Below are 115,343 nucleotides of genomic sequence, written 5' to 3'. Positions count from 1 at the left end.
GGTACGCCTCGATCATGCGGACCGTGCCCGACTTGCTGCGCATCACGATCGACTGCGTCTCCGCGCCCCCGGCGGAGTAGCGGACGCCGCGGAGCAGCTCACCGTCGGTGACGCCGGTCGCGCAGAAGAAGATGTTCTCGCCGGTGACGAGATCGGTGGTGGTGAGGACACGGTCGAGATCGTGTCCGGCGTCGATCGCCTTCTGGCGCTCGGCGTCGTCCTTCGGTGCCAGGCGACCCTGCAGCGCACCACCCATGCAGCGCATCGCGGCCGCGGCGATGATGCCCTCGGGGGTACCGCCGATGCCGAGCAGCATGTCGACACCCGAACCCGGACGTGCAGCGGCAATCGCGCCGGCGACGTCGCCGTCGGAGATCAGACGGATGCGGGCACCCGCCTCGCGCACCTCCCTGATGATCTGCGCGTGGCGCGGACGGTCGAGGATCGTCACGGTCAGGTCGGCGTGCGCGATGTTCTTCGCCTTCGCGACACGGCGGATGTTCTCCGCGATCGGGGCGGTGATGTCGATGACGTCGGCGGCCTCGGGACCGACGGCGATCTTCTCCATGTAGAACACGGCGGACGGATCGAACATCGCGCCCCGCTCGGCCACGGCGAGCACCGCGATCGCGCCGGGAGCGCCCTTCGACATGAGGGTCGTGCCGTCGATGGGGTCGACCGCGACGTCGCACAGCGGACCGTCGCCGTTGCCGACCTCCTCACCGTTGTACAGCATGGGCGCTTCGTCCTTCTCGCCCTCACCGATCACGACGACACCCTGCATCGACACGGAGCTGACCATGTGCCGCATCGCGTCGACCGCGGCGCCGTCGCCACCTTCCTTGTCGCCGCGTCCGACCCACCGGCCGGCCGCCATCGCCGCGGCCTCGGTGACGCGGACCAGTTCGAGCGCGAGGTTGCGGTCCGGAGCTTCGCGGCGTGGGGTGCTGGCCGTCATGGGCTACTGCCTCCTGGAGACTTTTCGGTCGACGCGGGTTGCGCCGGCAGAGGGAGCGGGCGCCGAGGGCGCCCGCACGATCCGTGTGTGTCGCGTGGCTATTGTCTCATCACGGCCGATGGTGTGGGCTGTCGGACCCGCCCGGCCTGAGCCTGCCCGTTTCGTAGCTGTCAGACTGGACGGGTGGCATCCAAGAAACCTCGCATCCTGCAAGACGGTCGAGATATGGCGTGGTCGCTGATCCCGCTGCTCGTGCTGATCCTCTTCATCGCGGCGATCGCCAGCCAGTGCGAGTTCAAGCCCGGCGGACCCACGGCGGGTCCCGTGCCGAGCTTCGACATCGATGCCGGCCTGAAGTACGACGCGGCGGAACTCGGATTCCCGATCCGCCACCCCGAGGTGCCCGAGGACTGGCAGCCCAACTCCGGTAGCCGCAGCATCGTTTCCGGTAACCAGGGCGGCGATTCGAGCACCGTCGGTTTCATCACTCCTGCAGGTCGCTACGTGCGCTTCACCCAATCGGATGCCGGTGAGGACGAACTGGTGCGATTCGTCGCCGGAGGTGCCCGCACCGCCACCGACACCAGGTCCGTCGAGGGCCACGACTGGGTGGTCTACGGCGGCGAGGGCGTCGAAGCGCTCTGGGTGTCGGACTTCGGCGACGTGCGCATCCTGATCGGTGGCTCCGGCGACGAGGCCGAGTTCACGACCCTGGCCACCGCCGCGGGCAGGGCCGAGCCCCTCGAACCCTGATCCGGGTCGGAGCGACCGAGCCCTGATCGTGAGCTCGGTCGAGGTCAGTCCTCGTCCTCGTACTCCTCGTCCTCGTACTCGTCGTCTTCGTCCTCGTCGTCCGCGAGGGAGAGCGCCTGCTCGACACGTTCGCGGGCGCCGGCGAGATGTTCCTCGCAGCGCTGCGCGAGTGCCTCGCCGCGCTCCCACAGCTGCAACGAGTCGTCGAGGTCGAGTCCGCCCTGCTCGAGCATCTTCACGACGTTGACGAGTTCGTCCCGAGCTCGCTCGTAGCCGAACTCCCGCACATCGGCGTTGGCGTCGTCGGTTCCCGCGTTCGTCACTGTCCTGATCTTCCTTGTCGTTCGTGTCCCATGACGGCGGCGCGGGCCGCGCCGTCCGCCACGCGCACTCGCAGCTGGGTGCCGATGGGCATCTCGTCGAGTGTGCGTACCACTTCGGGGGCGCTGCCCGGCACGATCCGCTGGACCACGGCGTAGCCACGCGCCAGGGTCGCCGCGGGCCCGAGGGTCGCCAACCGTGCCCGCAGGTGTTCGAGCGTCGACGATTGCGACGAGATCAATCGCGTGACGTCGCGTCGTGCCGCGTGCTGCAACCGCTCGATCTCCTCGTTCCGCCGGTCGAGATCGCGGAATGGATCGGCCAGGACGGGACGGTCGCGCAACTGTGCGATCACGTGTTCCTCGCGCCGGACCCAGTTGCGCAGCGCCGCCGCCGACCGTGCTCTCAGTTCGTCGACGAGATCGAGTTCGGCAACCGCATCGGGTACGACGCGCTTCGCGGCGTCGGTCGGGGTCGCGGCCCGCAGGTCGGCGACGTGATCACAGAGCGGACTGTCGGGCTCGTGGCCGATCGCGCTGACCACGGGCGTCGTACACGCGGCGATCGCGCGGCACAGCGCCTCGTCGGAGAAGGGCAGCAGATCCTCGACGCTGCCGCCGCCGCGGGCGAGGACGATCACGTCGACGTCCGGGTCCTTGTCGAGTGCTTCGATGGCGTCGATGAGTTGCGTGACCGCGGTCGAGCCCTGCACCGTCGCGTGGCGGACGTCGAACTGCACGGCCGGCCAGCGACGCTGCGCGACCGACAGCACGTCGCGTTCGGCCGCGCTGCCGCGGCTGGTGACCAGACCGACGCGGCGCGGCAGGAAGGGGAGGGGGCGCTTCAACCGCGGGTCGAACAGTCCCTCGGCCGCGAGCAACGCACGCAGTCGTTCGAGCCGCGCGAGCAGTTCACCGATACCGACGGCCCGGATCTCCGTGACTCGCAGCGCCAGACTGCCGCGGCCGGGCCAGAAGGTCATCTTCCCGAACATGATCACGCGGCTGCCCTCGGTGAGCGGCACCCCCGATTGCTGCAACAACTGGGGTGAACAGGTCACCTGCAGGGACATGTCCACCGACGGGTCGCGCAGGGTCAAAAACGCCGTCCGCGTCCCGGGGCGGGCGTTGATCTGCGTGATCTGCCCTTCGACCCAGATGGTGCCGAGCTTGTCGATCCACCCGGCGACCTTCTGCGCCACGGTGCGGACGGGCCAGGGCTGCTCCGCGGAGTTCGGGCGTGCCGCGTTCTGTCCGGCCGTCACTTGTTACGCGCGCTCGTGATCCGGTTCGACAGCATCGTCACGAACGGAGTACGCGCGGCGTGAGCATTCTCGTATTCGAGCACCGCTGTGAGCTCGTCCACCGACAGTGCGCGCAGGCGGGCACGCAGTTGGGCGAGGGTCAGCGAGTCGTAGTCGAGGTATTCGACGATCTCGGAACGATCGTCGGAGGCGACCTTCGTGTCCGTGGTCTCGCCGATCTTCGTGACCTCGGCGTCTGCGGACTTCGCGGCGGCCTTCTTCGGAGCAGACTTCTCGGCTGCCGTCTTCTTCGCGGGCCCCTTCGTCGTCGCGGTGCCGGCCTTTACCGGTGCGGCCTGCTCGGCCACGGGTGCGTCGGCTTCGGTGGCTGGCGGGATCGAGTACAGGGCGAACCGGCCGGGAGCGCCGTTCGCGGCGCTGTTCGTCGAGGTCGCGGTCTCGTCCGAAGGGGTCGAGCCGTCGTCGTCGAAGGTCGCCCACTGTGCGGTCTCGGCGGGCTCCGCTCCGAAGATCTCGAAGAACTGGTCGCCCTTGATGGCGAACGAGGTCATGACCTGCTGCACTCGCATCGTCGTCTGCAGGATCTGGCTCACCGTCGTCATCGGCAACGAAACGGCTGTGCTCGGCAGCTTGAGGGTCTCTTCGTACGCGGTGACAGCAACGCCGGCAGCCACCCGTGCCAGGAACGGTGGACGGATCATGCCCCAAGACTGCCCGATGATCGGCGTGATTGGTAGCCGGGGAGCACGTCGGCTGCGAGCTGGAAAGCCACACTCCGACGCGCCCCGTACTCTGGAGGTATGTCTGCGCCTGTTCCTCTCGAAGTCGGGATCACACGGTCCGCCGGTCTCTCCACCTCCGGAAAGCGCGTCCTGCTCGCCGAGCCGCGCGGCTACTGCGCCGGCGTCGACCGCGCCGTCGAGACCGTCGAGAAGGCGCTCGACAAGTACGGTGCGCCGATCTACGTCCGCAAGGAGATCGTGCACAACCGCCACGTCGTCGACACGCTCGCCGACCGCGGCGTGGTGTTCGTCGACGAGACCGACGAGGTGCCCGAGGGTGCCGTGCTCGTGTTCTCGGCGCACGGTGTGTCGCCCGCGGTCCACGAATCGGCCGCTGCCCGGCAGCTGCGCACCATCGACGCGACCTGCCCGCTGGTGACGAAGGTCCACCAGGAGGCCAAGCGCTTCGCCCGCGACGACTTCGACATCCTGCTCATCGGTCACGAGGGCCACGAGGAGGTCGAGGGCACCGCAGGTGAGGCCCCCGACCATGTGCAGCTCGTCGACGGTCCCGACGCCGTCGATTCGGTGACCGTGCGCGATCCGTCGAAGGTCATCTGGCTGTCCCAGACCACCCTGAGCGTCGACGAGACGATGCAGACCGTGCAGCGTCTGCGCCAGAAGTTCCCGCAGCTCCAGGATCCGCCGAGCGACGACATCTGCTACGCCACGCAGAACCGCCAGGTCGCGGTGAAGGCGATGGCGCCCGAGTGCGATCTGGTGATCGTCGTGGGGTCGCGGAACTCGTCGAACTCCGTGCGGCTCGTCGAGGTCGCCCTCGGTGCGGGTGCCCGGGCAGCGCACCTGGTCGACTACGCCAAGGAGATCGATCCGGCCTGGCTCGAGGGTGTCGAGACCGTCGGCATCACCTCCGGCGCGTCGGTCCCCGAGATCCTCGTTCAGGGCGTCGTCCAGTTCCTCGACGAGCGCGGTTTCCACGACGTGCAGTCGGTGACGACCGCCAACGAGACCCTGGTGTTCGCTCTCCCGCGCGAACTGCGCGCGTCGCGTCGCTGAACCGGGTAGTTCCGTAGAGCGAAGACGACCGGTCACCGCCGTGAATCGGCACGTGACCGGTCGTCTTCGTCGTGTGGGTCAGTCCTCGTAGCGGTCGCGGTACCGCACGCGCGGCGGCTCGTAGCCCTGCGTGGGTGCGGGGGAGGGCGCCGGTCGACCGGTGTCCGGCTCGGGTGCGGGACGGCGCCGCGGCTCGCGGACCTCCGGCTGCACCGGGTCCGCAGGTCGGGGAGCGCGGGTACGCCGGGGAGCGGGCTGCTCGGCGGTCGGGGATTCGGGACGGACGCGGCGACGGGATCGGGTGTCGGCGACCTCCCGGACCGACGCCTTCGCGGCCGGCGTCCCGCGGCCCGAAGCGGTGCGACGTGCATCCGCAGGGGTGGCCGTCGCCGGTCGCCCCCGGCCCGCACGCCTGGTCGGCCGGTCGTTTGCAGCGCGTGTCGGCCGGTCGCCCGCGGCGCGAGCGGGGCGGTCCTTCGCGGTTCCGGTCTTCGCTGCCCGCGGCTTCGCCCGCTCTCGCGGCGCACGGGCACGTACTCCCGTGTTCTGTCGGGTCACGAAGATCCGGAAACCGCCGATGGCCAGTGCCAGGAGTGTCGCCACCAGCATCGCCGGGAAGCGGTTCACCAGCGGATAGGCGACGTTGAGCGCGAGATCCTTCAATCCGCCGGTGCTGGCGGAGGAGACGATCTCCTGACCGATCGGCACCGCGAGGAGCAGCAGCAGAGGCGGCTGGGCCATGGCCGTGAACAGTCCGCGATAGCGCACCGCCACCACGGCCGCGACGCAGCCGAGCACGTAGAAGACAGTGAACGCAGAGGTCAGCTCGTTCCCGCGTGCGCTGTCGAGCAGCACCCCGAGAAGCGTCGTTCCGGCTGCGATCGCCACGGCACCCCACCAGGGCACACCGGGCACCGTAGGCACCAACGACCGCATGTCGAGCGGCACCGCCGAACGTGCACGTTGGGTTGCAGACACAACGTAGACATTAGCGTGGCGATGTCAGCTCGCTTCGTCGACAGGACCGTCCGCCACTGCTCTTTCTGCCAGAGTGCTGCGTCGCGGCCAAGCGTCGACACGCTGCACCTCGGGCACCTCACCGTCGAATATTTCCAGGTCGTGGAGTTTGCGGGCCGTCACGCCCACCCGGGTGTCCATCGACGAGACCGTCATGTTGAACGAATCGACGGCCTTGCCGAGCTGGTTGCCGAGCCGATCGAGGTGGGAACCGACCACACCGAGCCGTTGGTACAGTTCACGGCCCAATCGGTGGATGGTCGCGGCGTCGCGGGAGAGCGCCTCCTGCCGCCAGGTGTGTGCGATCGTGCGCAGCAACGCGACGAGCGTGGTCGGTGTGGCGAGGATGACGTTCCGGGCGAAAGCGTGCTCGAGCAGATCGGGATCGGCGCCGAGCGCGGCATCGAGGAACGGATCGCCGGGGACGAACAACACGACGAACTCGGGCGTCGGGTCGAACGACTCCCAGTAGGCCTTCGCCGCCAGTTGGTCGATGTGGGTGCGCAGTTGGCGTGCGTGGCGCGTGAGGTGCCGGTCGCGCTCGTCGGGCTCCTCGGCCTCGGCGGCATCCAGATAGGCGGCGAAGGGCACCTTCGCGTCGACGACGATCTGTTTGCCACCGGCGAGGTAGACGAGCAGGTCGGGGCGCACCCCGTCCTTGCTCACCTGGGTGTCGAAGTCGCAGTGCCGGACCATCCCGGCGAGCTCGACGACGCGTTCGAGCTGGATCTCGCCCCATCGTCCGCGGATCTGCGGCGCGCGCAGCGCGGTGACCAGCTGCTGGGTCCGCGTGGACAGCAGCTGCGACGCGCGGTGCATGCCCTCGACCTGCTCGCTCAGCCCGGCGTAGGCGTGCACGCGGTTGCGTTCGACGTGTTCGACCTGCCGGGCCAGCGCTCCGACGGCCTCGTTCAACGGGCCGACGAGCCGCGAGACCTGGTCGCCGATGGCACCGGACTGCCGGCGCGCGGCATCCTCGCTCACCGCTGCCAGCGACTGACGCAGCTGCTCCTCGTTGTCCCGCAGGGCTGCCAGCTGCGCCTCGGCACGGGCTGCGCGTTCGCCGTCGCGGGTGGCCCGCAACAGCCAGCCGAGCACCACCCCGAGACCGAGCGCGACGAGCAGGCCGAGTGCCGTGAGTGCTGTCATGTGGCGGATGATGCCTCATCGATGCGACATCCACCCGACATCCGGGGATGTCGGTCCTCTCCTCTACCGTCTGTCCCATGCGGATCCTGCACACCTCCGACTGGCACATCGGCCGCACCTTCCACGGTGTCGACCTGCTCGCCGACCAGGCGCGTGCGCTGCGGGCCATCGCCGATCTGGTGGCCGAACGCCGGATCGACGTGGTGGTCGTGCCGGGCGACGTGTACGACCGGTCGATCCCGAGTTCCGACGCGGTCGCCGTGTGCAACGCCGGCCTCGAGGCCATCCGTGAGGCAGGGGCGATCATCGTCGCCACCTCCGGCAACCACGACTCGCCGGTCCGGCTCGGTGCCGGCGCTGCCTTCGCCGCGCACGGGGGTCTGCACCTGATCACCCGCGTATCTCAGATCGACAGCCCTGTCGTCCTGCACGACGAGCACGGCCCGGTCCGCTTCTACGGCATCCCGTATCTCGAACCCGAGATCACCCGCGCCGAGCTCGGCGTGCCCGAGGCCCGTTCGCACCAGCAGATCCTCGACGCGGCGATGGAACGCGTGCGCGCCGATGTCGCGGATCGGCACGGCCGCACGGTCGTCCTGGCGCACGCCTTCGTCGTCGGTGGCGAGCCCAGCGACTCCGAGCGGTCCATCTCCGTCGGCGGGGTCGAGACGGTCGCCGCGTCGTCGTTCGACGGTGTCGACTACGTCGCGCTCGGTCACCTGCATTCCCCGCAGACGGTGAGCGAGACGGTCCGGTACTCGGGATCGCCGTTGCCGTACTCCTTCGGCGAGCGCTCGCACCGCAAGGCGGTCTTCGTCGTCGACCTCGACGCCTCGGGTGCGGCGTCCGTCGAGCGGGTCGATCTCCCGGTGATCCGCGAATTGACTCGTCTCGAAGGCGAACTGGACGATCTGCTCGCCGATCCGGCGCATGCCGCCGTCGAGGAGCACTACGTCTCCGCGGTGCTGACCGACGCGATCCGCCCGCTCGACGCCATGCGTCGCCTGCAGGAGCGGTTCCCGTACGCCGTGCACGTCGAATGGCAGCGACCGGCCGGGTCCACGGAGGGCAGCTACCGCGACAAGGTGCGCGGGCGCAGTGATCGCGACATCGCCGCGTCGTTCCTCACCGATGTGCGTTCCGAGCCGTCCGAACGCGAGCGCGGCTGGATCGACGAAGCGTTGAGGGAGGTCGACCGTCGTCGTGGCATCGGCGACGAGACCGACACGCAGTGGCGGACGGACGTGCCGGCATGAGACTGCACCACCTCGAGATCACGGCCTTCGGTCCGTTCGCCGACACCGTCGAGATCGACTTCGACGAGCTCGGCGCCGATGGGTTGTTCCTACTGCACGGGCAGACAGGCGCGGGCAAGACGTCGATCCTCGACGCGGTCGCGTTCGCGCTCTACGGCACCGTCCCCGGTGCTCGCTCCGAGGGGCGCCGGTTGCTGTCCGACCACGCACGGGTGGGTGCTGTGCCGACGGTCCGGCTCGAGGCGACCATCGCGGGTCGCCGTCTGGCCATCGAACGCAGCCCCGAGTTCGAACGCCCGAAGAAGCGCGGCACCGGCACGATCAAGCAGCAGGCCAAGGCGAATCTCACCTGGCTCGACGGGTCGGGGGAGAACCTGTCCCGCGCCCAGGAGATCGGCGACGTCGTCAAGTCGTTGCTCGGGATGAGCGCCGAACAGTTCTTCCAGGTGGTGCTCCTTCCGCAGGGCGACTTCGCCCGGTTCCTGCGTGCGAACAGCGAGGAGCGCGGCAGGCTGCTCGAGCGTCTGTTCGACACCACCCGTTTCGGCGACGTCGAGCAGTGGTTCCGCGATCGGCGCGGTGCCGGAACGAAACTGCTTGCCGAGCAACAAAAGAAGGTCGAAGTGCTCGCGGCGAAGGTGGCCGCGTCGGCCGGGATCGAGGCGGGAGCCGACGCCGATCCGGTGGAATGGGCGGGCCGCCTGCTCGCCGAGGCCGCCGAGAGCCGCGACGACGCCGCCGCAGCGCTTGCACGAGTCCGCGCCGTCGACGAGGTCAACCGGCGCAGGCTCGACGAGACCGTCGCTCTCGCCGACCGACTCCGCCGCCGCCGCGACGCCCTGAACATCCTTGCCGAACTCGAGCAGACGCAGACGCAGCGCGTCGCCGTGACAGCCGAACGCGACGCCGCGCATCGCGCGGTGAGCGTCGCGGTCGTCGATCGGGAGGCCGACCGTCTTGCACGCGAGGCCGATGCCGCCGCAGCGCGCGCCGAGACGGCCGCCGCGCCGCTCCGCAACGACGACGAAGGACGCGATCTCCTCGACGCTGTCGGGCCGATGTCGTCCGCCGCCGACCGCGACATCATCCGACCTCGATGCGAGGAATGGTCCTCGGAGGCAGCGCGACTCGACGTCCTACTCGATCGCCGTCGTCGTCTCACCGAGCTCGAGAACGAACGCGAGAAGTTCGCCGGACGTCGCCGTGCCCTCACCGACGAGCGTCGGCAGGTGATCGACGAGCGCGCCGCGCTGCCCGAACGATCGACCGCCGCTGCTGATGCGGTCGCCGAGGCCGAACGCGCAGCCGCGATGCTCCTCGGCCTGTCCACCGCACGCGACCGTGCCGCCGACGCGCTCGACGCCGCCACCGAACTCGCTTCGCGCCGAAACGAACTCGAACGGCTCGAAGCCCGGGTACTGCAACTGCACTCCGAATACAACCACGCACGCGACGCGCACCTCGACGTCCGGCAGCGCCGGATCGACGGAATGGCAGCCGAACTCGCCGCGCGTCTCACCGACGGCGAACCGTGCATGGTCTGCGGTTCCACCGAACATCCCGAGCCCGCGCGCCCGGCTCCCGACACTGCGACGAAGGCAGACGAGGAACGCGCCCACGCCGCCGAGCAACGCGCCGCCACCGCGCTGAGCGAAGCACGTGAGGCCGTCACCGAACTCTCCGGGATCGTCGCCGTCCTCCGACAGCGTTGCGGCGACGCCGAACTCGCCGAACTCACCACCGCCCACGCCGAGGCGGTCCGCGCCCACAACGAGGCCGCCACCGTCGCCCGTCGGCTCGACCATCTGCTCGCGACGGTCGAGGACCTGCGCAAACTCGACACGGTGCTGGCCGAACAGGAGAAGCGGCTCGACGCCGAACTGTCCGAACTCGCCCGCGAGGACGCGGTCCGCGCGGCCGAGATCACGGAGATCCGCGAGCGCATCGTCGAGGCCGTCGGCGACCTCGACCTGCTCGCCCCGCGACGGAGGACGGTCGCGGCACTGTCCGCCGCCGCCACCGCGCTGCTCGACGCCCGCACCGGCGCCCTGCAGGCGCGCACGGCCGCCGACGAACGCGCCGCCGACGCCCGCACCGCAGCCGCGGAGGCGGGCTTCACCGACCTCGACAGCGCCCGCGCAGCTGTCCGGACACCCGAGCGGCTCGCCGAGATCGACCGCGTCCTGCGCGCCGCCGACGACGAACGCGCGGTGGCTACCTCCACGCTGAACGACCCGGCGATCGCGGCCCTCACCGGCGACGAGGTCGCTGACGTGACGGCCGCGCGCGCAGCGGTGGACGACGGTGCCGCGGCGGTCGAGGCCGCCCTGAGCGCGGCCACCGAGGCCGAGCGCCGGCACCTCGACATCGAGAACTACTCCCGGCGACTCGAGCGTGCCTGCGCCGAACTCGTCCCGCTGCTCGACGAACACGCCGAACTCTCCGCGCTCGCCGACGTCGTCGCCGGAATGGGGTCGAACGCCAAGAAGATGTCGTTGCGCTCGTACGTGCTCGCGGCGCGACTCGAGGAGGTCGCCGACGCCGCCTCCGAACGCCTGCGCAGGATGTCCGGCGGTCGCTACGAGTTCGTGCACTCCGACGCGGCCGAAAGCAGGGGGCGTCGCGGCGGTCTCGGTCTCGACATCCACGACGAGTACACCGGCGCCGTGCGATCGACGAAGACACTGTCGGGCGGCGAGTCCTTCCAGGCGTCCCTCGCCCTTGCCCTCGGCCTCGCCGACGTCGTCGCCGCCGAGGCCGGCGGGCTCGTGCTCGACACGATGTTCATCGACGAAGGGTTCGGTTCACTCGACGCCGACGCCCTCGAAGCGGTCATGGGGGTGCTCGACGAACTGCGCGCGGGAGGCCGCGTGGTGGGCGTGGTCAGTCACGTCGACGAGATGCGGCAGCGGATCCCGAGCAGGCTGCACGTCATCCGTGGCCGCTCGGGATCCACCGTCCGCGTCGCGAGCTGACCGCCCCTCAGTCCTCGGAGGCGGCCGGTGCCGGAGAGGCCGGCTTCGGATCGGGCACCGAGGTGTCGCCCGGAGCCGGGAGTGCCTTCGTCTCGTCGTCCTCGCCTTCACTGGCGCGCTCGTCGATCTGTTCGCCGATGTAGCGGATGACCACCGCGGCCACCGCCGCGACCGGCACCGCCAGGAACGCACCGATGATCCCGAACAGCGACGATCCGGCCGTCACCGCGAGCAGCACCACGGCTGCGTGCAGGTTCATCGACCGCGACTGCAGCACCGGCTGCAGCACGTTCCCCTCGATCTGCTGCACGGCGATGATGAGGACCAGCACGATGATCGCGGTTGTGAAACCGTTGGCGACGAGTGCGACCAGCACTGCCAGCGCACCGGCGACGAACGCACCGACGATGGGAATGAATCCGCCGATGAAGGTCAGGATCGCCAGGACGGGTGCGAGCGGGACTCCGAGGATCAGCAGGCCGATACCGATGAAGAGGGCGTCGATGAAGCTCACCAGGGCCTGCGTGCGGATGAACCCGCCCAGCGTGTCCCACATGCGGCCGAGTACCGCTTCGAGGTGACGTCCGGCGCGGCCGCCGCTCACACGGTGCAGCCACGGCACGAAGCGCGGGCCGTCCTTGATGAAGAAGAAGGTCAGCACGAGGACGAGAGCGAGTGTGACGAGCAGCGAGCCCGCCGTGCTCACACCGGAGAAGACACCGCCCGCGATGGTGGCAGCACTGCCCTGCACTCGTTCGACCACCGCGTGGACGGCGTTGTCGAGTTGTTCGTCGCGCAGGTTGATCGGGGGTCCCTTCACCCATTCCTGCACGGTGTTGATGCCTTCGGTGGCCTTGTTGGCCAGGTCGGGCATCTGGGAGACCACCGACGGGACGATGCCGGCGATGATGCCGCCGACGATCGCGAAGAACATCACGAGGGTCAGGCCGGCCGCAGCAGCCGGAGGAACGCCGCGTTTGGTCATGAAGCGGGTGGGCGGCCACAGGATCGTGGAGACGACGATCGCGAGGGCGACCGGCAGCACGATCACCCACATCTTCTCGATGATCCAGCCGATCACCACCGCACCGGCGGCGATGACGACCAGGCAGGCCGACCACTTGGCGAGCCAGATTCCGCCCGTGCCCAGCAGGCTTCCGCGGTCGGGTTCAGCCGACGGCTTCCCACTGCTGTTTCCGCTGGGCGCGGTCTTCGATTCGGTCAACGACGGTCCTTCCGACATGTATCGAGCTCGATACCGATCGACAGTCGCCAATCTACGGTCACCGAGCGCCGCGCGTGGTCCGGACGACACGCCGGAAACGGCGCTGAAGGGTCCCCTGCCGTGGCATTCTCGAAACGTGACGAACCGAACGAGCACGACCCGACTCCTGCGTGTGTCCGCTGCGACTGTGGCGATCGCCGCCGCCTTCGCGCTCACCGCGTGCAGCTCCGACGACACTCCCAGCGACGAGGACGTGCGCTCCTCGGCGGATGTCGCGGTCACGAGCGTTCAGGAGCAGGCAGAGGGCGCCATCTCGTCGGTGCAGAGCGTCGCGTCCAGCGCGGCCGAGCGGGCCGGCGACATCTTCGACAAGGCGAAGCTCGATGTCTTCGTCGCGGCCTTCCGCACCGGTTACCCGCAGCTGTCGGCCGACCGGGAGACGCAGGACATCGAGTCCATCGTCACCGAGACCTGCCCTCTCATCGACGATGGTGCATCCGACCAGGAAGTGAACGCGAAGGTTCAGGAAGTCGCGGCCAACGGATCGACCGTGCCCGACGGGGACCAGGCAGCGCGCATCGCACAACTGGTGCGGGTGGCGTGCGGGTGAAATGAGCGGCGGACGGCCGCGTAGAATACCGATTCCGTGAGCCTTACCCTCGGAATCGTCGGTCTTCCCAACGTCGGCAAGTCGACGCTGTTCAATGCGCTGACCAAGAACGATGTGCTGGCAGCGAACTATCCGTTCGCCACCATCGAGCCCAATGTCGGCGTCGTCGAACTGCCCGATCCGCGACTGAACCGGCTCGCCGAGATCTTCGGTTCCGAGCGCATCCTCCCGGCCACGGTGTCGTTCGTCGACATCGCCGGCATCGTCAAGGGGGCCTCCGCCGGTGAGGGCATGGGCAACAAGTTCCTCGCCAACATCCGTGAGGCGGACGCCATCTGTCAGGTCGTGCGCGTGTTCGACGATCCCGACGTGGTCCACGTCGAGGGCAAGGTCGACCCGATGGCCGACATCGAGGTCATCGCGACCGAGCTGATCCTCGCCGACCTGGAGACGATCGAGCGAGCGCTGCCGCGGCTCGAGAAGGAGTCCCGGAAGAACAAGGAACTCGTCGCTCAGCTGGAGGAGACGAAGAAGGCTCAGGCGATCCTCGAGGACGGTCGCACCATCTTCTCCGCCCAGGCGGAGGTGAAGGGCGAGCTGCTGCGCGACCTGCACCTGCTCACCGCCAAGCCGTTCCTGTACGTCTTCAACGCCGACGAGGCCGTCCTCACCAACGAGGAGCGCAAGGAGGAGCTGCGCAAGGCCGTCGCACCGGCCGACGCCGTCTTCCTCGATGCCAAGGTCGAGTCCGAGCTCCTCGAGCTCGACGAGGACGAGGCGATGGAGCTGCTCGAATCCATCGGCCAGACCGAGGCCGGTCTGAAGCAGCTCGCGCGCGCCGGTTTCCACACGCTCGGCCTGCAGACCTACCTGACGGCGGGTCCGAAGGAATCGCGTGCCTGGACCATCCGCAAGGGTGACACCGCCCCCAAGGCGGCCGGCGTGATCCACACCGACTTCGAGCGCGGCTTCATCAAGGCCGAGATCGTCTCGTTCGCCGACCTCGACGAGGCCGGCTCGATGGCCGAGGCGAAGGCTCGCGGCAAGGTCCGCATGGAGGGCAAGGACTACGTCATGGCCGACGGCGACGTGGTGGAGTTCCGCTTCAACGTCTGACGAACGCCATCGGGGCGTTCCTCCGTAGTCATCCGCATTTCGGTGTTCTCGACCCCGTATATCGAGGTCGGGAACACCGAAATCGTTATGCCGACGGAATCAACCGTGCCGGGCGACGTCCTCGCAGAGGATGCTCGGCCACTGCGCGAGATCGGCCGGGGTGTGCGCGATCTCCAGCTTCGCGTGAGGGAGCAGACCCACCAGCGACTCCGCCGTGGACACCGGATGGGCGGGGTCGTCGATCCACGCCAGCACCGTCACCGGAATGTCGATGTCGGACACGGCCTCCGGATCGGGCAGGTCGCTCAGCGCGGCGCCCCGGAACAGCGAGGGCAGCAGTTCCTCGGTGACGTCGGGGACGGTCTCCGGCGCGTCGACGGTGGCCGGCGGTCGTGGCGCGGTCAGATCGCGCGTGAGGAACGCCGCGAGTCCCTGCTGCTCGATGAGATCGGCGGCGGCCCGGTACTCGGCGGCCTTCGCGACGCGGGTGGCCCAGGCGGTCGCCGGCACCAGCAGGGTGAGGCTGCTGAAGCGCTCCGGATCCTTCACCGCCGCGTGCAGCAGGGTTCCGGTGCCCATCGACGGCCCCACCCCGTGTACCCGCTCGCCGGGGAAGTAGTGGTCGAGCAGCCGCAGCAGGTCGTCGGCGAGCACCGGCCAGCGGTAGTCCTCCCGCACCGCACGACCGGTCGAGCGGCCGTGCCCCCGCGCGTCGTAGCGCAGCAGTCGGGTGCCGCTGAGCCCGCGGCCCAGGTCGAGGTCCATGAGGCGGTCGCGGTGGCGGCTCGAGGTCAGGCCGTGGAGCTGGACGACCGGGTGGCCACCCTCGTCGCTCAGCTCCACGTCGAGTTCGGCCCCCGGCACACTGAAGGTCGGCACATCGTCTCCCGACGTCGGAAAGCGGTTGCTGGGGAAGGCGCCTAGGATACCCGGCATGCGGCTGACAAATGTGGCGCACCTGCGCCTGCCGTTCGGCCGACTGCTCGGTTACGACGTGACCGTCGCGGGGCTCGGCCGGGCGCTTCCCGTGTCGTTCGACCAGCGGCGGCATGTCGGCGCGGGCGAACGTCCCGGCTCCTGGATGGCTCTGTCCTTCCGCCTGTTCGAGCCGGTTTCGCCCGACGACCTCGCGACCGCCTGGCTGGCGGTGATCGCGCGGCACGGCACCCTGCGCTCGGTGTTCACGCACGGCGACGACGGTGAGCCGCTTCTGCGCGAGGCCGAGATCCGCCCGGGCGGGTGGGTCGAGCATCCGATCGGCCCCGGTCAGGCCGTCAACGACGCCCTCCGGGACGTCCTCGACGGCGCGTGTTCGCCCTACAACCGGCCGTCGCACCGGCTGTGCGTGCTCGAGACCGCTACGGAACCGACCGTCGTGGTGGCCGCCGATCACTCGCACGTCGACATGTGGTCGATGTTGGTGATGGCTCGCGACCTGCTCGCCGCCCTCGCCGCCGTACGCGCGGGACGGGAACCGTCCCTGTCGCCGACACCGGCCTTCGCGGAACACACCCGGGCACTGCAGGACCGTCCGGCCGCACCCGCCGAGGTCCACGAGCGCTGGGCCGAGGTGCTCGCCGCCAGCGGTGACGTGATGCCGCGCTTCCCGCTCTCCCTCGGAGTGGCGAGTCTCCAACGCGAACGAGTGGAGGTGCGCGACGTGCTCGACGTCGACGACAGCGCCGCCTTCTCCTCCCAGGCCAAGGACGACGGGGTGTCCACCCTCGCGCTGGTGGTCGCGGCCATGACCGAGGTGACCCTCGAACTGGCCGGAGTCCCGTTGCGGGCGGTGTTCCCGGTGCACAGCCGGTACGACGCCACCTGGCACGACTCCGTCGGCTGGTTCATCACCAATTCGGTGCTCGAATCGGCCGTCCCCGAACCTCGCGCGGCCGCGGACGCGGTCAAGGAGGCGGTCAGGCTCGGATCCTGGCCCCTCGAGGACATCCTGCGCCCGTGGGAGGGCATGCCGGAGGCGCCGGGCATGTTCGCGATCTCCTGGTTGGACCTGCGCCGGCTTCCCGTCCGGGTCGACGCTACCGGCCTCGAGGCGCAGTACGTCGGCGCGACCATCCGCACCGACGGGGTGATGTTGTGGTTCATCCTCGACGACTCGGGACTGCACCTGCGGTGCCGCTATCCCGACACCACCGAGGCCCGGCGGCACGTCGGTGGCTGGCTGGACCTGCTCGTCGCCCGGCTACAGGCACGCGCCCGTGAATCGGTCGGTGGTCTGATCCGATTGGGCGACAGGACTTATCGGGTGCAACGTGCCGGCCGACCCGACGTACCGGCGATCGTCGGGTTGCTCTCCGGCGACGAGCAGAGCGCCTGCGACGGTGTGGAACTCGCCCGTTACGAAGAGGCCTACGACGCTGTCGCCCGCGACCCTTCGCACTATCTTGCGGTGGTACGCGACGAGGTGGGCCGGATCGTCGGCACGATGCAGTTGACGATCGTGCCGGGTCTGTTCCGTGGCGGTGCCACCCGCCTGCTCGTCGAAGGAATCCGGGTCGCCCCGTCCGAACGTTCCCGCGGCATCGGTACGGCCATGCTCGAGTGGGCCCACGATCACGGCCGGAACCGGGGTGCCACGCTCGCGCAGATCGCCGTCGACCCGGACGACGAGCGGGTTCGGACGTTCGGGGCGCGGCTCGGCTACGACTGCACCCACGCCGGATTCGAGCGGGCGCTCTGACGTCGGCCGACTCGACGGCCGAGGGCTACGTCGTGGCCGACTGCGACGTGGTGGAGTTCCGCTTCACCGGGTAGTGCGGCGTGTGCCGACCCGGATCCGTTCCGGCGGACGCGGGGGCGCCGTGCGCGACGAGGTGACGGACGACGTACTCCGCGTCCGCACCGGCCCCGCCGACGAGCATCGACCGGAACGACGACTGGAAGCACAGACCGGTGAAGTACAGACCGGGCACCGAGGGGACCACGCCGCGTTCCTCGCGCGGCCAGCCGTCCGTATCGAACACCGGTAGGTCGATCCAGTCGTACTTCTGGCGGAAACCGGTGCACCACACCACATTCGTCACGTCGAGAATCCGGCCGTCGGACAACACGGGGCGGAGTTCGGCCACGCCGGTCACGCGCTCGGTGACCCGGGTGACGCCGCGTGCGGCCAGCTCCCGCCGACGGATCCGCAGCAGGGGCGCCCCGTGGCGCCGTTCGTCCTCGCGAGCATGTCGTCCCATCGGGGTGCGCACGGACAGCACATGTCCCCACACGAACCACAGGATCGGGAACAGCACGCGCATGGCGGGACTGTCGACGCGCACCGGCAGCTGCCCGGTGTCGCGGCCGCACAGAGTCGTCGGATGGGACGCCGCCAGCTCGTAGGCGATCTCGCTGCCGGAATGGGAAGCCCCCACTACGAGTACCGGACCGTCGCGCAACTGCGACGGATCGTGATACTCGCTCGAATGCAGCTGCACGATGCCGGGATCCAGCTCGGAGGCGAAGTCGGGGACGCGTGGGGTTCGACCGAACGTGCCCGTGGCCACGACGACGTTGTTCGCCTCGATCCGCGTGTCGCCGCAGTCGAGGACGAACCGGCCGCCGTCGCGGGAGAGCCGGCGGACCTGGGTGTTGCCGAGCACGGGCAGGTCGAAGCGGGAGGCATAGGACTCGAGGTAGTCGGCGACCTCGTCCTTGGTGGGGGAGCGGTGCGGGTCGCCCGGGAACGCCATGCCGGGCAGTCCGTCGTACCCGGCGGGGCTGTACAGGCGCAGCGAGTCCCAATGGCAGCGCCAGTTGTCGCCGATGCGTCGGTTCGTGTCGACGACGAGGAACGGGCGGCCGCGACGAGCGAGATGGTAACCGGCGGACAGGCCTGCCTGACCTGCGCCGATGACGGCGGTGTCGATCTGCTGGGGTGCGCTGTGGACGGTCATGACGACTCCCCGGGGTGAGGGAACTACACCGACGACGTTAGCTACTGCTGTCCGTCGGCCGCGTCGGAAGGAATTCGCAATCGAAGGTGGCGGCGTATGGGCAGTTCTACCCAGTCAGAGCAGACGATGCTCGTACGCGTAGGCCGTCGCCGCCGCTCGTGAGGACACCTCGAGCTTGGTGAATATGTTGCTCAGGTGCCGGGCCACCGTCTTCTCGCTGATGACGAACTCGTGGGCGATGGCTCGATTCGTCCTGCCCGTGGCAACGGCGCGCAGCACCTGGACCTCCCGGGGCGTCAGCCCGTTCGGTGCGTCGGCGAGTTCGGGACCGCGGAGCTCACGCAGATCCGGCAACGCGTGCAGGCCGTGGAAAATCGATGCTGCCGAGTCGAATTCGAGCCGGGCGTCATCGTCGTCGCCGAGTGCGGCGCAGCATCGACCCTGCAGCACTCGTACCCGGGCACGTTCGTAGGGTGCACCGAGGTCACGCCAGCGCCTGCCGGATCGCCGCAGCCGTTCGAGGGCGCCGCAGGGGTCACCTTCGGCGAGCAGGACCGAGCCCTGCGCGTGGTCGGCCATCGCTGCCAGTGCAGGGGCGTCCTGCGTCCGGGTCAGCGCCTCGAGTTCGTCGGTGCTGCGCCGGGCTGCGGCGACATCTCCGGTGGCGAGCGCGATCTCCGTGTGGGCGGCGAGCATCCGCGGCCGGTCGAGATTCGAGGCTTCGCCGAGACCCCGGAGGATTCCGGCGACCGCTGCGGTGGTGTCGCCCTGTCTCAGACGCAGCAGAGCAAGACCCGGCTGTACCTCCTGCCCGTACATGCCCGCTGACCTGTAGGCGGCTTCCGCCTCGGCGAACTCACGGCGTAGACGATGCAGTTCGCCCTGCTCGTACAGGGCCATTCCCATCGCGGGTTGACCGGGCGGATCCGACAGCCGCTGCAGTGCGAGGCGGGCGAGGTCCATCGCCTGCGACCAGTCGCCCTCGAGTTGCAGCATCTGGGCGCGATGGACCAGGCACTGTCCCCGGAAGGGCGCGAGTCCGGACTGATCGTCGCACCAGCGGCCGAGGGCCCGAGGCCACTCTTTCGCCCGTTGCAGATGATATGTGCCGTAGCAGGTCTCGATGACCGCGCAGTACACCAGGCCGGAGACGACGGGCGAGACCTCGCCCAATCCGACGGCGACGAGCACCTCGTCGAGTGTCCGCAGCCCGCCGTCGACGTCGCCGAGCAGGACTCGGCACTGTCCGATGCCCAGTGAGCCGAGAGCGAGAAGGTCGGCGTCGTGGCAGGCCCGTCCGATGCGCTGAGCTGCGGTGAAGATCGGCAGTGCCTCGGTCGGCCGGTTCGCGTACATCTGCTGTACTGCTCCGGGGATCATCAGAAAGCCGCTGGTCGCGCAGTCCGGTCGCTCGGCGACACCCGACTGTCGTGCTCGTTCCAGCCAACCTCCGGCCCGTGCCACCTCACCGCGGCCCATCAGAAGGAAGCACAGCCAGAAGGCACTGCGGCCCGCGCTCTCGGATTCTCCGGCTTCGAGATGTGCGGCGAAGGCGCGCTCGTACAGCGCGACGCTGTCGTCGTCGTGTCCCGTGAGGTATGCGGCTCGCGCGAACAGATCGAGGTCGTCCGCGGCCAGGGCGGCGAGTGTGTCGGCCCTGCGGAATCCGTCCAGGGCACGTGGCCACTCGCGCGCGCGGAACGCTGCCCGCGCGTGGTCCAGGACCGTCGACCTGCCCATGTCCGCTCCCGCGATCGAGCGCCGCCGACACCGGCTGATTGTGATCCTACGCCCGCGGATACGAAGGGACGCCGGTGTGCGCGCGCTCACGACGGTCGCATGCCCGCCAGGACGATCGACACCAATCGCGGAACGAGATCCGGGGTCGCCGCGCGGATCGCCTCGGGTAGGGGGCGGGTGATCAGTCCGATGGCCAGGACCAGTTCCAGTGCGTGGAGGTCGGTACGCACGATGCCGGCGGCCCGCACCGCGTCGAGCAGCTCCTCGACCCCGGTGAGCGTCTGCGCCTGGGCGTCGCGCACCGATCCGGAGATCTCGTCCGTCACGAACTCGGCGAGGGTCGCGGAGAGGGCGCCCAGGTCGAGTTCGACCAGCCGCTGTACGTAGCCCACCCAGGCGTCCTCGGGGGATGAGCCGACCCGCTCCAGGGCTTCGGTGCCCGCTGCACGCATGTCGCCGAGGATCGCGAGCGCGACCTCGTCGGCCAGCGCGGCCCGGGACTCGAAGTTCCGGTAGAGGGTGGCGATGCCGACTCCGGCGGCCTCCGCGACCGCTTCGAGTGCGACGTCGCTGCCGTGGGCTGCGAACAGTCGACGCGCCTCCTGGACGATCAGCTGACGACGCTTCGCGGCATCGGCGCGCATCGGTTCCCTTCCTTCCGGACCGGGCTGTGAGGAGCTTCGCTTGACATGTCCATCCTAACCGGAGGAATACTCTCCGATAGAAGTGGAGGAAAATCATCCACTTAACGATGGTCGGACAAGGAAGACGCGATGGCAGACGCCGCTACGACGACAGTTCCCGACGCGGGTGACTCCACCGCGCGCAAGCCTCACCCCGCGCTGGCGCTACTGGGGATGACATGCGGGCTCGGGGTGATCCTGGTACTCATGCTGCTGGTCTTCATCATGCCGTCGCTGAAGAGCGGACCACACGACCTGCAGGTCGGCATCGTCGGAACCTCCGCGGCAGCAGATCGATTCGAGACGTCGCTCGCGACGGCCGCCCCCGACGCCTACACCTCGCAGCGGTTCGCCTCCGAACAGGAACTGCGCGACGCCATCCACGACCGCGACGTCATCGGAGGGTTCGTCGTCGCCGAGTCGGGCGTCCGCACGCTGGTCGCCGGCGCGGGCTCGACCGCCATCTCCGGTTCGCTCGCCGGCACCGCGCAGGCGGTCGGCGGAGCGATCGGGACCGACGTGACCGTCGAGGACGTCGTCCCGCTGCCGGAATCCGACCCCACCGGTGTCGGTATCGGTGGCCTCGCCTTCCCGCTCGTCTTCGGTGGCATCGTCCCGGTCGTCGCATTCCGGAAGATCCTGCCGCGCAGCGACGGCTGGTACCTGACCGGCCTGCTCGTCTTCGCCGCAGTCGGTGGCATCGTCGTCGCGTCCATCCTCACCTTCGCCTTCGGAAGCATCGAATCGACCTTCGGGCCGGTCGCGGGATCCATGGCCCTCGGTATCGCCGCCCTTGCACTTCCGCTGGCCGGACTCCAGAAGGCCTTCGGTGCCAAGGGGTTCACCATCGGTGCGATGGCCATGATGTTCCTCGGCCATCCGCTGGCCGGTATCGCGACGACGTCGGCATGGTTGCCGTCCGGACTCGGCACCTTCGGTCAGATCCTTCCCCCGGGTGCTGCCGGAACCCTCGTGCGCTCGGCCGCATACTTCGACGGCGCAGGCGGACTCGCGGCACTCCTGACCCTCGTCACGTGGATCGTCGTGGGAGTGCTGCTCTACGTGGTCGGTATGCGACGTGCGGTGGGTGAGGAACCGGCAGAGCGTCCTTCCGCGCAGCTCGCGGCCTAGCGGACCACGTCGAGCGGTCCCTCCTCGGGCGTCGGCGGCTCGAACCGCTCGAAGTACTCCGTCGCCGTCTGCTCGGTCAGCGGCCAGTCGTCCGCCCACCTCCCGTGCCGGTTGCCGACCCGGCTCAGGATGGTCTCGAGATCCGTTGCGATGTACACGGTCTCCGGCACGATGCCCTGCGGCGCGAGAAGTGCGCGGAACTCGTCACGTTGTCGCCGGAACCAGAATCCGAAGTCGAGCACGACATCGTTCCCCGCCGTGACATAGCGAAGCAAGCGCGCTTTCAGGTCTGCCGATACTTCGGCAACCACCTCGGCGGAGGGCATGGTCGTGATCCCGCGATCCCAGAACTCCACCTCGTACGACAGACGCGTCCAGCCCGCGCGCTCCAGGCGCTTGGCGTAGGTGGTCTTGCCTGCACCGGCCGGACCGCACATCATCACGACGCGAGGCACTCGGGTCCTGTTCACTGCCACCGGCCCGACGGTACACACCGCCACCGGCATCGAGACCGGTGATGCGTATCGCCGATCCGGATCGGATCGGACTCGATCCACACGCTCCTGGGCGTCAGGGCACGGTGAAGGTAGCGAAGCCCGGCGTCATCGGCGGACCGGGAAGGGGATGGAGTACGAGCGCGACCTGTCCGCTCCCCGTCGCCAGGGTGGCTTCCGGTGGGAAACCGTTCAATCCGTCCGACATCCGCGCAGTACCGGATGCGCCGGTCGTCAGGTTCAGCCAGTCGACCTGGGCGTAGATCAGGCATCCCCAACCTTCCGGCTTGCTGCCCGTGACGGTCACGCTCCCTTCGGTCTCGCCGATCCGGACGGCGCACCGGCTGGGCGGCACATCGAAGCTTCCACTGGGATTGCCGTAGGAAGCCGGGTTGATCTGGAACGGGACGGTCACCTCCGCGGCCGCAACCCCGGGCGTTGCAAGGGCAGAGGTCGCAACAGCGAATGCGCAAGCTCCGATGACGCGGGCGAGACGGGCCACAGGGTCTCCTTCGGGTGCCGGTCGGGTTCGCCCCATTCTCATCGGCTCGAACGGCCCCGTCCGCCGATCGGCCGAATTGCTGTTCCCGAGTCCGCTATGTCTTCGAGGCCTTCTCGGTCTTCGACGAGAGTCTGCCGATCACGGCGCTTCCGATGATGCCGACGACGATCATGCCGATCCCGACCGCGTCCGGTATCGAGTCGGTGACCCACCCGAAGATGCCCGCGACCAGCACGAAGGTCGGCAACCAGTCGATCAGCTTCAGGAGCGACGGGGCGGCTTCGGTCTCGCCCTGCGACGCCGCGAACTTCGCTCCGGCGTAGTCCGGGTAGAACTCGGTGAAGGAGACCGCGAAGAAGATCGCCGCGAGTTGGAGCACCCAGCCGGTCCAGAAGTTGCCAGGGTCGCGCATAACGGCGTCGCCGATGAATCCGACGATGGCGGAGAAGGTGAACGCACCGGCCCAGACCGCGGAGATCACGTAGTTGATCTTCATGAACAGGGGAGACGTCCAGTATTCCTGGGGCGTGTCCTCTTTCGCGTAGGGGAGTGTGAACGGCCTGCGTGCGATCAGGGTGGCGAAGACGAACACCGCGAGCGCGATGTTGGTGAGTTCACCGGCCCAGATCTCCATCCAGTCGATGACACCGTCCGAGGCGATGAGGCCCACCGCGGCCAGCACGGCGAAGAACGCCGCGCCGAACGTGTCGAGGGCGTGTATCTTGATGCCGCGTCGCGCACCCACCCACATCGTCAGCAGGACGAGGCCGAGAGCGAAACACACTGCTTCCTCGAACCGTCCCGGGGCCGACAGGACGGACATGAGGATCCACGGTGCGATTCCCGACAGTGGCGACCGGAGGTAACCGTCGACGACCTTGGTCATGCCTACCAGGGTATTTCGTGAAGCCGCAGGCGTCGGAGTTTTCGAAGGATCGACCAGGATCCGCTCGGAGGCACTCAGTCCTGCGTGGTCGGTGCCTCGGCCAGGGTGCGCCGGGTGGCGAAGCGGCGCTCGGCGCCCGATAAGGGGTCGACGAATTCGAGTTCCCGCGCGAGCAATTGGAGGGGGAGCGAATGGTCGTCCGGTGTCTCGGGCAGCAGGACGGGATACCAATGGTCGCCGAGGATCCCGATACCGAGCGCCGCCAGGTGCACTCGCAGCTGATGCATCCGACCTGTGTGCGGGCGCAGCAGGGTGTGCAGGACGGCCCGCCCCGACCTGCTCACCCCGGATCCGAGCACCTCGATCAGCGTCTCCGAGTTGGGTTCGCGGGTGTCGTCGACGACGACGCGCAACTCACCGCGCCGCGCCTCGATGTGATTGCGGTACAGCACGGGGAGCGGGCGTCCCGCGATCTCCGGCGTTGCCGGATCCCACTCCGCCGGCAGTGCAGACACCGCCTCGTACACCTTGGTGACCCGGCGCTTCTCGAACAGCGACTGGTAGGCGCCACGGGTCTCGGGCCGGGCCGAGAACATCACCAGCCCGGCGGTCGCCCGGTCGAGCCGGTGGATCGGTGTCAGATCCGGGTTGTCGAGGCGGGTCCGCAACCGGACCAGCGCCGACTCGCGCAGGTAGCGCCCGCCCGGAGTGGTGGGCAGGAAGTGCGGTTTGTCGACCACGACGAGGTCGTCGTCGATATGCAGGATCTCCTCGTGGAACGGCACCGGTTCCTCGACGGGCAGATCGCGGTAGTACCAGACGAACCGGTGCGCTCCGAGTTCGGTGCCGCGACCGATGGGTTCTCCGTCGATCCCCACGATCTCGCCGGCGTCGAAGCGGCGGTAGAGATCGTCGGCGTCGAGATGGTCGAAGCGTGCGACGACGTACTCGGCGACCGTCGACCACGGACCGGAGGTCGGAACACGCAGTCGCGTGGGCCCGACCCCGTTCCTGACGGGCAAGGGTGAGGGCATCGGCACGGGCACCATCCTCCCATCGGCTGCAACGTGGGCTGCGCCTCGGGTGATCGGCGGTGGCGCGATCGGAGAGCGAGGCGCGGTTCACAGATGCTCGTCGGGGACGGGCGACACCGTTCTGCCACCATGTCCGCATGACTGCACCGGCCCGGCTCGGCATCCCGACCGGCACGCTCGCGCTGCTGGCCGCCCTGTACTTCGCGCAGGGTCTGCCGTACGGGTTCTTCACGCAGGCGCTTCCGGTGGTGCTCCGCGAGTCCGGCTTCTCGTTGATCGCGATCAGCGCGACGGGTGTGCTCTTCGCGCCGTGGGCGCTGAAGTTCCTGTGGGCGCCGTACGTCGACCACTACGGGACGAGGCGGCAGTGGTTGCTCTCGCTTCAGCTCGCGGCGTCGGCGGTGTCGTTGATCCTGGCGTGCCTCGACCTGTCGTCGACGCTGCGGTGGCTGCTCGTCGGCATCGCGGTGGTCAACGCCCTCTCGGCAACGCAGGACGTCGCGACCGACGGTCTGGCCGTGCAACTGCTCGGACCGAAACAACGCGGGCTGGGGAACGGCATCCAGGTCGGTGCGTACCGCATCGGGATGATCGTCGGTGGGGGAGCGCTGCTGTGGGTGTTCTCCCTCGCGGGTTGGCGCAGCCTGTTCCTCGCGATGGCGTTCCTGCTGGTGCTGACGACCATCCCGGTGTGGCGACTGCCGCGCACGGAGCGACGAGCCACGACGGATCGGGAACCGCGAAGCGCGACCCGCATGACGGTCGCGTGGTGGACGCGTCTGCGCCGCCCCGGGATGCTCGCGTTCATCCTGCTCATCGGCGGCTTCAAGTTCGGTGACTCGATGGGCTCGGCGATGGTCGGTCCGTTCATGTCCGACTCGGGACTCACCCTCGGGCAGATCGCGCTGGTCAAGGGTGTGCTGTCCTCGGCAGGCGCTCTCGGCGGTGCCGCCCTCGGTGGGTGGCTGTGCTTCCGTCGCGGTCGTCGGCAAGCCCTGCTGATCGGTGGCGTGACCCAGACGGCGAGCCTCGCGCTGTACGTCGTCGCGTCGCTCGGCTACGGCGGGTTCGGGCTCATCGTCTCCGCGAGCCTGGCCGAACACGTCCTCGGCGGCGCCGCGACGGTCGCGGTGTTCACGCTCATGATGGACGCCGCGGACAGGGACCACGCCGGCAGCGACTACACCCTGCTCGCGTGCGCGATCGTCGTCGTGCAGGGCATCGCGGGCTTCACCGCCGGTGTGGTCGGAGACGTGTTCGGTTATCCCGCGCTGTTCGGCACGAGCCTGGTGCTGTCGGGAATCGGATGTGCCGTCCTGCTGCTCGCTCTTGATCGAGGCATCGGGCCGAGCGGGGTGCACGGTGTGTGGCAGAGCGGCGCGGGGCGGGCGGCCTCGCGGTACCGGTGATCACCGGTACCGCCGATCACTGCGACCAGTACTGCAGCATCGGCTCCTCGGCGAGCACCGTCGACCCCTCGGAGATGACGAGAGCACGCGACGAGATGCTGTACTGCACACCGGCGTTCGTGGCGGTGAAACCGTCGCCCGAGGGCACGGGGTCGTCGATCTCGATCGCCGCACCGTCGTTCGTACGAACGCCCTTGTAGTAGTACCGGCCGGCCCCGGTCTCGCACACCACGACGAGCGAGTCGGCCGTCTGGCCGATGGCGACGGCGGGATTCGTGTGGTTGCACCGTGCCTCGGGGATGCCGACGAAGCCCTGTGCGTCGGTGTCCTCGGAGGCCGACACGGGCGGTAGTGGCCGAGCGGGCCCGGCTGCGGGCGCGGGATTGCCGGTGGCCGTGAGTTCGAGATCCTCGATCCGCAGGGCCACGTCGCCCGGAAGCACGGTGACGTAGCTGTTGCCCTGCACGATGCTGTTGGCCGTGATGCACTCGAAGTCTCCGGTCAGGCACGACAACCGCTCCCAGTAACCGCCGAGCGAACCCGTCGGGCGTAGCGCGTATTCGCCGGGGGCGATGTCCACCCCGACCTTCAGAGTGCCGTTGGTCGGGAAGCCGCTCGGGGTGAGGGACCGACTCGCCTGTGCTCGTGGGGCGGGCGGATCCGTTTCCGCACGCGGAACTGCGGACGGCGAGACGGTGACCGTCACGGTCGACGGGGGCGGGCTCGCGGCGACAGTGCTCTCCGGGTCCGTATCGGACGAGCGGGTCAGGACGACGACCAGCGCGGCAACTGCGGCGATGACGGCGACCAGCAGGGCACCGCCCACGAGCCACGGCCACTTCGGTCGTCGCGGCGGGGTCGGGGTGGGCCAGGGCGGCGGGGGAGCGCCGTAGCCGTAGCCGTACCCGTCCTGCGGAGGCTGCATCGACATCCGGATCCCTTCGCTGTCGCGGTGGTGTGCCTCCGGATATCGCTGCCGATGTCTCCTGCTGTTACGTCCGGTGGGGAGGCGCTATCCGGTGCGTTGCAGGTCGGTGCAGGGAAGGGCCAGTTCGGCGAGATCGTCGAGAGAGACGGGTAGCACCCGTGCGAGAGCGGCGATCGTCGCGAAGGCCGGCGTCGCCAGTCGTCCGGTCTCGATCTTCCGAAGGGTCTCCGGCGAGATGTCGGCGGCCCGGGCCACCTCGGTGAGCGTCCTGCTGCCTCGGGCTTCGCGCAGCCGACCACCCAGGCGTTTGCCGGCGGCCAGCTGTTCCGGGGTCAGGGGGAGTCGCACCATGACCCGCAGTCTAGCCGCGTCGGTATGAAAATACCGATCGTCGCGTTAGGGTGGTATTTAAATACCGTTCTGTGATCCTGAGGAGTGCCCCGTGTTGGAACTGAAAACCCCCGGTGAGATCGCGGCAATGGACGTGACCGGCACGTTCATCGCCGAGCTGCTCGACGATCTGACGGGCCGCGCCCGACCCGGCGTGAACCTGCTCGATCTCGAACAGCGCGCGCGGGACATGATCGAGGAACGCGGCGCGGTCTCGTGCTACTGGGACTACGCGCCCTCGTTCGGGCGCGGACCGTTCCGCAACGTCATCTGTCTGTCCGTCAACGACGCAGTGCTGCACGGGCTCCCGCACGACTACGTACTCCGGGACGGCGACCTGCTCAGCATGGACATCGCCGTCTCGATCGACGGCTGGGTCGCCGATTCGGCACGCAGCATCATCGTCGGCGCGGAACGTCCCGAGGACCGGCACCTCGTCGAGGCGACCGAGGTGGCGCTGGACGCGGCCATCGCCGCCGCGCTCCCCGGTAACCGCCTCGGAGACATCTCCGCAGCGATCGGCGCTGTCGCCGCCGAGTACGGCTATCCCGTCAACACCGAGTTCGGTGGTCACGGACTCGGCCGCACCATGCACGAGGATCCGCACGTGGCGAACACCGGACGTGCGGGTCGCGGGCTCGTGCTGCGTCCCGGCCTGACGCTCGCCCTCGAGCCGTGGTTCGCGGCGGGGACGGACAAGATCGTCTACGACCCCGACGGCTGGACCATCCGTTCCGCCGACGGCTCGCGCACGGCGCACAGCGAGCACACGATCGCGATCACCGAGGGTGGACCGCTGGTGCTGACGAAGCGAGAGCGTGTCACCGAATAGAGATGGCACCGAACAGCTCCGGACAGCAGGAACATTCGGAGTAGGGGAGCGGGCTTGCGTGCGGTCCGTTATGGTCGGTGCACCGACGGGCGAAAGGCGATGCCGATGCCGCTGTACGAGTTCCGATGTGCCGACTGCGGGCCGTTCGACGTCTCCCTCCCGATGAGCGAGGTCTCCGCGTCGACCCCGTGCCCCCAGTGTGCTCGGCAGGCTCGTCGTTCGCTCACTGCGCCCCGTCTCGGCCGCGGCGGTTCGGCAGCGATGCGCCTGCACGACGCCACGGCACGGACCGCATCCGAACCCGACGTCGTCTCGGGCGCCCTGCCGGGTGTGCCGAGGCGTCCGTCACGGCCGGTCACCACCGACCCCCGACACCGATCCTTACCACGTCCCTGATCGTCACAGCCCCTGATCCGTCACCGCTGCAGGAGGTCCCGTGCCCGACGTCGTGTTCCCCCTCGATTCGACCCGCCGGTTCACCGATCAGGAGAAGATCGGCCACAACCGCTGGCACCCGGATATCCCGCCCGTCGCGACGCTGAAACCGGGGGATTCCTTCCGCGTGCACTGCCGCGAATGGTTCGACGGCGAGATCCACAACGACGACTCCGCCGACGACATCCGCAATGCCCCGCTGCACATCGTGCACGCGTTGTCGGGACCGTTCGCAGTGGAGGGTGCCAAGCCCGGCGACCTGCTGATCGTCGACATCCTCGACCTCGGCCCGATTCCGCAGGAGGACTCGGGTCCGCTCGCCGGGCAGGGCTGGGGCTACACGGGCATCTTCGCGAAGACGAACGGCGGGGGATTCCTCACCGACCAGTTCCCCGACGCCTACAAGGCGATCTGGGACTTCTCCGGGCAGAAGGCGACGAGCCGCCACGTGCCCCACGTGTCGTTCACCGGCATCGTGCATCCCGGCCTGATGGGGACGGCGCCGTCGCACGAACTGCTGTCGACGTGGAACACTCGGGAAGCTGCTTTGATCGCGACGGATCCCGACCGCGAGCCGGCGCTGGCGCTGCCGCCCGAGCCGAACGGCGCGATTCTCGGCAGCCTGTCGGGCGCCGATTTCGACCGGGTCGCGGCCGAAGCGGCGCGCACCGCTCCACCGCGGGAGAACGGCGGCAACCAGGACATCAAGAACCTCACGAAGGGAAGCCGGATCTTCTATCCGGTCTTCGTCGACGGCGCGAATCTGTCGGTCGGCGACCTGCACTTCTCGCAGGGTGACGGCGAGATCACCTTCTGCGGTGCCATCGAGATGGGCGGGTTCATCGACCTGCGCGTCGATCTGATCCCCGGCGGTATGGAGACCTATGGGGTGAGCGAGAACGCCATCTTCATGCCGGGCAACACCGACCCGCAGTATTCCGAGTGGCTCGCGTTCTCCGGCACGTCCGTGACGCTCGACGGCGAACAGCGGTATCTGGATTCGCAATTGGCGTACCAGCGGGCGTGTCTGCACGCCATCGACTATCTGACGAAATTCGGCTACAGCCCCGAGCAGGCGTATCTCCTGCTCGGGGCTGCACCCATCGAGGGACGTTTGTCGGGTGTCGTGGACATCCCGAATTCGTGTGCCACGGTGTATCTTCCGACGGCGATCTTCGACTTCCCGGTCGCGCCCACCGCATCCGGTCCGGTGACGATCGATCCGGGTATCGGAGCACCGCGTTCGTCGGCGTGAGGGCCGCGAAAATCGTTTGCCCGGTGTGAGCGGTGCGCGTACCGTCCTCGGGTCGGTACATACGCGAACGAAAGGTGGTCCCCGCCATGGACCCGCTCACCGAACGGGACATTCGAACATCCTTCGTCAACTGCTCCAAGGGTGATGCGAAGCGGCTTCCGGTGCCGCGCGATCTCGACGACCGGCCGTGGGACGAACTCGACTTCCTCGGCTGGACCGACCCGTCGTTCCCCGGCCGCGGCTACATCGTGGTCCCCCGCGACGGCGAACTCGTGGGTGTCGCCATGCGGTTCGAACAGCAGGGCTCGGGCAAGACGCAGATGTGCACGATCTGCCTCACCACCCACACCCGGGGTGGCATCGCTTTGATGACGGCGAACAAGGTCGGCGATGCGGGTCGAGCGGGCAACGCGGTCGGAACCTACATGTGCATCGACCTGCAGTGCTCGCTGTACGCGCGCGGCAAGAAGAAGCCCGCACTGGGCAGCCGGTACCGCGAGGATCTCGAGCCGGAGGAGAAGGCCGAGCGCGTCCGCGAGAATCTCGGCGCGTTCGTCGATCGCCTGTATGCCTGACGGGCGAACCCGGCCCTTTCAGTGCGATGCGGGGTTGCGCAGGTGCGCACGCTCCCCGTTCTGATCGAGGATCGTGAGGATCTCCACCGGTCCGTCGTGCGCGCTGATGGCGTGCGGTGTCATCGTCGAGAACTCGGCTGCGTTGCCCTCCTGGATGAGGATCGTCCGTTCGCCGAGTTGGAGCCGGGCGGTGCCGGTCAGGACGGTGAACCATTCGTGCCCCGGGTGCACGGGGAGCGTGTCGGCCGGCACCGGCTCCTGCTTCGTGATCCGCATCTTGGCGATGGTGACGCCGCCCAGTGATCGTTCCCGCGACAATAGCCAGGTCGTGTACCCCGGGGTGTCGCACGCCTGGGGCCTGATCACCACGTCCTGGTCCTCGCCGGATTCGACGAGCTGGTCGATCGTGGTGTCGAGTGCCCGCGCGATGGGAACGAGCTGGTCGAGTGCGATCCTGCGACGGCCCGTCTCGATGCGGCTCAGGTTGGACGGGCTGATGTGGCACCGGCCTGCGAGAGTGTCGAGGGTCCACCCCCGCGCGAGCCGCAGGCTGCGGATGCGCTGACGGATGAGTTGGTCCAGATCGGACGATTCTTGCTCCATAGGCAAGAGTATATGCCGAAACTGGATGACGCGTCCTAACGTGGAGTCATGCACCACCACGCCCACCACGCACCGCACGACCACGCGCACGACGAGTCGATGGCCGAGGTGCTCGACCTCGACGCCGCGATGAACCGGCCCTACTTCGAGTCGTTGCTCGACCGGGTCGCCGGACAGCTCGAGCGCGAACCGCACACCGTCGTCGACATCGGCGCCGGCACAGGAACAGGCACACTCGCCCTGGCGCGCCGGTTCCCTCACGCGCAGCTCGTCGCTCTCGACCGGTCCGCCGGGATGCTCGAACGACTCCGCAAGACCGCCGCGTACAACGGGTTCGGTGATCGGATCCGGACCGTCGAGGCCGACCTCGATGCAGGACTTCCGGCCGTCGGTGCGATCGACCTCGCCTGGGCGGCGCTGTCCCTGCACCACGTCGAGGATCCGGATGCAACGCTCCGGCAACTCGCCGAGGCGATGGCACCCGGGGGGACGGTGGTCGTCACCGAGATGGAGTCGCAACCACGATTCCTGCCCGACGACATCGGTATCGGTACACCGGGACTCGAAGCGAGATGTCACGAGGCCGCGGCGTCCCGAGGGTGGAACAGGTGGCCCGACTGGAGCGACAACCTGCGTCGCGCCGGGTTCGGGATGGTCGAGATGCGCCGCGACGAACTCGGTGCCGACGTCGACGACACCGCACGCCGATACGCCCACGCGGTGCTGAGCCGGATGCGGACCGGCCTCGACAACGCCGTGTCCGACGAGGATCTCGACACGCTCGATCGACTCGTCGGCGACGGTCCCGACTCGGTGCTGCACCGGGCAGATCTGGTGGTGCGTGGATCCCGAACCGTGTGGATCGCACAGGAATCAAGGAGGAGAACCGATGAACACCCAGGAGAACCCCACACAGGACGGTTACGACGTCGTCGTGATCGGCGGCGGCTCCGCCGGACTGAGTGCCGCCACAGCGTTGGCACGCTCACGCCGCTCGGTGCTTGTCGTCGATGCCGGAGAACCGCGCAACGCCCCTGCCGCGGCCGCGCACAACGTGATCGGACACGAAGGCATCGCGCCGACCGAACTGCTGGCTCTCGGACGGAAGGAGGCCGCCGGATACGGCGCCGAAATCCTGTCCGCACGAGCAGAATCCGCTCGTCGCAGCGACACGGGATTCGAGATCGGTCTCTCCGGCGGCACCACCGTGCAGGCACGTCGACTGATCCTCGCGACGGGACTGGTCGACGAGCTGCCCGACCTGCCCGGAGTCCGCGAACTGTGGGGGAAGAGTGTCCTGCACTGCCCGTACTGCCACGGCTGGGAGGTTCGGGACCGGCGCGTCGGCGTGATCTCGTCGGGGCCGATGAGCGTGCACCAGACCCTGTTGTTCCGTCAGCTCAGCGACGACGTCGCCTTCTTCACCCACTCGGCGCCCGCCCTGGAGAGCGAGGCCCGCGACCAGCTCGAGGCGCGCGACGTGCGGATCGTCGACGGCACCGTCGCGGAACTGCGAGCGGACGGCGAGGAGGTCCGTGCCGTGGTGCTCGAGGACGGCACCGAGGTCGAGGTCGACGCCGTGGTGGTCGCACCGCGTTTCGTCGCCCGCGCCGACCTGTACGAGCAGCTCGGCGGAACGGTCACCGACCATCCCGTGGGGACCCTCATCGAGACCGATCCGACGGGGAAGACCGCTCTGCCCGGCGTATGGGCGGCGGGCAACTCCGCCGACCTCTCCGCGGTGGTCGTGGTCGCTGCAGGCGCCGGCGTGATGACAGGGGCGGCCGTGAACGCCGACCTGATCGCGGAGGAGACGGCCGCGGCGGTGGAGGAACGAGCCGCCCGCGGACTCACCTTCGCCGAATAGTCCTGTCGGGCATACGAGAACGGCCGGGCGAGCACACGCTCGCCCGGCCGATTCGCGATCTGCGTCAGAACGGGTAGGGCGCGATGTCGGGACGCACCGTGACCCACTGGGTCTCGGTGAACGCCTCGATGTTCGCGGCTGGACCGCCGAAACGGGAACCGGTACCGGATGCCCCGACCCCGCCGAAGGGAGCGTTGGCCTCGTCGGCGACGGTCATCTCGTTGATGTGGATCTTGCCCGAGTGGATCCGGTCGGCGATCTTCATCGCTTGTCCCACGTCGCCGACGATGCTCACCGACAGGCCGTACTCGGACGCATTGGCCAGTTCGACGGCCTCGTCCGGGTCGGAGAACTTCAGCACCGGCGCGACGGGACCGAAGATCTCCTGGCCCCAGGCGGGCATCTCGGTGGTCAGATCGGTCAGGACGGTGGGCCGGTAGAACAACCCCTCGTGCGTGCCTCCGGCAGCGAGAGTGCCGCCCGCGGCGACGGTGTCCTGCACGATCGTGTCGATGTTCGCCAGCTGACGCTCGTCGATGATCGGGCCCAGGTGAACCGGGCCGCCTGCGGGATCGCCGACGACGAGTGCATCCGCCTTCGCGGCGAGGGCGCGCACGTAGTCGTCGTAGACGGACTCGTGCACCAGGTGCCGGCCGGTGGTCATGCAGATCTGGCCCTGGTGGAAGAACGATCCCATCGCTCCGACACCGGCAGCGAGATCGACGTCGGCGCCGGGGAGCACGATCATCGCGTTGTTGCCGCCGAGTTCGAGGTGGGTGCGCTTGAGATGTTCCGCGCCGGCCTTGCCGACGTGGCGTCCGGCGGCGGTGGATCCGGTGAACGAGACCACCCGCACCTCGGGAGCATCGACGGTTGCGGCGCCGACGTCACCACCACCGGGCAGCACCTGCAGCACACCGGCGGGTAGTCCGGCCTCCTCGAAGATCCGGGCCACGGCGACACCACCGATGACGGTGGTCCGCGGATCCGGCTTGAGCAGCACCGCATTGCCGAGGGCGAGAGCCGGGGCAACCGAGCGCATCGCGAGCAGCAACGGGAAGTTGAACGGTGCGATCACCGAGACGACGCCGGCGGGCAGGCGGCGCGCGATGGACCAGTGACCGTTGTCCGACGGCAGGTACTCACCGTGCGGATGGGTGGGCAGCGCCGACGCCTCGAAGCACTCGGTGGCGGAACCGAACACCTCCATGGCGGCCTTGTCCGGAATGGACCCGGCCTCGCGGAGTCCCCAGCCGATGAGTTCGTCGGCGTGCTCACGGAACTTCTCGCCGGCGCGACGGAGGATCTCCGCACGCTCGGACGGCGCCGTGGCGGCCCAGGACTTCTGTGCGGCGGCGGCAGCGCGGGCGGCGGCGTAGACGTCATCGGGGTCGGCCAGGCCGATCTCGGCGATTTGTTCCCCGGTCGCGGGGTTGGTGACCTTCGTGGTGCCGCCGTTGCCGGGGCGCCAGCCGTCGAGATGGATCTTTCCCGCCCACAGGGCTTCGTCGAGCAAGGCCATAGAGTTCTCCTCAGCGTGGTCGTCGCCGTCCCGCGCGCGTGGGACACCGATGTGTTCCACGAGTGTGGGAGCGATGACGGCTCGTAGGATCGATTCTTCTCATTCAACGAGAAAGCCCGCGATATCCGTCTACGCACGACGAACACCACGTGCACCGCTCCGCGGCCGAAGGGTCATGAGCGAGCACGATGATCCGAATGGATCTGGCTCTCATGGCAGTGGTCGGCATCGCCGGCACCGTGAGCATCGCGGCTGTACTCGGCCGCGCTGAGCATGCCGGCCCAGGACTTCCGCCGGAACTTCAAGGCCATCAGCGGACTCGGGGTCCTTCTCGTCGTCGTGACCACTGCGGCTGCTCACCATCGCGGCCGAACGCGGGGCCCTGCTCGAGGGCCGGGCGCGCGGTACCTACAGTTCGCAGACGCTCGGTGCGGCCCAGCGCCGCCTCGACCTCGAGGAGACCCGATTGCAGGCGCTGAGCGAACAACCCTGACGGTCGTCTCGCGGCGCGGACGCCCCGCCCGAGAACCCGCATCCCGCCGCACTGTTTGACATGATCGTTCGGTCCGGATCCGCCCGGGCGCGTCGTGACCCGGGTAGGAGTGACAGGTGTCGGAGGGCAGTACGGACAGAGCGCCGCGTCGGCGCGTCGGTCGATGGATCCTGATCGTCTTCGTCGTGGTGCTCGTCGGCGTGGCGGCGGCGTTCGTCCTCACCCCTGTGCCGGGATCACTGGTGGTGCGGAAGGTGTTCGAACGCGACGCGCGGGAGCAGACCGCGAAGCTCGCGGTGGACGCTCCGGAGACGGACTTCGTCGCCGACCTCCACTATCGGGAGGACGACCCGGACGCCTATCTCGACGTGTACACACCGCCGGGGACCACCGAGGCGCTGCCGACGATCGTGTGGACGCACGGTGGCGCGTGGTTGTCGGGTAACCGCACCAACTACGCGGGCTACTACAGGCGTCTCGCGGCCGCCGGATTCACCGTGGTGTCGGTCGGCTACTCGCTCGCACCGGGCCACCGCTATCCGACCCCGGTGCGGCAACTCGTCGATGCGCAGCGCTACTTGCTCGAGCACGCCGACGAACTGCACATCGACACCGAGCGGATCGTGCTCGCCGGTGATTCGGCCGGGGCGCAACTGTCCGCGCAGATCGCCGCCGCGATCACCGATCCCGACTACGCCGCGACCCTCGGTGTCGACCCGGCGTTCACTCGGGAGAACGTTCGCGGTGTCGTGCTCAACTGCGGCATCTACGACGTGTCCGCGATCGGTGGGAGCGGCGGGCTGATCGGATGGGGCGTGGAGCAGGCGATGTGGGCCTACACCGGCGCCCGGGAGTTCGCCACTTCGGATGCGGCGGGCCAGATGTCGGTGTTGAACTCGGTCACCGAGAACTTCCCGGCCACCTACATCTCCGGTGGCAACGCCGATCCGCTCACCGCCACCCAGTCCGAGAGGCTCGCGCAGCGGCTCACCGGACTGGGTGTGCAGGTGGATGCGTTGTTCTATCCGGACGATCACACACCGGAACTGGCACACGAGTACCAGTTCGATCTGTCGACACCGGATGCGCGTGCCGCGCTCGAGCGGACGATCGATTTCGTCCGCAAGGTCACGACGTAGCGCGCGCGGGGATCTCGGCGACGATGCGTTCGGCGAGCGGCCGCGAGGAGGCCGGGTTCTGGCCCGTGTACAGGACGCGGTCGACCACCACGTGCGGCTGCCAGGCGTCCGTGGACGAGAAGACCGCGCCCGCCTCCTGGAGTCGGTCCTGCAGCAGCCAGGGTGCCTTGTCGGCCAGTCCTGCCTGGACCTCCTCGATGTTCGTGAACGCCGTCAGGCTGTAACCCTCGAACAGCCAACGGCCGCCGGACTCGTGGGCGGTGAGCAGGGCCGCCGGGGCGTGGCACACCATCGCGACGACCTTGTCGGCCTCGACGAAGTGCCGCACGAGTTCACCGAACCGCTCGTCGACGGCCAGATCCTCCATCGGGCCGTGGCCACCGGGCACGAACAGCAGGTCGAAGTCCTCGGCTCGCTGGTCCTCGAGCACCGCCGCACCGGTGAGCACCGGCTGCAGCTTCTCGAGCGACGACTTCAACTCGGCCACGCGGTCCTCGCCGCCTGCGGCGTCGGGTTCGAGGCTGGCCTGGTCCACGACGGGCGTGCGGCCGCCCGGAGTGGCAACGGTGATGTCGTAGCCGGCTTCGTCGAAGACGGTGTACGGCTCGACGAGTTCCTCCGCCCAGAAGCCCGTGGGATGGCGGGTGCCGTCCTGCAATGTCCAATGATCGGCGGAGCTGACGACGAACAGGATGCGGGTCATGGCGTGTCCTTTCGAATGAACGTAGAGGTCGCGTACCCGCTGTGAACGGGACCGACACAGGGGGTGACGACGATCGCCGGGCCCACGAGGAACCCGGCGATCGTGTGACGTGACTGGGGGTGCGGCGGATCAGACGCCGACCACCTCCTGCGCGATGGCGGCCAGACGGGTCTGGGCCGCGGAGATCACGCCGTGTCGTGCCTTGTGCGCTTCCTCGTAGGCGACGATCGCCCGGATGTCCGCCGGCTCGGTCAGTTCCTTGACCGCCGCCACGGCCTTCGGGACGGTGAGATCGTCGTAGTTCCGGATCGGCAGCTCCTCGTCGGTGAGGACACCCGAGGCGCTGCGTGCCTTGTGCAGAGCGTCGGCGGTGCCGTCGGCGCCTTCACGACGGCTCACGCGCTCGGCCGTCTCGAGAGCCGCATCGCGCGAGGCACCGATGGTCTTGGCTGCGACGTCACCGGCGTGTGCGCCGCGCGAGAGCAGCGACTCGATGCGGGGACGCGTCGAGCGGGCGACGTCGATCGCTCGATCGATGCTGCGCGCCGACCAGGTGACCGGCGTGTTGACCAGGCGCACCGCTGCGCCGGCCGCGGCCTGCAGGGGAGTACGACGCAGAGCGGCAGGACCGCCGAGCGCCTCCTCTGCGATGACGGTGGTGAGCCACTCGACCGTCGCCGTGTGAGCCGTGATCAGACGGTCCGCCAGCGACACGATCGACTTGTGTCCGCCCGCGGTGGCCAGTGCCTTCACGTAGCGGGCACGGTCGAGGAGCTGATGTTCGAGGGCGAGGTCGGACAGCAGTGCTTCGTCGAACGGCTGCGCCTGTTCGGTGAGGGTCTTCACCATGATGGCGGCGCGGCCGATGAACGGCCCGACCACATCGGGAAGTCCGCCCAGATCGCGGATCGCCTCTTCGATCGCCACCGCACGGATGCGGCAGTTCTCGGCGTTCTCGGTCAGCTCCTTGCGTACCGCTTCGGTGCGGGCCTGCGCGACACGCGTTTCGGCGACCTGGGTCTCTGCATGGGTCAGTTCGTGGAGAGTGCGCAACTGGGTGAGCAACGCGGGAGTTCGGTTCTCGGTCATCGTGCGTTCGCCTCCTTCGCACTGGAAGAGTCGGTGATCTACCGACGAATTCACATCCATCGAGAAAATGACGTGACAACTGTCGGCTACCCGACCCCCGGAACTGCTAACGTCTATGTGATCCATAACACACCCTCTGGTCGGGTTCGTTGCTGCAGTGACCACTCGGCGCACGCGAGTCGCACGGGTCTCGGTTTGAGCCGGTTGCTCGCGGGGAAACTTCGGAGCACACCTTGACGTGAGAGATCGAGGCCGGGACGAGACGCGGTCCGCCTGACTCCTCAGGTGATCGGCGACCGTGAGACGGCCGCAAGCAGCACAAAGGAAAGCGGGGACGACACGATGACCACGGCAGCACCCGTCATGCCCACGGACGTGATCACCGCTCCGGCGACGGTTGCTCCGTCGCAGTCGGCCGACATTCCGGCGCAGACGATCGACGCGCGGTCCGTCGAGGCCCCGCCGTCGGCCGCCGTGGCGTCGAGGGAGGTGGAACCTCCGGTGACGGAGGAGATGCCGGCCCTGCTCGAGCACCCGATCGCGGGCATGCTGATGTTCGTCGTCCTCGCCGTCTGCGGATTCGCAGCCGCCGCGGTGGTCGCAGGATCCCTGGCGGCCGGGCTCGCTCTGGTGGGTGTCGTCGGAGGAGCGGCGGCGACCCTCGTCGCTGTTCTCTGACGTGGCAGAACGACACCGGTAGGCCCGTTTCGTCCAGATCCGAGCGGGAGGATATCGTCTCCGGTCATGTCCAAGGAATTCGTTTTCACGTCCACGCTCGACCACAGCGTCGAACGCGTCCACGGCGCTTTGACCAGCGAGGACTTCTGGAACAGCCGACTGGCTGCGAGCCAGACCGGCGTGGCGCAGCTCGAGGTCGGCTCCGGTCCCGGGACCTTCCGCGCGAAGGTCTCCGACCAGATCGACACCTCTGCTCTGCCCGCGGTCGTCCGGGGCGTGGTGCGAGGACCTCTGATCATCGAGCGCACCGACGAGTGGGGCGGACTCGGGGACGGTACGGCGCAGGGAACCCTCGCCGGCAGCACGTCGGGGCTGCCGATCACGATCGCGGCCCGTTCGGAGCTTCGTGGCAACGCGGACGGCGGTACCGAGATCGAGGTGCGTGGCGAGGCCACCGTCAAGGTTCCCGTCGTCGGTGGGCAGATCGAGGGCCTGATCGTCCAGCTCGTCGAGAACATCGTCCAGAACGATCGGACCGACCTCGACAAGTGGCTCACGGAGAACTGATTCGCAGGGGCGCCCGATCGATCGGCTTCCGATCGACGGATCATCTGGTCCGATGCCGTCGTTCCTTTTCCGAGGTACGGCGGCATCGTCGTTCCCGCCGGATTCGTCGGCGACACACCGGGTCAGGTCGTTGAAGAGGGGTGTGACCCAGGCCACCATCGGATCATGTCGATGCCGTGGGACGAGGACGGCGGCTACGCGTGGGAACGCCGCGAGGCCGGATACACCTGGGAGCAGATCGGCAGCGAACTCGGTTGCCCTGCCCATGTCGCACAGAATCTGGGGGAGCGCTACCGCGCGGATATCACTGCCGAGATGACGAGGAACCAGTTGTCGTTGTTCGACATCTCGACCGAGACCTGAATCCCGGCCCGCCGGTGTTCGCCGTGTGTTCATCGGATGTGCACCCGCACGGACCCCGTGTGAGGAGGCATCGTCTCCTCCGGAGGGGACCGTAGGTGTCATGGAGGCACTCGTGCGCGACTCCCTGTTCGGTTTCCTCCAGGAGAGCGGACTGGCCGGCTCGGGCGGTGAAGCGGCGGCGCTGCTCATGGAAGGTCTCGTCCGCGTCAATCATCGCCAGGTCCGCAGTCCCCGTACTCCACTTCGTGCCGGGGACGTCGTCTCGATCGTGGGTACGCGATCGATGGCGGTCTTCGGCGTCTCTCCCGGCGGGGTTCGTCCCGTCCTGTAGCTCGTCCGTCGCACGGAGCGCCCGCAACCTCCGGCACGGAGCACTCGCGACCTGCGACGCAGTCGCCTGTCCGGGCGGTGTGATAAGCCGTACCGGACGGGAACGAGCGACGACGAGGGGGAGCGACGCGTGCTGATACTGCACCGTGCCGAGCGCACCGGCATCCTGGCGGATGCGCTGGCCGAGGTGCTCGCCGAGCCCCTCGACGATCCGTTCGCGCGGGAGGTCGTCGCGGTGCCCGCGCGCGGTGTCGAAAGATGGCTCACCCAGCGGTTGTCGGGAATGCTCGGTTCCTCCGCCGGCGACGGGGTGGCCGCCAACATCGACTTCCCGTCCCCGTCCCGCCTCGTCGACGAAGCGCTCGCCGCGGCCTCCGGCATCACCGCCGACGACGATCCGTGGCATCCCTCCCGCATGTTGTGGTCGCTGCTCGGGGTGATCGACGAGTGCGTCGGCGAACCGTGGTGCGCCACCCTCGCGCGGCATCTCGGTCACGGCGCCGGCGACCACCGGGCCGGACGCCGGTACGCCACCGCAGCGCATCTCACCGGCCTTCTCCGCAGTTACGGACTCCAGCGCCCCGGGATGATCTCCCAGTGGGCGGCGGGGAACGACACCGACGGCACGGGTGCGCCTCTCGACGACCATCTGCGTTGGCAAGCCGAGCTGTGGCGACGGCTGCGCGCCCGCATCGGCGTCGACAGCCCGTCGCAGCGACTCGACGAACTGTGCGGCCGGCTGCGAGACGACCCCGACGTCGTCGACCTGCCCGAACGACTCTCGATGTTCGGTCCCACCCGCCTCGACACCGTCCTCGTCGAGGTGCTGACCGCGCTCGGGCACCACCGCGACGTGCACATCTGGCTTCCGCATCCGAGCCCGGTGATGTGGGACGGACTGACCCGGCGTCCGGAGTCGATGCGTCGCGCCGACGACCACAGCGCTCTCGGGGTGCAGCACCCGCTGCTGGCCGCGCTCGGCCGCGACGTGCGCGAACTTCAGAGCCGGCTCTCCGGCCTCGAGTGCACCGACCTTCCGCATCCCTCACCCCGGCCGCCGGCGACGCTCCTCGGCCGGTTGCAGGCCGATCTCCGCGACGACCGCGCCCCCGCACACGGATCGGCCGCGCCCGACGGGACCGTGATGATCCATGCCTGCCACGGCCCCACCCGGCAGGTCGAGGTGCTCCGCGAGTGCCTGCTGCACCTGTTCCGCGACGACCCCACGCTCGAACCGCGCGACGTCGTCGTCATGTGCCCCGACGTCGAGACGTACGCGCCGCTCGTCCACGCCGCCTTCGGTGCCGGGGTCGGTGAGCATCCCGGCCACACGCTGCGGGTCCGTCTCGCCGATCGTGGCCTGCGCCGCACCGATCCGGTGCTTGCGGTGGTGTCCGAACTGCTCGCGCTCGCCGACGGCCGGGTCACCGCCAGCGAGGTCCTCGATCTCGCCGCCTCCGCCCCGGTGCGCCGCAAGTTCGGATTCGACGACGACGAACTCGAACGCCTGCAGGAGTGGACCACCGAGACCGGTGCCCGTTGGGGTCTCGGCCCGTGGCAGCGCAAGAGCTTCGGTCTCGGCGACTTCATGCAGAACACCTTCGGGGCGGCACTCGACCGCATCCTTCTCGGTGTCGCCGCCGACGGAGCGGACGGGGAGTGGCTGTCGCTGTCACTGCCCCTCGACGACGTCGACAGCAACGACATCGACCTCGCCGGTCGGTTCGCCGAGTTCATCGACCGGCTGACGGTGGTGCTGCTCCGGCTGCGCGGCCCGCACCCGGCGGGGCGGTGGTCGGACGAACTCGGTTACGGCATCGACCTGCTCGCCGACGTTCCCGCCGCCGACGCATGGCAGCTCACCCGCGCGCGTCGCGAGATCGGCGAGGCCGTCGAGCATGCCGGCGACACGCAGTTGTCCCTGAGCGACGTCCGGTCCATGCTCTCCTCCCGGCTCGCCGGGCGTCCGTCGCGCTCGAACTTTCGTACCGGCGAACTGACCGTGTGCACGATGGTGCCGATGCGCTCGGTGCCCCATCGCGTGGTGGTTCTCCTCGGTCTCGACGACGACGTCTTCCCTCGCACGGCCCACATCGACGGCGACGATGTCCTGACCCAGAATCCCTGTGTGGGAGAGCGTGATCCGCGCAGCGAGGACCGGCAGCTGCTGCTCGACGCGCTGATGGCCGCGGAGGAGCGTGTGCTGTTGTTCCACACCGGCGCCGACGCCGTCACCGGAGCACTGCGCCCACCGGCGATTCCGCTCACCGAGGTGCGCGACGTGGTGTCGACGATGACGGGAGTCGACGTCGACGACGAGCGCATCGTGCGGCGACATCCCCTGCAGCCCTTCGATCCGCGCAATTTCCGGGCCGACGACCCGTTCGGGTTCGGTGTCACCGCACTCGCGGGAGCCCGTGCCGGACAAGGAGTTTCGGTGGAGCGCGACCGGTCGGGTGCGCTCCTCGTCGACGACCTTCCGGCCCCGGCACGCACCGATGTCGATCTCGACGAACTCGTTTCCTTCCTGACACATCCGACGCAGGGATTCCTCCGGCAGCGACTCGGTCTGCGGATCCCCGACACCGACGAGGGCATCGCCGACGCACTCGACGTCGAACTCGACGGTCTCGCTCAGTGGCAACTGGGCGACCGCATGCTCGAAGCGCGATTGGCGGGCATGTCCGCGGGTGCCTTCCAGGACGCGGAATGGCGTCGCGGCACGCTCCCGCCGTTCGCGCTCGGCCGCAGGACCCTCGACGCGGTGAGCGACAACGTCGACCGCCTCGTGCACGCCTGCGCCGGTGTGCACACCGGGCAGGCCCGCACCGTCGACATCCGCGTCGATCTCGGCGACGGTCGTCGGCTCACCGGCACCGTCGGAGGTGTACACGGCGAGGTACTGGCCCGCAGCACCTATTCCAAGCTGTCCCCGAAACACCGGCTGGAAGCATGGATCCGGTTGCTCGCCGTCGTCGCCTCGGGTCATCCCGGACAGTGGCGTGCGGTGACCACCGGGCGCAGCCGTTCGCGCTCGTATCCGGCCTGGCGCTCGACCCTTCTGGCTCCCGCCGATCCCGTCGCGCTGCTCGCCGCACTCGTCGATCTGCGCGATCGTGGACTGTGCCGGCCGCTGCCGCTCGTGACGGGCGCGTCGGCCGAGTACGCCGATCGCCGCCACCGCGGTGATTCCGTGGAGATGGCACTGTCGGCCGCCGGGAAGGCGTTCGGTGGCGCGTTCGGCGACGGCAAGGACCGTCACGTGCAGTATCTGTACGGGCCCGACGTCACGTTCGGGCAGCTCACCGCCGACGCACCGGAGGGTGTCGAGGCCGGCTGGTTCGACGACCCCACCCGTTTCGGTGTGCTCGCCCGACGGTTGTGGGAACCCCTGCTCGCCTCCGAGAACCAGGGACGCCCGTGAGAGAAGGACGCAGCGTGCCCGATACCGCCATCACCGATCCGCGCGCCGCGGGCGGTCCGCCGCCGGCAGGCTTCGATCTGCTCGGCCGGCTCCCGAGCGGCACCACCGTTCTCGAGGCCAGCGCGGGAACGGGGAAGACGTACGCGATCGTCGGGCTCGCCACCCGGTTCGTCGCCGAAGGGCGCGCCCACCTGTCGGATCTGCTGCTCGTCACCTTCAGCCGGGCTGCGACGCAGGAACTGCGCGAACGTACCCGGAACCGGTTCGCGCAGGTCGCCACCGCCCTCGCCGATCCCGAGAGTGCGCGGGCGAGCACCGACATGCTCGTCCGTCATCTCGCGAGCGAGGACGTCGACGCGCGGCGGGCCCGCCTACGACAGGCGTTGTCCGACTTCGACTCCGGCACCATTTCCACCACGCACGGCTTCTGCCGCCGCATGCTCGACGAACTCGGGATCGCCGGTGAACGCGAACCCGACGTCACGGTCGTCGAGGACGTCGACGACCTGCGGGTGGAGGTCGTCGACGATCTCTACCTGCGGCGCTACGGCAGGGGACAGGCCCCCATCACCTACGCCGAGGCGGCCGTCGCCGCGAAGGAGGCGATCTTCGACCCGCAGGCCGAACTCGCACCGAACGACGCCGACGGCACCGCGGCAGGCGAGCGTGTGGAATTCGCGCGTGCGGTCCGCGAGGAGGTCGAACGGCGCAAGCGCCGGCTCGGACTGCGCGACTTCGACGACCAGTTGTCCCTACTGCACGCGGTGCTCGGCGATCCGGAGCACGGCGACGCCGCCTGCCGGCGGATGCGTGCGCGCTTCTCCGTCGTCCTCGTCGACGAGTTCCAGGACACCGACCCCAAGCAGTGGGAGATCCTGCGCCGGGCGTTCCACGGGCACAGCACGCTCGTGCTCGTCGGCGACCCGAAACAGGCGATCTACGCCTTCCGCGGCGCGGAGGTGCTCAGCTATCTCGACGCCGTCTCCGAATCCGACACCTACTGCGAGCTGACCACCAATTGGCGCAGCGACGGCGATCTCGTCCGGGCGCTCGAACACGTCCATCTCGGTGCGGCTCTCGGTGATCCCCGCATCGTGGTGAACCCGGTGAAGGCGGCAGCCGCCGATTCCCGGCTCTCGGGTATCGCGCCCCTGCGGGTGCGTCACCTGCCCCGCGCCGGTGCCGGTCCGCTCAACGACTGGGGTTTCCCGCAGAACCTCGACGGCTTACGTGGGCGGGTCGCTCGCGACGTGGCGGCCGACATCGTGCGCCTGCTCGACGACGAGAACGTCACCGTCGACCTCGGTTCCGGGCCCGAGCGTGTGCAACCCGGGCACATCGCGGTCCTCGTGCGCAAACACAAACAGGTGACGCTCGTCCACGACGCGCTGACGAAGGCGAACGTGCCGTGCGTGGTCGCCGGGGGCACGAGTGTGTTCGCCACACCGTCCGCACAGCACTGGCTGTGGGTTCTCTATGCGCTCGAGCAGCCCCATCGCGCCGATCGCGTCCGGCTCGCCGCGCTCACCCCGTTGCTCGGCCGCACGATGACCGACATCGATTCGGAGGGCGAAGCGCTGGTCGTGGAGGTCGGCGGACTGCTCCGCGAACTGAACGACGTCTACGCCCGCACCGGCTTCGCCGCCGTCTTCGAACGCCTCGCGTCCTTCGGTTCGGTCGAGGCCCGCCTCCTCGATCAGCCGTCCGGGGAACGCACCCTCACAGACATCCGGCACGTCGCACAGTTGCTCGAGGACGTCGCCTCGGCACAGTCGCTGGGGCTGGCGGCACTCACCCGCTGGCTCGAGGATCGCATCAACGACCCCGACCGAGGTGGAGCCGACCGGATCCGGCGCCTCGACAGCGACGCCGCGGCGGTCCAGATCCTCACCGTGCACGGCAGCAAGGGACTCGAATTCCCCGTCGTCCACGTCCCGTACGGGTGGGATGCCGCGAAGAACCCCGAGCCCGACAAGCTGCTGCTGCACGAGTACGGCCGACGCATCCTCGATGTGGGCGGCAAGAGCGGTCCCGGTTATGTCGCGCGGCGGCGTCAGCACGAACTCGAGGAGGCGGGAGAGGAACTGCGCCTGCTGTACGTGGCGGTGACGCGCGCGCAGTGTGCGCTCACTCTCTGGTGGGCGCCGTCCACCCCCACCTCGCGGTCTCCGCTGCACCGGTTGCTGTTCGCCCGCGATCCCGGTTCGGCAGAGGTCTCCGCGGAAGGCCGGATCGGCCACGACGAGGCCATGGCCGAGGAATTCGACCGGTGGGCCGCGCGCGCCGACGGGGTCATCGCCGCCGAAGCGGTCGGGCCGCACCCGATTCCGGTGTTGCGCTGGACCCGCCCCCGCGTGGAGACCGGCCCACTCGCCGCCGCGCGCTTCGATCGGGTCGTCGACGAGAACTGGCGCAGGACCTCCTATTCGGCGCTCACCGCCTCGGTGCACGATGCGCCCGTGGTGAGCGGTGAGGTGGAGGAACCGGTGACGACCGACGAGCCTGCCGAGCCTCCGCTGAGCGCACCGGAAGCGGCGCGCGAAGGCATTCCGTCACCGATGAACGGACTGCCCGGCGGCACGATCTTCGGCACGCTGGTGCACGCCGTCCTCGAGGTCGTCGACACCTCCGCCGCCGACCTCGAGGCCGAACTGCTCGACTGCTGCCACGAGACGGTGCGACGCCAGATGTCGCCGATAGACCCCGTCCAGCTCGCGGCGGCGTTGCTCCCGGTGATGCGCACCCCGCTCGGGCCACTCGGCCGGACCCTCGCCGACTTCACGCCGTCCGACCGGCTCTCCGAACTCGACTTCGAGTTGCCGCTCACTGGAGGCGACAGCCCGGTGCCCGTCACCGTCACCCTCGACGCGGTCGGTGGGTTGCTGCGCCGGCACCTGCCCGCCGACGATCCGATGGCGACCTACGCCGATCTGGTGCGCACCCTCGAGTCCGTGCCGCTGCGGGGTTACCTCAACGGCAGTATCGACGCCGTGCTGCGCACCGACGGTCCGCGATTCGTCGTCGTCGACTACAAGACCAACCGGCTCGCGCCCGTCGACGAACTGACCACCGCCCACTACACCCGCGAGTCGATGGCGGCGGAGATGCTCCGCGCGCACTATCCGATGCAGGCTCTGCTCTATTCCGTTGCCCTGCACCGTTATCTGCGGTGGCGGATGCGCGACTACGACCCGCACGTCCACCTCGGTGGTGTGCAGTACCTGTTCGTCCGCGGCATGGCCGGACCGGACAGTCCACCCGGCAGTGGCGTGTTCGACTGGCATCCGCCGGCCGATCTCGTCACCGACCTGTCCGACCTCCTCGCCGGAAAGGCCATGATTTCGTGATCGAGTCCATGACCGACGTTCGGATCGCCCAGCGCGGCAAGGGCGCTCTGCGGCAGTTCAACGAGGTGGGCGCACTCTCCGCCGCCGACGTGCACGTCGCCCTGCGACTCGCGGCGCTCGGCGGCGAGGACGACCCGCACGTGCATCTCGCCACCGCGCTGGCGGTGCGTGCCGTGCGATCCGGGTCGGTGTGCCTCGACCTCACCCGTTTCCGCGAGGTCACGGTCGACGAGGACGCGGACGGCCATCCCGTCGTCGACCCCGCGAGCCTGCCGTGGCCTCGCGACGAGGACGTGCTCGCGGCGCTGCGTCGCAGCCCCCTCGTGGTCGGTGGCGACCGCGGACCTCTGCGTCCGCTGCGTCTCGTCGATACCGCGGAAGGTCCGCTGCTGTATCTCGACCGGTACTTCCGGCAGGAGCAGACGATCCGCCGGGTGCTCGCCGAGCGCACGGCGACGTTCCCCGACCTCGACGAGGAGCGCATCGCGGCGACACTCGACGAGCTGTTCCACCATCCCGAGGATCCCTCCCGGCCCGCGCCGGCACCCGATCGTCAGCGCGTCGCGGCGGCACTCGCCGCCACCCGACCGACCACGGTGATCGCGGGCGGGCCGGGCACCGGCAAGACCCACACCGTGGCGCGGATCCTCGCGCTGCTCACCCGCCTGTACGGACACGAACTGCGCATCGGCCTGGCCGCTCCCACCGGCAAGGCCGCTGCGCGCCTCCAGGAATCGGTGCGCGAGCAGGAGACCGAGCTGGGTCTGCCGCCGAATCTCACCGCCATGACCGTGCACCGGATGCTCGGCTGGCAGCGCGGCCGCACCCGCTTCCGCTACCACGCGGGCAACCACCTGCCGTACGACGTGATCGTCGTCGACGAGACGTCGATGGTGTCGCTGACGATGATGTGCCGCCTGCTCGAGGCGGTGCGGCCCGACACCCGGCTCGTCCTCGTGGGCGACCCCGACCAGCTCGCCTCGGTCGACGCCGGTGCGGTGCTTGCCGACCTCGTGGGGCGCCCGGTCAGCGGCACCCTCGATCCGGTCTTCGAGCGGGTCNGGCGGCCGCCGACGACCCCGCCGAGGCGGCCTTCACTCCGGCCCAACGCGCCCGGCTCGGTGGCGGTGTCGTGCGGCTGAGCCGCGGCCGCCGCTTCGGTGGTGCGATCGCCGAGCTGGCGGTGGCCGTCCGTAAGGGCGCCGGCGACGAGGTGCTCGACATCCTGCGCAGGGGCGACCCGGAGGTCTCGTTCGTGGCCCCCTCCGACCTCGACGCCCTGCGCGACGACATCGTCCGCTCCGCCGCCGAGGTCACCAAGTCCGCCGAGACGGGGGACGTCGAGACGGCGCTGAAGCGGTTCGAGGAACATCGGTTGCTGTGCGCGCACCGCGACGGCCCGGCCGGCGTNGGGCGCGGCAGGCCGCCGAGTGGATCGGGGAGGCCGCGGGGCAGCGACTCGATCCCGAGAGCTGGTATCCGGGCCGGCCGTTGCTCGTCACCGCGAACGACCATGACATGCAGATCTACAACGGCGACACCGGCGTGGTCGTGCGGCGCGGCGACGAACTCGTCGCGGCGTTCGCACGCGGCGAGACGCCGTTCGAACTGCGCCCGAGTCAGCTCCCGGCGGTGAGCACCGTCTACGCGATGACGATCCACCGCAGCCAGGGCAGTCAGTACGGCACCGTCTCGGTGGTGCTGCCCGATTCGGGATCGGCGCTGCTCACCCGCGAACTGCTGTACACCGCGATCACGCGTGCGCGGTCGCACGTGCGGATCATCGGGACCGAGGATGCGGTACGCGCGGGCGTGGCACGGCAGGTGCTCCGAGCGAGTGGGCTGCGGCGGGAGATCCGCGTGTAGCCGGTCGGTCTCCGCACCCGTATCGAGTGAGGACGAGGCCCGATCCCGTCGACCCATCGTCGCAACACTGTCTCCGTCGGCGAACCGGACGTGGCATGCTCGAGATGGCGCGCACGACAGACGACGAACGAGCCGAGCGATGGACTGGTTGGACGCGGACGGGTACACGATCGGGCGGCTGCTGGTCACCCGTGGACTCGCGGTGCTGTACGCCGTGGCTTTCCTCGCGGCCCTGCTGCAGTTCCGGGCGCTGATCGGCGAACGCGGCATCCTTCCCGCCCCGCGCTTCCTGGCGCTCACATCGTTCCGGCAGTCGCCGAGCCTGTTCCACTGGAGATACTCCGACGCTCTGTTCACCGCGGTTGCCGCGGTGGGTCTCGTGTTGTCGGTGGTGACGGTGCTCGGTGTCACCGAGCAGTTGCCGCTCGTGGTCTGCATGCTCGTGTGGTTCGTGATGTGGCTGCTGTACCTGTCGATCGTCAACGTCGGCCAGGTCTGGTACTCGTTCGGCTGGGAGTCGCTGCTGCTCGAGGGCGGTGTGCTCGCGATCTTCCTGGGCAACGCCGATACCGCGCCCCCGCTGCTCGTGCTGATCCTGCTGCGCTGGTTGCTGTTTCGCCTGGAGTTCGGTGCCGGACTGATCAAGATGCGTGGCGACCGGTGCTGGCGCGATCTGACGTGCCTGTACTACCACCACGAAACCCAGCCGATGCCCGGCCCGCTCAGCCGCTACTTCCACCTGATCCCGCGGCCGCTGCACAAGGTGGAGGTGGCGGGTAACCACTTCACCCAGCTCGTCGTGCCGTTCGGATTGTTCCTGCCGCAACCGGTCGCCGGGATCGCCGCACTGATCATGATCGTCACGCAGTTGTGGCTGGTGACGAGCGGCAATTTCGCGTGGCTCAACTGGATCACCATCGTCATCGCGCTGTCGGTGGTGCCCGACAGCTTCTACGGGTTGCTGATCGACTCCACCACGACCTACGGTCCGACACCGATCGCGTTCACCGTCGCCGTGGTGGCGCTGACCGTGCTGGTCGCGGTGCTCAGCTACTGGCCGGTGTCGAATCTGATGTCGCATCGGCAGGCGATGAACGCCTCGTTCAACAAGTGGCACTTCGTGAACACCTACGGCGCGTTCGGCACCGTCACACGCACCCGGCGGGAAGTGATCGTCGAAGGCACCACCGATGCGGTGGTGACACCGGCGACGGAGTGGCGCGAGTACGAGTTCAAGGGCAAACCGGGCGACGTGTATCGCAGGCCTCGTCAGTACGCGCCGTACCACCTGCGTCTGGACTGGTTGATGTGGTTCGCGGGGATCTCGCGCGACTACGCCGCGGGGTGGTTCCCGCGGTTCGCGGGAAAACTGCTGGAGAACGATCCGGCCACCGTGAAGTTGCTCCGGCACAACCCGTTCCCGGACGAACCGCCCCGTCTGGTGCGGGCCCGCCTGTTCCGCTACCGCTTCGCCACGCGCGCCGAACGACGCGCGACGCGCCAGTGGTGGATGCGGGACGAGATCGGCGATTTCATGATGCCGATGGCGCGGGACGACCTGCCCTGACCGCGCTCCTTGATCGCCGATGCGGTCACCACACCTCGCCACCGGTCTCCGACACGGTGAAGCCATGGGTGTCCGTCTCGCACGTGACAGCGGTCTTCTCGTCGACGGTGCACGTGAACGGATCAACGGTGAGAGTGCTGCCGTGGGGCAGCGTATTCGGGGCACCTCCGAGATCCGTGAACGCGATGTCGCCGATGCTGACCCACTCTCCGGGGCCGTCCCCTTCGAGCATCAGGGCGTTCGCGGGCACCAGCACGTCGGGCGCGCCGCTGCCGGGGACCCGGGGTGCACTCGCCGGCATCGTGCCCTGGCAGCCCGTCAGGGGGGCGGTGTGGACGAGGATGGCGCATCCGAACTGCCCGCCCGGCGAGGCGAAGTAGTACACGCCCTCGCTGGTCGCCGCGTAGTCGTCGGGGTCGACCGGCTTCGGTGCGGCCGTGGTGGTCGCGGTCGTGGTCGGCGCCGACGAGGTCGCCGTGGTGCTCGACGGCTCGGGGGGTGCTTCGGATGCGGTGGCCTCACCCTCCACGCTGCGCGAACACCCTGCCGCGACGAGTGCCGCACCCGCGACGACGACGAAGCTGACGAGGCGTGCGCGGCGACTGATCATGCGGGGCAGCATAGCGAGCGTCGGGATCGACGCAAGTTCCGCTCCGATCGACTCGGAGGCGGTGGCTTCGATCGGCTCAGAGCCGGCGCGTCACCCGAGCAGGTACGCCCGTCGCCACGACGTTCGGCGGCAGGTCGCGGGTGACCACCGCGCCGGCTCCCACGACCGTGTTCTCGCCGATCGTGACGCCCGGTCCGACGATTGCGCCACCGCCGAGCCACACGTTGTCGCCGATCGTGATGGGTTGCGCCGATTCCCACTTCGCGCGGCGGAGATCGGGATCGAGGGGATGAGTGGGGGTGAGGAGTTGCACGTTCGGGCCGATCTGCACGTCCGAGCCGATCGTGATCGGCGCGACGTCGAGCATGATCGCGCCGAAGTTGACGAATGTCCCGTCCCCCACGGTGATCCGATACCCGTAGTCCACCTGCAGTGGCGGCCGGATCTCCACGTCGTCACCGATCGAGTCGAACAACTCCTCGAGGAGTGCGCGACGCGCATCCGTATCCGCTGCACTCGACGCGTTGTACTTCTCGGTCAGCAGCGCTGCCCGCAGCGCGTCGGCGGCGAGTTCGGGGTCGTCGGCGATGTAGAGTTCGCCGGCCAGCATCCGTTCCTTCTGCTCGCCCACTGAGGATCCTTCCGTCGCCGGGTCAGTCGCCCACTCGCTCTCCGGTGTCGACGTGGAACAGGTGCACCGTACCTTCGCGCTTGCGCAGGTGCACGGTGTCGGCGAGGCGTGCGGGGGTGCGGACGAGGGCCCGCGCGACCACCTGATTGCCGGTGCCGGGCACCCGCGTGTACAGGTACGACTCGCTGCCGAGTTCCTCGACGAGTTCGACGACGGCTTCGACGCCCTCGTCGGCGATCTCGAAGTCCTCCGGCCGGATCCCGGCGGTGACCTCCTCGATGCCTGCAGAGTGCAGTCGCGCGATGCGGTCGCGTTCGACGGGGATGACGGTGCTGCCCACGACGACTCCGTCGTCGACGACCTTCGCGCGGAGCAGGTTCATCGACGGTGAGCCGATGAAACCGGCGACGAACGCGTTGGCGGGACGGTCGTAGAGTTCGGTGGGGCTGGAGAACTGCTGCAGCACTCCGTTCTTCAGGACGGCGACGCGATCGCCCATCGTCATCGCCTCGACCTGGTCGTGGGTGACGTAGACGGTGGTGGTGCCGAGACGGCGTTGCAGCGCCGCGATCTCGGTGCGAGTCTGCACGCGCAGCTTCGCATCGAGGTTCGACAACGGCTCGTCCATGCAGAACACCTGTGGCTCGCGCACGATCGCGCGTCCCATCGCGACGCGCTGGCGCTGACCACCGGACAGCTTGGCGGGCTTGCGGTCGAGGAACTGGGTCAGGTCCAGGATCTTCGCCGCTTCCTCGACCTTGCGGCGCCGCTCGTCCGCGCTCACACCGCGCATCTTCAGAGCGAAGCCCATGTTCTCGGCGACCGTCTTGTTCGGGTACAGCGCGTAGTTCTGGAAGACCATCGCGATGTCGCGGTCCTTCGACGGCACACCGGTCATGTCCTTGCCGCCGATGGAGATCGACCCCTCGTCGATGTCCTCGAGCCCGGCGAGCATGCGCAGCGCGGTGCTCTTGCCGGATCCGGACGGTCCGACGAGGACCACGAACTCACCGTCCTCGATGTCGAGGTTCAGCGAATCGACCGCAAAGGTGTCGGAGTTCTCGTAGATGCACGAGGCGTTGCGGTAGGTGATGTCGGCCATGATGGAAGTCCTTGCTGGTAAAAGGAATCGGGTCTACTTGATGGCGCCGAACGACAGGCCGCGCACGAGCTTGTTCTGGGCGAGCCAGCCCGCGAGCACGACGGGCAGCGCCGCCATCGTCGCGGCGGCGGACAGCCGGGCCCAGTACAGGCCCTCACCGGTGATGAAGCCGACGAGGAAGACGGGAATTGTCTGCGCCTGAACAGCGGTCAGGTTGACGGCGAAGAAGAACTCGTTCCACGAGAAGATCACGCAGATCAGGGCGGTCGCAGCGATGCCGGGGGAGACGAGCGGCAGGATCAGCTCGCGCACCGCCGTCCACAGGCTCGCGCCGTCCATGCTCGCCGCCTCGAGCAGCTCGCCCGGGACCTCGAGGAAGAACGACCGCATCATCCACACCGCGATGGGCAGGTTCATCGCCGTGTACAGGATGATCAGGGCCCAGATGTTGTCGAGCAGGCCGACGTTCGCGACGATCACGTACAGCGGGATGATCGCCGCGACGATGGGCAGCATCTTCGTGCTGATGAAGAAGAACAGCACGTCCTTGGTCTTCTTCACCGGCCGCAGCGACAGCGCGAAGGCCGCCGGCACGCCGAGCAGCAGGACCAGCACCGTCGAGACGATCGTGGCGAAGGCCGAGTTGAGCAGGGCCGTGCCCACTCCGGTCTCGAACACCGCCCGGAACTGGTCGAGGGTGGGGGTGAAGAAGAACTTCGGTGGGTCGGAGTAGGCGTCGGCCTCCTGCTTGAAGGCGGTGAGCACCATCCAGAAGACCGGGAAGAAGAATCCGATGGCGGCGATCCACGCGACCACACCCCAGGGATTGAACTTGCGGTTCTTGCGCTTCCGGGCCGTGCGCATGACACGGCCGGTGGGTGCCGTGGTGTCCGAAGCCTGCGGCTGCGTGGCCGTGGTGCTCATGCCGCTTCCTCCTTGCCGGTGAACGATGTGAAGATCAGGCGCAGCGCGAAGGTGGCGATGACGATCGTGCCGATGACGACCACGACACCCATTGCCGCGGCCTGGCCGATGTCGAAGCCGAGGAACGCGCGCTGGTAGATGTAGAACGGCAGGTTGGAGCTGGCCGTGCCGGGTCCGCCCTGGGTCATCATGTAGATCGCGTCGAACGTGTTCACCAGGTAGATCGCGCCGAGAACGGTGCCGAGTTCGATGAACCGGCGCAGATGCGGCAGCGTCAGTTCGCGGAACAGTGCGAAGGCTCCGGCGCCGTCGACGCGGCCGGCCTCGAGGATGTCGCGGGGCATCGACTGCAGGCCGGCGAGGATGAGCAGCATCATGAACGGCGTCCACTGCCACACCAGCGCGACCATCACGGCCGGGAGCGGGAACCGGCTGATCCAGTCCACCTCTCCCAATCCGAAGGGGGAGAGAACGAAGTTGACGATGCCGAAAACGGGATCGAACATCGACGTCTTCCAGATCAGTGCACTGGCGACCGGGGTGACGAGGAACGGCGTGATGAGCAGGGTCCGTGCGATACCGCGGCCGAGGAACGCCCGGTCGAGCAGGAGCGCAAGAAGCAGCCCGAGTATCACGGAGATCAGGACCGTGCCGACGATGAGGATCACCGTGTTCAGGGTGACCTGCCAGAACTGGCTGTCCTGGAAGACGTCGACGTAGTTCTGGAGTCCGACGAACCGGCGGGAGCCGGGGCTGACGAGGTTCCAGGACTGGGTCGAGTAATACAGTGTGAACAGGAACGGGATCTGTGTGACAACGATCGTGAAGATCAGGGCCGGGAGCAGGGGGCCGCGCCGGCGCCATCCCTCGGCGCGGGAGATCTGCTCCTCCTTCGCTTCCCGTACGGCGCGGATGCGCTCGTCGGCGTCCGGTGCGGGACGCTGCGCTGCAGGTGCGGTCATGACGTCTTCTCCCGGTAGGTCGCGCCGACGGCCTCGGCGTACTTCTGTGCCTGGTCGAGGGCGTCCTCGACGCTCTGCCGTCCGGCGATGGCGGCGCTGATCTGCTGGCTGACCCGGGTGCCGAGATCCTGGAACTCGGGGATGGCCACGAACTGGATGCCCGTGTACGGGACGGGGTCGACCGTGGGGTTCTGCTGGTCGGCTCCCTCGATGGATTCGAGGGTGATCGGGCCGTAGGCCGCGGCGGCCTCGGCGTATTCGGGGATCTCGTAGGTCGACAGTCGGCTGCCCGGCGGCACCCGCTCCCAGCCGAGTTGCTCGCCGACGGTGCGCAGGTACTGCTGGTCGGTCATCCACGAGATGAACTTCCAGGCGTCCTCGGTGTGTTCGCTGCTCGCGGGGATGCCGAGCGACCAGGTGTAGAGCCAGCCCGAGGGGTCCTTCTCCTGGACGGGCGCGGCCGCGTAGCCGATCTTCCCGACGACGTTGCTCGACGCGGGATCCTCGAGGGTCGAGACGGCGGAGGTGGAGTCGTACCACATGGCGACCCGGCCCTGCGCGAGTTGCGTGGCGCACTCGCTGAATCCGCTCGTCGCGGCACCGGGCTGACCGTACTCGCGGACGAGGTCGACATAGAACTGCACCGCTTCGCGTACCTCGGGACTGTTCAGCTGTGCGTTCCAGTTCTCGTCGAACCACCGTCCGCCGAAGGTGTTGATGACGGTGTCGAGCGGTGCGAGCAGCTCACCCCAGCCGGGCTTGCCGCGCAGGCAGATGCCGTTGATGTCGGGGCTGTCGAGTTGCGCTGCGGCCTCGGCGACCTCGGTCCAGGTCGGCGGGTCGGACAGCGTGATGCCGGCCTGTTCGAACAGGTCCTTGCGATACATGAGGAACGACGATTCGCCGTAGAAGGGCACCGAGTACAGATCGCCCTCGTACGAGAGTGCTTCGCGCAGCGAGGGAATGATGTCGTCGGCGTCGTAGCCGTCGGTCTGCTCGATGTACGGTGACAGATTCGTGAGCCAGCCGTACTCCGCCCACTGGGGAGTCTCGTAGTTGCTGATCATCACGACGTCGAACTCGCCACCGCCCATCGCCGTGGACGCGGTGATCTTGGCGCGGGCCTGGTTCTCGGAGAGGGTGACGAACTTCAGGTCGATCTCCGGGTTCTCGGCCTCGAACTGCGACGCGAGTTGCTGTGCGTCCTGCATCTGGGAGTTCGACACCATCGCGATGGTGACGGTGCGGCCGGACGTACCGATTGATCCTGCACCGGCACAACCGGTCAGTGCGACGCTCAGGGCCACGGCTCCTGCCGCGGCCGCGCGGATGGATCTTCTTGCTGTAGGCACGATGGTCTACCTCATTTCGGTGGTGCCTCGTCCTTCGGGGTGCCGTTCTCGAGGGCGTTGGTCGGGATGGTCGAGCAGGTACTGGGCGCACGCGATGTCGCAGACGAGCATGTTCGCGAGACCGCCTCGGAGAGCACCGAGTACAGCGCGGTGCTTGGACTGTCCGCCGGTGACGAGAATCGTGGCGGGGCAGTCGCGGACGTCGTCGAGAGGTACCGACATGGTGCGGCTTTCGAGTTCGCCGTGCACGGCGGTGCCGTCGGCACGGAAGAACCGGCCGCCGATCTCACCGACCGCACCGAGGCCGTCGAGTTCGTGGAGCATCGTGGTGTCGAGGAAGCTGCCCTCGAACAGGGTGGTCGAGGTCGACACGGCGCCCACACCGAAGATCATCGCCTCCGCGCGGCGCCCGACCTCGAGCGTGCGGGAGATCAACGAGTCGGCGCGCATCGACGCGACCGTGGACGGATCGGCGTACAGCGGTGTGGGAAGCCGGAGCGGTTGCGCCCGAAGCTGTTCGGCGCAGCGGCCGAGGACGAACTCGGTGCCGGTCTGGTAGGCGCTCGTGGAGAGGGAGCCGTCGAGTTGGACGATCGTGGCGCAACTGGCGACACCCGACGGGATGGCCTGTGCCACGGCGACGGTCTCCGGACCCCACGTGAATCCGAGGGTGTCGGAGGGGCGGAGACGGCGGGTGAGCAGGCCGGCGGCGGCGCGCCCGAGGGCGGTGAAGCTTGCGGAGTCCTCGATCGGACCCGCGTCGTCGACCCGGCGCCCGACCACCACGGCCTCGACGAGTCCGTAGCGCTCCTCGAGTGCCCGTTCGGTCTCGGCGTGCAGGTCGTCGCGCCAGGCGGGTGGCACGGTGACCTCGATGCGCACCAGGCCCTGGGCGCGAGCGCGCGCGACGAGCCGGCCGGCGGTGGGACGGGAGACGCCGAGACGCTGCGCCACCTCGGCCTGCGTGAGTCCGTCGAGGTAGTAGAGCGTCGCGGCCCGCACGGCGAGACGGAGATCATCGGTGGCTACCGGGCTCTCCGTGTCGGGGATGTTGGTGGGGCCGGGGGCGGTCACGAGCTCTCCTTGGTGTGAGCAGTATTCGGACGCTTCGTGAGCATCTGCTCAGGGGTGCGTGCATCTGCTCAGTACGTTAGCATCACAGTGTGACCCACACAACAGTTCGCCCGCCGCTCCCGGACACGATGCGTGCCGCCGTACTTCTCGAACCGGGCCGCATCGAGATGCAGGAAAGGCCACTACCTGCACCGGAGCCCGGCGACGTCCTCGTCCGGGTGACCACCGTAGGGGTGTGCGGTTCGGACGCGCACTACTACCGCGAAGGACGTATCGGCGAGTTCGTCGTGACCGATCCGATCGTGCTCGGCCACGAGGCGTCCGGGGTCGTGGTCGCGGTCGGGGACGGTGTTCCGCAGAGCCGGATCGGCGAGCGGGTCTCGATCGAACCGCAACGCCCCGACCCGCTCACCGAGGAGACGCGCCGCGGCGACTACAACCTGTGCCCGCACATGCGCTTCTACGCCACACCGCCCGTCGACGGCGCGCTGTGCGAGTACGTCACCATCGGGGCGGCCTTCGCGCATCCCGTTCCGGACACCGTGTCCGACGATGCCGCCGCCCTGTGCGAGCCGCTGTCGGTCGGTATCGCGGCCGTCCGGAAGGCCCGTGTCACCGCCGGCTCACGAGTCCTCGTCACCGGTGCCGGGCCCGTCGGCATCGTCGTCGCACAGGTCGCGCGCGCCTTCGGTGCGGTCGAGGTCGTCGTCACCGACCTCGACGAGCGACGACGCGAGACCGCACTGTCGTTCGGGGCGAGCGCTGCGCTCGATCCCCGCGTCGACGACCCGTCGGCCCTGCGTGTGGACGCCTACGTCGACGCGTCCGGCGCCCCCTCCGCCGTCGATTCGGGCATCCGCGCGGTCCGTCCCGGCGGCACCGTCGTCCTCGTCGGATCCGGCGCCGAGACGATGACCCTGCCGGTGCAGTGGGTCCAGAACCGCGAACTGATCCTGACCGGCGTGTTCCGCTACGCGAACACGTGGCCGACCGCGCTCGCGCTCCTCGGGGCGGGACGGGTCGATCTCGACTCGATGGTCACCGCCCGGTTCCCCCTCGACAAGACCGCCGACGCACTCGAATCCGATCGGACACCCGGAAACATCAAGGCCGTCGTGGACGTGACCGATCCGGCGGGAAAGGACTGAAGATCCATGCACGTGAACGAGCAGACGCTTCCCGAGTTGGGTGTGCCCGTCCCGACCTACCGTCGGGACGACGTCTCCGTCGGCATCGTGCACTTCGGTGTGGGCGGATTCCACCGCGCGCACCAGGCGATGTACGTAGACCGGCTCCTCGAACAGGGGAAGGCGAAGGAATGGGGTATCTGCGGCGTCGGGGTGCTCCCCGGTGATCGCCGTATGCAGGAGGCGCTCGCCGTCCAGGACCACCTGTACACGCTGGTGCTCACCCACCCCGACGGCACCTGGGAGCCGCGGGTGATCGGCTCCATCGTCGACTATCGTTACGCCCCAGACGATCCCGAGGCGGTCATCGAGCTCCTCGCGGCCCCGACCACCCGGATCATCTCGCTGACCGTCACCGAGGGCGGTTACAACATCCGTCACGACACCGGTGAGTTCGACGTCGACGATCCGGCCGTGCAACACGATCTGCGGTCCGGCGAACCCCCGGCCACCGTCTTCGGTCTCGTCACCGAGGCTCTCGCCCGGCGCCGGGAGCGGGGGCTGCGCGCTCCGACGGTGATGTCGTGCGACAACATCGAGGGCAACGGAACCGTCGCGCGTCGCGTCTTCACCGAATACGCGCGCCTTCTGAATCCCGATCTCGCAGAATGGATCACCGAGCACGTCCGTTTCCCCAACTCGATGGTCGACCGGATCACCCCGGTGACCACCGACGAGGTGGTCTCGGCGCTCTCCGAACGCTTCGACGTGCAGGACCGCTGGCCGGTCGCCGCCGAACCCTTCACCTCCTGGGTGCTCGAGGAGGACTTCGCCGACGGACGACCGCCCTTCGAGGATGCGGGAGTCCAGATCGTCGACGACGTCGCTCCCTACGAGCTGATGAAGTTGCGTCTGCTCAACGCCGGTCACCAGGGACTCTGCTATTTCGCGTATCTCATGGGATACCGCCTCGTCCACGAGGCCGCGCAGGATCCGCTCCTCGCCGGATTCGTCCGTGCGTACATGGACACCGAAGCGACACCGACCCTGAAACCGGTGCCGGGCATCGATCTCGACGAGTACAAGACCACCCTGATCGAGAGGTTCGCGAACCCCGAGATCCGGGACACGATCGCACGCCTGTGCGCCGAGTCGTCCGATCGCATTCCGAAGTGGCTGGTGCCCGTGATCCGGGAGAACCTTGCCGCCGATGCGCACGTGCGGTTGTCCGCGGCGATCGTCGCTTCGTGGGCGCGCTACGCCGAAGGTATCGACGAACAGGGACAACCGATCGAGGTGGTCGACCGGCTCGCCGACACGCTCGTCCCGATCGCGCGAGGACAACTCACGCATCCCACCGCCTTCATCGAGAACGCCGAGGTCTTCGGCGATCTCGCGCAGAACCACCGTTTCGTCGACGCCTACACCTGGGCGCTCAACGCCCTGCACAGCGACGGCGCACGCGCCACCCTGAAGGAACTTCCGGGGGAGCCGGAATGAACGGCCACGCCCTCGTCGTCGGAGAAGCCCTCGTCGACATCGTCCACCGCGGCGGCGCCGAACCCGTCGAGCACGTGGGCGGGAGTCCGCTCAACGTCGCGCTCGGTCTGGGCCGGCTCGGCCGGCCCGTGCAGTTCACGACACGCGTCGGCACCGACGCCCGCGGACGGCGGATCGTCGATCACCTCGCGGCCTCCGGGGTGTCGCTGACGCCGGGGAGCGCAGCAGCCGAGCGCACGGCAACCGCGCAGGCGGAGATCGACGAGAAGGGTTCCGCGACATACGAATTCGACATCGTCTGGGATCCTGTCGAGCCGCCGCCGTCGGTGGACGCCGTGCTCGTGCACACCGGGTCCATCGCGACGGTGCTCGAACCCGGCTGCGATCTCGTCGCCGAACTCGTTGCGCAGCAGGCGGGAACATCCACGGTGAGCTTCGATCCGAACGTCCGACCGGCGCTGATCGACGACCCGGCGCGCGGACGGGAACGGATCGAACGTCTGGTCTCGCTCGCCGACGTGGTCAAGGCCAGCGACGAGGACCTGACGTGGTTCGCGCCCGATCGTAATCCCCTCGACACCGCGCGGGATTGGCTCTCGCGAGGGCCGGCGATCGTTGCGGTGACCCGTGGAGAACAAGGTGCGGTGGCGCTGTGCGCGGCCGGGACCATCGAGGTACCCGCCGTGCGGGTCGAGGTGGTCGACACGGTCGGCGCCGGCGACGCCTTCACCACCGGTCTGCTCGACGGATTGTGGACCTGCGGTCTCCTCGGGGCCGACCGTCGGGAACGACTGCGTGGCATCGGCATCGACGATGTGCGCGATGTGTTCGACATCGCCGCGTGGACGTCCGGTCTGACGGTGGCCCGCGCCGGTGCCGACCTGCCCACGCTGGCCGACCGCACCGCGGCCCGGGAGGCGGCGCGATGACGCTCGTCGCCGGGATCGATTCGTCCACCCAGTCCTGCAAGGTCGTCGTGTGCGACGCCGACACCGGGGCCGTCGTGCGCGAGGGTCGCGCTCCCCATCCGTCCGGCACCGCGGTCGACCCGCTGGAGTGGCGTGCTGCCTTCGAGCGGGCGTGTTCGGAAGCGGGCGGACTCGACGACGTCTCGGCGATCTCGGTGGGAGCGCAGCAGCACGGCATGGTGTGCCTCGACGAGCGCGGCGACGTGGTCCGCGACGCGTTGTTGTGGAACGACACGAGATCCGCAGCGGCAGCGACCGATCTCGTCGACGAGGCCGGTGGCGCGGGCGCGTGGGCCGAGGCCGTGGGGGTGGTCCCGCTCGCCGCGATCACCGTCGCGAAGGCACGCTGGCTCGCCGACCACGAACCCGGCAATGCCGACCGCACGGCGGCGTTGTGCCTGCCGCACGACTGGCTGACGTGGACGATGCGCACCGACCGCGACCTCGACCGGCTCGCCACCGATCGCAGTGACGCGAGCGGCACCGGCTACTTCGACGCATCCACCGACACCTACCGACACGATCTGCTCGAACAGGCCCTGCGCCGGCCGAGCCCATTCCTCCCTCGGGTCGCCGGGCCGGCCGAGAGTGTCGGGGAGACGGTCGCCGGTGCCCTGCTCGGTCCGGGGGCCGGCGACAATGCGGCGAGCGCGCTGGCTCTCGACGTCCGCGAAGGCGATGTGGTCGTCTCGATCGGCACGTCGGGCGTGGTGTGCGCGGTGTCCACGACACCGGCCCGCGACGCAGACGGTTACGTCGCGGGATTCGCCGACGCGACCGGCCGGCATCTGCCACTGGTGTGCACGCTCAACGGGGCCCGGGTACTGGACGCCACCGCGACGATGCTCGGGGTCGACCACACCGAGCTCACGCGGCTCGCATTCTCGGCGCCGGCCGGCAGCGACGGACTCGTGCTGGTCCCGTATCTGGAAGGGGAGCGTACCCCGAACCGTCCCGGCGCGACGGGCGCCCTGCACGGGCTGCGGCTCGGAACGGCGACGCCCGCGCATGTCGCCCGCGCGGCGTTCGAGGGCCTGCTGTGTTCGCTGGCCGACGGCATCGACCACATCCGGGCGCAGGGCACCGAGGTCCGGCGGGTGCTGCTCGTCGGCGGTGGGGCGCGCTCGCAGGCGGTGTGCGAGATGGCGCCGGCGGTGCTGGGCATGCCCGTCGACGTTCCCGAACCAGGGGAGTACGTGGCGCGGGGCGCGGCCCGGCAGGCGGCGTGGGTGCTGCGCGGAGGCGACGAGCCTCCCACCTGGGAACCCGAACCGAGCCGCCACTACGAGGCCGACCCGGCCCCGCACGTGCGGGAGCGTTACGCGGAGGTGCGGGACCTGACCGACCGCTGAAGCGCAGTGCTCAGGGAAGGTCCTCGATGCGCAGGCCCAGGTGGGCGGCGAACTGCCCTGCCAGGGCTACGGCCTGGTGGGCGTCGATCGTCGCGCCCTTCATCCCGCCCATGTTGCGGATCGTGTCGATGCGCAGGCCACGCAGATCGACCTGGTCGAGGGTCGCGCGGTCGACGTCGAGAACGCCGACGGAGCAGTCCTCGAAGGCGACGCGGGTGAAGGTGCCCCCGCCCAGGTCCAGTTCGTCGACGATGCAGCCGCGGAAGAGCACGTCGCGTCCCGCGGCGGCCCGCAGATTGACCAGGCCGAGTTTCGAATCCGCGATCGTGACACTGCGCAGATCCGCGTCGAAGAGGTCCAGCGCACCGATCCGGCTGTCCCGGATGTGCACGCGGTGCAGGCTGCTGCGCGGCGCGAACAGATTCGGTGCCTGCATGCGCTCGACCAGGGTGTCGCGCAGGCGTGCGCTCGTGAGGTCGCTGTCGGCGACGATCGGTGTGACGAGCGAACATTCGGACAGGACGATCCCCGTCAGATCACGGCCCGTCAGGTCCGTGTCGGTGTAGCGCACGCTCTCGAAGATCCCGTGCGCGAGCAGCTCGTCGCCGTCCGCGTCGGTGAGGACACCGAGGTCCGGAGCGTCGATCCTCGGCGGGTGGGTGGTGGAACGAGCAGCCATGGTTCTCGGGGCCTCCGGATCGGTCGGGTGTCTGCCGTTCAGCTTCCCAACCCGTCGGGTTCGGGGGAACGTGGGGGACAAGCCCGTCCCCGAGTGCGATGTGCTACTCGGTTATGCGGGTCGACGCTGCTGGGCTGCCCGCGCTCGGTGCCTGCGCACAGCGGCGCGGTTCGCGCAGCGCACGGAGCAGTACTGCTGGCGACCGTTGCGGGTGATGTCGACGACCACGGCCGAGCACGGGTTGGTCGGGATGTCCGCTGCGGCGCACCGGTGGAGGCGGTGCATTCCACGAGTGGTGAGGTGCAGTGCCGTGCCGACGCTGATCACCGCGCGCAGTACGTCGGGGAGCGGTTGGACCTCGTCGCGGTAGTGCAGGTGCCATCCCTCGCCGTCGTGATCGGTCAGCCGGGGATAAGCCGCTGCGGCGGCCATCTGCTCGTTGAGCAGGCGCGCACGTTCCCTGGGGTCGGACGCGTCGACGACGGCGAGCCAGTCGTCTATGACCTCACGGGTGCGCTGATGGTCGTCGGGCGCGGTCGGGAAGTCCATGGTCATCCCCACCTCGCGCGTACGGGCCATGATGCCGGCCCGATCGTCGGGCCAGTCGCCGGCCAGCGACGCCGCGAGGAGGACCGCATACTCGCCGTAAGGGTTGAGATGCATAAGGGCATTACATCATGGTGGTGGGCATGACCGCCATCGAAGCTCGGAACCCACAGGAATGCCCGACCTCGACCCGTCCTCACGAACACGCATGGAGTGTGGAGTCGAGCCACGCCACGTCGATCGGACAGGTGCTGTACGTGCGCTGTGTCGGGTGCGGGACTCGGCGTGTCGATCTCGGCGCGGCCCCGTTCGTTCCGCCGTCCACGCTGAGTGCCGAAGTGTCCCAGCATGATTGAAAAGTCGTTCGAGGACCGGGTATGCGCCGGTGCTCGTCAGAAGTCGCCCTCGGCGACCTGGAAGCACACCAGTCCCATCCGTCGCCACATGCGCACCACCTGATCGCGATCGTCGAGCACCGCGATGATGCGATAGCGGTGCCGGATGTGACGGTCGAACAGCTCGGCCTTGACGATCGAATCCTTCCGGTTGTCGCCGGCCGGACGCATGTACAGCTCGTCGTAGGGGATGTCGTGCCTGACGAGCCACTCCTCGGTTTCCGGCCGGCACACGCCGTCGCGTCCCGAGAGCAGCACGATCGCCGCCCTGTCGGGTGCGGCGGCGAACGCTCGCACCGCGGCCTCGACCGCCGGGGAGACGGTGTCCTCGCCCACCCTGTGCCAGTGGAAGGGACTCCGGTCGCTCATGTGCGCGAGCGTCCCGTCGATGTCGACCAGCCAGGCCGCCGGTAGCGTCGGATCCTCGACATATCGCGCCGGTGGTGCGGGCGCGGTGCTCGGCGGCCGGTGCCGTTGCCGCCCCGGTTTCCCGCGATCGCGCGTCTTCTTCGTCACGGACGATGTATACCCACTCCGGCGACTACGTGTGCATAGGCCTGGTCTGCGAGAGGGACGAAGGTCGTGCCGCCGGACCCGCGGGTCCCGGAGACGACCGGCGAGGCGGCATCCCGGATCCGTCGGCTCGGCGCCACGGCCACACGGCAGAATGTGAAATATTCTGCCGGACAACACGTGCCATGATTCCCGGGTGCATCAATGCCGACGGGGGATCCAGCAGTCCGGACACCCGGGCGAACGCTGTGCCCACCCTGGTGTCGTATGCGGCTGCCGCGTGCACCATCGGTACGTATGCATTGCCGATCCTCGTCTTCGGATCCCGCCGGCCCTCGACACCGGGGAACGCGAGATCGCCACCGGTGGACATCGCCCAGGCATCGTCGACGACACGCGCGAGCTTCCGTTGCACGGCAGCGGACGGCCCGTGGTCGTCGAGGAGACGGCCCATCGCGGTGGCTTCGAGAGCGGCGACCGTCATCCCCTGGGCATAGATCGGATCGAAACTGCAGAATGCATCGCCGAGGACGAGGAATCCGTCGGGAAATCCGTCGAGAAGGTCGTAGCGATGCCACGTGCTCGCCCGGAAGCGATACCGGACGACATCCTCGACCCATTCGGCATCCGCGATCGCGTCGTACACGTCCGGGTACCTCAGGGACCATGCGAATTCGAGATAGTCCCTCCGAGTCGCCGGCACGGTTTCGCCGCGGACCCCGATCAGAGCCACCATGCACCGATCTGATTCGAGGGTGAGCAGGGCGGCACCGCGTGGATGTTCGGGCGTGGGCGCCATGACGATGCCCCGGTCGCCGCCGAGTGCAACCGAAGACGCGCGGAACACCGCGGTGGCGTAGCCGACATCGAGTTCGACGGTGTCGACCCGGGGCCGCGGGCAGCCCTGTCTCCCGAGCCATTCGGAGGCGCGAGATCCGCGTCCGGTCGCATCGACGACGAGGTCGGCATCGAGCACCTGCTCGGCGCTTCCGTCGGCATGGCGGATGATCCGCGCACCGACCACCCGGCTGCGGTCCGCGGTCGCGACGAGACCCGCGGCATCACACCGTTCGACGATCTCGACGTTCGCCAACGCGGCCACACGGTCACGAATCCGGCGCTCCAGCAGCGAACGGCCGGCTGCCAGTACTCGAAGACCGCTCGGCCCCTGACGAATCCGGTGACCACTGAGAATCCACCGTACGTCGCCCAGGTGGTCGAGGGTGGGAACACCTGCAGCGGTCAGCTCCTGTGACAACCCGGGGAACATCTCGTCGACGAGCTGCTGTCCCCGTGAGATCAGTACGTGGATGTGCCGTCTCTGGGGCACCCCACGGCGTGGTTCGTCCGTGGACGGCAACCGGTCACGATCGATCACCGTCACCTCGGCGAACCTGTCCGACAGGACACGGGCCGCCGACAATCCGCTCATGCTCGCGCCGAGAACCACGGCGCGCTCTCCGATCGACATGATCACACCTCCTCCGCGGAATCGATCGTCGCTGCGGAAGGTGCTCGGGCGACAGGCCGGAATCTGCTCACATGTGCTCACTGGCGGACGGTGCCTCGCCGTACACCTCCAGATCCCACAGCCATCCGACGACGCGGGTGACGCCGCGGGTCAGATGTCGGCGGTAGGTACTGAACGGCAGCCCGAGTCTGGCTGCCGCTGCTTCCTGTGTTGCAGCACCGCGCACGTACGTGCGGTCCACCGCACGGAAGAGCTTGTCGTCCCGAGGGTCGCTCGCCAAGGAGTCGATCGCCTCACGAAGGAGCGCGCGCAGCACCGCCGGATCGGGATCGTCGGGAGAGGACCGTTTGTGGAGGACCCTCGTATGCAACAAGGGATTACGAGAGAGGAGATCGGGCCGATGGAGGTCATGTAACGCACTTCGGACCGCCTCCGCGAATTCTCTCTCCGACAGGGTGAGAGGTGGGGACATCGTGGGTTCGGGACCGCTGTGCCCCTGAGCCAGAGCACGATCGGTGACGACGGTGAGCCACTCGTCGACATCCCGTCGGCGGAAGTCGTGGGCGAACAGTCCGTAGTGACGATCGCCGACCGTGAAATCCGCTCCTTCGGCACGGGGGAGATCTGCGACCGCGAAGTACTCGTTCCACCGGTCGGGCTCCGCCAGCGTCAGGAAGTCCCACGACAGACGGGGCAGGGTGAGATAGCGCTGGAAGGTGAGCACCGGAACCGAGTTCATTGTCGGAGAAGGATTCTGGTACTCAGCGCGGTCGATGACGACGCGTGTGATCGTGACACACTCGCCGGGACGGGGAGGCGCTGTCCGCCGGGCGAAATCCCACGCGGCGCGCGTCGCGGGATCGGCACCGACATCCTCGGGTGACGCTCGCGAGAGTTCCAGGAGACCGATCACACCACGTATCGATCCGTCGGTGTCGCGCAGCACGAAGAACCCCTCGGGTTGTCGCTCGAGCCAGCGTCGCGCGTGCACCGCGGATTCGTTTCCCTCCGATGTCCGCACGAGTTCGACGATCGCGGAGTGATCGGCCTGCTCCGCACGTTCGGGTTGCGCGCTTCCCCACGACTGCCAATCCACCGGCGAGAGCACACCGGGAAGATTGCGGAACACGAACTTCAGGTCCACGATGGCCTGCTGCTGTTCGCGTTCTCCTGCAGAATCGAGACCGCGGCGAATGGCCTTCCACACGCGGTGGAAGGTGTACCGGTAGGCGTCGGGATCCCGCCAGCGCAGATCGGTGTCGAGGACGTCGCGTGCCAGATCGTGGGGAAACAACCCGTCCGGCCCTGCTTCGACGAACGACAGCCCACGGAGCCAATCGAACTCGGCGTGTGCATCGGCGAGCTCGAGGGCGTCGCGCAGCAGGGCTTCGCTGGTCACCCGGGCGAGCGCACACACTTCCAGGGCACGGCGATGTGCGATCCCCGGCTCGGTGTCGAGAAACCGTCGGAGCAACATCCCGACGAGATCCGGCGGCCACGGCGCACGTACGTCGCCCCCTCGGACGAAGACGTCCGTGAGCAGAGCGAGCCCGAGCGGATGTCCGTGCGTTGCCCCGATGATCTCGTCGTGCAATTCCTCGGGAACCCGCGCAGCGGTGAGGTAGGCAGCGCTCGTAGCGGGGTCGAAATTCCTGAGAGACACGATCCGGAGCAGATCACCCCAACCCGGATCGGTGCGCCATCCTGCGGAGGGCGGCGACCTGTCGGCGATCACCGTCAGCGTCGTCGCAGGAAGACCGGGAAGAAAGTCGGTTCGGATCCAGTCGTCGAGCACACGTAGCCGCTCGTACGAGTCCAGGAGAAGCACCCTCGGCCGGTCGCCGATGCGACGATCGACCGACGCGAGGACCGAACCGGGCGACGCATCCGTGTTGCGCCCGTCGATCACCGTCACCGCGCGACGGCTCCGTTCCGCAAGATCGGAGATCGCGCCGAGCAGGCAGGTCTTGCCGATGCCTCCGGGACCGTACAGGTACAGCACGGCGATCGAGGGTTCGGGGGAGTCCAGTGCGGAGCGAACGATCTCGAGCTCGGCATCGCGACCGACGAACACGCGTCGCGCCCGTGCGGCGAGACGATCGCTGAGAGGCCGTGAGGACCGCGAGGCGCTCCCCATGCCACCCGATGCTACGCCCGGGGGACCCAACGGTCGGGCAGTCCGACGAGCCGTGCGCTCTCGCGCCACAACCGTTCGGCCTGCTCGTCGCTGCGAACGAGCACCGACGGTTCCGCCCACCACGGCTCGCCGCGGCGCAGTGCGAAACAAACCCGCCCGTCCGGAACGTCGATGTCACCGAGAACGAGGTCTGCGAGCGTGTTCCCGGCTTCGGTCTGCGTGTTGAAGGTGTCCTGCACAATGTCGAGGCGGTAGAGGCATGCTGTCCCGCTTTGCGGCGATGAGAATCCGGGCCGGACAGGGTCTGCCTTCGTGAGAGTGGAACACATTCGACGACACGAGGAGTCACGATGCCCAGGATCACTCCGTGGTTGTGGTTCGACATGAACGCCGAGGAGGCCGCGAACTTCTACATCGGTGTCTTCCCCAACTCCGAGATCGGTGAGATCACCCGCTACACCGAAGAGTCCACCGGAGGCGACATCCCGGTCCCGCCGGGGACTCCGATGACGGTCGAGTTCTTCCTCGACGGTCAGGTCTTCTACGGACTCAACGGGGGACCGCAGTTCCGGTTCTCCGAAGCGGTGTCCTTCCAGATCGACTGCGCCGATCAGGAGGAGGCCGACCACTACTGGTACGCGCTGACCGCCGACGGCGGCGAGGAATCCGCCTGCGGATGGTTGAAGGACAAGTACGGCCTGTCGTGGCAGGTGGTACCGAAACGGCTGAACGAACTGCTCGCCGACCCCGATCCGGAGGTCGCGAAGCGCGTGACCGCCGCGATGATGAAGATGCGCCGGATCGACGTGTCGGTGCTGGAGGCCGCCGCGCGCGGCTGATCGGCGCCCGAGCGCTGCGGTACGTTTCGGTGCATGACCACTCGCACCCAGCGGCTCGACGACCTGCCGTTCACCGGCAGACATCGCCGCCTGCTGACCGGCTCCGGCGTGGGCTGGGCCCTCGACGCCATGGACGTCGGGTTGATCTCGTTCGTCATGGCAGCCCTGGCCGTGCAGTGGGATCTGTCGTCGACGCAGCTCTCGTGGATCGGATCCATCGGCTTCGTCGGCATGGCGATCGGTGCGTCTCTCGGTGGTCTGCTCGCCGACCGCATCGGACGCCGGCAGGTCTTCGCCGCGACGCTGCTCGTCTACGGTCTCGCGACCGGCGCGGCGGCGCTGTCGACCTCGGTGGCGATGCTCATCGTCCTGCGGTTCGTCGTCGGACTCGGTCTCGGCGCCGAACTGCCGGTCGCGTCGACGCTGGTCAGTGAGTTCGCGCCCCGCAAGGTGCGAGGACGCGTGGTCGTGGCCCTCGAGGCGTTCTGGGCGGTCGGCTGGCTCCTGGCCGCTCTCATCGGTTATTTCGTCGTTCCCACCGGCGACGACGGGTGGCGGTGGGCGCTCGCCGTCGGGCTCGTCCCGGCTGCCTACGCCCTCGTCGTCCGGTTCGGCCTACCCGAATCGGTGCGCTATCTCGAGAGTCGCGGACGGCACGCGGAAGCCGAGGCGATCGTGCGCGACTACGAGCGCTCGGCCGGGGTCACCTCCGTGCCGGACGATGACGAACAACCCGGCCGACCTGTCGCCCAAGTCGAGCGTGTACCCCGGGGATCGGTATGGGCGCCGAACCTACGCCGCCGCACCGCGGCGCTGTGGATCGTGTGGTTCGGCATCAACTTCTCGTACTACGGCGCGTTCATCTGGCTGCCGAGCCTGCTCGTCGCGCAGGGCTTCGACCTGGTCACCTCGTTCGGCTACACGCTGCTCATCACGCTCGCCCAGCTACCGGGCTACGGGGTCGCGGCGTGGCTGATCGAGGTGTGGGGACGTCGCCTGACGCTGGGGGTATTCCTCGTAGGGTCGGCAGTCTCGGCGGGATTGTTCGGGCTCGCCGAGACTCCGGGAACGATCGTCGCGGCGGGTATGGCGCTGTCGTTCTTCAACCTGGGCGCATGGGGTGCCCTGTACGCGATCGGACCCGAGTTGTATCCCACGCCGGTGCGGGGCGCCGGCACCGGTTCGGCAGCGGCCTTCGGGCGGCTCGCGTCGATCATCGCACCGCTGCTGGTGCCGGTGCTGCTGGGCGTCGGTGGCAACGGTCTCGTCTTCGGTGCGTTCGCGGTGTCGTTCGTCGTTGCCGCGCTCGCGGCATTCACGCTGCCCGAGCGGGCCGGGACGGTTCTCGACGAGAGGTGACGTCGGGAACCGCCCCGGCCGGTGCTCAGAGACGCTCGCGCAGTTCGACCTTGCGGATCTTGCCCGAGGCGGTCTTCGGCAGGGCACCGAAGACGATGCTGTCGGGAACCTTGAAACCGGCGAGCTGCGAACGCACATGCGCGCGCAGTTCCGCTTCGTCGGCACTCGCGCCGCTGCGCAGTGCCACGTAGGCGACGGGACGTTCGCCCCACTTCTCGCTCGGCGCCGCGACGACGGCGGCCTCGAGAACGGCCGGATGGCTGATGAGCGCCGCTTCGACCTCGACGGACGAGATGTTCTCGCCACCGGAGATGATGACGTCCTTCGCGCGGTCGCGGATCTCGATGTAGCCGTCCGGATGCATGACGCCGATGTCGCCGGTGCGGAACCAGCCGTCCGGCACGGCGCGGGCGGTCGCGTCCGGGTTGTTGTAGTAACCGAGCATCACGTTGTTGCCGCGCAGCGCGATCTCACCGGTCGTCTCACCGTCGGCGGGAACGTCGGATCCCATCGGGTCGACGATGCGGAGTTCGCCGGCCACGACGTTGCCCACGCCCTGCCGCGAGCGCAGCCGTGCCTTCTCGTCCTCGGGGAGGACGTCCCATTCCGAACGCCACTCGCAGATCGCCGCCGGGCCGTACGTCTCGGTGAGCCCGTACAGGTGCGTGATGTCGAGTCCGAGCGCGGTGCACCGCTCGATGAGGGCGGGCGCCGGCGGTGCGCCACCGATCGCCGCGACGACACGATGGTCGATGCCGCCCGCATTCGGGGCGTCGACCAGCGACGCGAGAACGGTCGGCGCGCCGCACAGGTGCGTGACGTTCTCGGTGCGCACGAGATCCCAGATCCGCTCGGGGTCGACCTTGGGCAGGCACACGTGCGTGCCACCGGCTGCTGTGACGGCCCAGGTGAACGTCCAGCCGTTGCAGTGGAACATAGGCAGCGTCCACAGATAGGTGGATCCGCTGTCGAGCCCGAAGTGCGCGACCATCGCCAGGGCCTGCAGGTAGGCGCCGCGCGCGTGGTACATCACGCCCTTCGGATCACCCGTCGTGCCGGACGTGTAGTTCAGGGCGATCATGGTGCGCTCGTCGGCGAGCGGCACGCACCGATGACGGGCGGCGGCGAGCTTGTCCTCGTAGTCGTCGCCGACGACCGTGATCGACGGCAGATCGGCCGTGGCCTCGCGGGCCAGGTCGGCCAGCGACTCCTCGACGAGCAGGACCCGGCTGCCCGAGTGCTCGAGAATGAACCGCAGTTCCGGCGCGGTGAGGCGCGTGTTGAGCGAGACGAGCACGGCGCCCGCGTAGAGCACACCGTAGTGCGCCTCGAGCATCAGCGAGGTGTTCGGCGCGAGTACTGCGACACGGTCGCCGGGCTCGACACCGAGAGCGTGCAGCATGCCCGACTGTCGCAGGCACCGATCGCGCAATTCGGCATAGGTGCGACGGATGTCGCCGTCCACCACTGCGAGGTCGTCACGGAAGACCCGGGCGGAGCGGTCGAGAAATGCCGTGGGCGTGAGTGTTTCGAAACTGAATTGCTCGGTCACGTCTGTCGGTGCTCCTTCGGATTACGTCGCGCGCGCACTCCCCATCGCGAACGATGATGCGCACACCTCCCCGTGTGCTGTGAGGGCGATGACCATTCTTCCAAGAGCCGTTACCGATCTTGAACAGGGTCCACCCCTTTTCCGTACCGGCTGAACGCTCCGTCTGCCGTTGACCGGACCCGGAATCCGGCGTTCACTGAGAGGCACCGTGCTCGTCCACGAGAGAAGGCGAGTGGTATGAGTGCTCGGCAGAACGAAGCCCGCCGAACCTCCCGTCCGGCGCGGCGGCCGACCGCGACGCGCGCGAGGGCCACGGAGACGGAGACTCCCGTCGAGCCTGTGCGGACGCGCAGCCGTCGACCTCGCGAGCCCGAGCCCACCGCGCGGCGTCGCACCCGCGAACCCGAACCCGCTGCACGGCGTCGGGACCGCGACCCCGGAACCGGCTCGCGGCGCACCTCGACCCGAACCTCATCCCGATCGACCACTCGGACATCGACCCGTTCGGACGCCACGCCCCGCTCTCGTGTGAAGCCGGCGCCTCCGAAGGAGAGACGACGACCGCGTCCGCCGGCGAACGACGCCCGGGCAGGGAAACCCACCCGCCCCGGACGTGAGCGGACACGATCCGAGCAGACCCGACCCGAGCAGGCACAGCCGGAACCCACATCGCTCCTCGAGAAGTTGAAGGATGCGCTGCGGGCCGGTGTCCGCAGCGCACTGGCCGAACTCCGGGGACTCGGGGCGAGACTGATCCGGAAGATCCGCGGATGGGTGGACTCGCTCCTCGGCGAGGTCACCAGCGGCGGCGTGGGATTGCAGGCGGTCCTCGCCGGCATCCGAGCCGCGCTGGAGGGTCGCAATCCGGCCCTCGCCGCGCTGGGCGGGCTGATTTCCGGACTCAGCACCAAGGCGAAGATCGGCCTGGCCGTCGTGATCACGCTGGTGCTGCTGCTCGGACCGGTCCTGCTCGTGCTCCTTCTGCTGGCCGTCCTCGTCGCGGTGGTGATCAGCGCCGTCCGGTCCGCGGGGGACTGATCTGCCGGAACGACCGGTCCGTCTGCCGTGAGCAGACGAACCGCCGGTTCGCACCCATCGGGGGTCAGGCTGGCTGCATGACGACCACCGAACCATTCTCGTACCGGGACCAACTGGCCGACAGGCTCTTCCGTCAGCGCATCCTGCGACTGACCGGAGAGGTGGACGACGAGATGGCCGAGCGCGTCTGCTCGGAACTCGTCCTGCTCGCCTCCGCCGACGACCGGCGCGACATCGTCCTGCACATCAACTCACCCGGCGGATCCGTCTTCGCCGGCCTCGCCATCTACGACACGATGCAACTCGTTCCCAACGACATCGTCACCGTGGCAGCGGGATTCGCCGCCAGTATGGGGCAGGTCCTGCTCGCGGCGGGCACCAAGGGCAAACGCGCGAGCCTTGCCCACAGCCGGATCATGATGCACCAACCGTCGGCCGGATTCTCGGGGACGGCCGTCGACATCGCGATCCAGGCCGAGAATCTCGAATACATGAAACTGCAGTCGCAGCAGATCCTCTCGGACGCCACCGGGCATTCACTCGAGGAGATCGAACGCGACAGCGACCGCGACCGGTGGTTCACCGCCGAACAGGCGCGCGAGTACGGCATCGTCGACACCGTCGTCGGGTCGCTCGCCGAACTGGCGCCGTTCGCCGCAGGACGGCAGATGGGACTGGGACGATGAGCACCTACACGATCCCCAACGTCATCGAACGCACACCGGCGGGGGAGCGGTCGTTCGACGTCTTCAGCCGGTTGCTCAACGAACGCATCGTCTTCCTCGGCACCGAGATCGACGACGGGGTCGCCAACGTCGTCATGGCTCAGATGTTGCACCTCGAGGCCGAATCCCCCGATCGGGAGATCGGGCTCTACATCAACTCGCCCGGCGGATCGTCCACCGCGATGCTCGCGATCTACGACACCATGCAGTTCCTGCGCCCGAAGGTCGCGACCTACTGCATGGGACAGGCCGCCTCGGCGGCCGCCGTGCTGCTCGCGGCCGGAGCGCCCGGCCGTCGGCACGTGCTCGCCCATTCGCGGGTGCTGCTGCACCAGCCGTCGGCGCAGGGGCAGGGCACCATCTCGGATCTGGCCCTGCAGGCAGCGGAGGTGATGAGGGTACGGGCCCAGACCGAGGAGATCCTCGCCGCGCACACCGGACGTGACATCGACCGACTGCGCCGCGACACCGACCGGGACCGGATCTTCTCACCGACGGAGGCGGTGGCCTACGGCCTGGCCGATCACGTCGTCGTCGATCGGGACGGATGACCCGTCACGCAGTCACGTGGTCACACTGTGACGCAGTCATACCGTCATGCCGCGCACAACTCGACGCCGGCGTGACCCGTGGTCCGAAGTGTGCGATGCGCGGTCATCCGGCGGATCCCGCGCGCGAGCAGTTGCTCCATCGGAAGTTCCAGCGCATCGCACACGGACCGCAGCATCTCGGAGGAGGCCTCCTTGCGCCCACGTTCGACCTCCGACAGATATTGCTTCGACATCCCGACCGTGCGGGCGACGTCCTCGAGGCTGCGGTCCTGATCGCGACGCTCGTCGCGCAGGATCTCGCCGTAGATCTGGCGGAGCAGCCGGGGCTCGGTGCTGTCGGCTCCCCGCACGGGAGTCCGTGCCGACTTCGCGGCGGTCACACGTGCCGCCTTCGCGGCAGTCACACGTGCCGCCTTCGCGGCAGTGGCGAAATCGATCACGCGACCCTGCTCCGGCTCCATGCCGACCATTGTGCCGTCGATCCGGCGGCATCGGGCCGGGTTCTGCCGAGGACGAACACCGCCCCGGCAGATGTGTAACGGGCCCGTAACCGCAGTTAACCGAACACATGACCTGGCGCCGATAACGTCGGCGCACCACGACGTATACAGCCGTGGATACAGGACAGGAGTTCGGGTGCCGACAGGATTGCACAGGCTTGCGGCTGCGCTCGACGCGCAGCTCGCGGGCACCGACGCGGCATACACTGCGACCTATCCCGGGACCGACGGTGCCCGCCAACCAGTGCACACCGTCTACGTCCCGGCCGACCGCTACGACGCCGGGATCGCGGCACGATGGGGAGCCGACGCGCTCGACGTCCTCGACACCCACATCGACGGTCCCGCGGACCTCGCCGCGGTCACCGGCATCGAACCCGAACTGGCCGACGCCGTCCTCCCTCTCGTGGAGGCCAAACTGCGCACCGAACCGATCGAGGATCTGCGCATCGACTTCGAGGACGGGTTCACCCGCCCCGGCATTCCGGAGCACGAACGTGACGCCGACGAGGACGCCCACGTCGCCCGCGCCGCCGCCGCGCTCGCGACCGATCCCACCGCGACACCCTTCGTCGGCATCCGGTTCAAGTCCTTCGAGGCCGCCACCCGGCGCCGCGGACTGCGCACGCTCGACTCCTTCGTCGCCGAACTGACCGGAAAGTGCTCTCTCCCCGACGGATTCGTCGTCACGCTGCCCAAGGTCACCGCGCCCGAACAGGTCGCCGCTATGGTGACCGTCTGCGAGCATCTCGAGTCCACCTACCCGCTCGCCGCGCCCCTGCGGTTCGAGATCCAGATCGAGACGCCGCAGGCGATCTGCGGACCCGATGGCACCGCTGCCGTCGCCACCATGATCCGAGCGGCCCGGGGCCGCTGTTCGGGACTGCACTACGGCACCTATGACTACTCGGCCGCGTGCGACATCGCCGCCGAGTACCAGGCGATGGACCACCCCGTCGCCGACCACGCCAAGGCCACGATGCAGGTTGCGGCAGCGGGCACGGGGGTGCGGTTGTCCGACGGCTCCACCAACCGCCTTCCCGTCGGCACCCGCGACGAGATCCGCGCGGCATGGGGGCTGCACGCCCACCTGATCGACCGGTCGCTGCGCCGCGGCTTCTACCAGGGATGGGACCTGCATCCGGCGCAACTGCCCACCCGCTACGCCGCGACCTTCGCGTTCTACCGCCGGTCGCTGTCCACCGCCGCGGGACGCGTCGCGGCCTACATCGACCCGGCCCTGTCGTCGGGATACCTCGACGAACCCGCCACCGCCCGTGCTCTCGCCGCCTTCCTCCTGCGGGGAACGAGCTGCGGAGCCCTCACCGAGAAGGAAGTATGCGATCGCACCGGCACGAATCTCGACCACCTGGCCCGGCTCGCGGGTCGACCGACGGCGGTGACGCGATGACCACCGTGATCCGCGCGCGACGCGCTGTGGTGGGGGACGAGGAACGCAGCTGCGCCGTCCACGTGCGCGACGGCCGCATCGTCGCGATCGAGGAATACGACGGTGCCGCTCCGACCGGTGCGCGGGAGACCGTCCTCGCCGACGACGAGGTGCTGCTCCCCGGCCTGGTGGACACGCACGTCCACGTCAACGAACCCGGCCGCACCGAATGGGAGGGCTTCGCGACGGCCACGCGTGCCGCCGCGGCCGGGGGAGTGACGACGATCGTCGACATGCCCCTCAACTCCATCCCGTCCACCGTCGACGTGGCGGCCCTCGAGGTGAAGCAGAAGGTCGCGGACGGGCAGGTCACCGTCGACGTCGGATTCTGGGGCGGTGCGATTCCCGGTAACCTCGCCGATCTCGAACCGCTCTGGGACGCAGGGGTGTACGGATTCAAGTGCTTCCTCGCGTATTCGGGTCTCGACGAGTACCCGCCGCTGGACCGCGAGCAGATGATCGAGGCGATGCGCGTGATCGCCGGCTTCGGCGGCCTGCTCATCGTGCATGCCGAGGACGGACCGACCCTCGACGCGCAGGACCCACCGGCCGGACCGCGCTACGACGACTTCCTGTACTCGCGACCACCGGTCGCCGAGTCCCGTGCCGTGGCCCAGGTGATCGACGGCGCGCGGCAGACCGGGTGCCGCGTGCACATCCTGCATCTGTCGGATGCGGGAAGCCTTCCGCTCGTGGCCGCGGCGAAGGCCGAGGGCCTGCCCGTCACCGCGGAGACCTGCCCGCACTATCTGTCGCTGTTCAGCGAGGAGATCCTCGACGGCTCCACACATTTCAAGTGCTGCCCGCCGATCCGCGAGGCCCGTAACCGGGAAGCGCTGTGGCGCGGCCTGGCCGACGGCACACTCGACTGCATCGTCTCCGATCACTCGCCGTGCCTGCCGGAGTTGAAGAAGTTCGTCACCGGCGACTTCGGCGAGGCGTGGGGCGGAATCTCGTCGCTGCAACTCGGACTGCCCATCGTGTGGTCGGAGGCGCGCAAGCGCGGGCACACACTCGTCGACGTGGTGCGCTGGATGGCCGGTCGCACCGCCGACCTCGTGGGCCTGGCCGACCGCGGTGCCATCGCCGTGGGCAACAGTGCCGACCTGTGCGTCTTCGCGCCCGACGACGCCTTCGTGGTCTTCCCGGAGCGACTGCACCACCGCAACGCGGTGACGCCCTACGCCGAACGTGCACTGGCCGGGGTCGTGCGGCAGACCTGGCTCGCCGGTGAACCACTCACCGTCACCCTCGGCGCCACCGACCCCGCACCGCGTGGTGCGCTGCTCTCCCGAAAGGAAAACCGTTGACCGAAGCAGATTTCCTGCAACTGCCCGATCTCGCCGCGCGATCGCTGGGCGGAGCCGTCGTGTACGCGAACGACGAGTTCTTCGCGAGTCGCGAGAACCTGATCTCGCCGGGCGCACCCGATTTCGATCCTTCCGAGTTCGGGCACAAGGGAAAGGTCTACGACGGGTGGGAGACCCGGCGTCGCCGCGAACCCGGGCACGACTTCGCGGTGGTCCGGCTAGGCGTTCCCGGTGTCGTCGAGGGTGTCGTGATCGACACCGCCTGGTTCACGGGCAACTACCCGCCCTTCGCGTCCGTCGACGGGGTGAACCTCGACGGCTACCCGACCGATCAGGAGTTGCTGGACGCGCCGTGGGAACCGGTCCTCGAGCGCGTGGCCCTGAAGGGCGACACCGCGAACGCCTTCGCGGTGGAAGACGACCGGCGCTGGACGCACCTGCGCCTGAACATCTTTCCTGACGGCGGTGTGGCCCGCTTCCGGGTGCACGGATATGCACGCCCGGACCCGGCCTTCCTCACGGGCACGATCGATCTCGCGGCCCTCGAGAACGGTGGCGACGTCGTCGCGTGCTCGAACCGCTTCTATTCGTCGCCGCGCAACATCATCGGCCTCGGTCGCTCGCGGCACATGGGGGAGGGCTGGGAGAACGCCCGGCGCCGCGACGACGGCAACGACTACGTGGTGATCCGTCTCGCCGGGCAGGGATGCGTCGACCACGTCGAGGTCGACACCTCCTATTTCGTCGGCAACGCACCGGGAGCGGCGCGCCTGAGCGGAATCCCCAGCGGGGACGCGATGTCCGACGAATCGTCCTGGGTCGAACTCGTCCCGCGGACCGCACTGCTGCCGGACTGCCGGCACCGTTTCCGCGTCGATTCGCCGACGCCGGTGGAGTTCGTGCGGCTCGACGTCTATCCCGACGGTGGCATCGCCCGTCTGCGCGTGAACGGACGACTGACCTAGCTCCGATGCGGGTGCGGTGAGCGGTTTCTTACCCGCGCGAAACACGATGACTCGAGCCCGAAAACTTCGGCCCCCAAGCTGTATCCGGCACCGTATACAGCACTGCATCCGAAATGGGAGCGATCACATGACCTCACCGCACCCCGTCGACGCGCGACTACCGTTCCTCCGGCAGTTCGCGTTCGGCCTCCAGCATGTCCTGATCATGTACACCGGATGCATCACCGTCCCGTTGGTCTTCGGCGCGGCCGTCGGACTCGACCGAGACACCATCGCGATGCTCATCAGCGCCGACCTGTTGATCGCCGGTCTGATCACCATCGTCCAGAGCCTCGGTGTCGGCAAACTCATCGGTGTCCGCCTACCCATCGTCTGCGGTGCGACCTTCGCCGGCCTGACGCCGATGATCCTCATCGCGAAGGAATACGGCCTGCAGGCCGTCTACGGCTCCATGCTGATCGGCGGCATCGTCGGTCTCGCCCTGGCCTGGCCTTTCGCCAGGATCATCCGTTTCTTCCCGCCGCTCGTCACCGGTGCCGTTCTCACCGTCGTAGGAATCTCGCTCATCGGCGTGGCCGGTGGGTTGATCGTCGGTACCGACCCGTCGTCGCCCACCTTCGCCTCGCCCACCAACATCGCCCTGGCCGTGCTGGTGATCGGCGTCGCCGTTGCCTTCCTGTGCCTCGGTCGCGGCATCTGGGCCCAGCTCGGGGTCTTGATCGCCCTCGCCGTCGGCACGGTCGTCGCGGTCCCGCTCGGCCTGATCGACCTCGGCGGCGTGACCGGTTCGTCGTGGGTGGGTCTGCCCGCGCCCTTCCACTTCGGTGCGCCGGAATTCCCGATCACCGCGGTCGTCGCCATGAGCATCGTCATGGCAGTGGTCTTCGCCGAGTCCACCGCGAGCATGCTCGCCGTCGCCGAGATCACCGGCAAGCGCGTCAGCAAGGGCGACATCGCTCGTGGACTCGCCGGCGACGGAGCGTCCGCCGTGCTCGCGGGTGTCTTCAATGCCTTCGTCGACACCGTCTTCACCCAGAACGTCGGTGCGGTCGCCACCACCCGCGTCTACAGCCGCTACGTCACCGCCACATCGGGTGCGATCCTCGTGGTCCTCGGCGCGTTGCCCAAGGTGAGCTCGGTGGTCGCGGCGCTGCCGAAGCCGGTGGTCGGCGGTGTCGGCCTGATCCTGTTCGCCACCGTCGCCCTCGTGGGCATCAACACGCTGCGCTCGGTGGACCTGTCCGACCGCATCAACTCGACGATCGCCGCCGTCGCGGTGGGTGTGGGTCTGCTGCCCGAACTCGCCGAGGGCATGTTCGAGCGCTTCCCGTCCGCTGCGCAGATCCTGCTCGGCAGCGGCATCACGCTCGCCGCGATCGCGGCATTCTCGTTGAACCTGCTGTTGAACCACACTCGTCTCGGGACACTGGCTCGCGCGTCCCGGTCCGGCACGCCGGCCCCCGTCACCTCGGCCGGTACCATCTCTCCCAACGGAGTTGCCCATGAACCAGTCGCCGTCTGACGCCTTCGTCGTTCCCGCCGTCGACATCGGCCCGTACGTTCGGGCCGGCGACGAGGCCGAACGAGCTCGTGTCGCCCGTGAGATCGACGAAGCCTGCAGCCGTGTGGGATTCGTTCAGATTCTCGGACACGGCATTTCCGATCCGGTGGTCGACGGCCTCGCCGATGCCCTCGACGACTTCTTCGGTCTGCCGATGGACGACAAGCAGCAGTATCGGGTGGTGGGTGCGAACCGCGGGTACAGCCCGCCGAAGAGCGAGTCGCTGAGCCTGAGCCTCGGCGTCGAATCCGCCAGCCGCATGAACGATTTCTTCGAGGCGTACAACGTCGGCGTGGAGGCCCGGTCGTTCGCCCACCTGGACCTGTCGGAGGACGACTACGGAATCAACGTCTGGCCCGACGTCCCCCGCTTCGAGGACCGTGTGCAGACCTATTTCACCGAGGCTTCGCGGGTCGCGCGGACCCTCACCCGGATCTTCGCCGACGCCCTCGGGCAGGCCCCCGACTACTTCGAACGGCTCACCGACCACTCGATCGACGTGTTGCGGATGAACAACTACGCGCTGCCCGAGGGCACCGTCGACCTCGACGGCGATCTCACCGGCATGGGTGAGCACACCGACTTCGGGATCGTCACCGTGCTGTGGGCCGATCGGGTCGCGGGGCTGCAGGTGCTCGGCTCCGACGGTGTCTGGCACGACGTCGAACCGCTGCCCGGCGCCCTGCTGGTCAATCTCGGCGATCTCACCGCCCGCATCACCGACGACCGGTGGATGTCGACGCTGCACCGCGTCAAGCCGCCGATCGTCGACGGGAGGATCCGGCGCCGTCGTTCGGTGGCGTTCTTCCACGACGGCAACGTCGACGCGGTGGTCTCCACGTTGCCCGAATATGCGGGCCTGGAACCCTATGAACCCATCCTGATCCGCGATCACATCAAAGCGAAGCTCGCCGGGTCGCGGCACGGCAAGGCCAACACCGCTGCTGTGCGGGAAGCCGCCCGGGTGCTGGCGGCGACGGGGGAGAACCGCGAGTGAGTCATGTCGTGCTCGTGCACGGCGCGTGGGCCGGAAGTTGGGTGTGGGACACACTGCTCGAACCGCTCCGTCGGGCCGGGCACGTCCCACATCCGCTCGAGCTTCCCGGTGTCGGATCGTGGGGTGCCGACGACGTGACGCTCGACGACGTCGCCGCGGTCGTGGCCGACCACGTTGCCGGACTCGACGGTCCGGTGATCCTCGTCGGCCATTCCGGTGGCGGCATCGTCGTCACGCAGGTCGCGGAGATGCTACCCGAGCGTGTCACCGGGGTCGCCTATGTGGCGGGGATGATGCTTCCGTCCGGGGTCGACTTCGGGATGCTCTGCGACGGAATCGGTCTCGAATCGCCGGTGGGCATCTCGCGATGGCTCGAACCCACCGAGGACGGTCGCGGGACGATCGTGCCCCCGGAGGCCGGTGCGGCGGTGTTCTTCCACGAGGCGGATTCGGCCGACGCGATCGGTGCCGCGCGCCGACTCGTGCCGCAACTCGAGACCACCCGGCTCATGGCGCCCAGCTGGACACCGGAACGATTCGGGCGCCTGCCACGCCTGTACGTCGAAGCGACACTGGATCGTTCGGTTCCCCTCGTCACCCAACGGGGGATGCAACGCCTCACCCCGGGTGCGCAGGTCGTGTCGCTCGAGTCCGACCATGCGCCACAGCTGTCCGCCCGCGACGACCTCGCGGCGGCGCTGGTGGAGTGGTGCGCGGAGCGCGTCCGAACATAGGTCGGATCTTCACAAAGGTCGAAGCTACGGAACGAGACCGACGTTGTGTGCGAAATCCGGTGGGAAATCGCGCACAAGGTCGGTCTCGTTCGTTCTGCAGGAGGTGCTCCGGGTCAGTCGCCGCCCTTGTACTCGACCTCGAACTCGCCGGCCATGATCCTCTCGCGGTACTCCTCGAACAGCGCCATCGCCTCGGGCGAGATCTTGTCGGCGAAGGCCGGATTGATGACGACGTCCAGGCCGCCTTCGGTGATGTCCACCTCGTAGTACTTCGCCGGGTCGACGTTGCCGGCCTCGACGTCGGCGATCATCGCGCGGAGGACCTCGTCGAGATTCCACACGACGGAGGAGACGACGTTCTGGGGTGCCAGCGGGGTCTGATCCATCGTGTAGCCGGCGACGCCGACACCGCGCTGCTTGGCGCCCTCGATGGTGGCCGCGTCGACACCGCACGTGGAGAACTGGTCGGCGCCCTGGTCGACGAGGGCGTTGACGGCCTCGATGGTCTGGGCCGCCGCGTCGGACCATCCGCCGATGTAGGACGGACGCAACTGGATCTCACCGGGGCCCTTGTAGGTCAGGCGCGCGCCGTCGGCGAACGCCTCGATCTGGGCCTTGCACACCGGGATCTCGAAACCGGCGGTGCCGGCGAGGATGCCGGTCTCCGTCAGGTCGCCGGCGAGGATGCCGGTGAGGAACGAACCCTGATAGAACGGCTGGCTGTAGTCGGCGAGGTTGGCGGTGATGTCGCCGAAGCCGCCGGGATAGGCGAACAGCACGTCGGGGTAGTCGGCGATGATGCCCTTGATGGGTTCGCCGTAATTGAACGAGTGGCCGACGATGAGCTGGTTGCCGTCCTCCGCGAGGTCGGTGACGATCTGGGCGATCTGCTCCGAGGTCGCGCCCGAATCCTGCTGCACCACGGTCAGGTCGATAAGACCTTCCGCTTCGAGTTTCTCGGCGCCCTCGACCATGCCCTGGTTCCAGCCGACGTCGTTGACCGGACCCGAGGTGATGATCGCGGCCTTGACGACCCCGTCGGCCGAGCCGCTCCCACCGGGGTCGGAANGGCGGCTCCGACGACGGCGGCGGCCGCCACAGCGGTACCCAATTTCTTCACGTGGTTCTCCTCGGGGAAGGGAGGGCTCGCGACTGCGAACCCCAGGACTGACGGGAAAGCTGACGGAAAGCTATTTCGCGGGCACGAACGGGATGCCGAGCGCCTTCGGGGAATTGCTGCGCGAGAACCACACGGTTGTGGCGATGACCGCGAGCAACGTCACCGCGTACGGCATGGCCTGGAACAGCTCGTACGGTACCGACGTGGCCTGTCCACCGGACGCGGCCTGTACGCGCAGCTGGAAGGCGTCGACGAGACCGAACATGAAGCCACCGACGATGGCGCCGAGCGGATTCCACCGGGCGAGGATGACGACACCGAGCGCGATCCAGCCGCGACCACCGGTGATGCCGTCCTGGAAGAAGCCCAGGCTGTCGATGACGAGCGCGCCGGCCATACCTGCTGCGGCGCCGGAGATCAGCAGCGTGCTCCATCGGGTGCGGGGGACGGAGACGCCCACCGAATCGGCGGCCTCGGGGCTTTCCCCGGCCGCGCGGATCGACAGGCCGAAGGCCGTGCGGGTGAGCACCCACCACAGGGAGACGACGAGTGCGAGCGCGAGGTAGACGAGCGGGGACTGCGAGAACACGATCGGGCCGAGCACCGGCAGGTCGGACAGCACCGGAAGGTCGAGGGGAATGGTGCCCTGGATGCGCGGCGGTGTACCGGTCATGCCGAACACCTGCAGGTACAGGAAGGACGCGAGTCCGGTCCCGAGGATCACCACCGAGATCCCCGTGATGATCTGGTCGACGGCCATCGTGATCGTCAGGTAGCCGACGATCGCGGCGAGCACGAGGCCCGCGGCGGCGCCGGTGGCGGCGCCGAGCATCGGTTGCCCGGTGTAGTACACCGTCACGAACGCGATGATCGCGCCGACCATCATCTGTCCCTCGATACCGAGGTTCATCAGCCCCGAGCGCTCGGCGAGGCACGCGCCGGCGGCGGCGAGGATGATCGGCACCGCCAGCCGCAGCGCAGCGGTGAACAGCGGGACGAGCGCACCGGCGCCCAGGACATCGGACCAGTTCATCGAGCACGCTCCACGATTCGGTTGGCGAGCAGCACCGTCAGGATCATCACTGCCTGGACGACGGTGCCGATGGACGCGGGGATCTCCTGGGTACGCTGCACCGCCTGACTGCCGAGGGTCAGCCCGGAGACCAATGCTGCTGCGAGCACGATGCCGAACGGATTGCGACGCCCGAGCAGTGCTACCACGATCGCGGTGAACCCGATCCCGGAGGAGATCGCCAGCGACAGTCGGAACTCGCTGCCCAGCAACATGATCGCGCCGGCGATACCGCCGAGTGCGCCGCTGATCAGAGCGGAGGTGACCACGGTGCGGGCGACGGAGATGCCATTGGCCTCGGCGACGCTCGGGCTCCCACCGACGATCTGCGACGCGAAACCGAACCGGGTCGAACGCATGAGCCACCACACCAGCGGCACCGCCGCGATCGCGACGAACACACCGATGTGGATGCGGGTGCCGGGAATCGTCGCGAGTGCGGCCCAGTCGGGAATGCGCTCGGACTCGGGGGTGAAACCGTTGGGATTGGCGAGGGGTTTGCGCACCGCCCACGCCAATGTGTAGAAGACGAGGTAGTTGAGCATGAGCGACGAGATGATCTCGTTGACCCCGAGCCGCGCCTTCAGCACGCCTGCGATGCCGCCGATGCACGCACCTGCGGCCGCGGCGGTGACGGCGACGATCGGGATCGCGATCCAGCTCGTCCCCAACGGCATGCTCAGCACCACGGCCGTCGCGGTGATCGCGCCGACGTCGTAATGGCCCTGCGCGCCGATGGTGATGAAGCCGGTGCGGTACGCGATCGCGTAGCCGAGACCCATGAGGACGAGCGGCGTCATACCCGTGAGCAGGCGGCCGAGTTGCGTATCGCCGCCGAGAGCGGCGTCGAGCATCGTCGCGTAGGCCTGCCCCGGATCACCGCCCGCGAGGACGATGAGGATCCCGCCCGCCGCGAGACCGACGGCGACGGCGAGTAGCGGCACCCCGATAGTGGTCGTGAGACTCCGGATCCGCGACGCGGTGGGCGGCTCGGGTGGCGTCGTCACCGGTGGGCTGAGCGTGGCGGTCATGCTGCAGCCTCCTGGAATCCGCCCATGGCCGAGCCGAGGGCTTCGCGGTCGAACGGGCCTTCGTCGAACTCGGCGATGATCCGTCCGCGGTAGAGCACGACGATCCTGTCGGCGAGGCTGCAGATCTCGTCGAGATCGGACGAGATGAGCAGGATCGCGGCGCCCCGAGAGCGATGGTCGACGAGCGTGTCCCAGACGAACTCGGTGGCGCCGATGTCGAGACCGCGGGTGGGCTGGGCGACGACGAGGACGTCCGGCTCACCGTCGAGGACCCGGCCGAGCACCACGCGCTGGGCGTGCCCACCGGACAGGGTGCCGGCGAGCGTGCGCGGGCTCTGGGCCTTGACCGACAGGGCGGCGATGATGCGCTCGGCGCGTTCGCGGACGGCTGCCCGCGACAGGCGGCCCCAGCGACGGGCGAGCGGGGGATCGGTGTAGCTGTCGATCGCGAGATTGGTGTCGATTCCCAACGACTTGATCAGTCCCCGGGTGTAGCGGTCGGCGGGGACGATGCCGACACCGGCCTCGCGCATCGCGCGGGGGGACGAGGAGTCGATCTCCCGTTCGGCGACGACCACCGCACCGGTGGAGTCGGGGGAGAGCCCGGACAGGACGTCCTCGAGGGCGGACTGGCCGTTGCCCTCGACTCCGGCGACGGCGACGAGCTGCCCGGATGCGACCCGCAGGGTCACGTCGTGCAACTGACCGGGGACGGACACACCGACCAGTTCGAGCATCCGGTTCCCGGCCGGTTCGGTGGCCGCACGGCGGATACCGAGCCCGACCTCACGGCCGACCATGTCGCGGGCGAGTTCGGCGGTGGTGACCCTCTCGGCGCCGTTCCCGCGGATGGGGCGTTCGGCGACGAGCCGTCCTCCCCGCAGCACACCGACCCGATCGGCGGCCTCGAGGACCTCTTCCAGATGGTGAGTGATGAGCACGATCCCGACGCCGCGTTCGGCGGCGAGTCGGCGGACCTGTGCGAGCAGTGAGTGCACCTCGGCCGGAGCCAGATTCGCGGTCGGTTCGTCGAGCAGCAGGTAACGGGCGCCCAGGTGCAGGGCTCGGAGGATCTCGACGCGCTGCTGCTCGCCGACCGACAGGTTCTCCACGCGTGCGGTGGGGTCGCAGGCGAGACCGGTGTTCTTCGCGAGGGCGGCGATCTCGGCTTCGTTGCGCCGCAGGCGCTTCCGGCCGATCACTCCGCGGGACCGGCCGAGCAGGAAGTTCTCCGCAACCGTCATGCTCGGCACGAGCATGAAGTGCTGGTGGACCATCGCGATCCGTTCCCGGCCTCCGTCGATGAGCGACTCTCCGTCCACCGCAATGGAACCGGAGTCGGGCGGGAGAAGCCCGGTGAGGATGCGCATCAGGGTCGACTTGCCGGCGCCGTTCTCGCCGAGCAGTGCGTAGACCTCGCCGGGACGCACATGCAACGACACGTCGCGCAGGACGGTGTTCTCACCGAAGGACCGGTGGATACCGCGCATCACGACGCCCTCGGCGGGAACCGATTCTGTCACTCCCGCAGTGGTGGTGATGCTCGCGGTCGAAGTTGCTGTCACCATACGGTGGGGCCTTCCGAGTAATCGCTATGTGTCGAGTCGAGACGATCCAGGTTGGTAGTTGAGCGGTCGTGTCCGATTCATGACGATTGTGTTTCGGGCGGCGGAAGGGAATGAAGTTCGTGATGCCGACGGAGAATGCAGTGCCGGAACAGGATCGCGTCGCTCGGACGGTCGCCGTCGGACTTCCTCGATCCGGCTCGCCCGGTGCTCTGCGTCGGGGCGCGGTCCGGGAACCCGTAACACGGTCCTCACCTCAGCGAGACGGATCCGCAGTATCGCAGGAATTGACTCGGAGCGATCACCCGTCCGCTCTGTCCAGGAGTCACCTATGGAAGCCCTGCCTCTCATCGATCTGCGTCCGCTGCGCGACGGGAGCGACCCGCACGCCGTCGTCGGCGCGCTCGACGCCGCGTGTACCGACCTCGGGTTCTTCGTCGTCACCGGTCACGGACTCGACCCCGACCTCCGCGCGGCGACGATGGAGCAGGCGCGGCGCTTCTTCGCGCTGCCTTTCGAGGAGAAGATGGAGATCGCCATCGCGAGATCCACCTGTCACAGCGGATATGTGCCGCCGAAGACCGAGGCACTCGACCCCACCGTCGGAGCCGACGGCAAGGAGGCCCTCGACATCACCACCGACCGTGCGGCCGATCATCCGGAGGTGATGGCGGGTACGCCGCTGCACGGTCCGGCACAATGGCCCGCCTCGCTGATGCCCGACTTCAAGAGTGTCGCCGACGAGTACGCGAAGGCGTGTCTGGACATCAACGCCCACCTCATGCGCGGTCTCGCACTCGCTCTCGGCCTCGACGCCGACGCCTTCGTGCCGATGTTCACCGACCCGCTCGGGTCGCTCCGTATGCTGCACTACGCACCCGTTCCTGTCGGCGATACCACACTCGGCGTCGCGCCCCACACCGACTACGGCTCGTTGACACTGCTCGCCCAGAACGACATCGGTGGGCTGCAGGTCGCCGCGCGAGGCGGCGGATGGATCGACGTCGTGACCCCGCCCGACGCGCTGATCGTCAACCTCGGCGACATGATCGCCCGGTGGACCAACCACCGCTACGTCTCCACCCGCCATCGGGTGCTGAATCCCACACACGGACACCGTTATTCGCTGCCCTATTTCGTCACCCCGGACTACCACGCCGTGATCGAGGCGATCCCGACCTGTGTCGAACCGGGCGCGGAGCCGATCCATCCACCGATCGGGGCCGGCGAGTACCTTCAATCGCGGTTCGAAGCGACGCACGCATACCTCGGGGCCCCGACCGACGGTCAGATCGACAAGCACACCGTCTTCGTCTCCAAGTAGTTCTCCGGCCCGGCGGCGCCGTTCTCGTAATCCCAGACGACAGTCTCCTCTCGGTTCCGGTGATCAGCGAGGCCGCGCGCTCGGCGAGGGCGATCACGGGGGCGTTGGTGTTGCACGACGGGAGCACCGGGATGACGGAGGCGTCGACGACGCGCAGTCCGTCCACGCCGTGGACCCGCAGGTCCGGGTCGACGACGGCGTCGGATCCCACGCCCATCGCGCACACAGCGTGATGAGTCGAATCGACCCCGCTGCATCAACTTCGTGTTACGGCTGCGTTGCGTGTCCGGCCGTACAACGAACGAGACCGATGTCGTGTGCGAAATCCGGCCGGAAATCGCACACAACATCGGTCTCGATGGGTGGGTCTCACAGCATGAGGCGCCAGATGCGGTCGCGGGACAGCGGCAGCTCGTGCGGCCGCACCCCGATGGCGTTGCGCACGGCGTTCGCCAACGCCGGGGCCACCGGGTTGAACGGGGCCTCGCTCATCGACTTCGCGCCCATCGGCCCGAGTTCGTCGTAGGTGTCGGCGAAGTAGACCTCGGTGCGCGGGACGTCCGCGAATTGCGGAATATGGTAGTTGCGTAACACATCCGTCGTCACGCGACCGGCGTCGTCTGTGATGATCTCCTCGTACATCGACGCACCGAGCGCCTGCGCAGTGCCGCCTTCGATCTGCCCGCGGCACTGCTCGGGGTTGAGGACGGTGCCGGCATCGGCGGCCTGGACCGAGCGGAGAATCCGCACCTCACCGGTACGGGTGTCGACGGCGACGCGGAAGGCCTGCACGTTGAACGACAGCGAGCGCGGCAGACCGCCGTGCCGGCCCTCGGCGCGCAACCGGCCACCCGCGACCTCCAGCAGCTCACCAGGCGTGACGAGACGATCGCCGCACCGCACGCCGTCGGCCTGCAGCTCGGCCTGCTCCGGGTCGAGGCCGGTCAGCTCCGCGGCAGCCTTGGCCATCCGCCGTCGCAACTCGTGGGAGGCCGCCAGCAGGGCCTTCGACGCGACGACCGTGCCCGACGACCCGAAGGCGCCGGTGTCGTGGGTGGTGACGTCGGTGTCGGACTGCTGGACCACGATGCGGTCGGGAGTGGTGCCGAGCGCGGTGGCCGCGATCTGGGTGTGGACGGTGGTGGTGCCGTTGCCGAACTCCGCGGTGCCCACCCGGGCAAGATACCGGCCGTCGGGCAGAAGTTCGATCGACGCTTCGGAGATGTGCCCGTTGGGCGGGTTGGTCGCGATCATCGCGAGCGCCATCCCCTCGCCGATCCGCCAGTGATCACCGGTCGGCGTGGGCCGGCCGCCGGTGCGCGCCATCGCCCGTTCGGCAAGATCGAGACACTGGTCGAGTCCGTAGCTGCCGTACGTCAGGTCGACGCCCTCGGGATGCGCCGCGACCAGGGGCTCTCCCGGCGCGATGATGTTGCGGCGCCGGAACTCGTACGGGTCGATGCCGAGCTTGATGGCGAGTTCGTCCATGGCCGACTCCACGGCGAAGATCACCTGGCCGAGGCCGTAGCCGCGGAAGGCGCCCGACGGCCGGTTGTTCGTGTACACGGATTCGGCGTCGACCCGCTTGTTCGGGCATCGGTACACCGCGATCGACTCCGTGCAGCCGTGGAACATCACCCCGGGGCTGTGGTTGCCGTAGGCGCCCGCGTCGGCCAGCACGTCGATCGCGAGGGCGGTGAGGACACCGTCGGCGTCGGCGGCGAGGGTGACGTCGACCCGCATGGGATGCCGGCACGGAGCGACGGTGAGCTGATCGGAACGGGTGAACTCCCACTGCACCGGGCACCCCGTCTTCAGGACCGCCGCCGCGACGACATCTTCGACCAGCATCTCCTGCTTGGCGCCGAAACCCCCGCCCACCCGGGCCGTGTGCACGCGCACCCGGTCCCGGTCGAGTCCGAAGATATGGCACAGCTCGTCGCGCACCAGGAACGGAACCTGTGTGGAACTGCGGATGACGAGCCGTCCGGCCTCGTCGAGATGACCGATGGCTCCGTGTGTTTCGAGATGGGTGTGTTGGACGCGGTGGGTCTGCCAGCGTCCCTGCACCACCGCCGCAGCGGACGCGACCGCCGCGTCGACGTCCCCGCTGCTGCCGTGGATCGCGGCGACGACGTTGCGTCCGGGATCGGCGATGCGCGCGTCGGCGGACTTGTCGGCGTGCAGGAGGGGAGCCCCAGGCTTCCGGGCCTCGTCGGGATCGAGGACGAAGGGCAGTTCCTCGTACTCGACGTGGATCGACGCGAGCGCCCGGTGTGCGATTGCCGGACTCTCGGCGACCACCGCGGCGACCCGCTGTCCGCGGAAGCGCACGACCCGGTCGAACAGGTATGTGTCGTCGGGATCGTCGTTGCGGTTCTCGTGGCGAGCGGTCGAATAGGCGGTGGCCGGGGCGTCGCGGTGGTACAACACAGCGTGGACACCGGGGAACGCCTCGGCGGCCGAGACGTCGACGGAGAGGATCCGCGCATGGGTGTGCGGGCTGCCGAGGACGGCGATGTGCAGCAGGCCCTCGACGGTGGTGTCGAGGGTGTACGGCTCGGTGCCGGTGACGACCCGCGTCGCGGCCGGTGCGCGCTGCGAGCGGCCGCACGACGGGCCATCGACCTGCTCGACGTTGGTGCGCGACCGCAGGGCATCCTCGATCGATCGGTAGCCGGTGCACCGGCACAGGTTGCCCTTCAAGCGTTTCGGCAGGTCGTCGAGATCTTCGTCGGTGAAGGTGGACGCGGTGACGATCATGCCTGCGGTACAGAAGCCGCACTGGAAACCGGCGGCGTCGGCGAACTGTTGTTGGACGGGATGCAGGTCGTCGGGGGTTCCCAGTCCCGCGACCGTGGTGACCTCGCGACCCTCGACCCGCACGGCCGGGACCACGCAGGAGTGGACGGGTTCGCCGTCGAGCAGGACCGAGCACGCGCCGCAGTCGCCGGCGTCGCAGCCCTTCTTGACCTCGAAGTGCTCGGTCTCGCGCAGCAGGGTACGCAGGCACTGGCCGGGCCGGGGGTCGACGTCGCGTTCGCGGCCGTTGACGGTGAGTTTCACGGCTGAACCTCCGTTTTCGGCAGTGCAGTGTTCGACAGTTCGGTGCGGATCTCTTCGGCGAGCACCGCGGTAACGGCACGTCGCCAGTCGGCGGAGCCATGCGCATCGGTGTAGTAGCTCGTCGTCGGGACGAGACGGGCCAGTGCGTCGGACAACGCCTGTGCCGACGGGACTTCCGTGAACCGCAGGAGACAGGGACGCACCGTCGACGCGGTGATCGACAGCGTGACACTGCCGTCGTCGTCGCGGCGTCCGATCACGACGGCCCCCGAACGTCCCAGCGGAGAGAGGGCGATCTTGCGGAAGACCGTGCGGGAACTCAGGACCCGCAGAGGAATCCGGATGCTCCGCAGGATCTCTCCGGGTGCGAGGGCGTTGGAGGCGACTCCGAGGACGAAGTCGGCCACCGGGATCCGCCGTTCGCCGCCGTCGATCGTCCAGATCACCGCGTCCGCGTCGAGTGCGGTCGCCAGCGAGATCATGGCACCGGCGGGGAAGGACAGGCAGATGTTGCCGCCGACCGTGGCGCGCTTCCAGATCTTCCACGACGCCAACAGTGCCTCGGCGCACTGCCGGAACAGCGGTGCCGCAGTATGTTCCGCCTCGTCCGAGAGTGCGGCCATCTGTTCGACCGTGCAGGTCGCGGCGATCTCGAGAGCGTCGGGGTGCCGGGTCACGGCAGGCCAGCCGAGACCGGACAGATCCACGAGTCGGTGGAGGTGCGGTTGCGGTTCGGAGAACAACCAGGTGCCACCGCCGAGCGGGGCCGCGCCCTCCTCGAAGGTCAGATCGGTGCGGTCGCGGGCGATGTCGTAGGCGGTGATGTTGTGCAGATCCATCGCCTTCACCCCGCCTTGGCGACCAGCGCGGCGTGTTCCGCCGCGACCTGCCGTGCCACGACGTCCTCGTCGACGGTCCGGACCTCGTCGCGGACGACCACCTCACGGCCGTTGATCAACAGCAGTTCGAGAGGCGGTGTGCTGCCGAGGACGAGGGCCGCGACCGGGTCGGCGATGCCGGAGTGGGCGAGGCCGTCGATCCGCCACAACGCCAGATCGGCGAGCTTGCCGGGCTCGATCGATCCGATCTCGTCCTCGCGTCCGAGGACCCGGGCGCCGCCGATGGTGGCGAGTTCGAGGCTCTGCCGCACCGTCATGGCGCGGGGGCCGCTGCGGGCACGGGCGAACAGTGCGGCGTGGTGGGCCTCTTCGAGCATGCAGCACGACTCGTTGCTCGCGGCACCGTCGACGCCGAGGCCGAGCGGCACGCCCGCGGCGTAGAGGTCGGCGGCGCGGGCGATGCCGGCACCGAGCCGGGCGTTCGAGGTGGGGCAGTGGGCCGCACCTGTACCCGACGCGGCGAGCACACCGATGTCACGGTCGTCGAGGTGCACGGCGTGCGCGTACCAGACGTCGGGTCCGGTCCAGCCCAGCGACTCCATGTACTGGACGGGCTTGCATCCGAACTTCTCGAGGCAGAAGTCCTCCTCGTCGAGGGTCTCGGCGAGATGGGTGTGCAGCCGCACCCCGAGATCGCGGGCGAGCAACGCGGACTGCTTCAGCAGCTCACCGGTCACCGAGAAGGGCGAGCACGGCGCGAGCGCGACCCGCAACATCGAATCGAACGACGGATCGTGCCAGCGGTCGACGGCCTCGCGGCTGCCCTCGAGGATCGCGTCGATGTCCTCGACGATGTGATCGGGCGGCAGACCCCCGGCGCTCGCACCGAGGTCCATCGACCCGCGGCAGGGATGGAAGCGGATACCGACCTCGGCCGCTGCGGCGATCTCCGCGCCGAAGACGTCACCGCCCTCGCGGGGCACGACGTAGTGGTGGTCGGTGCTGGTCGTGCATCCGGTGCGCACCAGATGCGCGAGTGCGCCCTTGGCCGCGACGTGCACGGCGTCGGCGTCGATGCCACCCCAGACTGGATAGAGGGTGGTGAGCCATTCGAACAGGGTGTGGTCGGCGGCGAGCCCACGCGTGATCCATTGGTACAGGTGGTGGTGGGTATTGATCAGGCCGGGGGTGAGCACGCAACCGGTGCCGTCGACGATCTGCGCATCGTCGTAGCCGGTCGGTTCGCCCGACCCGACCGCGACGATCCGGTTGCCGGAGACGACGACATAACCGTCGCGGTGTTCGGCGCGGGCGGCGTCCATGCTCACCACGTGTGCGCCGCGGATGACGAGCGGCCGGGTGGTGGGATGCGCGTGCATAGTCGACTCCTCGGATCGTCGGGAGTCTTCAGTCAACTGCGCCGAACAGATGTACCTCTGCGGCAGCACGCACGAAACACCTCGGAAATCCGCGGCTCGTACTGTGCGATCGTCCAAGACAGTCACCAGGAGGTGAACATCGTGCTTCTTCGAGATGTGGTGGAGGCGCCGGGGCTGGGAATCGGTGTACTGCACGGCGACGCGGAGGCCCTGAGCCGTCCCGTGCTGCGCGCGTGCACCACCGACATGCCCGACCCCACGCGCTACGTCAGCGCAGGCTCGCTCGTGTTCACCGGCCTGGTGTGGCGACGCTCCGTCGAGGACTCCGACCTGTTCGTCAAACGGCTCGTCCGAGCGGGGGTGACGGCGATGGCCGCCGGCGAGGCCCTGCACGGCCGGGTACCCGACGACGTGATCGAGGCGTGTGCACGACATCGCATGCCGCTCCTGGTCGTGCCCGACGAGGTGCCGTTCAGCCGGGTCATCGAATACATGACCGGGCATATGGCCGGAGCCCGGATGGATCGTCTGCAGACGGGACTGGCACGGCAGCGGCAATGGCTCGCCGCCGTCGCCGACGGTCGGAGTGTGGGGGAGCTGCTCGACGGACTCGCGCAGCAGCTCGGGGTGGAATCGACGCTGATCACCTCCACAGGCGTGACGGTCGCAGGAGGTGCTGAGCTCGACGACGCCGAACTCGACCGGATCACCGCAGCAGCGTTGACCGCCGACCGCTTTCCACTGCGGCTCGACGGTGACTTCACCGTCCTGCCGGTGGGACGCGGACTGACGGACCGGATCGACGCGTGGTTCCTGGTGATCCGGCACGACGAGAGCGGACCGGAGTGCGTCGAGGCGTTCTCCGAACTCGCCGCGGTGGTCGCTCTCGATCGGATCCGGCGCGACGAACGGCGCCGGGTGGCATGGGAGATCACCGACCGGACCCCGACCGTGCGCGCTGCGGACTCGCGGGTCGCGGTGGTGGCCGAAGCCGAGGGCCGGATCTCGCCGGACGTCCTACGCGGTCTCGTCGAGGACGTCCTGGACGGAGCGGTCACGTCGATCGACGCGGCGAACAGGGTGGTCGCCCCGGCGATCGGCAGCGACGTCGACGTGGCACGGCTGTTGAGCCGACGCCTCGGGCGTCTCGCGCCGGCGTTGCGCGGCGACCGGATGTTCGTCGGTGTCGGCGGGCAGAGTTCCGACGACGACCCGGCCGGCGCGGTCCGCGCGGCGGCATCGGCATGCGCTGCAGCACACAACGATCCGGGTCCGGTGTCGGTGCGACGTGCCGAACTCGATTCGGCGCTCGACCTGTTGTCGACCCTGCCCGACGAACTGCGTCGCGCCTACGCCGACCGGCTGCTCGGGGACGTCGTCGAACACGACCGACGCACCGACGCGGGTCTGCTCGCGACCCTCGAGGCATTCCTCGATTGCGACGGATCGTGGCGGCGCACGGCCGATCGACTGCACGTGCACCTGAACACGGTCCGCTACCGCATCGGGCGAGTCGAAGCGCTCACCGGGCGTTCCCTCGCGCGCACCGGTGACCGCTTCGATCTGTATCTCGCGCTGCGTTCGTTGGAACCCGCTCTCGCGTGAGCGGTATCCGTTGTCGTGCCGCGTGAGTGGTCACATGGCGCCGGTGTAGGGCTCCCAGGAGATGCCGGCATCGGGGGCGTCCTCGCGCAGCACGCTCGCCTGGATCAGTCCGTAGGGCCGGTCGTCGGCGTGGAAGACCTCACCGGCGTTCTCGACTCCGAAACGTGCCAGGTCGTAGAGGAAGTGGTGCTTGTTCGGTGCGGACAGGCGGATCTCGGCGATCGATGGGTACCGCTCGAGCACGGCGCGGCCCATCTCGTACAGGCTCTGTTGCAGGGCCTTCGAATGCAGGTTCGCGAACACCTCGAGGAGGGTGGCGCGCACGCCCGCGTAGACGGTGTCCCAGTCGACGTCGGTCGATGCGAACCGCCAGCGCGCCTGGAGGCTCGTCGCCATGATGCGATCCTCCGCCGGTTCGAGAACCGTGTACGGGTCGGTGAGGAAGCCCTGGAACTCCGAGCCGGTGGACTTGAGGACGACGAGATCCTTCAGGCCGCCGACCACCCATTCGCGTCGGTCGGTCCCGGTGCCCTCGACGGTGATCGCGGCGGTGCGGACCTCGGATCCCTTGCGCGTCCAGGTGTGGTCGTGCTCGGCGCCGTCGACGACGACCCGCTCCCAGGCGTACTCCTCGATCTCGATGCGCGCCGAGCGGACGGGTTCGACGTCGTCGACGAAATGCCGCGCGAGCGCGAGGCCGTACTCCTCGACGAACTCGACGCCCTTCTCCTTGGCGTAGGAGTAGATGGTCTGCTTCTGGCTGTCGGTGGGCAGCACCGTGCCCTGATCTCCCTCGAGATGTGCGGCGTCGAAATCGCCGTGCAGGCAGGACGAGACGTTCAGGTCGCGGATCTCGTGCCGGTCGGTGTCGCGCACGATGCGCACCACCCGATTCTCGGCCTTGCCGTAGCGGTGCGGTCCGAGGACGATCTTGCCGGTCAGTTCGGTCATGGTGGTCAGCTCCCGCGGTAGGTGGAATACGAATAGGGCGACAGGAGGAGCGGCACGTGGAAGTGGCTGCTGCCCTCCGGGATACGGAAGGTGACGGTCACCTCCGGATAGAAGGACGCGACTCCGCGGCGCGAGAACCAGTCACCGGTGGCGAAGGTCAGGTGGTAGGTGCCCTCGGGCAATGGATCGGTGAAACCGGTGAGACGACCGTCGTCGTCGGTGACACCGGCGCCCAACGAGGTTCCGTGCGTGTCGGTGAGGATGACGTGCAACCCCACCGCGGGGGCACCGGCCGTCGCGTCGAGCACGTGGGTACTCAGGGTGTTCATGCGCGGCTCCCTGCGGTCTCGATGACGATCCGCTCGAGGCGGAGTCGGGTGATCTCGGCGAGCGCCGCACGCATCTCGGCTTTCTCGCTCTCCGGGTCGTTGCGGAGGCGACGCTCGAGGATCTCCAGCAGTTCCGGTGCCGTGCGGCCGGCGGCGCGGACGAGGTAGACGTGCCCGAACCGTTCCTCGTATTCACGGTTGCCGGCGGCGAGCCGGTCGAGGATGTCGGCGTCGGACGTGGTGACGGCGGACTGCTCGCGGCGTGAAGCAGCGTGTTCGCTGCGTTCGCCGATGCGCGGGTGGCCGGCGAGGGCGTCGGCGAGGTCGTCACCGTCGAGGTTCTCGGCCGCGGCAGCGGCGGCGGTGAGCAGCACGGTGCGCGAACCGAACGGGCGCGCTGCGACGACGGAGTGTGCCCATGTCCGGCTCGAGCAGCAGTCGAGCAACAGTGCGATGGCCTCGTCCTCGGGCATCGCATCGAACCGGGCCGTTGTGAGCTGCACGGACCCTCCTTTCGTCGGTGCATTCGATACTGTCCGGTGGGCGTGCGGCGGGGGAGGTGCAAGCGCTACAGAGTTCGGTTCGCCGCGGGTGCGCCGGTTGGATGATCGGCCAACGAGGTGGTTGCGTCTTGAACGTTTTTCTGGAATAGTTCCAGTTATTGGATTTATTCCAGAAGAAGTGGGCGACCCGGGTGGGGTCGCAGGGTTGAAGGAGTGATCACATGTTCACCGCCGACCGTCCTCGAGCAGTGACGCTTCCGCCGGTCGTGCTCGGCGGACTGCGACCTCTCTACCGGCAGATGGTCCGCAACAACGTTCCGGCCGCATCGTTCGAGCACACCGCCGGACGGGCCGTCTTCGACGTCTGCCTGATCGCGGGGGAGCACGGTCCGCAGCTGCAGGTCCGCGCCCGCGACTTCGGGATCGACTTCACGCTCGCGATGACCACGCATTTCCGTATCGCGCCCGTGATGAGCGACGACCAGTACCGCGCACTGTGCGCGGTGCTCACACCCGGCGCCGAACCGGCACCAGGCATCGTCCTCGACTTCCTGCAGCAGGTGGTCGTGCAGTCGCCCGCGGTGCTCGCGCGGACGCACACTTGCGCTGCTTGAGTCCGAATTTGCTCGTCCTGTGGACATGAGCACACGCTCCGGCAGCGTGTTTCTGTCCGCACGGTGCGCACATCCACCCGAACGCGAACGGCCCGGCAGAAAATCCTGCCGGGCCGTTCGGGATAGTGCGTCTACAGCGAGTCGGGTCTACAGACCGGGTCGCTTGCCGACCGTGAGCGTGACCTCGCCGGTGTGCGCGAAGAAGTCGTTGCCCTTGTCGTCGACGACGATGAATGCGGGGAAGTCCTCGACCTCGATCTTCCAGACCGCTTCCATGCCGAGCTCTTCGTACTCGACGACCTCGACGTTCTTGATGCAGTCGAGCGCCAGGCGCGCGGCCGGGCCGCCGATGGAGCCGAGGTAGAAGCCGCCGTACGTGTGGCATGCGTCGGTGACCTGCTTGGAGCGATTGCCCTTCGCGAGCATCACCATCGAGCCACCGGCGGCCTGGAACTGGTCGACGTAGGAGTCCATACGACCGGCCGTCGTCGGGCCGAACGAACCCGACGCCAGACCCTCGGGGGTCTTCGCCGGACCGGCGTAGTAGACCGGGTGATCCTTCAGGTACTGCGGCATCTCCTCACCACGGTCGAGGCGCTCCTTGATCTTCGCGTGCGCGATGTCGCGCGCGACGACCAGCGGACCGGTGAGCGACAGGCGCGTCTTGACCGGGTGCTTGGACAGCTCGGCGAGGATCTCCGGCATCGGCCGGGTGAGGTCGATCTTGACCGCGGCACCCTTGCCGGTGCCCGAGACGCCCGACGTCTCGGAGTCGAGCTGGCTGTCGGTGATCTCGGGCAGGAACTGACCGGGGTTGAACTCGAGCTGCTCGAGGAAGACACCCTCGGGCGTGATCTTGGCCTTGGCCTGGCGGTCGGCCGAGCAGGAGACGGCGATCGCGACGGGCAGCGACGCGCCGTGGCGCGGCAGGCGGACGACGCGGACGTCGTGGCAGAAGTACTTGCCACCGAACTGCGCGCCGATGCCGATCTTCTGGGTGAGCTCGAAGACCTTCTTCTCGAGTTCGAGATCGCGGAAGCCGCGGCCGGTGATGGCACCCTCGGTGGGCAGCTCGTCGAGGTAGTGCGCCGAGGCGTACTTGGCCGTCTTGAGCGCGAACTCGGCGGAGGTGCCGCCGACAACGATCGCGAGGTGGTAGGGCGGGCACGCCGCGGTGCCGAGCGACCGGATCTTGGCCTCGAGGAACTGCATCATCGAGTCCGGGTTCAGGATGGCCTTCGTCTCCTGGTACAGGTACGACTTGTTGGCCGATCCGCCGCCCTTGGCCATGAACAGGAACTTGTAGGCGTTCTCGTGGCCCTTCGCGGTGTCCGCGTACAGCTCGATCTGCGCCGGCAGGTTGTTGCCCGTGTTCTTCTCGTCCCACATCGTCAGCGGGGCGTTCTGCGAGTACCGCAGGTTCAACTTCGTGTACGCGTCGTACACACCGCGCGCGATGGACTCCTCGTCGTCACCCGGGGTGAGCACCTGCTGGCCGCGCTTGCCCATGACGATGGCGGTGCCGGTGTCCTGGCACATGGGCAGCACGCCGCCGGCGGCAATGTTTGCGTTCTTCAGGAGGTCGAGCGCAACGAACTTGTCGTTGTTCGACGCCTCGGGGTCCTCGAGGATGCTCGCCAGCTGCTTCAGGTGATCCGTGCGCAGGTAATGGGAGATGTCGTGCAGCGCGGTCTCGGTGAGCAGGCGCAGGGCCTCGGGTTCCACCTTCAGGAAGGTGCGGCCGTCGGGTCCTTCGACGGTGGACACCCCCTCGGTGGTCAGCAACCGATACTCGGTGGGGTCTTCCCCGATCGGCAGCAGGTCCTCGTAGAGGAAGTCGGCCATTGTTTCTCCTGGAAGAGGGCTGGTGATCGCCGCACACGTTAGCGGCGCCGGCGCAAGGCCTTGACAACGGGGCATGTGACGGACTCGACCTGCAAACTCGATGTGACCTGCGTCTCGCGACTTTCGGCGGCGTGTTTATGTCGCCGACGACCGGAAATCCCGGAAGGAAGTCGAGGCCGGAGTGTTCGCCGTCACGGCGGCCGGCAGGCCCCGATCCGTACACTTGACCGGATGTTCGAGAGTTTCCGGAGGGATCGCACGTGACCGTAGAAATCGAACGGTTGCCCTCGCCCGAGACCGGACGCCTGCCGTCGCTGGCCTGGCTTTCCCGTTTCCACGCCTGGATCGATCTCGCCGTCGTGATCGCGGTGCTCGTCACCACCAACCTGATCGCCCACTTCACCACGGCGTGGGCGTCGATCGCGACCGTGCCGATCGCAGCATGCGTGCTGGTCGCGATGATGCGTCGACGCGGCATGCGCTGGTCGGAACTCGGCCTCTCACCCCGGCACTGGAAGAAGGGGACGCTCTACTCGGTAGCAGCCGTGGCCCTCGTCCTGGCGGTGGTGGCGATCGGCATCGCCCTGCCGTTCACCAGGCAGTTCTTCCTCTCCGAGCGCTACGCCACGATCTCCGGTGCCCTCGTCGCCTCGATGATCATCATCCCGCTCCAGACCGTCATCCCCGAGGAACTCGCCTTCCGCGGGGTGCTCCACGGAACCCTCGAGCGAGTGTGGGGCGCACGCGGGGTCTTCGCCGCGGGATCCCTGCTGTTCGGGCTGTGGCACGTCGCCTCGTCGTTCGGTCTCACGGCGGGTAACGCCGGCCTCAGCGCCTTCCTCGGTGCCGGGCTGCTCGCGCAGATCGCCGGCATCGTCGGCGCGGTGATCGCGACCGCCGCCGCGGGCTTCGTCTTCACGTGGCTGCGTCGTCGCAGCGGCAGCATCCTCGCGCCCATCGCCCTGCACTGGTCGCTCAACGGCGCCGGTGCCCTCGCCGCCGCGCTCGTCTGGCACGCCACACTCAACTGATGGCGCTGGCGGTCTGTCTCCTGTTCGACACCGAGACCGACCGCGCGATCCGGCGCCTGTGGGGCCGGCTCGAGGAGAGCGGCATCCCGACCCTGCTCACCCACACGCACCGCAAGCACGTGCCGCACCTGTCGTACGCGGTACTGCGGACCTACGACCGGGCCGCCGTCGTCTCGGCCCTCGAGGGCGTGCCCGACGGGGGACCGGTCCCGGTCTACATCGACACGCTCGGACTGTTCCGGCGCGGCCGGGCGTCGCTCGTGCCCGCCCCCTCGTCCGAACTCGTGCAGCGACAGGACCGCGTCGTGCGGGTCGTGGAGACGACGGGAGCGGACCTGCACCGCTACTACGTCCCGGGACGCTGGACCCCGCACTGTTCGCTGAGTCCCCGAACCCGGCGTGAGGAACTCGATCGTCTGGGCGCGGTCGTCTACGACGTGCTGCCCATCGAAGCGACACTCGATCGCGCGGTGCTGATCGACACCGCCACCGGCGAGCACACGCCGCTACGGATGATCCCGTGAGGGAAACTCACTCCTCGGGGTTCTCCACCCACGGTCCGTACGGGGGTGGGCCCTCGCTCTGGATCTGCAGGCCGAAGTGCGGACAGTGCTTCCACACGTAGCCGTGCAGGACGTGTTCTTCCGACGTCGCGGTGTTCATCAGTACGAGGTCGCCGCTGGGGCGGTGTTCGAGGGCGAAGCCGGACTCCCGCTGATCGAGAACCCACCATTTCGCAGTGCTCATGTCGGTGTCCTCCGCATGATCCGCTCGGCAGACGCGCACCTCCCACGTTAGCGCGGAAACCGTTCGTGATCGGCCGATTCGGCGATCACGATCCGTTCAGGACCCGGGCCGTCGCCTCGTCGGCGGGATAGAACGCCTCGATCGCCAGTTCCGACACCGTCACGTCGAGCGGGGTCCCGAAGAGGGTGGTCGTGCTGAAGAACGACAACTCGCCGGCCTCGGTCCGCAACCGCATCGGCACGACCAGCGAATGCGGTTCGATCTCCTCCACCGGATCGTCGCAGGGATAACCGGCGAGTTCGTCGTACAGGCGCAGCAGGACAGGGTCGGCGGTCGCACCGATCTGGTGTTGCAGCCGGGCGAGCAGATGACCGCGCCACTGCCCGAGATCGACGATGCGCGGCGCCAGTCCCCGCGGGTGCAGAGTCAGTCGCAGCACGTTGATCGGCGGTTCCAGCAGTTCCGGAGCGCACCCCTCGACGAACACCCCGACGGCGTCGTTGGAATCGACCATCGTCCAGTGCCGGTCGACGACGAGTGCGGGAAAGGGGTGGTGCGACGACAGGATTCGCGTGATCGCGTCGGAGATCGCCGCCATCGGCATATCGCCGAGGTGATGCTCGGGGTAGACAGGCGCATGTCCCGCCGCGACCAGAATGGTGTTGCGTTCGCGCAGCGGGATGTCCAGCCGGTCGCTCAGCTTCAGCACGGTCGCGCGTGACGGGCGGGACCGGCCGGTCTCGACGAAGCTGAGATGCCGCGACGAGATGCCGGCGGTATGGGCCAGGGTGAGCTGGCTCAGGCCGCGGCGCTCGCGCCATGCCCGCAGCAGGGCGCCGGCGTGGGGAGTGTCGACCGTGGTCATGCACCCGACAGTAGAGCCGGCGGGGAACGGTCACCATTACTTCCGGGGTAATCGATTCCGTGCACGACGCGGCGCAGGGTGGTCCCCATGAACGCATACGCAGTGGCTCATCTCCGCAACGTCGACCTCAACGACGACATCGTCCGGTACATCGAGACCATCGACGACACCCTCGCCCCGTACGACGGACGCTTCCTCGTCCACGGCGTCGACCCCGAAGGGATGGAAGGACCCTTCGAGGGGAACCTCGTGATCATCGAATTCCCCGACGTCGACCGTGCCCGGTCCTGGTACGAATCCCCGGAGTACCAGGCGATCCTCCCGCTGCGCACCGAGAACTCCGAGGGATGGGCGGTCGTCGTGCAGGGCACACCGCCCGGCTACCGCGCCACCCACTTCCTCGACAAGGTGTTCGGCGCTCAGCGGTAGTTCAGGACAGGATGCCGGCCGCCCGGGCCGATTCGGCGTAGGCCCGCGCCAGCGACTCCACCGTCTCGTGGGCGTTCAACCCGCTCGGATTGGGCACCACCCACAACGGGACGTCACCGATCGTGTCGTCCTGCCGCCCGGCCTTCGCCTTGCGCCGGCCGAAGGCCGCGCGGTAGGCGGTGATGCCCGCGACCGCCACGGCGCGAGGGCGGAACTCCGCCACCACGTGCGCCAGATGGCGTCCGCCCTCACGCAGTTCCTCGTCGGTGAGCTCGTCGGCGCGGGCCGTCGCACGCGGCGCCAGGTTCGTGATGCCGACACCCCGCTCGAGCAGGTGATCGCGGTCGGCGTCGCTCATACCGGACGACGCGTCGATCGGCCGGTCGACGATGCCGGCACGGAACAGGGCGGGGTAGAAGCGATTTCCGGGCCGCGCGAAGTGGGCTCCCGTCGCGGCGGTCCACAATCCCGGATTGATGCCGACGAACAACAGGCGGCAACCGGGCGCGACGAGATCGGGGATCACCGCATCGCGGAAGGACTCGAGTTCGGCTCGCGTGAAACCCATCCACCCAAACTAGCCGGAGCGACGCTCAGTCCGGCGGGAGCCAGGCTCCGTGCAAGCCGGCCGGGACACGGATCGGCAGACGGACCCGCGCGATCGGGCCCGATGCCGGGTCGGATGCGGGGAAGATCAGGAACCAGCTCGACATGTCCTCGCGGTCGGTGGCGATGGTGCCCCAGTGGTCCGCCGCGTCTCCCGGCATCAGGATCGGCTNGGAGCGAGACTGTCGTGCGTCCACACCGACTCCGTACCCGCCTGTACGTCGAACCAGCACAACGAATCGGCCGATCCAGGAGGTAGGTTCGAGGATCCGCTCTTGCCGATCGTCGCTACGACGCGGTGACCGAGGGTTGTGGACCGGTCGTCTATGCGCGGGAACTCCATGTCGCGCTCGCACAGGACGGTCCGCGTGATCCCGTTCCGTCCGATCACCGCACGGCTCAGGGTGGACCGGTTCGGTTCGCTCTGCCGAGTCAATCCGCCGGGATAACACCATTCGACGTAGTCGAGCGCGACGTCGCCGTCGGGCAGGTCGAAGGCGTTGGCGGTGTGCCACATCCAGAACGTGTCGGTCGAGAACCACCGCACCGCGCCGCTGTCGCGGGGGACGAGCGCGACACGCGTTCCGAGATCCGGCTTCCAGTCGAGCGGCGACCCGCCGGAGAAGATCTGCGAGAGATCGAACACGAGCGGGGCCAGGACCAGAACGACATAGGTCGGCGTCAGTGCCATGTCGTGGATCATCAACGGCCGGTCCATGCCGTCGATCGGGGTGGGCGCGCGCGTCACCGTCCCGTCCGGCGCGACCACCGACCAGGTCAGATACGGCGGGTCGAGCATGTAGCAGAAGGCGACCATCTCGCCGGTGTGCGGATCGATCTTCGGGTGCGCCGTCAGCCCGACCGGCAGGGTTCCGTCGAAGGTCTCGCGTCCGAGCGTCTCGAGGTCGGAACCCAAGGTGTACGGTGGCGCCGCTTCGGCCATCGCCATGAGCCGCCCGCCGTGCCGGACGATGTTGATGTCCGGCAGCTCGCGCATGGTGTTCGCCAGGTCGGGCCCGACCTCCTCCTCGGGAGGGAAGTACGGATCGGTGATGCCGGCCCACAGCGCGCGACCGGCCTTCTCCTCCGCGACGACCTGCGGGGTCCGCACGAACCTGTTCGTGTAGCGCGCGGTGCCCCCGGCGATCTGCACGCGGTGGACCATGCCGTCGCCGTCGATCGGGTAGACGTAGTGACCGATCGGGTCGAAGCGCGGATTGGGTCCGTTGCGGAGATAGCTTCCGTGCAGATCTGCGGGCAGTTCCCCGTGGACCTCCAGCTCGCGGACGTCCACTTCCTCGCGTTGAGGCGCGAACAGGCCACTGAGATGCGGATGGTGTGCCAGGTCGACAGGCGCCGGACGTTGCATGACGACTCGCTTCGGTGGAGGCGATTCTTCTGTGGGGCAATCGTAGGACCAGGAAGGGCGATCGGTTCGTGATTCGGCGCGCCCGATCCCACACCCACGGACGGGGACCGTGCATCGGATAGGGTTGTTGCCTACGTGCAGGACTGATAGTGCGGCCGCACGGCCGCGACGTTAGGGGAAGGTGTGCAGCGCCGGAACGCGATCGGAAACTCCGTCCGGAACACCGGAGGTGACGAGGCCACGTTGCCGCCGTACACGGATCTTCTCTGGCCGACCGTGCAGGCGGTGATCGAACTCGGCGGATCCGGTGTCATCGAGGAGATCGATTCCGCCGTGATCTCCCGGACGGGACTGTCCGAGGCCGCACAGGCGGTACTCCACGGTGACGGCCCCGGAACGGAGATCGAATACCGGCTGGCCTGGGCCCGGACTTACCTCAAGGGCATGGGTCTGCTGTCGAATACCCGCCGCGGTGTGTGGAGCGTGACCGACCGTGGCCGCGCCGTGCGCGAGTCGGAGATCAAGCCCATGCAGGTCGCGTACACGGCCGAGAAGCGTCGCAAGCGCATGGTGCGGAACGTCTCGCAGGGTGCCCAGGTCGTGCCGCTCGCAGCCGCCCCCGAGGATCCCGAACTGTGGCGCGAACCCGTCCTCGGTGCCGTCGCCGACCTGTCGGAGGACGGTTTCGAACGGCTCGCCACCGCGGTACTGCGCGCGGCCGGATTCACCACCCTGACGATTCCGGCCCCGGGCGGATCCCACGCTCCCGAGGGCACCGGTCACGTCGAGGGCGCCGGTGTCCTGCGCGTATCGCTGCTGAGCTTCTCGGTGTTCTTCCGTTTCCTGCGGGCACCGGAGAAGGCGGGTGCCGACGTGGTCCGCGAGTTCCGCGCCGCGATGGTCGGGCGGGGCGAGAAGGGTCTGCTCGTCGCCACCGGATCGTTCACCGAGGACGCGCGCGCCGAAGCCCACCGGCACGGCGCCCCGCCGATCGATCTCGTCGACGGCGACGGGTTGTGCGATCTGCTCAAGGAGCACGGTCTCGGTGTCCGTTCCACGGTGCGGACGGTCGAGGACGTCTCCCTGGTGCCGGCCTTCTTCGCCGAACTGTCCGGCCGCTGACCTCGTAGCGCCGTTGCGGATATCGCCTGCCGCGACCTGTCGAATTCTCGGTGTGGCCGGTGGGACGCCTGTGATTGTGATGCAATACGGCGGACGTACAGACGGCAATACGAAGGACAGGTTGCGATGAGCCTTTCGCGGCGGGACATGTTGCGGTACGCGACGCTCGGATCGGGCGTCGCGTTGATCTCTGCGCTCGGCGCACCGGGTCTGGCTCAGGGACGCCCGGTGCTCGGGACCATCATCGACTACTCGGCCGCCGTACCGTCGCCGTCGTCGATCCGCGCCGCCGGCCATATCGGCGCCATCCGGTACGTGTCCGATGCACGACCCGATGCCGCCTGGATGCGCGCCAAGCCGCTCACCGGACGGGAAGCGGATGCGCTGCTCGACAGCGGACTCGAAGTGGTCTCGTGCTACCAGTACGGCAAGGCCGCGACCGCCGACTGGCTCGGTGGTTACGAGGCGGGGCTGAAGCACGCCCGGCGCGGCCTCGACCTCCACTACGCGGCCGGTGGCCCGGAGAACCGGCCGATCTACGCCTCGATCGACGACAACCCGACCTTCGAGCAGTTCACGCTCCAGGTCGTGCCGTACCTGCTGGGCTGGCAGGAAGTGGTCGGCGCTGGAAATCTCGGTGTGTATGCCAACTCGCCGACGATCGACTGGGCGTCGGCGGTCTCCCTCGGGTCCTTCTACTGGCAGCACGACTGGGGCACGCCCAAGGGCTACGTGCATCCGCGGGCGAACCTGCACCAGATTCCGGGCGAGGTCCGGATCGACGGCATCGGCGTCGACATCAACCACGTGCTCACGCCCGACTACGGCCAGTGGTCGCTCGCCGGCAGCGCACCGAGTTCCGACCCAGGACTGCCGGGCAGTTAGCGATCCGGTCGGGTGTCGTCGACGGGTCGCACGGAGCGGCCCGGCGGCGGGATGAGGACCGTGAAGACCAGCGCCACCACCGCCGCGCCCGTCGCCACCAGGAAGCTGGCGCGGAACCCTTCGAGGGCGGGCACCACGGAGTCGCCGATGCGCTGGGTCATCGCCGCCAGCATCACGCCCACCACCGCTGCGGCGCTCGTCGTGCCGATGGACCGCATCAGGGTGTTGAGGCTGTTGGCCGCGGCGGACTCGCGTAGCGGCACGGCACCCATGATGAGTGCGGGCATCGCGGCGTAGGCGAGGCCTATGCCGGCGCCGATGAGCATCGACGCGCCGACGATGTGCCAGACCTCCTGGTACAGCACGTACGCCATCAGGTATCCGAGGCCTACGAGCACCGTGCCGCAACCGAGGGTCACGCGCGCGCCGAACCGCGTCGTGATGCGCGCCGAGACGGGGGACAGCGCCATCATGACGAGCCCCGCGGGGGCGAGCGCGATACCGGCGGTGACCATCGTCTGCCCGAAGCCGTAGCCGGTCTCCGTCGGTGCCATCAGCAGCTGCGGGAACGCCAGGATGTTCGAGTACATCGAGAAGCCGATCGCGACCGACGCGAGATTCGTCATGAGGATCGGTCGGCGGGCCGACAATCGAAGGTCCACGAGAGGTCGCGGTACCCGCAGCTCGTACAGGCCCCAACCGACGAACACCACGACTGCCCCCGCGAGCATCCCGAGCGTGGCCGGGGCGGTCCATCCCCAGTCGTTGCCCTTGGTGACGGGCAGGAGCAACAACACGAGGGCGACGGAGAGCAGCAGCGCCCCGGCGATGTCGAAACGTCCCGGATTGCGTTGCGACGATTCGGGCACGACGAACAGGATCGCGGTGATACCGATGAGCCCGAGGACCAGCGACGCGACGAACAGCATGTGCCAGTCGGTCGCCTGGGCGACGAAGGCCGCGGCCGGTAACCCGATCGCACCGCCCACACCCATCGTGGCGCTGATGGTGGCCATGGCGCCCGGGAGTCGTCGGGAGGGCAGCTCGTCGCGCAGGATCGCGATCCCGAGCGGAATGGCGCCCATCGCGGCGCCCTGCAGCGCCCGCCCGACCACGAGCGGGACGAGGGTCGCCGCGAGCGCGCAGACCGCCGAACCGAGCACCATCAGCGAGAGCGAGGTCAGCAGCATCCGGCGTTTGCCGAACATGTCGCCGAGGCGACCGCTGATCGGGGTGACCACCGCGCCGGCGAGCAGAGTCGCCGTCACGGCCCAGGACGTGTCCTCGGGAGTCGCGCCGACGAGCACCGGCAGTCGGGGGAGGATCGGGACGATCAGGGTCTGCATGAGCGCGACGCTGATACCGACGGTCGCGAGGACCGGCACGATGCCGCGCGGGGCAGGAACCTCCCTGGTGGAGAGCGGTGTCTCTACGGCCATGCGGCTCCTCGGTCCGGGGCCGGGGTGACGCGGCCTACGACGACAATTTGTGCGCAATACGAACGACGCTGCCATCGTTGTCTAACACGGCAGGGCCGTCGATCCCTAGTACCCTCACCCCGTCCGGTCCTGCGTGGCCGTTCGACCGGCGTCCGGTGTCAGGACTGACAATGCTTGTCGGGCTCGGATTCGTCGACGGTGATCGAGAGCGGCGGATGCTCGTCGGGGGCGGCATGATCGCCGCGCCACGCCAGCAGCGACCAGCGCGACAGCCCGGACAACGCCGAACCGAGACTCGCGAACGACAGTGAGGACAACGCCGAACCGAACGACCCGACGGAGCCGATGGACAGGACCGACCCGCAGCTACCGATCGACAGGATCGAGTACGAGGAACCGATCGACAGGATCGACCGCTCCGAGGCGATCGACAGGATCGAGCGGTGAGAGAGGAGCGAGCGCCGGGAGTTCACGGATGCGGCGCCGGCCAGGTGCCGCAGACGACTCTGCTTCGACGGGATGCGCGCCGCGGTGAAGGCCATGCTCCGGTCTATCACGCCCGGCGGAAGGCCGCCGAGAGAAACTCCCGGCGGCCTTCCGTGAGTACGTGAATCAGGGAACGGCGACGAGACCCACGGTGGGCAGGAAGGTGCACGAACGCGGATCGGCGCCCTCGTCCTGCGTGGTGATTCCACCGGAGATCACGGCAAGGACCTGACCCGAACCGGTGTCGGCGATCGCGCTCAGCGTGGTCGGGCCGTCGGGGTTGATCTTCGCGTCGTTGGTGAGCGGTTGCGTGCCCGTGCGTCCGTTGGAGACGTTGACCCAGCTCAGGGTGAGCGGCTGTTGCTGTTCGCCGGCGGCGGGTGCGGTGCCCAGCGCGGTGAAGACGAAGCCGGTCTGGCCTGCGCCCGGTCCGGGAGGGGGAAGGTGCGACGGACCCGCGACCGCGAGGGCGGTGCCCACGGAGTCCTGGCTGTCGCCGATGCAGCCCTTGCCGATAGTCGGGTAGAGGAACTGCGAGATCACCACGGCGCCGGGCTCGGGGATCTCGGGTCCGCCGCCGCCGCTGCCATCGAGGAAGGTGATGACGCGCTGGAGCGTGCTCTTCACCGATTCGGGGAGCTCGGAGTTCGCGAGCAGTTCCTTGGCCTGCGCCAGCAGGTCGTTCTTGCCGTCGGCCGCGTCGGCGACATCGGCGGGGCCCGCGGCCGCACCGATGATCGCGGGCGCGAGGGAAGCCAGGGCCTCGGCCTCTTCGGGGTTCGCCCGGACCCCGGCGAGCAGGTCGGTCAACGACTCTACGGAAAGATCAGCGGGAATCTCGAACTGGGGCAGTTCGATGAGCCCTGCCAGGTCCGGCAGTACGGGTGGCGCCGGTTGCGCGACGGCCTGCGTAGGCACGGCCAATCCCGCGGTGGCGGCGAGTGCGCACAGCGTGAGCGCCCGTCGCATTCCTCGAGTACGAAGCACTGTTCCCCATCCTTGTCGTTGAAGCATCCGGTTGTTCGGGACGAACGACCGGATGCTGACGGCTCGAGGAGACACTCTATGGACCCCCCGCACACGGGACAAGCCTGCCGTTTCGGAACGGCGCGCCCATCGCTGGTTCGGGATTCTAACCACGGGGTGTTCCGTCCCTCGGATCCTGTCGAACATAACGCGTTCGACCTGAGAAGATTGTGACTGTAGATGAAATCGTTACGGGAGTGAACTCCGGTTCGTTTGCATGCCTATCGGAACGGTAATCTCCTTCGCCGGGTCCGGTTCACCGGACGGACGTTCGACGGGAGAGGCCGCACCGCAGTGCCACGAGGGTTTCCTTCGCACCGGATGTGGTGGTGCGCGGCGTTACTGGCGCTGTCCGTCGTCGTCCGGATCGCCTGGGGATTCATCACTCCCAACGGCATGAACCTCGTCGACCTGCACGTCTACGTCGACGGATCGGCCGCTCTGCTGCAGGGCGACCTCTACGGGTTCACCTATTCGGAGGACACCCCCGACTTCCCCCTGCCGTTCACCTATCCGCCCTTCGCCGCGCTCGTCTTCCTGCCCCTGCACCTGATCCCGTTCGGAATCCTGGGCGTGGCCTGGCAGCTGCTGACGGTCGCGGCGCTGTTCGCCGTCGTGTGGATCTCGCTCGAACTCGTCGTGGACGCGCGGGCACGGAGCCGGTCGTGGGTCGGTGTCGCGATGCTGTGGACGGCTGCGGGCATATGGACCGAGCCGGTACGCACGACCCTCGACTACGGCCAGATCAACGTCTTTCTCGTCCTCGGCGTGATGCTCGCGGCCCGCAGTTCCCGGTGGTGGCTGTCGGGTGGGCTCGTCGGCGTGCTCGCCGGGATCAAGCTCACGCCTGCCATCACCGGCCTGTACTTCCTCGCGCAGCGACGCTGGCGCGAGGCGGTGTTCTCCGCGGTCGTCTTCGTGGGGACCGTCCTGGTGAGCCTGCTCGTGCTCGGCTCCCAAGCCGCCACCTATTTCGGGTCCCTCTTCGGCGACGCGGATCGGATCGGGCCGGTCGTGTCGGTGTGGAACCAGTCGCTGCGCGGAGCGCTGGGTCGTCTCGCGGGTGAGGACGTCGGACTCGGGCCGGTGTGGCTGGTCGGCGTCGTGGTCTGCGCGGTCCTCGCGTTCGCGGCGTGGCGGTCGCTGGAACCGCTGCCCGACGGAACGCGCGACCGTCTCGGCACGCTGCTGATCGTGCAGCTGTTCGGTCTGCTCGTCTCGCCCATCTCGTGGGTCCACCACTGGGTGTGGGTGGTCCCTTTGCTGCTGTGGCTTCTCTACGGACCCTTGGCGCGGTCGCTCGGAGCCCGCATCGTCGCCGCGTGCTGGGCCGCGGTCACGCTGATCGGCGTTCCGTGGGTACTGAGTACGGCGCAGAACTCGATCTGGGATGTCGAACGTCCCGCTCCGCTCGCCTGGCTCGGCGCCGTCAACGTGGTCGGTGTCCTCGCCGTCTACGTCGTCGTGATCCTCGCGGCCCGGGGACGTGAGGGGCAGGACGAACGGGTGACTACAGACCCGAGCGCCGTGCCTCCTCGTCGATCCGACGCGCAAGAGCCGGATCCGACTCCGTGATGCCACCGGCGGAATGCGTGCTCAACGCGAAGGTCACCTTCCGCCACCTGATGTCGATGTCCGGATGGTGATTCGCCTCCTCGGCGACGACGGCCACCCGGTCGACGAGTGCGATCGCGTCGGGGAAGGTGGGCGCCTCGATGGTGCGGACCAGCGACTGTCCCGCGCGGTGCCAGTGCGGCAACTCGGCCAGCGCGGCGTCGATCTCTCCGTCCGTCAGCAGCTGGGACATGACTCATTCTGGGACGATGCACGTCATGTCTGCAAGCACATCGTCCGCGAGTACACCGGCGCCCGACGGGCACGTCGTGGCCGGCGCCGTCATCCGGGACGGACGCGTGCTGCTCGCCCAGCGCACGCGGCCCGTCGACCTCGCGGGCCTGTGGGAGTTGCCCGGAGGCAAGGCGGAACCGGGGGAGAGCGTGGAGGCGGCGCTCGTGCGGGAGCTGAGGGAAGAACTCGGTGTCGAGGTGCGCGGTGCGGAGCGACTGGGGGTCGCGGTGCCGTTGGCCGGAGGTCGCGAGTTGTGTGCCTACAGGGTCGAACTCGTCTCGGGTGATCCCGAGCCGCTGGACCACGCGGCGTTGCGGTGGGTCGACGCGGACGAACTCGGGGAGGTCGATCTCGTCCCGGCCGATCGTGCGTGGATTCCCGATCTACGCGAACATCTGCGGCGCTGAGGTCATACGGCGCATGCCTGGTGGTCAGGCGGCGCGGGCCTTGTCGAGATACTTGCGCAGTTCCTTCTTGCTGAGCCCGTCGTTCTCGACCTTCTTCATGCGCATGACGACGACGGGGCATTTGAGGCACCGCGTCTTCTTGCGGCAGCACTTCTTCTTCGGCTTCAGGCCTGCGACCTTGCTCGCCTTCACCTTCCCCATACGTCCCGCCTGCCTTCCACGGTCCTGCGCGCGGCGAATCACCGGCGGGCGAAGGTTAGCATCCCCTTACTCACGGACCCAGGGGTGCATGTGGTGCCGGATTCGGCGGTTACGTCTCCTGGGGGAGTGTCGAGCGTCACCCCGATCGTCGCCGACCTGCGGGTATCTGATGAGGTAGAAGCGGCGACCGACGAACGGCCTGTAAAGTGTATTGACGGCCGCAGTGCCTGCACGCCGAGAATCGGACGGGGCAGGTAGCTCGCAATCTCGCGTCGCGGCCATCGAGACGAACGCCGTACGGGCGAGGTGCCGACCGGGTCCAGTGCCGTGTGGCCGGACTACAGCCAGGAGAGCTATCGCGTGAGCACCGCTGATTTTCGGAACGTCGCCATCGTGGCGCACGTCGACCATGGAAAGACCACTCTCGTCGACGCCATGTTGCGCCAGTCGGGCGCGTTCGCCGAACGTGCGGAACTCGTCGACCGGGTCATGGACTCGGGCGACCTCGAGCGCGAGAAGGGCATCACCATTCTCGCGAAGAACACCGCGGTGCACCGTCACCACCCGGACGGCACCGTCACTGTCATCAACGTCATCGACACCCCCGGCCACGCCGACTTCGGCGGTGAGGTCGAGCGCGGCCTGTCCATGGTCGACGGCGTCGTCCTGCTGGTCGACTCCTCCGAGGGCCCGCTGCCGCAGACCCGCTTCGTGCTCCGCAAGGCGCTCGCCGCGTCGCTGCCGGTGATCCTCGTGGTCAACAAGACCGACCGCCCGGACGCCCGCATCGCCGAGGTCGTCGAGGAGAGCCAGACCCTGCTGCTCGACCTCGCGTCCGACCTCGACGACGAGGCCGCCGAAGCCGCCGAGCTCGCCCTCGAGCTGCCCGTCCTCTACGCCTCCGGTCGTGAGGGCAAGGCCTCGAAGAAGCAGCCCGAGAACGGCCAGGTCCCCGACGCCGAGAACCTCGACGAGCTCTTCGAGGTCCTCATGGAGTGCATCCCCGCACCCAAGGGTGATCCGTCGGCGCCGCTGCAGGCACACGTCACCAACCTCGACGCCTCCGAGTTCCTCGGTCGTCTCGCGCTGCTGCGCATCCACCAGGGTGAGCTGCGCAAGGGCCAGACCGTCGCGTGGATGCACGCCGACGGCGTCAAGAACGTCAAGATCACCGAGCTGCTCAAGACCGTCGGTGTCGAGCGGCAGCCGGGCGAGGTCGCGGTCGCCGGCGATATCGTCGCCGTGGCCGGCATCCCGGAGATCATGATCGGCGACACGCTCGCCGATCCGGAGAACCCGGTGGCGCTGCCGCGCATCACCGTCGACGAGCCGGCCATCTCGATGGTCATCGGCACCAACACCTCGCCGCTCGTCGGCCGGGTCAAGGGCCACAAGCTCACCGCTCGCATGGTGAAGACGCGGCTCGACTCCGAGCTCGTCGGCAACGTCTCGCTGCGCGTCCTCGACATCGGACGCCCCGACGCGTGGGAGGTGCAGGGCCGAGGCGAACTCGCCCTCGCCATTCTCGTCGAGCAGATGCGCCGTGAAGGCTTCGAGCTGACCGTCGGCAAGCCGCAGGTGGTCACCCGCACCATCGACGGCAAGCTCCACGAGCCCTACGAGGAGCTGACCATCGACAGCCCCGAGGAGCACCTCGGCGCCATCACCCAGCTGCTCGCGAACCGCAAGGGCAAGATGGTCCAGATGACCAACCAGGGCACCGGCTGGGTTCGTATGGAGTTCATCATCCCGTCGCGTGGTCTGATCGGTTTCCGTACCGACTTCCTCACGGAGACCCGCGGCACCGGCATTTCCAACGCCATCTTCCACGGTTACGCGCCGTGGGCCGGCGAGATCCGCGCCCGCCACACGGGTTCGCTCGTCTCCGACCGTGCAGGCTCGGTCACCCCGTTCGCGATGATCCAGCTCGCCGACCGCGGCACCTTCTTCGTCGAACCGGGCAGCGACACCTACGAGGGCCACGTCGTGGGCATCAACCCGCGCGCCGAGGACCTCGACATCAACGTCACCCGCGAGAAGAAGCTCACCAACATGCGCTCTTCGACCGCCGACGTGATGGAGACCCTCGCCAAGCCGATCGAGCTGACCCTCGAGGCAGCGCTCGAGTTCTGTGCTGCGGACGAGTGCGTCGAGGTCACGCCGGAGGACGTGCGCGTGCGCAAGCTGCACCTCTCGCAGACCGACCGTGCGCGTGCGCGGTCGCGGGAGAAGGCCCGTAACAAGTAGTCCAGGTGTGGGGTGGCCCCGGCGAGCGCATGCTGGCCGGGGCCACCCACGTACCACCTGCCTCACGGAAGGAGCCCGAGTGTCGCGTACGCGCGCTCGTCGCCGACTGATCGGGGCGACGGCCGGCCTGGCCGTGGCTGCGCTGGTCCTCACCGGTTGCACCGCCGACCCGCCGCCGCCCATCGAGCAGACGGAGCCGACCACGACCCCGGCTCCCGCTCCGAAGCGCAGCACGGTGGTGGTCGCGATCGACGAGGTCGGTTCGGGCTTCAACCCCCACCTGCTCGCAGACCAGTCGCCCGTCGCGAACGCCGTTGCCGAACTCGTGCTCCCGAGTGCCTTCCGGGCCGTGCCCGATCCGGAGAATCCCGCTGCAGCACTGTGGGTTCCGGACGACTCGCTGCTGCTGTCCGCGGAGGTCACCGACGAGGCGCCGTTCACCATCACCTACCGCCTGCGCGACGAGGCCCAGTGGTCGGACGGAGCGCCGATCGTTGCCGAGGACTTCCGGTATCTGTGGCGGCAGATGATCACCCAGCCCGGCGTCGTCGATCCTGCCGGCTACCGCCTCATCGACGACATCCGATCGTCGGGCGGAGGCAAGATTGTCACCGTCACCCTGCGCGAGCCGTATCCGGCCTGGCGCGAACTGTTCACGAATCTCTTGCCCGCCCACCTGGTCAAGGACACTCCGGGTGGCTTTTCCACCGGCCTGTCCGAGACGATTCCCGTGTCCGGAGCGCGATTCCACGTCGACAACGTCGATCGGGGGCGCGCCGAGGTGCTGCTCGAACGCAACGACCGGTTCTGGGGCACCCCGGCCGGACCCGACGAACTGATCATGCGCCGCGCCGGCACCGACGCCCAGGTGACCGAATCGGTGCGCAGCGACGACGCCCAAGTGGTCCAGAGCGCGGGCGGTGTCGCTCTCGAGGCGCAGCTCGCCGCCGTGCCGGGTGTGCGGACCGGCGTCCAGCTCCAGCCGCGCACCCTCGATCTGACCCTCAACACGCGCACCGCCGAACTCGCCGACCCGGTCGTCCGGCGAGGCATGCTCGACCTGCTCGACCCCGAGCTGCTCGGACTTGTCGCCACGGCCAACAGCACCGGGGTCGTGCGGGCGCGGGCCCAGGTGCTCGCGCCGTCCGATCCGGGATACACCGACACGATGCCGGCGCGTCTGTCCCGGGAGCAGGCCCTCGGACGTCTCGCCGAGGCCGGATATCTACCCGTCCCGCCTGCCGTGCCCCCGGTGCCGACGGACCCCGACGCACCCGGCCCCGAAGCGCCGGAGGCCGCTGCACCGGAGACGGGGGCATCCGAGACGGCGGCATCCGAGACGGCGGCATCCGAGACGGCGGCGCCGACGAGCGCGACTCCCGGACCGAGAACCCCCGACGGGCCGGCCCTGCCCGAGGGCACCCTGGCCCGGGCCGGCGTGCCGTTGACGCTGGTCGTGGGCGTGCCGGAGGGTGACGAGACCGCCCGCGCCGTCGCACGCACCGCCGTCGACCTGTGGCGTGGCGCCGGGATCGACGCATCGGTCGACGAACTTCCCCCCGACAAGCTGTACGGCGAAGCCCTCGTCGAGGGCACCGTGCACGCGGTCGTCGGCTGGATGCGTGCCGGTGGAGACCTTGCCACCGCCGCGCTGTCCCGATTCGGATGCGTCCCGGTGGCCGCAGCACCCACCGTGGCGGGGGAGGACCTGTCGACCGTGCCCGAGTCCGACCTCCCGGCGCAGCCCGACGCCCCCGGGACGGCGGAGGCGGCACAGTCGTCGGACCCCGCGACCACCACGCTCGACGAGGACGACGTCGAGGAACGTGAGGATGCGCTCGCAGCGCAGCTCGAGGCTCCGAGCAACCTCTCGGGTGCGTGCGATCCCGGTCTCGAACCCGATCTGCTCGCTGCACTGAACGGCACCACCGACCCGGCGAAGGTCGTCGCCGACGCGCAGGCCAGGCTGTGGGATCTCGCGGTGAATCTGCCGATCCTGCAGGACCGGGCCGTTGTCGCCGCCGGTCCGGGCGTCGAGAACGTCTCGCTGACAGCCGCCGTCGCCACCGGTATTCTCGGCGACGCCCATCTGTGGGGAAGGACCACACCGTGACCGATGCTCCGGGAGCTCTCCCCGACGTTGCGGATCGACGACTTCTGCTCGTCCACGCCCATCCCGACGACGAAACCCTCACCACCGGCGGCACCATCGCCCGGTACGTCGCCGAGGGCGCCGAGGTCACCGTCGTGACCTGCACGCTCGGTGAGGAGGGC

The 115,343-nt window shown here is 68.6% G+C and carries 106 protein-coding genes and 7 pseudogenes (2 of these 113 only partly in view); 54 read left to right on the top strand and 59 right to left on the bottom strand.

Annotated features, from left to right (window positions below):
• A protein-coding gene (gene glpX / locus QR64_RS17440) for a class II fructose-bisphosphatase (protein ID WP_006553904.1) crosses the window boundary here: on the bottom strand, positions 1-958 show its 5' portion. 77 nt of this gene lie to the left of the window's left edge; only the first 958 of its 1,035 coding nucleotides appear in the window; it begins with the start codon at positions 956-958; its stop codon lies beyond the left edge, outside the window.
• Between the two features lie 183 nt (positions 959-1,141).
• Between glpX and QR64_RS17435 the strand changes: the two genes are divergently transcribed.
• Positions 1,142-1,711 carry a DUF4245 domain-containing protein gene (locus QR64_RS17435; RefSeq protein ID WP_024103281.1) on the top strand — a complete coding sequence of 190 codons (570 nt, stop codon included), beginning with the start codon at positions 1,142-1,144 and terminating at the stop codon, positions 1,709-1,711.
• 44 nt (positions 1,712-1,755) lie between these two features.
• Here QR64_RS17435 and QR64_RS17430 read toward each other — a convergent pair whose 3' ends face one another.
• From QR64_RS17430 to QR64_RS17420, 3 genes are read right to left on the bottom strand one after another with little or no spacing between them, the layout of a single operon-like run.
• Positions 1,756-2,034 (bottom strand): exodeoxyribonuclease VII small subunit, encoded by a 279-nt coding sequence (locus QR64_RS17430; protein WP_039586396.1) that lies wholly within the window; start codon positions 2,032-2,034, stop codon positions 1,756-1,758.
• Entirely contained in the window at positions 2,031-3,296 is a 1,266-nt protein-coding gene (xseA, locus tag QR64_RS17425; protein ID WP_039586394.1) for an exodeoxyribonuclease VII large subunit, read from the bottom strand. The genes QR64_RS17430 and xseA overlap by 4 nt, the downstream gene beginning before the upstream one ends.
• Positions 3,293-3,997, bottom strand: a complete 705-nt coding sequence (locus QR64_RS17420) for a lipid droplet-associated protein (protein ID WP_006553908.1) — start codon at positions 3,995-3,997, stop codon at positions 3,293-3,295. The genes xseA and QR64_RS17420 overlap by 4 nt, the downstream gene beginning before the upstream one ends.
• A 99-nt stretch (positions 3,998-4,096) precedes the next feature.
• On the opposite strand from QR64_RS17420, the gene QR64_RS17415 reads away from it, so the two are divergent.
• Complete coding sequence (locus tag QR64_RS17415) at positions 4,097-5,095, top strand: 4-hydroxy-3-methylbut-2-enyl diphosphate reductase (protein ID WP_006553909.1); 999 nt, start codon at positions 4,097-4,099, stop codon at positions 5,093-5,095.
• 78 nt (positions 5,096-5,173) lie between these two features.
• Here QR64_RS17415 and QR64_RS17410 read toward each other — a convergent pair whose 3' ends face one another.
• Positions 5,174-6,073, bottom strand: a complete 900-nt coding sequence (locus QR64_RS17410; protein ID WP_232238034.1) for a DUF6542 domain-containing protein — start codon at positions 6,071-6,073, stop codon at positions 5,174-5,176.
• Positions 6,074-6,097: 24 nt separating this feature from the next.
• Positions 6,098-7,261 (bottom strand): DNA recombination protein RmuC, encoded by a 1,164-nt coding sequence (locus QR64_RS17405; RefSeq protein WP_006553911.1) that lies wholly within the window; start codon positions 7,259-7,261, stop codon positions 6,098-6,100.
• 77 nt (positions 7,262-7,338) lie between these two features.
• On the opposite strand from QR64_RS17405, the gene QR64_RS17400 reads away from it, so the two are divergent.
• Positions 7,339-8,517 (top strand): exonuclease SbcCD subunit D, encoded by a 1,179-nt coding sequence (locus tag QR64_RS17400; protein WP_006553912.1) that lies wholly within the window; start codon positions 7,339-7,341, stop codon positions 8,515-8,517.
• The gene (locus tag QR64_RS17395; protein WP_039586437.1) at positions 8,514-11,492 is read left to right on the top strand and encodes an AAA family ATPase; all 2,979 of its coding nucleotides are present in this window, start codon (positions 8,514-8,516) and stop codon (positions 11,490-11,492) included. Before QR64_RS17400 ends, QR64_RS17395 begins: the two co-directional genes overlap by 4 nt.
• Positions 11,493-11,499: 7 nt before the next feature.
• Here the strand turns inward: QR64_RS17395 and QR64_RS17390 are convergent, their stop codons facing one another.
• Positions 11,500-12,717 (bottom strand): AI-2E family transporter, encoded by a 1,218-nt coding sequence (locus QR64_RS17390; protein WP_235367203.1) that lies wholly within the window; start codon positions 12,715-12,717, stop codon positions 11,500-11,502.
• 172 nt (positions 12,718-12,889) lie between these two features.
• Between QR64_RS17390 and QR64_RS17385 the strand changes: the two genes are divergently transcribed.
• A complete protein-coding gene (locus tag QR64_RS17385) occupies positions 12,890-13,327 on the top strand; it encodes a hypothetical protein (RefSeq protein ID WP_083543721.1) in 438 nt (145 codons plus the stop codon).
• A gap of 36 nt (positions 13,328-13,363) precedes the next feature.
• On the top strand, positions 13,364-14,443 hold the full coding sequence (gene ychF / locus QR64_RS17380) for a redox-regulated ATPase YchF (protein ID WP_039586389.1): 1,080 nt from the start codon (positions 13,364-13,366) through the stop codon (positions 14,441-14,443).
• 99 nt (positions 14,444-14,542) lie between these two features.
• On the opposite strand, the gene QR64_RS17375 is transcribed toward ychF, so the two are convergent.
• Entirely contained in the window at positions 14,543-15,322 is a 780-nt protein-coding gene (locus QR64_RS17375; protein ID WP_039586387.1) for an alpha/beta fold hydrolase, read from the bottom strand.
• Positions 15,323-15,377: 55 nt separating this feature from the next.
• On the opposite strand from QR64_RS17375, the gene QR64_RS17370 reads away from it, so the two are divergent.
• Positions 15,378-17,141 (top strand): GNAT family N-acetyltransferase, encoded by a 1,764-nt coding sequence (locus tag QR64_RS17370; protein ID WP_039586385.1) that lies wholly within the window; start codon positions 15,378-15,380, stop codon positions 17,139-17,141.
• 25 nt (positions 17,142-17,166) lie between these two features.
• On the opposite strand, the gene QR64_RS17365 is transcribed toward QR64_RS17370, so the two are convergent.
• From QR64_RS17365 to QR64_RS17355, 3 genes are all read right to left on the bottom strand, one after another.
• Positions 17,167-18,342 carry a flavin-containing monooxygenase gene (locus QR64_RS17365; RefSeq protein ID WP_039586383.1) on the bottom strand — a complete coding sequence of 392 codons (1,176 nt, stop codon included), beginning with the start codon at positions 18,340-18,342 and terminating at the stop codon, positions 17,167-17,169.
• A 114-nt stretch (positions 18,343-18,456) separates the two neighbouring features.
• On the bottom strand, positions 18,457-20,082 hold the full coding sequence (locus tag QR64_RS17360; protein WP_039586381.1) for a helix-turn-helix transcriptional regulator: 1,626 nt from the start codon (positions 20,080-20,082) through the stop codon (positions 18,457-18,459).
• A gap of 86 nt (positions 20,083-20,168) precedes the next feature.
• A complete protein-coding gene (locus QR64_RS17355; protein ID WP_039586379.1) occupies positions 20,169-20,726 on the bottom strand; it encodes a TetR/AcrR family transcriptional regulator in 558 nt (185 codons plus the stop codon).
• 129 nt (positions 20,727-20,855) lie between these two features.
• Between QR64_RS17355 and QR64_RS17350 the strand changes: the two genes are divergently transcribed.
• Positions 20,856-21,896 carry a hypothetical protein gene (locus QR64_RS17350; RefSeq protein ID WP_039586376.1) on the top strand — a complete coding sequence of 347 codons (1,041 nt, stop codon included), beginning with the start codon at positions 20,856-20,858 and terminating at the stop codon, positions 21,894-21,896.
• Here QR64_RS17350 and QR64_RS17345 read toward each other — a convergent pair.
• From QR64_RS17345 to QR64_RS17330, 4 genes are all read right to left on the bottom strand, one after another.
• Positions 21,893-22,372, bottom strand: a complete 480-nt coding sequence (locus QR64_RS17345; RefSeq protein WP_231921804.1) for an AAA family ATPase — start codon at positions 22,370-22,372, stop codon at positions 21,893-21,895. The two genes, QR64_RS17350 and QR64_RS17345, sit on opposite strands and share 4 nt — an antisense overlap.
• Before the next feature lie 94 nt (positions 22,373-22,466).
• Positions 22,467-22,892, bottom strand: coding sequence for a hypothetical protein (locus tag QR64_RS17340; RefSeq protein ID WP_080968177.1), 426 nt, complete (start codon positions 22,890-22,892; stop codon positions 22,467-22,469).
• 94 nt (positions 22,893-22,986) lie between these two features.
• Positions 22,987-23,778 (bottom strand): hypothetical protein, encoded by a 792-nt coding sequence (locus tag QR64_RS17335; protein WP_039586372.1) that lies wholly within the window; start codon positions 23,776-23,778, stop codon positions 22,987-22,989.
• A 74-nt stretch (positions 23,779-23,852) separates the two neighbouring features.
• A complete protein-coding gene (locus tag QR64_RS17330) occupies positions 23,853-24,827 on the bottom strand; it encodes a pseudouridine synthase (RefSeq protein ID WP_039586371.1) in 975 nt (324 codons plus the stop codon).
• Between the two features lie 122 nt (positions 24,828-24,949).
• On the opposite strand from QR64_RS17330, the gene QR64_RS17325 reads away from it, so the two are divergent.
• Entirely contained in the window at positions 24,950-26,221 is a 1,272-nt protein-coding gene (locus tag QR64_RS17325) for an MFS transporter (protein ID WP_039586369.1), read from the top strand.
• 16 nt (positions 26,222-26,237) lie between these two features.
• Here QR64_RS17325 and QR64_RS25240 read toward each other — a convergent pair whose 3' ends face one another.
• A complete protein-coding gene (locus tag QR64_RS25240) occupies positions 26,238-27,146 on the bottom strand; it encodes a hypothetical protein (RefSeq protein WP_235367201.1) in 909 nt (302 codons plus the stop codon).
• An 87-nt stretch (positions 27,147-27,233) separates the two neighbouring features.
• Positions 27,234-27,500, bottom strand: coding sequence for a helix-turn-helix domain-containing protein (locus tag QR64_RS17315; protein WP_016693921.1), 267 nt, complete (start codon positions 27,498-27,500; stop codon positions 27,234-27,236).
• 91 nt (positions 27,501-27,591) lie between these two features.
• Here QR64_RS17315 and map point away from each other — a divergent pair, with 91 nt between their 5' ends.
• From map to QR64_RS17295, 4 genes are all read left to right on the top strand, one after another.
• Complete coding sequence (map, locus tag QR64_RS17310; protein ID WP_006550663.1) at positions 27,592-28,371, top strand: type I methionyl aminopeptidase; 780 nt, start codon at positions 27,592-27,594, stop codon at positions 28,369-28,371.
• Positions 28,372-28,470: 99 nt separating this feature from the next.
• Positions 28,471-28,767 (top strand): FmdB family zinc ribbon protein, encoded by a 297-nt coding sequence (locus QR64_RS17305; RefSeq protein WP_080968176.1) that lies wholly within the window; start codon positions 28,471-28,473, stop codon positions 28,765-28,767.
• 40 nt (positions 28,768-28,807) lie between these two features.
• On the top strand, positions 28,808-30,061 hold the full coding sequence (gene fmdA / locus QR64_RS17300) for a formamidase (RefSeq protein WP_039586368.1): 1,254 nt from the start codon (positions 28,808-28,810) through the stop codon (positions 30,059-30,061).
• Between the two features lie 86 nt (positions 30,062-30,147).
• A complete protein-coding gene (locus QR64_RS17295) occupies positions 30,148-30,636 on the top strand; it encodes an FBP domain-containing protein (protein ID WP_006550660.1) in 489 nt (162 codons plus the stop codon).
• 18 nt (positions 30,637-30,654) lie between these two features.
• On the opposite strand, the gene QR64_RS17290 is transcribed toward QR64_RS17295, so the two are convergent.
• Entirely contained in the window at positions 30,655-31,239 is a 585-nt protein-coding gene (locus QR64_RS17290; RefSeq protein WP_019287984.1) for a helix-turn-helix domain-containing protein, read from the bottom strand.
• A gap of 48 nt (positions 31,240-31,287) precedes the next feature.
• Here QR64_RS17290 and QR64_RS28135 point away from each other — a divergent pair.
• Positions 31,288-31,800 (top strand): annotated as a pseudogene (locus tag QR64_RS28135) (class I SAM-dependent methyltransferase); the annotation flags it as partial.
• A gap of 328 nt (positions 31,801-32,128) precedes the next feature.
• A complete protein-coding gene (locus tag QR64_RS17285) occupies positions 32,129-33,106 on the top strand; it encodes an NAD(P)/FAD-dependent oxidoreductase (protein WP_006550657.1) in 978 nt (325 codons plus the stop codon).
• 64 nt (positions 33,107-33,170) lie between these two features.
• Here QR64_RS17285 and QR64_RS17280 read toward each other — a convergent pair whose 3' ends face one another.
• A complete protein-coding gene (locus QR64_RS17280) occupies positions 33,171-34,628 on the bottom strand; it encodes a benzaldehyde dehydrogenase (protein WP_039586432.1) in 1,458 nt (485 codons plus the stop codon).
• A 609-nt stretch (positions 34,629-35,237) separates the two neighbouring features.
• On the opposite strand from QR64_RS17280, the gene QR64_RS17275 reads away from it, so the two are divergent.
• The gene (locus QR64_RS17275) at positions 35,238-36,260 is read left to right on the top strand and encodes an alpha/beta hydrolase (protein ID WP_039586367.1); all 1,023 of its coding nucleotides are present in this window, start codon (positions 35,238-35,240) and stop codon (positions 36,258-36,260) included.
• Here the strand turns inward: QR64_RS17275 and QR64_RS17270 are convergent.
• A complete protein-coding gene (locus QR64_RS17270) occupies positions 36,250-36,963 on the bottom strand; it encodes a type 1 glutamine amidotransferase domain-containing protein (protein ID WP_039586366.1) in 714 nt (237 codons plus the stop codon). The two genes, QR64_RS17275 and QR64_RS17270, sit on opposite strands and share 11 nt — an antisense overlap.
• Positions 36,964-37,092: 129 nt before the next feature.
• Positions 37,093-38,052: a hypothetical protein gene (locus QR64_RS17265; protein WP_039586431.1), complete on the bottom strand. Its 960-nt coding sequence runs from the start codon at positions 38,050-38,052 to the stop codon at positions 37,093-37,095.
• A 342-nt stretch (positions 38,053-38,394) separates the two neighbouring features.
• Between QR64_RS17265 and QR64_RS17260 the strand changes: the two genes are divergently transcribed.
• The 10 genes and pseudogenes from QR64_RS17260 (at position 38,395) to QR64_RS17225 (ending at position 50,194) form a co-directional block, all read left to right on the top strand.
• Positions 38,395-38,730: a hypothetical protein gene (locus QR64_RS17260; RefSeq protein WP_006550652.1), complete on the top strand. Its 336-nt coding sequence runs from the start codon at positions 38,395-38,397 to the stop codon at positions 38,728-38,730.
• Positions 38,731-38,796: 66 nt separating this feature from the next.
• Positions 38,797-39,297 (top strand): DUF2505 domain-containing protein, encoded by a 501-nt coding sequence (locus QR64_RS17255; protein WP_033097261.1) that lies wholly within the window; start codon positions 38,797-38,799, stop codon positions 39,295-39,297.
• Positions 39,298-39,462: 165 nt separating this feature from the next.
• Positions 39,463-39,660 carry a hypothetical protein gene (locus tag QR64_RS17250; RefSeq protein ID WP_019287992.1) on the top strand — a complete coding sequence of 66 codons (198 nt, stop codon included), beginning with the start codon at positions 39,463-39,465 and terminating at the stop codon, positions 39,658-39,660.
• A 100-nt stretch (positions 39,661-39,760) separates the two neighbouring features.
• Positions 39,761-39,991 carry an RNA-binding S4 domain-containing protein gene (locus QR64_RS17245; RefSeq protein WP_006550649.1) on the top strand — a complete coding sequence of 77 codons (231 nt, stop codon included), beginning with the start codon at positions 39,761-39,763 and terminating at the stop codon, positions 39,989-39,991.
• Positions 39,992-40,120: 129 nt separating this feature from the next.
• On the top strand, positions 40,121-43,414 hold the full coding sequence (gene recC / locus QR64_RS17240) for an exodeoxyribonuclease V subunit gamma (RefSeq protein WP_033097262.1): 3,294 nt from the start codon (positions 40,121-40,123) through the stop codon (positions 43,412-43,414).
• A gap of 14 nt (positions 43,415-43,428) precedes the next feature.
• The gene (locus QR64_RS17235) at positions 43,429-46,761 is read left to right on the top strand and encodes a UvrD-helicase domain-containing protein (protein ID WP_019287995.1); all 3,333 of its coding nucleotides are present in this window, start codon (positions 43,429-43,431) and stop codon (positions 46,759-46,761) included.
• 8 nt (positions 46,762-46,769) lie between these two features.
• Positions 46,770-47,822: pseudogene (locus QR64_RS28130) on the top strand (AAA family ATPase); the annotation flags it as partial.
• A gap of 1 nt (position 47,823) precedes the next feature.
• Positions 47,824-48,171, top strand: a pseudogene (locus tag QR64_RS28125) (exodeoxyribonuclease V subunit alpha); the annotation flags it as partial.
• Between the two features lies 1 nt (position 48,172).
• Positions 48,173-48,627: ATP-dependent RecD-like DNA helicase (locus QR64_RS28120; RefSeq protein WP_235367199.1), on the top strand; the 455-nt coding region annotated here is incomplete at its 5' end.
• Between the two features lie 139 nt (positions 48,628-48,766).
• Complete coding sequence (locus tag QR64_RS17225) at positions 48,767-50,194, top strand: lipase maturation factor family protein (RefSeq protein WP_019287997.1); 1,428 nt, start codon at positions 48,767-48,769, stop codon at positions 50,192-50,194.
• Between the two features lie 25 nt (positions 50,195-50,219).
• On the opposite strand, the gene QR64_RS17220 is transcribed toward QR64_RS17225, so the two are convergent.
• From QR64_RS17220 to QR64_RS17190, 7 genes are all read right to left on the bottom strand, one after another.
• Entirely contained in the window at positions 50,220-50,804 is a 585-nt protein-coding gene (locus tag QR64_RS17220) for a hypothetical protein (RefSeq protein ID WP_228044938.1), read from the bottom strand.
• 76 nt (positions 50,805-50,880) lie between these two features.
• Complete coding sequence (locus QR64_RS17215; RefSeq protein ID WP_033097265.1) at positions 50,881-51,435, bottom strand: sugar O-acetyltransferase; 555 nt, start codon at positions 51,433-51,435, stop codon at positions 50,881-50,883.
• 22 nt (positions 51,436-51,457) lie between these two features.
• Complete coding sequence (locus QR64_RS17210) at positions 51,458-52,537, bottom strand: ABC transporter ATP-binding protein (protein ID WP_016693896.1); 1,080 nt, start codon at positions 52,535-52,537, stop codon at positions 51,458-51,460.
• A 33-nt stretch (positions 52,538-52,570) separates the two neighbouring features.
• Positions 52,571-53,461 (bottom strand): carbohydrate ABC transporter permease, encoded by an 891-nt coding sequence (locus QR64_RS17205; RefSeq protein ID WP_006550641.1) that lies wholly within the window; start codon positions 53,459-53,461, stop codon positions 52,571-52,573.
• Positions 53,458-54,423, bottom strand: a complete 966-nt coding sequence (locus QR64_RS17200) for a carbohydrate ABC transporter permease (RefSeq protein ID WP_006550640.1) — start codon at positions 54,421-54,423, stop codon at positions 53,458-53,460. The genes QR64_RS17205 and QR64_RS17200 overlap by 4 nt, the downstream gene beginning before the upstream one ends.
• Positions 54,420-55,730, bottom strand: coding sequence for an ABC transporter substrate-binding protein (locus QR64_RS17195; protein ID WP_174556297.1), 1,311 nt, complete (start codon positions 55,728-55,730; stop codon positions 54,420-54,422). Before QR64_RS17195 ends, QR64_RS17200 begins: the two co-directional genes overlap by 4 nt.
• A 51-nt stretch (positions 55,731-55,781) precedes the next feature.
• A complete protein-coding gene (locus tag QR64_RS17190) occupies positions 55,782-56,849 on the bottom strand; it encodes a sugar-binding transcriptional regulator (RefSeq protein ID WP_006550638.1) in 1,068 nt (355 codons plus the stop codon).
• Positions 56,850-56,977: 128 nt separating this feature from the next.
• On the opposite strand from QR64_RS17190, the gene QR64_RS17185 reads away from it, so the two are divergent.
• The 4 genes from QR64_RS17185 to QR64_RS17170 are packed head-to-tail and all read left to right on the top strand — an operon-like array spanning position 56,978 to position 61,796.
• Positions 56,978-57,997, top strand: coding sequence for an NAD(P)-dependent alcohol dehydrogenase (locus QR64_RS17185; protein WP_024103315.1), 1,020 nt, complete (start codon positions 56,978-56,980; stop codon positions 57,995-57,997).
• A 6-nt stretch (positions 57,998-58,003) separates the two neighbouring features.
• Positions 58,004-59,476 (top strand): mannitol dehydrogenase family protein, encoded by a 1,473-nt coding sequence (locus QR64_RS17180; protein ID WP_039586362.1) that lies wholly within the window; start codon positions 58,004-58,006, stop codon positions 59,474-59,476.
• The gene (locus QR64_RS17175) at positions 59,473-60,405 is read left to right on the top strand and encodes a carbohydrate kinase family protein (protein WP_039586360.1); all 933 of its coding nucleotides are present in this window, start codon (positions 59,473-59,475) and stop codon (positions 60,403-60,405) included. Before QR64_RS17180 ends, QR64_RS17175 begins: the two co-directional genes overlap by 4 nt.
• Positions 60,402-61,796 (top strand): xylulokinase, encoded by a 1,395-nt coding sequence (locus tag QR64_RS17170; RefSeq protein WP_024103316.1) that lies wholly within the window; start codon positions 60,402-60,404, stop codon positions 61,794-61,796. The genes QR64_RS17175 and QR64_RS17170 overlap by 4 nt, the downstream gene beginning before the upstream one ends.
• A gap of 10 nt (positions 61,797-61,806) precedes the next feature.
• Here the strand turns inward: QR64_RS17170 and QR64_RS17165 are convergent, their stop codons facing one another.
• The 6 genes from QR64_RS17165 to QR64_RS17140 form a co-directional block, all read right to left on the bottom strand.
• Positions 61,807-62,475, bottom strand: coding sequence for a pentapeptide repeat-containing protein (locus QR64_RS17165; RefSeq protein WP_039586358.1), 669 nt, complete (start codon positions 62,473-62,475; stop codon positions 61,807-61,809).
• 111 nt (positions 62,476-62,586) lie between these two features.
• A complete protein-coding gene (locus QR64_RS17160; protein ID WP_006550632.1) occupies positions 62,587-63,138 on the bottom strand; it encodes a CGNR zinc finger domain-containing protein in 552 nt (183 codons plus the stop codon).
• Positions 63,139-63,413: 275 nt separating this feature from the next.
• Complete coding sequence (locus QR64_RS17155; protein ID WP_039586356.1) at positions 63,414-63,932, bottom strand: hypothetical protein; 519 nt, start codon at positions 63,930-63,932, stop codon at positions 63,414-63,416.
• Positions 63,933-63,957: 25 nt separating this feature from the next.
• A complete protein-coding gene (locus QR64_RS17150; RefSeq protein ID WP_235367197.1) occupies positions 63,958-65,400 on the bottom strand; it encodes an FAD-dependent oxidoreductase in 1,443 nt (480 codons plus the stop codon).
• Between the two features lie 67 nt (positions 65,401-65,467).
• The gene (locus tag QR64_RS17145; RefSeq protein WP_039586352.1) at positions 65,468-67,537 is read right to left on the bottom strand and encodes an ATP-binding protein; all 2,070 of its coding nucleotides are present in this window, start codon (positions 67,535-67,537) and stop codon (positions 65,468-65,470) included.
• 11 nt (positions 67,538-67,548) lie between these two features.
• Positions 67,549-67,776, bottom strand: coding sequence for a hypothetical protein (locus QR64_RS17140; protein WP_019288010.1), 228 nt, complete (start codon positions 67,774-67,776; stop codon positions 67,549-67,551).
• Between the two features lie 111 nt (positions 67,777-67,887).
• On the opposite strand from QR64_RS17140, the gene QR64_RS17135 reads away from it, so the two are divergent.
• Positions 67,888-68,376, top strand: coding sequence for a VOC family protein (locus QR64_RS17135; protein WP_039586350.1), 489 nt, complete (start codon positions 67,888-67,890; stop codon positions 68,374-68,376).
• 33 nt (positions 68,377-68,409) lie between these two features.
• The gene (locus QR64_RS17130; RefSeq protein ID WP_039586348.1) at positions 68,410-69,735 is read left to right on the top strand and encodes an MFS transporter; all 1,326 of its coding nucleotides are present in this window, start codon (positions 68,410-68,412) and stop codon (positions 69,733-69,735) included.
• 25 nt (positions 69,736-69,760) lie between these two features.
• Here the strand turns inward: QR64_RS17130 and QR64_RS17125 are convergent, their stop codons facing one another.
• Entirely contained in the window at positions 69,761-71,287 is a 1,527-nt protein-coding gene (locus tag QR64_RS17125; protein ID WP_006550623.1) for an acyl--CoA ligase family protein, read from the bottom strand.
• A 684-nt stretch (positions 71,288-71,971) separates the two neighbouring features.
• Between QR64_RS17125 and QR64_RS17120 the strand changes: the two genes are divergently transcribed.
• The 3 genes from QR64_RS17120 (at position 71,972) to QR64_RS17110 (ending at position 73,601) form a co-directional block, all read left to right on the top strand.
• The gene (locus tag QR64_RS17120) at positions 71,972-72,325 is read left to right on the top strand and encodes a hypothetical protein (protein ID WP_006550622.1); all 354 of its coding nucleotides are present in this window, start codon (positions 71,972-71,974) and stop codon (positions 72,323-72,325) included.
• A 77-nt stretch (positions 72,326-72,402) separates the two neighbouring features.
• Positions 72,403-73,011 carry a ClpP family protease gene (locus QR64_RS17115; RefSeq protein ID WP_006550621.1) on the top strand — a complete coding sequence of 203 codons (609 nt, stop codon included), beginning with the start codon at positions 72,403-72,405 and terminating at the stop codon, positions 73,009-73,011.
• Positions 73,008-73,601 carry an ATP-dependent Clp protease proteolytic subunit gene (locus tag QR64_RS17110; RefSeq protein ID WP_006550620.1) on the top strand — a complete coding sequence of 198 codons (594 nt, stop codon included), beginning with the start codon at positions 73,008-73,010 and terminating at the stop codon, positions 73,599-73,601. Before QR64_RS17115 ends, QR64_RS17110 begins: the two co-directional genes overlap by 4 nt.
• 44 nt (positions 73,602-73,645) lie before the next feature.
• Here the strand turns inward: QR64_RS17110 and QR64_RS17105 are convergent, their stop codons facing one another.
• On the bottom strand, positions 73,646-74,071 hold the full coding sequence (locus QR64_RS17105; RefSeq protein WP_006550619.1) for a helix-turn-helix domain-containing protein: 426 nt from the start codon (positions 74,069-74,071) through the stop codon (positions 73,646-73,648).
• A 166-nt stretch (positions 74,072-74,237) separates the two neighbouring features.
• Between QR64_RS17105 and QR64_RS17100 the strand changes: the two genes are divergently transcribed.
• From QR64_RS17100 to QR64_RS17075, 6 genes are all read left to right on the top strand, one after another.
• The gene (locus QR64_RS17100; protein WP_019288013.1) at positions 74,238-75,512 is read left to right on the top strand and encodes a DUF6986 family protein; all 1,275 of its coding nucleotides are present in this window, start codon (positions 74,238-74,240) and stop codon (positions 75,510-75,512) included.
• On the top strand, positions 75,509-76,861 hold the full coding sequence (gene allB, locus QR64_RS17095) for an allantoinase AllB (protein WP_039586346.1): 1,353 nt from the start codon (positions 75,509-75,511) through the stop codon (positions 76,859-76,861). The genes QR64_RS17100 and allB overlap by 4 nt, the downstream gene beginning before the upstream one ends.
• A complete protein-coding gene (gene alc / locus QR64_RS17090; protein WP_039586345.1) occupies positions 76,858-77,826 on the top strand; it encodes an allantoicase in 969 nt (322 codons plus the stop codon). Before allB ends, alc begins: the two co-directional genes overlap by 4 nt.
• Before the next feature lie 127 nt (positions 77,827-77,953).
• Positions 77,954-79,348 carry a uracil-xanthine permease family protein gene (locus QR64_RS17085; RefSeq protein ID WP_039586344.1) on the top strand — a complete coding sequence of 465 codons (1,395 nt, stop codon included), beginning with the start codon at positions 77,954-77,956 and terminating at the stop codon, positions 79,346-79,348.
• Entirely contained in the window at positions 79,329-80,384 is a 1,056-nt protein-coding gene (locus QR64_RS17080) for an isopenicillin N synthase family dioxygenase (RefSeq protein ID WP_039586343.1), read from the top strand. The genes QR64_RS17085 and QR64_RS17080 overlap by 20 nt, the downstream gene beginning before the upstream one ends.
• Positions 80,381-81,118, top strand: a complete 738-nt coding sequence (locus QR64_RS17075) for an alpha/beta fold hydrolase (RefSeq protein ID WP_006550613.1) — start codon at positions 80,381-80,383, stop codon at positions 81,116-81,118. The genes QR64_RS17080 and QR64_RS17075 overlap by 4 nt, the downstream gene beginning before the upstream one ends.
• 113 nt (positions 81,119-81,231) lie before the next feature.
• On the opposite strand, the gene QR64_RS17070 is transcribed toward QR64_RS17075, so the two are convergent.
• The 5 genes and pseudogenes from QR64_RS17070 to QR64_RS28900 form a co-directional block, all read right to left on the bottom strand.
• A complete protein-coding gene (locus QR64_RS17070; protein WP_235367215.1) occupies positions 81,232-82,092 on the bottom strand; it encodes a BMP family protein in 861 nt (286 codons plus the stop codon).
• A 216-nt stretch (positions 82,093-82,308) separates the two neighbouring features.
• On the bottom strand, positions 82,309-83,271 hold the full coding sequence (locus tag QR64_RS17065) for an ABC transporter permease (protein WP_039586341.1): 963 nt from the start codon (positions 83,269-83,271) through the stop codon (positions 82,309-82,311).
• The gene (locus tag QR64_RS17060) at positions 83,268-84,341 is read right to left on the bottom strand and encodes an ABC transporter permease (RefSeq protein ID WP_006550610.1); all 1,074 of its coding nucleotides are present in this window, start codon (positions 84,339-84,341) and stop codon (positions 83,268-83,270) included. Before QR64_RS17060 ends, QR64_RS17065 begins: the two co-directional genes overlap by 4 nt.
• On the bottom strand, positions 84,338-85,381 hold the full coding sequence (locus QR64_RS17055) for an ATP-binding cassette domain-containing protein (protein ID WP_411908086.1): 1,044 nt from the start codon (positions 85,379-85,381) through the stop codon (positions 84,338-84,340). Before QR64_RS17055 ends, QR64_RS17060 begins: the two co-directional genes overlap by 4 nt.
• Positions 85,370-85,780 (bottom strand): annotated as a pseudogene (locus QR64_RS28900) (ATP-binding cassette domain-containing protein); the annotation flags it as partial. The pseudogene QR64_RS28900 and the gene QR64_RS17055, both read right to left, overlap by 12 nt.
• A 457-nt stretch (positions 85,781-86,237) precedes the next feature.
• Between QR64_RS28900 and QR64_RS17050 the strand changes: the two are divergent.
• Entirely contained in the window at positions 86,238-87,230 is a 993-nt protein-coding gene (locus QR64_RS17050; RefSeq protein ID WP_006550608.1) for an isopenicillin N synthase family dioxygenase, read from the top strand.
• Between the two features lie 94 nt (positions 87,231-87,324).
• Here the strand turns inward: QR64_RS17050 and QR64_RS26015 are convergent.
• The 4 genes and pseudogenes from QR64_RS26015 to QR64_RS17035 form a co-directional block, all read right to left on the bottom strand.
• Positions 87,325-87,456 (bottom strand): annotated as a pseudogene (locus QR64_RS26015) (GMC oxidoreductase); the annotation flags it as partial.
• A gap of 143 nt (positions 87,457-87,599) precedes the next feature.
• Entirely contained in the window at positions 87,600-90,296 is a 2,697-nt protein-coding gene (locus QR64_RS17045) for a molybdopterin-dependent oxidoreductase (RefSeq protein ID WP_039586337.1), read from the bottom strand.
• Positions 90,293-91,135: an FAD binding domain-containing protein gene (locus QR64_RS17040; RefSeq protein ID WP_050993395.1), complete on the bottom strand. Its 843-nt coding sequence runs from the start codon at positions 91,133-91,135 to the stop codon at positions 90,293-90,295. Before QR64_RS17040 ends, QR64_RS17045 begins: the two co-directional genes overlap by 4 nt.
• Before the next feature lie 5 nt (positions 91,136-91,140).
• Positions 91,141-92,514, bottom strand: coding sequence for an 8-oxoguanine deaminase (locus QR64_RS17035; protein WP_033097281.1), 1,374 nt, complete (start codon positions 92,512-92,514; stop codon positions 91,141-91,143).
• 141 nt (positions 92,515-92,655) lie between these two features.
• Between QR64_RS17035 and QR64_RS17030 the strand changes: the two genes are divergently transcribed.
• Positions 92,656-94,119: a PucR family transcriptional regulator gene (locus tag QR64_RS17030; protein WP_235367195.1), complete on the top strand. Its 1,464-nt coding sequence runs from the start codon at positions 92,656-92,658 to the stop codon at positions 94,117-94,119.
• 30 nt (positions 94,120-94,149) lie between these two features.
• Here the strand turns inward: QR64_RS17030 and pucL are convergent, their stop codons facing one another.
• The 3 genes from pucL to uraD are packed head-to-tail and all read right to left on the bottom strand — an operon-like array spanning position 94,150 to position 95,902.
• Positions 94,150-95,070: a factor-independent urate hydroxylase gene (gene pucL / locus QR64_RS17025; RefSeq protein WP_006550604.1), complete on the bottom strand. Its 921-nt coding sequence runs from the start codon at positions 95,068-95,070 to the stop codon at positions 94,150-94,152.
• Positions 95,071-95,075: 5 nt separating this feature from the next.
• On the bottom strand, positions 95,076-95,399 hold the full coding sequence (uraH, locus tag QR64_RS17020) for a hydroxyisourate hydrolase (RefSeq protein ID WP_019288025.1): 324 nt from the start codon (positions 95,397-95,399) through the stop codon (positions 95,076-95,078).
• Positions 95,396-95,902 (bottom strand): 2-oxo-4-hydroxy-4-carboxy-5-ureidoimidazoline decarboxylase, encoded by a 507-nt coding sequence (uraD, locus tag QR64_RS17015; protein ID WP_039586332.1) that lies wholly within the window; start codon positions 95,900-95,902, stop codon positions 95,396-95,398. The genes uraH and uraD overlap by 4 nt, the downstream gene beginning before the upstream one ends.
• Positions 95,903-96,123: 221 nt before the next feature.
• Here uraD and QR64_RS17010 point away from each other — a divergent pair, with 221 nt between their 5' ends.
• Positions 96,124-96,516, top strand: coding sequence for a hypothetical protein (locus tag QR64_RS17010; protein WP_006550601.1), 393 nt, complete (start codon positions 96,124-96,126; stop codon positions 96,514-96,516).
• A gap of 147 nt (positions 96,517-96,663) precedes the next feature.
• On the opposite strand, the gene QR64_RS17005 is transcribed toward QR64_RS17010, so the two are convergent.
• Positions 96,664-98,361 carry a fumarate hydratase gene (locus tag QR64_RS17005; RefSeq protein ID WP_006550600.1) on the bottom strand — a complete coding sequence of 566 codons (1,698 nt, stop codon included), beginning with the start codon at positions 98,359-98,361 and terminating at the stop codon, positions 96,664-96,666.
• A 281-nt stretch (positions 98,362-98,642) separates the two neighbouring features.
• Here QR64_RS17005 and QR64_RS17000 point away from each other — a divergent pair, with 281 nt between their 5' ends.
• Both QR64_RS17000 and QR64_RS16995 read left to right on the top strand, forming a co-directional pair.
• Positions 98,643-99,392 (top strand): CPBP family intramembrane glutamic endopeptidase, encoded by a 750-nt coding sequence (locus QR64_RS17000; protein ID WP_228045102.1) that lies wholly within the window; start codon positions 98,643-98,645, stop codon positions 99,390-99,392.
• The gene (locus QR64_RS16995) at positions 99,392-99,916 is read left to right on the top strand and encodes a 2'-5' RNA ligase family protein (RefSeq protein ID WP_039586329.1); all 525 of its coding nucleotides are present in this window, start codon (positions 99,392-99,394) and stop codon (positions 99,914-99,916) included. The genes QR64_RS17000 and QR64_RS16995 overlap by 1 nt, the downstream gene beginning before the upstream one ends.
• 7 nt (positions 99,917-99,923) lie before the next feature.
• Here the strand turns inward: QR64_RS16995 and QR64_RS16990 are convergent, their stop codons facing one another.
• Positions 99,924-100,139, bottom strand: a complete 216-nt coding sequence (locus QR64_RS16990) for a hypothetical protein (RefSeq protein WP_026061451.1) — start codon at positions 100,137-100,139, stop codon at positions 99,924-99,926.
• 85 nt (positions 100,140-100,224) lie between these two features.
• On the bottom strand, positions 100,225-101,004 hold the full coding sequence (locus QR64_RS16985; RefSeq protein ID WP_006550596.1) for a helix-turn-helix domain-containing protein: 780 nt from the start codon (positions 101,002-101,004) through the stop codon (positions 100,225-100,227).
• An 87-nt stretch (positions 101,005-101,091) separates the two neighbouring features.
• Here QR64_RS16985 and QR64_RS16980 point away from each other — a divergent pair, with 87 nt between their 5' ends.
• Entirely contained in the window at positions 101,092-101,433 is a 342-nt protein-coding gene (locus QR64_RS16980) for a DUF1330 domain-containing protein (RefSeq protein WP_006550595.1), read from the top strand.
• Between the two features lies 1 nt (position 101,434).
• On the opposite strand, the gene mug is transcribed toward QR64_RS16980, so the two are convergent.
• The 3 genes and pseudogenes from mug to QR64_RS16970 all read right to left on the bottom strand — a co-directional run.
• The gene (gene mug, locus QR64_RS16975) at positions 101,435-102,001 is read right to left on the bottom strand and encodes a G/U mismatch-specific DNA glycosylase (protein ID WP_006550594.1); all 567 of its coding nucleotides are present in this window, start codon (positions 101,999-102,001) and stop codon (positions 101,435-101,437) included.
• Between the two features lie 25 nt (positions 102,002-102,026).
• Positions 102,027-102,211 (bottom strand): annotated as a pseudogene (locus QR64_RS28115) (carotenoid oxygenase family protein); the annotation flags it as partial.
• A gap of 1 nt (position 102,212) precedes the next feature.
• Positions 102,213-103,408, bottom strand: a pseudogene (locus QR64_RS16970) (carotenoid oxygenase family protein); the annotation flags it as partial.
• 183 nt (positions 103,409-103,591) lie between these two features.
• Here QR64_RS16970 and QR64_RS16965 point away from each other — a divergent pair.
• Together QR64_RS16965 and QR64_RS16960 are read left to right on the top strand one after the other, a co-directional pair.
• On the top strand, positions 103,592-104,530 hold the full coding sequence (locus QR64_RS16965) for a winged helix-turn-helix domain-containing protein (RefSeq protein WP_019288036.1): 939 nt from the start codon (positions 103,592-103,594) through the stop codon (positions 104,528-104,530).
• A gap of 126 nt (positions 104,531-104,656) precedes the next feature.
• Positions 104,657-105,415 carry a DUF1906 domain-containing protein gene (locus tag QR64_RS16960; RefSeq protein ID WP_024103415.1) on the top strand — a complete coding sequence of 253 codons (759 nt, stop codon included), beginning with the start codon at positions 104,657-104,659 and terminating at the stop codon, positions 105,413-105,415.
• Here QR64_RS16960 and QR64_RS16955 read toward each other — a convergent pair.
• The 3 genes from QR64_RS16955 to QR64_RS16945 all read right to left on the bottom strand — a co-directional run bounded on the left by QR64_RS16955 (position 105,412) and on the right by QR64_RS16945 (position 108,309).
• A complete protein-coding gene (locus QR64_RS16955) occupies positions 105,412-106,854 on the bottom strand; it encodes an MFS transporter (protein WP_039586326.1) in 1,443 nt (480 codons plus the stop codon). The two genes, QR64_RS16960 and QR64_RS16955, sit on opposite strands and share 4 nt — an antisense overlap.
• A gap of 158 nt (positions 106,855-107,012) precedes the next feature.
• Positions 107,013-107,396, bottom strand: coding sequence for a hypothetical protein (locus QR64_RS16950; protein ID WP_019288039.1), 384 nt, complete (start codon positions 107,394-107,396; stop codon positions 107,013-107,015).
• Positions 107,397-107,466: 70 nt separating this feature from the next.
• Positions 107,467-108,309: a hypothetical protein gene (locus QR64_RS16945; protein WP_019288040.1), complete on the bottom strand. Its 843-nt coding sequence runs from the start codon at positions 108,307-108,309 to the stop codon at positions 107,467-107,469.
• A 378-nt stretch (positions 108,310-108,687) separates the two neighbouring features.
• On the opposite strand from QR64_RS16945, the gene QR64_RS16940 reads away from it, so the two are divergent.
• Complete coding sequence (locus tag QR64_RS16940) at positions 108,688-109,941, top strand: mannosyltransferase (RefSeq protein WP_033097288.1); 1,254 nt, start codon at positions 108,688-108,690, stop codon at positions 109,939-109,941.
• On the opposite strand, the gene QR64_RS16935 is transcribed toward QR64_RS16940, so the two are convergent.
• The gene (locus QR64_RS16935) at positions 109,877-110,173 is read right to left on the bottom strand and encodes a 4a-hydroxytetrahydrobiopterin dehydratase (RefSeq protein ID WP_006550586.1); all 297 of its coding nucleotides are present in this window, start codon (positions 110,171-110,173) and stop codon (positions 109,877-109,879) included. The two genes, QR64_RS16940 and QR64_RS16935, sit on opposite strands and share 65 nt — an antisense overlap.
• Positions 110,174-110,198: 25 nt before the next feature.
• Here QR64_RS16935 and QR64_RS16930 point away from each other — a divergent pair, with 25 nt between their 5' ends.
• Positions 110,199-110,621 carry a (deoxy)nucleoside triphosphate pyrophosphohydrolase gene (locus QR64_RS16930; RefSeq protein WP_024103420.1) on the top strand — a complete coding sequence of 141 codons (423 nt, stop codon included), beginning with the start codon at positions 110,199-110,201 and terminating at the stop codon, positions 110,619-110,621.
• A 24-nt stretch (positions 110,622-110,645) separates the two neighbouring features.
• On the opposite strand, the gene QR64_RS27195 is transcribed toward QR64_RS16930, so the two are convergent.
• Positions 110,646-110,822 (bottom strand): hypothetical protein, encoded by a 177-nt coding sequence (locus tag QR64_RS27195; RefSeq protein WP_006550584.1) that lies wholly within the window; start codon positions 110,820-110,822, stop codon positions 110,646-110,648.
• Positions 110,823-111,182: 360 nt separating this feature from the next.
• Between QR64_RS27195 and typA the strand changes: the two genes are divergently transcribed.
• The 3 genes from typA to mshB all read left to right on the top strand — a co-directional run.
• On the top strand, positions 111,183-113,069 hold the full coding sequence (typA, locus tag QR64_RS16925) for a translational GTPase TypA (protein WP_006550583.1): 1,887 nt from the start codon (positions 111,183-111,185) through the stop codon (positions 113,067-113,069).
• Between the two features lie 79 nt (positions 113,070-113,148).
• Positions 113,149-115,182: an ABC transporter family substrate-binding protein gene (locus QR64_RS16920; RefSeq protein WP_200886516.1), complete on the top strand. Its 2,034-nt coding sequence runs from the start codon at positions 113,149-113,151 to the stop codon at positions 115,180-115,182.
• On the top strand, positions 115,161-115,343 hold the 5' portion of the coding sequence (gene mshB / locus QR64_RS16915; RefSeq protein WP_052040055.1) for an N-acetyl-1-D-myo-inositol-2-amino-2-deoxy-alpha-D-glucopyranoside deacetylase. It continues 741 nt past the right edge of the window; only the first 183 of its 924 coding nucleotides appear in the window; the start codon lies at positions 115,161-115,163; its stop codon lies beyond the right edge, outside the window. Before QR64_RS16920 ends, mshB begins: the two co-directional genes overlap by 22 nt.

Source organism: Rhodococcus sp. Chr-9, assembly GCF_000801125.1.
GTDB classification, from domain to species: domain Bacteria; phylum Actinomycetota; class Actinomycetes; order Mycobacteriales; family Mycobacteriaceae; genus Rhodococcus; species Rhodococcus pyridinivorans.
This window is presented reverse-complemented; position numbering and strand designations above follow the sequence as displayed.

Bases quoted from the DNA above. Each gene is read 5' to 3' on its own strand.
- QR64_RS17315 (WP_016693921.1), bottom strand. From the start codon at position 27,500: ATGGTGCGACTCCCCCTGACCCCGGAACAGCTGGCCGCCGGCAAACGC.
- QR64_RS17260 (WP_006550652.1), top strand. From the start codon at position 38,395: ATGACCACGGCAGCACCCGTCATGCCCACGGACGTGATCACCGCTCCG.
- QR64_RS17040 (WP_050993395.1), bottom strand. From the start codon at position 91,135: ATGGATCTGCACAACATCACCGCCTACGACATCGCCCGCGACCGCACC.
- QR64_RS17210 (WP_016693896.1), bottom strand. From the start codon at position 52,537: ATGGCCGACATCACCTACCGCAACGCCTCGTGCATCTACGAGAACTCC.
- QR64_RS17080 (WP_039586343.1), top strand. From the start codon at position 79,329: ATGAACCAGTCGCCGTCTGACGCCTTCGTCGTTCCCGCCGTCGACATC.
- QR64_RS17250 (WP_019287992.1), top strand. From the start codon at position 39,463: ATGTCGATGCCGTGGGACGAGGACGGCGGCTACGCGTGGGAACGCCGC.
- QR64_RS17070 (WP_235367215.1), bottom strand. From the start codon at position 82,092: ATGGTCGAGGGCGCCGAGAAACTCGAAGCGGAAGGTCTTATCGACCTG.
- QR64_RS17110 (WP_006550620.1), top strand. From the start codon at position 73,008: ATGAGCACCTACACGATCCCCAACGTCATCGAACGCACACCGGCGGGG.
- QR64_RS17035 (WP_033097281.1), bottom strand. From the start codon at position 92,514: ATGCACGCGCATCCCACCACCCGGCCGCTCGTCATCCGCGGCGCACAC.
- QR64_RS17130 (WP_039586348.1), top strand. From the start codon at position 68,410: ATGACCACTCGCACCCAGCGGCTCGACGACCTGCCGTTCACCGGCAGA.
- QR64_RS17355 (WP_039586379.1), bottom strand. From the start codon at position 20,726: ATGCGCGCCGATGCCGCGAAGCGTCGTCAGCTGATCGTCCAGGAGGCG.
- QR64_RS17170 (WP_024103316.1), top strand. From the start codon at position 60,402: ATGACGCTCGTCGCCGGGATCGATTCGTCCACCCAGTCCTGCAAGGTC.
- QR64_RS16985 (WP_006550596.1), bottom strand. From the start codon at position 101,004: ATGACCACGGTCGACACTCCCCACGCCGGCGCCCTGCTGCGGGCATGG.
- QR64_RS17010 (WP_006550601.1), top strand. From the start codon at position 96,124: ATGTTCACCGCCGACCGTCCTCGAGCAGTGACGCTTCCGCCGGTCGTG.
- QR64_RS17280 (WP_039586432.1), bottom strand. From the start codon at position 34,628: ATGGCCTTGCTCGACGAAGCCCTGTGGGCGGGAAAGATCCATCTCGAC.
- QR64_RS17150 (WP_235367197.1), bottom strand. From the start codon at position 65,400: ATGTCGATCGGAGAGCGCGCCGTGGTTCTCGGCGCGAGCATGAGCGGA.
- QR64_RS17005 (WP_006550600.1), bottom strand. From the start codon at position 98,361: ATGGCCGACTTCCTCTACGAGGACCTGCTGCCGATCGGGGAAGACCCC.
- QR64_RS17185 (WP_024103315.1), top strand. From the start codon at position 56,978: ATGCGTGCCGCCGTACTTCTCGAACCGGGCCGCATCGAGATGCAGGAA.
- QR64_RS17400 (WP_006553912.1), top strand. From the start codon at position 7,339: ATGCGGATCCTGCACACCTCCGACTGGCACATCGGCCGCACCTTCCAC.
- QR64_RS17205 (WP_006550641.1), bottom strand. From the start codon at position 53,461: ATGAGCACCACGGCCACGCAGCCGCAGGCTTCGGACACCACGGCACCC.
- QR64_RS17050 (WP_006550608.1), top strand. From the start codon at position 86,238: ATGGAAGCCCTGCCTCTCATCGATCTGCGTCCGCTGCGCGACGGGAGC.
- QR64_RS17420 (WP_006553908.1), bottom strand. From the start codon at position 3,997: ATGATCCGTCCACCGTTCCTGGCACGGGTGGCTGCCGGCGTTGCTGTC.
- uraH (WP_019288025.1), bottom strand. From the start codon at position 95,399: ATGAACACCCTGAGTACCCACGTGCTCGACGCGACGGCCGGTGCCCCC.
- QR64_RS25240 (WP_235367201.1), bottom strand. From the start codon at position 27,146: ATGCAGCCTCCGCAGGACGGGTACGGCTACGGCTACGGCGCTCCCCCG.
- QR64_RS17060 (WP_006550610.1), bottom strand. From the start codon at position 84,341: ATGACCGCCACGCTCAGCCCACCGGTGACGACGCCACCCGAGCCGCCC.
- QR64_RS16955 (WP_039586326.1), bottom strand. From the start codon at position 106,854: ATGGCCGTAGAGACACCGCTCTCCACCAGGGAGGTTCCTGCCCCGCGC.
- QR64_RS17370 (WP_039586385.1), top strand. From the start codon at position 15,378: ATGCGGCTGACAAATGTGGCGCACCTGCGCCTGCCGTTCGGCCGACTG.
- allB (WP_039586346.1), top strand. From the start codon at position 75,509: ATGACCACCGTGATCCGCGCGCGACGCGCTGTGGTGGGGGACGAGGAA.
- mug (WP_006550594.1), bottom strand. From the start codon at position 102,001: ATGGGTTTCACGCGAGCCGAACTCGAGTCCTTCCGCGATGCGGTGATC.
- QR64_RS17270 (WP_039586366.1), bottom strand. From the start codon at position 36,963: ATGACCCGCATCCTGTTCGTCGTCAGCTCCGCCGATCATTGGACATTG.
- QR64_RS17255 (WP_033097261.1), top strand. From the start codon at position 38,797: ATGTCCAAGGAATTCGTTTTCACGTCCACGCTCGACCACAGCGTCGAA.
- QR64_RS17160 (WP_006550632.1), bottom strand. From the start codon at position 63,138: ATGCATCTCAACCCTTACGGCGAGTATGCGGTCCTCCTCGCGGCGTCG.
- pucL (WP_006550604.1), bottom strand. From the start codon at position 95,070: ATGACCGAACTGACCGGCAAGATCGTCCTCGGACCGCACCGCTACGGC.
- QR64_RS17325 (WP_039586369.1), top strand. From the start codon at position 24,950: ATGACTGCACCGGCCCGGCTCGGCATCCCGACCGGCACGCTCGCGCTG.
- QR64_RS17360 (WP_039586381.1), bottom strand. From the start codon at position 20,082: ATGGGCAGGTCGACGGTCCTGGACCACGCGCGGGCAGCGTTCCGCGCG.
- QR64_RS17365 (WP_039586383.1), bottom strand. From the start codon at position 18,342: ATGACCGTCCACAGCGCACCCCAGCAGATCGACACCGCCGTCATCGGC.
- QR64_RS17175 (WP_039586360.1), top strand. From the start codon at position 59,473: ATGAACGGCCACGCCCTCGTCGTCGGAGAAGCCCTCGTCGACATCGTC.
- QR64_RS17115 (WP_006550621.1), top strand. From the start codon at position 72,403: ATGACGACCACCGAACCATTCTCGTACCGGGACCAACTGGCCGACAGG.
- QR64_RS16995 (WP_039586329.1), top strand. From the start codon at position 99,392: ATGGCGCTGGCGGTCTGTCTCCTGTTCGACACCGAGACCGACCGCGCG.
- QR64_RS17145 (WP_039586352.1), bottom strand. From the start codon at position 67,537: ATGGGGAGCGCCTCGCGGTCCTCACGGCCTCTCAGCGATCGTCTCGCC.
- QR64_RS17165 (WP_039586358.1), bottom strand. From the start codon at position 62,475: ATGGCTGCTCGTTCCACCACCCACCCGCCGAGGATCGACGCTCCGGAC.
- QR64_RS17135 (WP_039586350.1), top strand. From the start codon at position 67,888: ATGCCCAGGATCACTCCGTGGTTGTGGTTCGACATGAACGCCGAGGAG.
- QR64_RS17200 (WP_006550640.1), bottom strand. From the start codon at position 54,423: ATGACCGCACCTGCAGCGCAGCGTCCCGCACCGGACGCCGACGAGCGC.
- QR64_RS17225 (WP_019287997.1), top strand. From the start codon at position 48,767: ATGGACTGGTTGGACGCGGACGGGTACACGATCGGGCGGCTGCTGGTC.
- QR64_RS16980 (WP_006550595.1), top strand. From the start codon at position 101,092: ATGAACGCATACGCAGTGGCTCATCTCCGCAACGTCGACCTCAACGAC.
- QR64_RS16950 (WP_019288039.1), bottom strand. From the start codon at position 107,396: ATGGCCTTCACCGCGGCGCGCATCCCGTCGAAGCAGAGTCGTCTGCGG.
- QR64_RS16945 (WP_019288040.1), bottom strand. From the start codon at position 108,309: ATGCGACGGGCGCTCACGCTGTGCGCACTCGCCGCCACCGCGGGATTG.
- QR64_RS16930 (WP_024103420.1), top strand. From the start codon at position 110,199: ATGTCTGCAAGCACATCGTCCGCGAGTACACCGGCGCCCGACGGGCAC.
- QR64_RS17180 (WP_039586362.1), top strand. From the start codon at position 58,004: ATGCACGTGAACGAGCAGACGCTTCCCGAGTTGGGTGTGCCCGTCCCG.
- QR64_RS17295 (WP_006550660.1), top strand. From the start codon at position 30,148: ATGGACCCGCTCACCGAACGGGACATTCGAACATCCTTCGTCAACTGC.
- QR64_RS16940 (WP_033097288.1), top strand. From the start codon at position 108,688: ATGTGGTGGTGCGCGGCGTTACTGGCGCTGTCCGTCGTCGTCCGGATC.
- QR64_RS17105 (WP_006550619.1), bottom strand. From the start codon at position 74,071: ATGGTCGGCATGGAGCCGGAGCAGGGTCGCGTGATCGATTTCGCCACT.
- QR64_RS17350 (WP_039586376.1), top strand. From the start codon at position 20,856: ATGGCAGACGCCGCTACGACGACAGTTCCCGACGCGGGTGACTCCACC.
- QR64_RS27195 (WP_006550584.1), bottom strand. From the start codon at position 110,822: ATGGGGAAGGTGAAGGCGAGCAAGGTCGCAGGCCTGAAGCCGAAGAAG.
- QR64_RS17065 (WP_039586341.1), bottom strand. From the start codon at position 83,271: ATGAACTGGTCCGATGTCCTGGGCGCCGGTGCGCTCGTCCCGCTGTTC.
- QR64_RS17305 (WP_080968176.1), top strand. From the start codon at position 28,471: ATGCCGATGCCGCTGTACGAGTTCCGATGTGCCGACTGCGGGCCGTTC.
- QR64_RS16960 (WP_024103415.1), top strand. From the start codon at position 104,657: ATGAGCCTTTCGCGGCGGGACATGTTGCGGTACGCGACGCTCGGATCG.
- QR64_RS17335 (WP_039586372.1), bottom strand. From the start codon at position 23,778: ATGACCAAGGTCGTCGACGGTTACCTCCGGTCGCCACTGTCGGGAATC.
- QR64_RS17405 (WP_006553911.1), bottom strand. From the start codon at position 7,261: ATGACAGCACTCACGGCACTCGGCCTGCTCGTCGCGCTCGGTCTCGGG.
- QR64_RS17285 (WP_006550657.1), top strand. From the start codon at position 32,129: ATGAACACCCAGGAGAACCCCACACAGGACGGTTACGACGTCGTCGTG.
- QR64_RS16990 (WP_026061451.1), bottom strand. From the start codon at position 100,139: ATGAGCACTGCGAAATGGTGGGTTCTCGATCAGCGGGAGTCCGGCTTC.
- QR64_RS17395 (WP_039586437.1), top strand. From the start codon at position 8,514: ATGAGACTGCACCACCTCGAGATCACGGCCTTCGGTCCGTTCGCCGAC.
- QR64_RS17085 (WP_039586344.1), top strand. From the start codon at position 77,954: ATGACCTCACCGCACCCCGTCGACGCGCGACTACCGTTCCTCCGGCAG.
- QR64_RS17330 (WP_039586371.1), bottom strand. From the start codon at position 24,827: ATGGTGCCCGTGCCGATGCCCTCACCCTTGCCCGTCAGGAACGGGGTC.
- QR64_RS17415 (WP_006553909.1), top strand. From the start codon at position 4,097: ATGTCTGCGCCTGTTCCTCTCGAAGTCGGGATCACACGGTCCGCCGGT.
- QR64_RS17220 (WP_228044938.1), bottom strand. From the start codon at position 50,804: ATGATCAGTCGCCGCGCACGCCTCGTCAGCTTCGTCGTCGTCGCGGGT.
- QR64_RS17265 (WP_039586431.1), bottom strand. From the start codon at position 38,052: ATGACCGAGAACCGAACTCCCGCGTTGCTCACCCAGTTGCGCACTCTC.
- QR64_RS17290 (WP_019287984.1), bottom strand. From the start codon at position 31,239: ATGGAGCAAGAATCGTCCGATCTGGACCAACTCATCCGTCAGCGCATC.
- QR64_RS17245 (WP_006550649.1), top strand. From the start codon at position 39,761: ATGGAGGCACTCGTGCGCGACTCCCTGTTCGGTTTCCTCCAGGAGAGC.
- QR64_RS16935 (WP_006550586.1), bottom strand. From the start codon at position 110,173: ATGTCCCAGCTGCTGACGGACGGAGAGATCGACGCCGCGCTGGCCGAG.